General features: G+C 71.8%; 104 protein-coding genes, 2 tRNA genes and 1 riboswitch (2 of these 107 running past the window's edge). Of the genes, 48 read left to right on the top strand and 58 right to left on the bottom strand.

Features of this window, described 5'->3' with window-relative positions; all coding sequences use genetic code 11:
* Positions 1–74, top strand: the 3' end of a protein-coding gene (locus tag AC4OXY_RS32040) for a penicillin-binding transpeptidase domain-containing protein (protein ID WP_356027891.1). The gene continues 1,384 nt to the left of window position 1, outside the view; only the last 74 of its 1,458 coding nucleotides appear in the window; its start codon lies off the left edge, out of view; it ends in the stop codon at positions 72–74.
* A 70-nt stretch (positions 75–144) separates the two neighbouring features.
* Here AC4OXY_RS32040 and AC4OXY_RS32035 read toward each other — a convergent pair whose 3' ends face one another.
* Both AC4OXY_RS32035 and AC4OXY_RS32030 read right to left on the bottom strand, forming a co-directional pair.
* Positions 145–987 (bottom strand): hypothetical protein, encoded by an 843-nt coding sequence (locus AC4OXY_RS32035; protein WP_356027889.1) that lies wholly within the window; start codon positions 985–987, stop codon positions 145–147.
* Positions 988–1,059: 72 nt separating this feature from the next.
* The gene (locus AC4OXY_RS32030) at positions 1,060–2,169 is read right to left on the bottom strand and encodes a ferritin-like domain-containing protein (protein ID WP_362818636.1); all 1,110 of its coding nucleotides are present in this window, start codon (positions 2,167–2,169) and stop codon (positions 1,060–1,062) included.
* A 123-nt stretch (positions 2,170–2,292) separates the two neighbouring features.
* Here AC4OXY_RS32030 and AC4OXY_RS32025 point away from each other — a divergent pair, with 123 nt between their 5' ends.
* From AC4OXY_RS32025 to AC4OXY_RS32010, 4 genes are all read left to right on the top strand, one after another.
* On the top strand, positions 2,293–3,231 hold the full coding sequence (locus tag AC4OXY_RS32025) for an AurF N-oxygenase family protein (protein WP_356027674.1): 939 nt from the start codon (positions 2,293–2,295) through the stop codon (positions 3,229–3,231).
* A 90-nt stretch (positions 3,232–3,321) separates the two neighbouring features.
* Complete coding sequence (locus AC4OXY_RS32020; protein WP_356027672.1) at positions 3,322–3,978, top strand: TetR/AcrR family transcriptional regulator; 657 nt, start codon at positions 3,322–3,324, stop codon at positions 3,976–3,978.
* A gap of 4 nt (positions 3,979–3,982) precedes the next feature.
* Positions 3,983–4,312: a DUF8847 domain-containing protein gene (locus AC4OXY_RS32015; protein WP_491991480.1), complete on the top strand. Its 330-nt coding sequence runs from the start codon at positions 3,983–3,985 to the stop codon at positions 4,310–4,312.
* A gap of 121 nt (positions 4,313–4,433) precedes the next feature.
* Positions 4,434–5,492 carry a C40 family peptidase gene (locus AC4OXY_RS32010; RefSeq protein ID WP_491991479.1) on the top strand — a complete coding sequence of 353 codons (1,059 nt, stop codon included), beginning with the start codon at positions 4,434–4,436 and terminating at the stop codon, positions 5,490–5,492.
* Here the strand turns inward: AC4OXY_RS32010 and AC4OXY_RS32005 are convergent.
* From AC4OXY_RS32005 to AC4OXY_RS31985, 5 genes are read right to left on the bottom strand one after another with little or no spacing between them, the layout of a single operon-like run.
* Positions 5,465–6,718 (bottom strand): styrene monooxygenase/indole monooxygenase family protein, encoded by a 1,254-nt coding sequence (locus tag AC4OXY_RS32005; RefSeq protein WP_402065924.1) that lies wholly within the window; start codon positions 6,716–6,718, stop codon positions 5,465–5,467. The two genes, AC4OXY_RS32010 and AC4OXY_RS32005, sit on opposite strands and share 28 nt — an antisense overlap.
* A gap of 43 nt (positions 6,719–6,761) precedes the next feature.
* Positions 6,762–7,436: a GTP-binding protein gene (locus AC4OXY_RS32000; protein WP_376288876.1), complete on the bottom strand. Its 675-nt coding sequence runs from the start codon at positions 7,434–7,436 to the stop codon at positions 6,762–6,764.
* Positions 7,417–7,836, bottom strand: coding sequence for a DUF742 domain-containing protein (locus AC4OXY_RS31995; protein WP_071385924.1), 420 nt, complete (start codon positions 7,834–7,836; stop codon positions 7,417–7,419). Before AC4OXY_RS31995 ends, AC4OXY_RS32000 begins: the two co-directional genes overlap by 20 nt.
* Positions 7,833–8,330: a roadblock/LC7 domain-containing protein gene (locus AC4OXY_RS31990; protein ID WP_356027664.1), complete on the bottom strand. Its 498-nt coding sequence runs from the start codon at positions 8,328–8,330 to the stop codon at positions 7,833–7,835. The genes AC4OXY_RS31995 and AC4OXY_RS31990 overlap by 4 nt, the downstream gene beginning before the upstream one ends.
* Complete coding sequence (locus AC4OXY_RS31985; RefSeq protein WP_491991478.1) at positions 8,327–11,242, bottom strand: sensor histidine kinase; 2,916 nt, start codon at positions 11,240–11,242, stop codon at positions 8,327–8,329. The genes AC4OXY_RS31990 and AC4OXY_RS31985 overlap by 4 nt, the downstream gene beginning before the upstream one ends.
* A gap of 385 nt (positions 11,243–11,627) precedes the next feature.
* On the opposite strand from AC4OXY_RS31985, the gene AC4OXY_RS31980 reads away from it, so the two are divergent.
* Complete coding sequence (locus AC4OXY_RS31980) at positions 11,628–12,416, top strand: protein phosphatase 2C domain-containing protein (protein ID WP_356027659.1); 789 nt, start codon at positions 11,628–11,630, stop codon at positions 12,414–12,416.
* A gap of 54 nt (positions 12,417–12,470) precedes the next feature.
* On the opposite strand, the gene AC4OXY_RS31975 is transcribed toward AC4OXY_RS31980, so the two are convergent.
* A complete protein-coding gene (locus AC4OXY_RS31975; RefSeq protein WP_376288873.1) occupies positions 12,471–12,962 on the bottom strand; it encodes a MarR family winged helix-turn-helix transcriptional regulator in 492 nt (163 codons plus the stop codon).
* Positions 12,963–13,198: 236 nt separating this feature from the next.
* On the opposite strand from AC4OXY_RS31975, the gene AC4OXY_RS31970 reads away from it, so the two are divergent.
* Complete coding sequence (locus tag AC4OXY_RS31970; RefSeq protein WP_491991477.1) at positions 13,199–14,023, top strand: lysozyme; 825 nt, start codon at positions 13,199–13,201, stop codon at positions 14,021–14,023.
* Between the two features lie 11 nt (positions 14,024–14,034).
* Positions 14,035–14,766 (top strand): ATP-binding protein, encoded by a 732-nt coding sequence (locus AC4OXY_RS31965; protein ID WP_491991476.1) that lies wholly within the window; start codon positions 14,035–14,037, stop codon positions 14,764–14,766.
* Positions 14,767–14,841: 75 nt separating this feature from the next.
* On the opposite strand, the gene lon is transcribed toward AC4OXY_RS31965, so the two are convergent.
* Both lon and AC4OXY_RS31955 read right to left on the bottom strand, forming a co-directional pair.
* Positions 14,842–17,277: an endopeptidase La gene (gene lon, locus AC4OXY_RS31960; protein ID WP_402065920.1), complete on the bottom strand. Its 2,436-nt coding sequence runs from the start codon at positions 17,275–17,277 to the stop codon at positions 14,842–14,844.
* Positions 17,278–17,410: 133 nt separating this feature from the next.
* Positions 17,411–18,241, bottom strand: a complete 831-nt coding sequence (locus tag AC4OXY_RS31955) for a rhomboid-like protein (RefSeq protein ID WP_356027652.1) — start codon at positions 18,239–18,241, stop codon at positions 17,411–17,413.
* 217 nt (positions 18,242–18,458) lie between these two features.
* Between AC4OXY_RS31955 and AC4OXY_RS31950 the strand changes: the two genes are divergently transcribed.
* From AC4OXY_RS31950 to AC4OXY_RS31935, 4 genes are all read left to right on the top strand, one after another.
* A complete protein-coding gene (locus AC4OXY_RS31950) occupies positions 18,459–19,136 on the top strand; it encodes a spermine/spermidine synthase domain-containing protein (protein ID WP_356027649.1) in 678 nt (225 codons plus the stop codon).
* Positions 19,137–19,261: 125 nt separating this feature from the next.
* Positions 19,262–20,002 (top strand): response regulator transcription factor, encoded by a 741-nt coding sequence (locus AC4OXY_RS31945; RefSeq protein ID WP_356027647.1) that lies wholly within the window; start codon positions 19,262–19,264, stop codon positions 20,000–20,002.
* Positions 19,999–21,123, top strand: a complete 1,125-nt coding sequence (locus AC4OXY_RS31940; RefSeq protein WP_356027644.1) for a sensor histidine kinase — start codon at positions 19,999–20,001, stop codon at positions 21,121–21,123. Before AC4OXY_RS31945 ends, AC4OXY_RS31940 begins: the two co-directional genes overlap by 4 nt.
* A 303-nt stretch (positions 21,124–21,426) precedes the next feature.
* Positions 21,427–25,245, top strand: coding sequence for a multifunctional oxoglutarate decarboxylase/oxoglutarate dehydrogenase thiamine pyrophosphate-binding subunit/dihydrolipoyllysine-residue succinyltransferase subunit (locus tag AC4OXY_RS31935; RefSeq protein ID WP_376288871.1), 3,819 nt, complete (start codon positions 21,427–21,429; stop codon positions 25,243–25,245).
* 65 nt (positions 25,246–25,310) lie between these two features.
* Here AC4OXY_RS31935 and fxsT read toward each other — a convergent pair whose 3' ends face one another.
* The 8 genes from fxsT to AC4OXY_RS31895 form a co-directional block, all read right to left on the bottom strand.
* Positions 25,311–28,319: an FxSxx-COOH system tetratricopeptide repeat protein gene (fxsT, locus tag AC4OXY_RS31930; protein ID WP_362818620.1), complete on the bottom strand. Its 3,009-nt coding sequence runs from the start codon at positions 28,317–28,319 to the stop codon at positions 25,311–25,313.
* A gap of 145 nt (positions 28,320–28,464) precedes the next feature.
* Positions 28,465–29,886 (bottom strand): aKG-HExxH-type peptide beta-hydroxylase, encoded by a 1,422-nt coding sequence (locus AC4OXY_RS31925; protein ID WP_491994669.1) that lies wholly within the window; start codon positions 29,884–29,886, stop codon positions 28,465–28,467.
* Complete coding sequence (locus AC4OXY_RS31920; protein ID WP_491994668.1) at positions 29,886–31,019, bottom strand: FxsB family cyclophane-forming radical SAM/SPASM peptide maturase; 1,134 nt, start codon at positions 31,017–31,019, stop codon at positions 29,886–29,888. The genes AC4OXY_RS31925 and AC4OXY_RS31920 overlap by 1 nt, the downstream gene beginning before the upstream one ends.
* Before the next feature lie 241 nt (positions 31,020–31,260).
* Positions 31,261–31,443 (bottom strand): FxSxx-COOH cyclophane-containing RiPP peptide, encoded by a 183-nt coding sequence (gene fxsA, locus AC4OXY_RS31915; RefSeq protein WP_356027634.1) that lies wholly within the window; start codon positions 31,441–31,443, stop codon positions 31,261–31,263.
* Between the two features lie 43 nt (positions 31,444–31,486).
* Complete coding sequence (locus tag AC4OXY_RS31910; protein WP_491991475.1) at positions 31,487–34,933, bottom strand: SAV_2336 N-terminal domain-related protein; 3,447 nt, start codon at positions 34,931–34,933, stop codon at positions 31,487–31,489.
* 7 nt (positions 34,934–34,940) lie between these two features.
* Complete coding sequence (locus tag AC4OXY_RS31905) at positions 34,941–35,957, bottom strand: AAA family ATPase (protein ID WP_356027629.1); 1,017 nt, start codon at positions 35,955–35,957, stop codon at positions 34,941–34,943.
* Between the two features lie 109 nt (positions 35,958–36,066).
* Positions 36,067–38,319, bottom strand: coding sequence for a VMAP-C domain-containing protein (locus AC4OXY_RS31900; RefSeq protein WP_491991474.1), 2,253 nt, complete (start codon positions 38,317–38,319; stop codon positions 36,067–36,069).
* Positions 38,316–38,855, bottom strand: coding sequence for a CU044_2847 family protein (locus AC4OXY_RS31895; RefSeq protein ID WP_356027879.1), 540 nt, complete (start codon positions 38,853–38,855; stop codon positions 38,316–38,318). Before AC4OXY_RS31895 ends, AC4OXY_RS31900 begins: the two co-directional genes overlap by 4 nt.
* 195 nt (positions 38,856–39,050) lie before the next feature.
* Here AC4OXY_RS31895 and AC4OXY_RS31890 point away from each other — a divergent pair, with 195 nt between their 5' ends.
* From AC4OXY_RS31890 to AC4OXY_RS31880, 3 genes are all read left to right on the top strand, one after another.
* Positions 39,051–39,230 carry a DUF6104 family protein gene (locus AC4OXY_RS31890; protein WP_003992906.1) on the top strand — a complete coding sequence of 60 codons (180 nt, stop codon included), beginning with the start codon at positions 39,051–39,053 and terminating at the stop codon, positions 39,228–39,230.
* 231 nt (positions 39,231–39,461) lie between these two features.
* A complete protein-coding gene (locus AC4OXY_RS31885) occupies positions 39,462–40,457 on the top strand; it encodes a DUF4097 family beta strand repeat-containing protein (RefSeq protein WP_491991473.1) in 996 nt (331 codons plus the stop codon).
* A gap of 1 nt (position 40,458) precedes the next feature.
* Positions 40,459–41,514: a PadR family transcriptional regulator gene (locus tag AC4OXY_RS31880; protein ID WP_376288867.1), complete on the top strand. Its 1,056-nt coding sequence runs from the start codon at positions 40,459–40,461 to the stop codon at positions 41,512–41,514.
* A 97-nt stretch (positions 41,515–41,611) separates the two neighbouring features.
* Here the strand turns inward: AC4OXY_RS31880 and AC4OXY_RS31875 are convergent, their stop codons facing one another.
* From AC4OXY_RS31875 to AC4OXY_RS31860, 4 genes are all read right to left on the bottom strand, one after another.
* Positions 41,612–42,148 carry a Clp protease N-terminal domain-containing protein gene (locus AC4OXY_RS31875; protein ID WP_491991472.1) on the bottom strand — a complete coding sequence of 179 codons (537 nt, stop codon included), beginning with the start codon at positions 42,146–42,148 and terminating at the stop codon, positions 41,612–41,614.
* Positions 42,148–42,357: a helix-turn-helix domain-containing protein gene (locus AC4OXY_RS31870; protein WP_037851906.1), complete on the bottom strand. Its 210-nt coding sequence runs from the start codon at positions 42,355–42,357 to the stop codon at positions 42,148–42,150. Before AC4OXY_RS31870 ends, AC4OXY_RS31875 begins: the two co-directional genes overlap by 1 nt.
* Before the next feature lie 80 nt (positions 42,358–42,437).
* Entirely contained in the window at positions 42,438–43,403 is a 966-nt protein-coding gene (locus AC4OXY_RS31865; RefSeq protein ID WP_356028883.1) for a zinc-binding dehydrogenase, read from the bottom strand.
* Between the two features lie 175 nt (positions 43,404–43,578).
* Positions 43,579–44,802 (bottom strand): NAD(P)-dependent malic enzyme, encoded by a 1,224-nt coding sequence (locus AC4OXY_RS31860; protein WP_356028886.1) that lies wholly within the window; start codon positions 44,800–44,802, stop codon positions 43,579–43,581.
* Between the two features lie 601 nt (positions 44,803–45,403).
* Here AC4OXY_RS31860 and AC4OXY_RS31855 point away from each other — a divergent pair.
* The 3 genes from AC4OXY_RS31855 to AC4OXY_RS31845 are packed head-to-tail and all read left to right on the top strand — an operon-like array spanning position 45,404 to position 48,141.
* Positions 45,404–46,366 carry an ABC transporter substrate-binding protein gene (locus AC4OXY_RS31855; protein ID WP_356028888.1) on the top strand — a complete coding sequence of 321 codons (963 nt, stop codon included), beginning with the start codon at positions 45,404–45,406 and terminating at the stop codon, positions 46,364–46,366.
* A gap of 36 nt (positions 46,367–46,402) precedes the next feature.
* Positions 46,403–47,335 carry an amino acid ABC transporter permease gene (locus tag AC4OXY_RS31850; RefSeq protein ID WP_356028891.1) on the top strand — a complete coding sequence of 311 codons (933 nt, stop codon included), beginning with the start codon at positions 46,403–46,405 and terminating at the stop codon, positions 47,333–47,335.
* Between the two features lie 53 nt (positions 47,336–47,388).
* Entirely contained in the window at positions 47,389–48,141 is a 753-nt protein-coding gene (locus tag AC4OXY_RS31845) for an amino acid ABC transporter ATP-binding protein (RefSeq protein WP_356029119.1), read from the top strand.
* Between the two features lie 63 nt (positions 48,142–48,204).
* Here the strand turns inward: AC4OXY_RS31845 and AC4OXY_RS31840 are convergent, their stop codons facing one another.
* Positions 48,205–48,963 carry a class I SAM-dependent methyltransferase gene (locus AC4OXY_RS31840; protein ID WP_356028893.1) on the bottom strand — a complete coding sequence of 253 codons (759 nt, stop codon included), beginning with the start codon at positions 48,961–48,963 and terminating at the stop codon, positions 48,205–48,207.
* Between the two features lie 106 nt (positions 48,964–49,069).
* Here AC4OXY_RS31840 and AC4OXY_RS31835 point away from each other — a divergent pair, with 106 nt between their 5' ends.
* Positions 49,070–49,702: a CGNR zinc finger domain-containing protein gene (locus AC4OXY_RS31835; protein ID WP_356028895.1), complete on the top strand. Its 633-nt coding sequence runs from the start codon at positions 49,070–49,072 to the stop codon at positions 49,700–49,702.
* Here AC4OXY_RS31835 and sodX read toward each other — a convergent pair.
* Complete coding sequence (sodX, locus tag AC4OXY_RS31830; RefSeq protein WP_356029121.1) at positions 49,606–50,040, bottom strand: nickel-type superoxide dismutase maturation protease; 435 nt, start codon at positions 50,038–50,040, stop codon at positions 49,606–49,608. The genes AC4OXY_RS31835 and sodX overlap by 97 nt on opposite strands.
* Before the next feature lie 145 nt (positions 50,041–50,185).
* Here sodX and sodN point away from each other — a divergent pair, with 145 nt between their 5' ends.
* Positions 50,186–50,581: a superoxide dismutase, Ni gene (gene sodN, locus AC4OXY_RS31825; protein WP_356028896.1), complete on the top strand. Its 396-nt coding sequence runs from the start codon at positions 50,186–50,188 to the stop codon at positions 50,579–50,581.
* A gap of 412 nt (positions 50,582–50,993) precedes the next feature.
* On the opposite strand, the gene AC4OXY_RS31820 is transcribed toward sodN, so the two are convergent.
* Positions 50,994–51,233 carry a hypothetical protein gene (locus AC4OXY_RS31820; RefSeq protein WP_356028899.1) on the bottom strand — a complete coding sequence of 80 codons (240 nt, stop codon included), beginning with the start codon at positions 51,231–51,233 and terminating at the stop codon, positions 50,994–50,996.
* A gap of 17 nt (positions 51,234–51,250) precedes the next feature.
* Positions 51,251–52,405 carry an inorganic phosphate transporter gene (locus tag AC4OXY_RS31815; protein ID WP_491991471.1) on the bottom strand — a complete coding sequence of 385 codons (1,155 nt, stop codon included), beginning with the start codon at positions 52,403–52,405 and terminating at the stop codon, positions 51,251–51,253.
* A gap of 157 nt (positions 52,406–52,562) precedes the next feature.
* Between AC4OXY_RS31815 and AC4OXY_RS31810 the strand changes: the two genes are divergently transcribed.
* The 3 genes from AC4OXY_RS31810 to AC4OXY_RS31800 all read left to right on the top strand — a co-directional run bounded on the left by AC4OXY_RS31810 (position 52,563) and on the right by AC4OXY_RS31800 (position 54,287).
* Entirely contained in the window at positions 52,563–52,964 is a 402-nt protein-coding gene (locus AC4OXY_RS31810; RefSeq protein WP_071384220.1) for a helix-turn-helix transcriptional regulator, read from the top strand.
* Between the two features lie 67 nt (positions 52,965–53,031).
* A complete protein-coding gene (locus AC4OXY_RS31805) occupies positions 53,032–53,448 on the top strand; it encodes a VOC family protein (protein ID WP_071376507.1) in 417 nt (138 codons plus the stop codon).
* A gap of 77 nt (positions 53,449–53,525) precedes the next feature.
* On the top strand, positions 53,526–54,287 hold the full coding sequence (locus AC4OXY_RS31800) for a VOC family protein (RefSeq protein ID WP_491991470.1): 762 nt from the start codon (positions 53,526–53,528) through the stop codon (positions 54,285–54,287).
* A gap of 240 nt (positions 54,288–54,527) precedes the next feature.
* On the opposite strand, the gene AC4OXY_RS31795 is transcribed toward AC4OXY_RS31800, so the two are convergent.
* The 3 genes from AC4OXY_RS31795 to AC4OXY_RS31785 all read right to left on the bottom strand — a co-directional run bounded on the left by AC4OXY_RS31795 (position 54,528) and on the right by AC4OXY_RS31785 (position 57,829).
* Positions 54,528–54,860, bottom strand: coding sequence for a DUF952 domain-containing protein (locus tag AC4OXY_RS31795; protein WP_376288864.1), 333 nt, complete (start codon positions 54,858–54,860; stop codon positions 54,528–54,530).
* A gap of 247 nt (positions 54,861–55,107) precedes the next feature.
* Positions 55,108–56,298, bottom strand: a complete 1,191-nt coding sequence (locus AC4OXY_RS31790; protein ID WP_402065882.1) for a family 2 encapsulin nanocompartment cargo protein polyprenyl transferase — start codon at positions 56,296–56,298, stop codon at positions 55,108–55,110.
* Positions 56,299–56,422: 124 nt separating this feature from the next.
* Positions 56,423–57,829, bottom strand: coding sequence for a family 2B encapsulin nanocompartment shell protein (locus AC4OXY_RS31785; protein ID WP_356028915.1), 1,407 nt, complete (start codon positions 57,827–57,829; stop codon positions 56,423–56,425).
* A gap of 279 nt (positions 57,830–58,108) precedes the next feature.
* On the opposite strand from AC4OXY_RS31785, the gene AC4OXY_RS31780 reads away from it, so the two are divergent.
* Together AC4OXY_RS31780 and AC4OXY_RS31775 are read left to right on the top strand one after the other, a co-directional pair.
* Positions 58,109–58,702 carry an N-acetylmuramoyl-L-alanine amidase gene (locus AC4OXY_RS31780; protein WP_356028917.1) on the top strand — a complete coding sequence of 198 codons (594 nt, stop codon included), beginning with the start codon at positions 58,109–58,111 and terminating at the stop codon, positions 58,700–58,702.
* A gap of 41 nt (positions 58,703–58,743) precedes the next feature.
* Positions 58,744–59,643 (top strand): 1-aminocyclopropane-1-carboxylate deaminase/D-cysteine desulfhydrase, encoded by a 900-nt coding sequence (locus AC4OXY_RS31775; RefSeq protein WP_491991469.1) that lies wholly within the window; start codon positions 58,744–58,746, stop codon positions 59,641–59,643.
* On the opposite strand, the gene AC4OXY_RS31770 is transcribed toward AC4OXY_RS31775, so the two are convergent.
* Positions 59,640–61,235 carry a Na+/H+ antiporter gene (locus AC4OXY_RS31770; protein ID WP_376288860.1) on the bottom strand — a complete coding sequence of 532 codons (1,596 nt, stop codon included), beginning with the start codon at positions 61,233–61,235 and terminating at the stop codon, positions 59,640–59,642. The genes AC4OXY_RS31775 and AC4OXY_RS31770 overlap by 4 nt on opposite strands.
* 61 nt (positions 61,236–61,296) lie before the next feature.
* Between AC4OXY_RS31770 and AC4OXY_RS31765 the strand changes: the two genes are divergently transcribed.
* The 3 genes from AC4OXY_RS31765 (at position 61,297) to AC4OXY_RS31755 (ending at position 63,366) form a co-directional block, all read left to right on the top strand.
* Positions 61,297–61,557 carry a UBP-type zinc finger domain-containing protein gene (locus AC4OXY_RS31765; protein WP_356028922.1) on the top strand — a complete coding sequence of 87 codons (261 nt, stop codon included), beginning with the start codon at positions 61,297–61,299 and terminating at the stop codon, positions 61,555–61,557.
* 262 nt (positions 61,558–61,819) lie between these two features.
* Positions 61,820–62,236 carry an ATP-binding protein gene (locus AC4OXY_RS31760; RefSeq protein WP_031163342.1) on the top strand — a complete coding sequence of 139 codons (417 nt, stop codon included), beginning with the start codon at positions 61,820–61,822 and terminating at the stop codon, positions 62,234–62,236.
* Between the two features lie 20 nt (positions 62,237–62,256).
* Positions 62,257–63,366, top strand: a complete 1,110-nt coding sequence (locus AC4OXY_RS31755) for an RNA polymerase sigma factor SigF (RefSeq protein WP_356028924.1) — start codon at positions 62,257–62,259, stop codon at positions 63,364–63,366.
* Between the two features lie 15 nt (positions 63,367–63,381).
* On the opposite strand, the gene AC4OXY_RS31750 is transcribed toward AC4OXY_RS31755, so the two are convergent.
* A complete protein-coding gene (locus AC4OXY_RS31750; protein ID WP_491991468.1) occupies positions 63,382–63,837 on the bottom strand; it encodes a hypothetical protein in 456 nt (151 codons plus the stop codon).
* A 140-nt stretch (positions 63,838–63,977) separates the two neighbouring features.
* On the opposite strand from AC4OXY_RS31750, the gene AC4OXY_RS31745 reads away from it, so the two are divergent.
* The gene (locus AC4OXY_RS31745) at positions 63,978–64,946 is read left to right on the top strand and encodes a diacylglycerol/lipid kinase family protein (RefSeq protein WP_356028928.1); all 969 of its coding nucleotides are present in this window, start codon (positions 63,978–63,980) and stop codon (positions 64,944–64,946) included.
* A gap of 320 nt (positions 64,947–65,266) precedes the next feature.
* The gene (locus AC4OXY_RS31740; protein ID WP_003992873.1) at positions 65,267–65,524 is read left to right on the top strand and encodes a WhiB family transcriptional regulator; all 258 of its coding nucleotides are present in this window, start codon (positions 65,267–65,269) and stop codon (positions 65,522–65,524) included.
* Positions 65,525–65,720: 196 nt separating this feature from the next.
* Here the strand turns inward: AC4OXY_RS31740 and AC4OXY_RS31735 are convergent, their stop codons facing one another.
* On the bottom strand, positions 65,721–67,187 hold the full coding sequence (locus AC4OXY_RS31735) for a sensor histidine kinase (protein ID WP_356029123.1): 1,467 nt from the start codon (positions 67,185–67,187) through the stop codon (positions 65,721–65,723).
* A gap of 360 nt (positions 67,188–67,547) precedes the next feature.
* Complete coding sequence (locus AC4OXY_RS31730; protein WP_402065874.1) at positions 67,548–68,177, bottom strand: TetR/AcrR family transcriptional regulator; 630 nt, start codon at positions 68,175–68,177, stop codon at positions 67,548–67,550.
* A gap of 203 nt (positions 68,178–68,380) precedes the next feature.
* Between AC4OXY_RS31730 and nagB the strand changes: the two genes are divergently transcribed.
* From nagB to AC4OXY_RS31700, 6 genes are all read left to right on the top strand, one after another.
* Complete coding sequence (gene nagB / locus AC4OXY_RS31725) at positions 68,381–69,166, top strand: glucosamine-6-phosphate deaminase (protein ID WP_402065871.1); 786 nt, start codon at positions 68,381–68,383, stop codon at positions 69,164–69,166.
* A 166-nt stretch (positions 69,167–69,332) separates the two neighbouring features.
* The gene (locus AC4OXY_RS31720) at positions 69,333–70,097 is read left to right on the top strand and encodes a GntR family transcriptional regulator (RefSeq protein ID WP_356028934.1); all 765 of its coding nucleotides are present in this window, start codon (positions 69,333–69,335) and stop codon (positions 70,095–70,097) included.
* A 154-nt stretch (positions 70,098–70,251) separates the two neighbouring features.
* A complete protein-coding gene (locus tag AC4OXY_RS31715; protein ID WP_356028936.1) occupies positions 70,252–70,515 on the top strand; it encodes a DUF3311 domain-containing protein in 264 nt (87 codons plus the stop codon).
* Positions 70,512–72,128 (top strand): monocarboxylate uptake permease MctP, encoded by a 1,617-nt coding sequence (gene mctP / locus AC4OXY_RS31710; protein WP_491991467.1) that lies wholly within the window; start codon positions 70,512–70,514, stop codon positions 72,126–72,128. The genes AC4OXY_RS31715 and mctP overlap by 4 nt, the downstream gene beginning before the upstream one ends.
* 150 nt (positions 72,129–72,278) lie before the next feature.
* Positions 72,279–72,438: riboswitch (cobalamin riboswitch) on the top strand.
* Positions 72,439–72,564: 126 nt separating this feature from the next.
* Positions 72,565–74,934 (top strand): ribonucleoside-diphosphate reductase subunit alpha, encoded by a 2,370-nt coding sequence (locus tag AC4OXY_RS31705; protein WP_376288857.1) that lies wholly within the window; start codon positions 72,565–72,567, stop codon positions 74,932–74,934.
* The gene (locus tag AC4OXY_RS31700; RefSeq protein ID WP_356028942.1) at positions 74,934–75,953 is read left to right on the top strand and encodes a ribonucleotide-diphosphate reductase subunit beta; all 1,020 of its coding nucleotides are present in this window, start codon (positions 74,934–74,936) and stop codon (positions 75,951–75,953) included. Before AC4OXY_RS31705 ends, AC4OXY_RS31700 begins: the two co-directional genes overlap by 1 nt.
* Here AC4OXY_RS31700 and AC4OXY_RS31695 read toward each other — a convergent pair.
* Complete coding sequence (locus AC4OXY_RS31695; RefSeq protein ID WP_356028944.1) at positions 75,866–76,108, bottom strand: hypothetical protein; 243 nt, start codon at positions 76,106–76,108, stop codon at positions 75,866–75,868. The genes AC4OXY_RS31700 and AC4OXY_RS31695 overlap by 88 nt on opposite strands.
* A 105-nt stretch (positions 76,109–76,213) precedes the next feature.
* On the opposite strand from AC4OXY_RS31695, the gene AC4OXY_RS31690 reads away from it, so the two are divergent.
* The gene (locus AC4OXY_RS31690; RefSeq protein WP_356028946.1) at positions 76,214–77,176 is read left to right on the top strand and encodes a GlxA family transcriptional regulator; all 963 of its coding nucleotides are present in this window, start codon (positions 76,214–76,216) and stop codon (positions 77,174–77,176) included.
* A 32-nt stretch (positions 77,177–77,208) separates the two neighbouring features.
* Here the strand turns inward: AC4OXY_RS31690 and AC4OXY_RS31685 are convergent, their stop codons facing one another.
* The 10 genes from AC4OXY_RS31685 to AC4OXY_RS31640 form a co-directional block, all read right to left on the bottom strand.
* Positions 77,209–78,579, bottom strand: a complete 1,371-nt coding sequence (locus AC4OXY_RS31685) for a bifunctional albaflavenone monooxygenase/terpene synthase (protein ID WP_356028948.1) — start codon at positions 78,577–78,579, stop codon at positions 77,209–77,211.
* Positions 78,576–79,676 carry an epi-isozizaene synthase gene (cyc1, locus tag AC4OXY_RS31680; RefSeq protein ID WP_356028950.1) on the bottom strand — a complete coding sequence of 367 codons (1,101 nt, stop codon included), beginning with the start codon at positions 79,674–79,676 and terminating at the stop codon, positions 78,576–78,578. The genes AC4OXY_RS31685 and cyc1 overlap by 4 nt, the downstream gene beginning before the upstream one ends.
* A 289-nt stretch (positions 79,677–79,965) precedes the next feature.
* Positions 79,966–80,616: a peptide deformylase gene (gene def / locus AC4OXY_RS31675; protein WP_356028952.1), complete on the bottom strand. Its 651-nt coding sequence runs from the start codon at positions 80,614–80,616 to the stop codon at positions 79,966–79,968.
* 73 nt (positions 80,617–80,689) lie between these two features.
* Complete coding sequence (locus AC4OXY_RS31670; RefSeq protein WP_356028954.1) at positions 80,690–81,670, bottom strand: hypothetical protein; 981 nt, start codon at positions 81,668–81,670, stop codon at positions 80,690–80,692.
* Positions 81,671–81,770: 100 nt separating this feature from the next.
* On the bottom strand, positions 81,771–83,063 hold the full coding sequence (locus AC4OXY_RS31665) for an HD-GYP domain-containing protein (protein WP_356028956.1): 1,293 nt from the start codon (positions 83,061–83,063) through the stop codon (positions 81,771–81,773).
* Entirely contained in the window at positions 83,060–84,355 is a 1,296-nt protein-coding gene (locus AC4OXY_RS31660) for an HD-GYP domain-containing protein (protein WP_402065861.1), read from the bottom strand. Before AC4OXY_RS31660 ends, AC4OXY_RS31665 begins: the two co-directional genes overlap by 4 nt.
* Positions 84,356–84,462: 107 nt before the next feature.
* On the bottom strand, positions 84,463–84,765 hold the full coding sequence (rsrA, locus tag AC4OXY_RS31655) for a mycothiol system anti-sigma-R factor (protein WP_356028960.1): 303 nt from the start codon (positions 84,763–84,765) through the stop codon (positions 84,463–84,465).
* Positions 84,762–85,457 carry an RNA polymerase sigma factor SigR gene (gene sigR, locus AC4OXY_RS31650; RefSeq protein WP_356028962.1) on the bottom strand — a complete coding sequence of 232 codons (696 nt, stop codon included), beginning with the start codon at positions 85,455–85,457 and terminating at the stop codon, positions 84,762–84,764. The genes rsrA and sigR overlap by 4 nt, the downstream gene beginning before the upstream one ends.
* 257 nt (positions 85,458–85,714) lie before the next feature.
* Positions 85,715–86,341: an alpha/beta hydrolase family protein gene (locus AC4OXY_RS31645; RefSeq protein WP_356028964.1), complete on the bottom strand. Its 627-nt coding sequence runs from the start codon at positions 86,339–86,341 to the stop codon at positions 85,715–85,717.
* Between the two features lies 1 nt (position 86,342).
* On the bottom strand, positions 86,343–87,158 hold the full coding sequence (locus tag AC4OXY_RS31640; protein WP_356028965.1) for an SOS response-associated peptidase: 816 nt from the start codon (positions 87,156–87,158) through the stop codon (positions 86,343–86,345).
* A 50-nt stretch (positions 87,159–87,208) separates the two neighbouring features.
* Here AC4OXY_RS31640 and AC4OXY_RS31635 point away from each other — a divergent pair, with 50 nt between their 5' ends.
* The 4 genes from AC4OXY_RS31635 (at position 87,209) to AC4OXY_RS31620 (ending at position 90,706) form a co-directional block, all read left to right on the top strand.
* On the top strand, positions 87,209–87,931 hold the full coding sequence (locus tag AC4OXY_RS31635) for a M50 family metallopeptidase (protein ID WP_356028967.1): 723 nt from the start codon (positions 87,209–87,211) through the stop codon (positions 87,929–87,931).
* 28 nt (positions 87,932–87,959) lie between these two features.
* Complete coding sequence (gene aroA, locus AC4OXY_RS31630; RefSeq protein WP_356028969.1) at positions 87,960–89,276, top strand: 3-phosphoshikimate 1-carboxyvinyltransferase; 1,317 nt, start codon at positions 87,960–87,962, stop codon at positions 89,274–89,276.
* 11 nt (positions 89,277–89,287) lie between these two features.
* Entirely contained in the window at positions 89,288–90,298 is a 1,011-nt protein-coding gene (gene rsgA / locus AC4OXY_RS31625; protein WP_376288853.1) for a ribosome small subunit-dependent GTPase A, read from the top strand.
* An 84-nt stretch (positions 90,299–90,382) separates the two neighbouring features.
* Positions 90,383–90,706 carry a DMT family transporter gene (locus AC4OXY_RS31620; RefSeq protein ID WP_356028973.1) on the top strand — a complete coding sequence of 108 codons (324 nt, stop codon included), beginning with the start codon at positions 90,383–90,385 and terminating at the stop codon, positions 90,704–90,706.
* A 44-nt stretch (positions 90,707–90,750) separates the two neighbouring features.
* Here AC4OXY_RS31620 and AC4OXY_RS31615 read toward each other — a convergent pair whose 3' ends face one another.
* Positions 90,751–91,365, bottom strand: coding sequence for a TetR/AcrR family transcriptional regulator (locus AC4OXY_RS31615; RefSeq protein ID WP_362818570.1), 615 nt, complete (start codon positions 91,363–91,365; stop codon positions 90,751–90,753).
* Positions 91,366–91,601: 236 nt separating this feature from the next.
* Here AC4OXY_RS31615 and hisN point away from each other — a divergent pair, with 236 nt between their 5' ends.
* Positions 91,602–92,402, top strand: coding sequence for a histidinol-phosphatase (gene hisN / locus AC4OXY_RS31610; RefSeq protein WP_356028977.1), 801 nt, complete (start codon positions 91,602–91,604; stop codon positions 92,400–92,402).
* A 140-nt stretch (positions 92,403–92,542) separates the two neighbouring features.
* Positions 92,543–92,938, top strand: a complete 396-nt coding sequence (locus AC4OXY_RS31605) for a CBS domain-containing protein (RefSeq protein ID WP_491991466.1) — start codon at positions 92,543–92,545, stop codon at positions 92,936–92,938.
* A gap of 81 nt (positions 92,939–93,019) precedes the next feature.
* On the opposite strand, the gene AC4OXY_RS31600 is transcribed toward AC4OXY_RS31605, so the two are convergent.
* Positions 93,020–94,471, bottom strand: coding sequence for a catalase (locus AC4OXY_RS31600; protein ID WP_491991465.1), 1,452 nt, complete (start codon positions 94,469–94,471; stop codon positions 93,020–93,022).
* A gap of 145 nt (positions 94,472–94,616) precedes the next feature.
* Between AC4OXY_RS31600 and AC4OXY_RS31595 the strand changes: the two genes are divergently transcribed.
* Positions 94,617–95,033 (top strand): Fur family transcriptional regulator, encoded by a 417-nt coding sequence (locus tag AC4OXY_RS31595; RefSeq protein ID WP_031224898.1) that lies wholly within the window; start codon positions 94,617–94,619, stop codon positions 95,031–95,033.
* 116 nt (positions 95,034–95,149) lie between these two features.
* On the opposite strand, the gene AC4OXY_RS31590 is transcribed toward AC4OXY_RS31595, so the two are convergent.
* From AC4OXY_RS31590 to AC4OXY_RS31575, 4 genes are all read right to left on the bottom strand, one after another.
* Positions 95,150–95,223 (bottom strand) — tRNA-Met (locus AC4OXY_RS31590).
* Positions 95,224–95,299: 76 nt separating this feature from the next.
* On the bottom strand, positions 95,300–97,120 hold the full coding sequence (locus tag AC4OXY_RS31585; protein ID WP_356028983.1) for a tetratricopeptide repeat protein: 1,821 nt from the start codon (positions 97,118–97,120) through the stop codon (positions 95,300–95,302).
* 203 nt (positions 97,121–97,323) lie between these two features.
* Positions 97,324–97,397: transfer RNA gene (locus AC4OXY_RS31580), tRNA-Met, on the bottom strand.
* 41 nt (positions 97,398–97,438) lie between these two features.
* Complete coding sequence (locus tag AC4OXY_RS31575; RefSeq protein WP_356029125.1) at positions 97,439–100,327, bottom strand: UPF0182 family membrane protein; 2,889 nt, start codon at positions 100,325–100,327, stop codon at positions 97,439–97,441.
* A gap of 167 nt (positions 100,328–100,494) precedes the next feature.
* Between AC4OXY_RS31575 and AC4OXY_RS31570 the strand changes: the two genes are divergently transcribed.
* Positions 100,495–101,040 (top strand): PPA1309 family protein, encoded by a 546-nt coding sequence (locus tag AC4OXY_RS31570; RefSeq protein WP_356028985.1) that lies wholly within the window; start codon positions 100,495–100,497, stop codon positions 101,038–101,040.
* A 76-nt stretch (positions 101,041–101,116) separates the two neighbouring features.
* Here AC4OXY_RS31570 and AC4OXY_RS31565 read toward each other — a convergent pair whose 3' ends face one another.
* From AC4OXY_RS31565 to AC4OXY_RS31550, 4 genes are all read right to left on the bottom strand, one after another.
* Entirely contained in the window at positions 101,117–102,214 is a 1,098-nt protein-coding gene (locus tag AC4OXY_RS31565) for a YlbL family protein (protein ID WP_376288851.1), read from the bottom strand.
* 51 nt (positions 102,215–102,265) lie between these two features.
* Positions 102,266–102,439 (bottom strand): hypothetical protein, encoded by a 174-nt coding sequence (locus AC4OXY_RS31560; protein ID WP_177235520.1) that lies wholly within the window; start codon positions 102,437–102,439, stop codon positions 102,266–102,268.
* 147 nt (positions 102,440–102,586) lie between these two features.
* Positions 102,587–103,045: a molybdenum cofactor biosynthesis protein MoaE gene (locus tag AC4OXY_RS31555; protein ID WP_356028989.1), complete on the bottom strand. Its 459-nt coding sequence runs from the start codon at positions 103,043–103,045 to the stop codon at positions 102,587–102,589.
* 111 nt (positions 103,046–103,156) lie between these two features.
* Positions 103,157–104,278, bottom strand: a complete 1,122-nt coding sequence (locus tag AC4OXY_RS31550) for an SDR family oxidoreductase (protein ID WP_356028991.1) — start codon at positions 104,276–104,278, stop codon at positions 103,157–103,159.
* A 192-nt stretch (positions 104,279–104,470) separates the two neighbouring features.
* Here AC4OXY_RS31550 and AC4OXY_RS31545 point away from each other — a divergent pair, with 192 nt between their 5' ends.
* Positions 104,471–105,886: a zinc-dependent metalloprotease gene (locus AC4OXY_RS31545; RefSeq protein WP_356028993.1), complete on the top strand. Its 1,416-nt coding sequence runs from the start codon at positions 104,471–104,473 to the stop codon at positions 105,884–105,886.
* Positions 105,883–106,398, top strand: coding sequence for an NUDIX hydrolase (locus tag AC4OXY_RS31540; protein ID WP_376288849.1), 516 nt, complete (start codon positions 105,883–105,885; stop codon positions 106,396–106,398). Before AC4OXY_RS31545 ends, AC4OXY_RS31540 begins: the two co-directional genes overlap by 4 nt.
* A gap of 44 nt (positions 106,399–106,442) precedes the next feature.
* Here AC4OXY_RS31540 and AC4OXY_RS31535 read toward each other — a convergent pair whose 3' ends face one another.
* The 4 genes from AC4OXY_RS31535 to AC4OXY_RS31520 all read right to left on the bottom strand — a co-directional run bounded on the left by AC4OXY_RS31535 (position 106,443) and on the right by AC4OXY_RS31520 (position 110,391).
* On the bottom strand, positions 106,443–107,198 hold the full coding sequence (locus AC4OXY_RS31535; protein ID WP_356028997.1) for an AIM24 family protein: 756 nt from the start codon (positions 107,196–107,198) through the stop codon (positions 106,443–106,445).
* Between the two features lie 17 nt (positions 107,199–107,215).
* Positions 107,216–107,896, bottom strand: coding sequence for an AIM24 family protein (locus AC4OXY_RS31530; protein WP_356028999.1), 681 nt, complete (start codon positions 107,894–107,896; stop codon positions 107,216–107,218).
* Between the two features lie 11 nt (positions 107,897–107,907).
* Positions 107,908–109,665, bottom strand: a complete 1,758-nt coding sequence (locus AC4OXY_RS31525) for a TerD family protein (RefSeq protein ID WP_491991464.1) — start codon at positions 109,663–109,665, stop codon at positions 107,908–107,910.
* Between the two features lie 129 nt (positions 109,666–109,794).
* On the bottom strand, positions 109,795–110,391 hold the full coding sequence (locus tag AC4OXY_RS31520) for a M48 metallopeptidase family protein (protein WP_356029002.1): 597 nt from the start codon (positions 110,389–110,391) through the stop codon (positions 109,795–109,797).
* 368 nt (positions 110,392–110,759) lie between these two features.
* Between AC4OXY_RS31520 and AC4OXY_RS31515 the strand changes: the two genes are divergently transcribed.
* Positions 110,760–111,359, top strand: partial view of a TOMM precursor leader peptide-binding protein gene (locus tag AC4OXY_RS31515; RefSeq protein WP_491991463.1) — the start only. The gene runs 627 nt beyond the window's last position; the window shows 600 of its 1,227 coding nt (coding positions 1–600); the start codon lies at positions 110,760–110,762; its stop codon lies off the right edge, out of view.

Below are 111,359 nucleotides of genomic sequence, written 5' to 3'. Positions count from 1 at the left end.
GGGGCGAGATCAGCGGCGGCGGGAACGCGGCGCCGATCGCGCGGGACGTGATGCGGGCGGTGCTCGGGAGGTGAGACGGGGTTCCGGGGGCGACCGCGGCCGCCGTGCCGTGGTGGGTGCCGGCCGGCCACCGCCCGACGGTCGTCAGCCGATCGGCTCGATCATCTCCGAGCGGACCTGGAGGGTGAGCTTCGCGTAGAACGCGAGGTCCACCTGGGCCGGGTCCTGCGCGGCCGACTTGGGGGTGACCGAGGCGACCATGGCCCCCGTGTTGCCGTCGTTCCAGGCACACGCGGGGTAGGTCACGGTCGCGCCGACCCTCTTCTGCGTCAGCACCTCACAACTGACCGTGGGCGAGCCGCTGTCCGTGAAGTCCTTCCGCGCCACCGCCACCGTCATGCCGTCCGCCCCGGAGGCGCCCTTCAGCATGTCGGCGCGGGCGCCGTCGGCGTTCTTGAACCGGCCGTACATGCCCGACACCGCCATGGTGCCCTGGCTCGCGTCGCCGTTCAGGGTGTACGAGGCGATCACGGCGTGGACGTCCTTGGCGTCCCAGGCGCCGTCGGCCTCGTCCTCGATCTTCTTGCCCTCGGAGTCGGAGAGGTCCTGGGCCAGCTGGAACCTCCCTCCGACCAGTGTCCTCGGCAGCGTGAGCCTGTTCTTCGCCGCGGGGAAGCCGCTGCTGAGCGCCGCCCCGAGCAGGACGAACCCCACGACGACGAGCGTGACGACACCGCCCACGATCCCCAGGACCAGCCCGACCCGGCGCTTCCTCGGCGGCGCCGCCATGGGCGGCACGCCCCAGGCCGGGTAGGGCTGCTGGGGGTAGGCCTGCGGCGGGTACGGCTGCTGCGGGTACGGCTGCTGCGGCGGGTACGGGGAGCCGTACGGGCCGGGGGCAGGCTGCGGCGGGCCGTACGGGGGCTGCTGGCCATAGGGAGGCTGCGGCCCGTACGACGGCTGCGGCTGCTGCGGTGGCGGAGGCATGGACACGCCAGCACGCTACTCCACCTGGGTGAACCTCCCCGCCACCGCGATCCGCCGCCGTGACCTGCGGGCTCAGTCCTGCGCCGCCCCCGCGTCGACGGCCTCGCGGACCTCCGCCACCCGCTGCCGCTCCTCGGCGGCGAAGCGCTCCGCGTCCAACTGCTCGGCCAGTTCCTCGTCCTGGGCCATGAGCAGGTCGAGGCTGGCGTCGCCCAGCTCGAACACCCCCATGTCCACATAGGCCTGCTGGAGCCGCTTGCCCCACAGGCCGATGTCCTTGACGCAGGGCACGATGCGGCTGAACAGCAGCTTGCGGAAGAGCTGGAGGAACTCGGAGCGCTCGCTCAGCTCCGCCGCCTCGGCCTTCGGGATGCCGAAGTTCTCCAGCACCTCCTCGCCGCGCAGCCGGTCGCGCATCAGGTAGCAGCCCTCGATGACGAACTCCTCACGCTCGCGCAGTTCGGCGTCGGTGAGCTGCTTGTAGTAGTCCCGCAGGGCCATCCGGCCGAAAGCCACGTGCCGGGCCTCGTCCTGCATGACGTAGGCCAGGATCTGCTTGGGCAGCGGCTTGGTGGTGGTGTCCCGGATCATCCCGAAGGCGGCCAGCGCGAGGCCCTCGATGAGCACCTGCATGCCCAGGTACGGCATGTCCCAGCGGCTGTCGCGGAGCGTGTCCCCGAGCAGGGCCTGCAGATTGTCGTTGATCGGGTAGACGAGCCCGATCTTCTCGTGCAGGAACCGGCCGTAGATCTCGGCGTGCCGGGCCTCGTCCATGGTCTGGGTGGCGGAGTAGAACTTGGCGTCCAGATCGGGCACCGACTCCACGATGCGCGCGGCGCAGATCATCGCGCCCTGCTCGCCGTGCAGGAACTGGCTGAACTGCCAGGCGGCGAAGTGCCGCCGCAGCTCGCCCCTGTCCTGGTCGGTCATCCTGTCCCAGTACGGCGTGCCGTACAGGGCCATGGACTCCTCGGGCGTACCGAGCGGGTCGTACGGATCGACCTCCAGATCCCAGTCGATGCGCTTCTGCCCGTCCCACTGCTTGTCCTTGCCCTTCTGGTACAGGGCGAGCAGGCGGTCGCGGCCGGCGTCGTACTCCCAGCTGAACCGGGCCGCGCCGCTCGCGGGCACCTGCCAGGGGGAATCTCCGGGGTCGTTGGCGTACAGGTCATGGGTCGGCATACCAGGCAGGCTCACACGTAGACGCGGAGTCAACAAGTCATGCGCAAGGGATTGACGCCCTTGCTGACAGGCAGTCTCATAAGAGGCAGGACGACGTACCCCGGGTAACGAGGTGAGGGAGCCATGACGACGCTGACGGAAGCGGACGCGCTGGACGGACTGCGCGACGCGCTCGGCCTGCTCAAGGACCGGGAACAGGTGGCCGAACGGCTGCTCGCCTCCTCCGCCAAGCACTCCTTCGACCCGGACAAGGAGCTGGACTGGGACGCGCCCTTCGAGCCGGGCAAGTGGTTCTGGCCGCCGGAGCTCGTGTCGCTGTACGACACGCCGATGTGGAAGCGGATGAGCGAGGAACAGCGGATCCTGCTCTCCCAGCACGAGTCGGCGGCACTGGCCTCGCTCGGCATCTGGTTCGAGCTCATCCTGATGCAGCTGCTCGTCCGGCACATCTACGACAAGGCGGCGACGAGCGCGCACGTCCGCTACGCCCTCACCGAGATCGAGGACGAGTGCCGGCACTCGAAGATGTTCGCCCGCCTGATCTCGCACGGCGGCACGCCCTGGTACCCGGTGAGCCGCACCCACCTGAACCTCGGCCGCGTCTTCAAGACCATCTCCACCACCCCCGGCTCCTTCACGGCGACCCTGCTGGGCGAGGAGGTCCTGGACTGGATGCAGCGCCTGACCTTCCCGGACGAGCGCGTCCAGCCCCTGATCCGGGGCGTCACGCGCATCCACGTGGTCGAGGAGGCGCGCCATGTCCGCTACGCCCGTGAGGAGCTGCGGCGCCAGATGCTGACCGCCCCGAAGTGGTCCCAGGAGTTCACCCGGGTCACCTCCGGCGAGTTCGCCCGCGTCTTCTCGGTCGCCTTCGTCAACCCCGAGGTCTACACGAACGTAGGCCTCGACAAACGGGAGGCGACAGCCCAGGTGAAGGCGAGCGGACACCGCCGCGAGGTCATGCAGACGGGCGCGAAGCGGCTGACGGACTTCCTGGACGACATCGGCGTGCTGCGGGGTGCGGGGCGGCGGCTGTGGAGGTCGTCCGGCCTGTTGGCGTAGCGGGGGCGGCTCCGCCGCGTGGGCGCGACCAGCCACGACGAGCCGCAGACGAAAGACGGCTCCCCGAGCGGAGCGATTAGGCTGCGGTTCATGAGCCCGTCCGCCACCCCCGCCTACCGTCGGCTCAGCGTCGAGGAGCGGCGAAGCCAGCTCCTCGACGCCGCCCTCACCCTCTTCGCGCACCGCGCGCCCGAGGACGTGTCGCTGGACGACGTGGCGGAGGAGGCCGGAGTCTCGCGCCCGCTGGTGTACCGGTATTTCCCGGGCGGCAAGCAGCAGCTGTACGAGGCCGCGCTGCGGTCGGCCGCCGAAGAGCTCCAGCAGTGCTTCGACGAGCCGCTGGAGGGCCCGCTGCTGCGCCGGCTCTCCCACGCCGTCGACCGCTATCTGGCCTTCGTCGACGAGCACGACACCGGCTTCAGCGCGCTGCTCCAGGGCGGCAGCGTGGTGGAGACCTCCCGCACCACCGCCACCGTGGACGGGGTACGCCGGGCCGCCGCCGAGCACATCTACCGCCACCTCGGCGTCCCCGACCCCGGCCCCCGGCTGCGGATGACCGTGCGCACATGGATCACGGCGGTCGAGGCGGCCTCCCTCATCTGGCTCGACGAGGACAAGCAGCCCCCGGTCGAGGAGCTGCGCGACTGGCTGGTGGAGCAGTTCACGGCCGTCCTCACCGTCACCGCGGGCCGGGACCCGCAGACGGCCGCCCTCGTCGGCAGGCTCGCCGGGGATGGCCGAGACTGAGCCTGTGAAGAGCGAGGACATCCCCTTCGAGGGCGGACCGATGGACGGGCGGGTGCTGTCGGTCGCCCTCGGCCCGACCGGGCACCCCCCGAAGACGTACCGCATCCCCGTGCCCGACCCGGACGGCGGTCCGCCCACGGTGCTCGTCTACCGCCGGGTGCCGCGCGGGCACAGCAGGCGACTGGGCCTGATCCAGGGGTGGAAGTACCTCCACGACCCGGACGACACCTCCGGCGGCGGGCTCCGGTGGCCGTGGTCGAGGCCGGCCGGCGCACCGACCGCCGCGCGAACGGACAGGCCGGACGACGTCCGGCCGGACGACGCGAACGAGTGACAGGCGTGGGCCGAACCGCCCACGCCCGGCGCGCGCCCCACACGGATAGATCTGATTATCGCGGTGCGATAGGAGGGACCAGCCCGCCCGCCGGGCCCCCTCCCCGCATCGAGGTGATGACATGTCAGGAACGTTTCGGCGCCTGGCCTGTACGGTGACGGTGGCGACCCAGGCCGTCCTCGTGCCCGCGCCCGCCGCAGCCCAGCCGGCCGCACCGACCCCGCCCCGCTCCGTGTCCCGGCTGCTGACGGACCTTCAACAGCTGTACCGGCAGACCGAACAGGCCACCGAGACCTACAACGCCACCGCGGAGCAGCTGACGAAGGAGCGCGCCGTGGTGTCCCGGCTGGACGGCGAGCTGGCCCGCGCCCGGCTGGACCTCCAGGACAGCCGGACCGACGCCGGCCGGCTGGCCCGCCAGCAGTACCAGAGCACCGGCGGCCTCGGGTCCTTCGCCCGGCTCCTGCTCGCGCCGGATCCGGAGCAGGCGCTGGACGAGGGTCATGTCCTCGGCCGGCTGGCGCGCGAACGGGCCCGCAAGGTGTCCCGGCTGACCGGCGCCGAGAAGCGGCACGACGCCCTGGCCCGGGCCGCCCGCACGGCCCTGGACACCCAGCTCACGCTCGCGGACCGACAGCGCGCACAGCGCGACGCCGTCCGGGCGAAACTGGCCGACGTGGAGCGCCTGCTGGCCGGTCTCACCCCGCAGCAGCTGGCCGCGGTCACCACGCTGGAACAGCGGGACGTCGCCCGGGCCCAGCAGAAGCTCACCACCGCGGGCGCGCTGCCCACGGCCCGCGCCGCCTCTCCGGCCGGGCGGCGCGCGGTCGGCTACGCCATGGCGCAGCTGGGCAAGCCGTACGCGTGGGGGACGCAGGGCCCCGCCTCCTACGACTGCTCGGGCCTCACCTCCCAGGCCTGGGGGCACGCGGGCACCGCGATCCCGCGCACCAGCCAGGAGCAGTGGAAACGGCTGACGCACGTCCCGCTGACCGGGCTGCGCCCCGGCGACCTGGTGGTCTACTTCCCCGAGGCGACCCATGTGGCCCTGTACGTCGGGGACGGCAAGGTCGTCCAGGCGCCGAGACCGGGCGCGCGCGTCACGGTGTCACCCCTGGCGTCGTACCCGGTCCTCGGGGCCGTACGGCCGGATCAGGCCCCGGCGACCGACCCCAGATAGGCCGCCGTCTTGTCGGGCTCGTAGAAGAAGTTCTCGAAGTCCGCCGGGTCGTCGAAGGCGTTGGCGAAACGGTCCGCCACCGGCTGGAGCTGACCGGCCGCGCCGATCAGGTTCAGGATGTGCTCCGGCGGCGGGGCGAGCATCGCGTTCGTCCACTTGGTGACGTGCTGCGCGGTGTTCCAGTAGCGGTCGAACGTCGCCTGCATCCAGGCCTCGTCGAACTCCTGGTCCCCGTGTTCGAGGATCGAGGCGAGGTAGGCGGCGGCGCACTTGGACGCCGAGTTGGAGCCCTGGCCGGTGATCGGGTCGTTCGCCACGACCACGTCCGCGACGCCGAGGACCAGACCGCCGCCGGGGAGACGGCCGACGGGGTTGCGCACGGTGGGCGCGTACCGGCCGGCCAACGTGCCGCCGGCGTCGGTCAGTTCGACCTTGGTCGCGCGCGCGTACTCCCAGGGCGTGAACCTCTCCATGAGTTCCAGGGTCAGGGAGAGGTGCTCCGCCGGGTCCTTGACGCCGTCGAACACGTCGAGCGGGCCGCCCGGGATGCCCTCCCAGAACAGGATGTCCGCGCGGCCGGAGGTGGTGAGCGTCGGCATGACGAACAGCTCGCCGACGCCGGGCACCAGGTTGCAGCGCACGGCGTCGAAGTCGGGGTGCTCGGGGCGCGGGCCCAGGCCGTGGACGTACGCCACGGCCAGCGCGCGCTGCGGCTCGCCGTACGGGGAGCGGGAGGCGTCGCGGCCGAACATCTGGACCAGCTCGCCCTTGCCCGCCGAGACGAGGACGAGGTCGTAGGCGCGGGAGAAGTAGTCGAGGTCGCCGACCGCCGCGCCGTGGATGACCAGCTGGCCGCCGCGCTGCGCGAAGGTCTCCATCCAGCCGGCCATCTTCACCCGCTGGTCGACCGACTGCGCGAACCCGTCGAGCCTGCCCACCCAGTCGATGGCCCGCTGCGTGGGGCCCGGGTCGTGCGAGCCGGGGGCCGCGACCGAGACGCCGAGCCCCTCGATCCTCGGGGCCTGCGACTCCCAGAAGTTCAGCTGGAGATCGCGCTCGTGCTGCAGTGCCGTGTGGAACATGCACTGCGTCGACATGACCCGGCCGGTGCGGATCTCGTCCGCGGTCCGGTTGGACATCAGGGTGACCTCGTAGCCGTGCGACTGGAGGCCGAGGGCGAGCTGGAGACCGGACTGGCCGGCTCCGACGACGAGTATCTTCCGCATACGGGGGAGGACTCCTAACCGGGACTACTCGGAACTGATCGGACTACTCGGGGGTTTCGTCCAGCGCGTGGCCGACCAGGGCCAGGAGTATCTCGATGACCGAAATTCGACGCCGCGCATCCATGATCATGACAGGGATGTGCGCGGGGATCGTCAGCGCCTCCCGTACGTCCTCCGGCTCGAACCGCTCGCTGCCGTCGAAGTGGTTGACGGCGACGACGTACGGCAGCCCGCAGCTCTCGAAGTAGTCCAGCGCGGGCCAGGAGTCCTTCAGCCGGCGGGTGTCGGCCATGACGACCGCACCGATCGCGCCACGTACCAGGTCGTCCCACATGAACCAGAACCGCTGCTGGCCCGGCGTGCCGAACAGGTAGAGCACCAGGTCGTCGTCGAGCGTGAGACGGCCGAAGTCCATGGCCACGGTGGTCGTGACCTTGTCCGGCGTGGCGGTGAGGTCGTCGGTGTCCTCGCTCGCCTCGGTCATCAGCGCCTCGGTCTGCAGCGGCGTGATCTCCGAGACGGCGGTGACGAGTGTGGTCTTGCCGACGCCGAAGCCTCCGGCCACCACGATCTTGGTGGCGATGGGGGCCCGCGTGCGGTCCGTCTGCCAGGACTTCAGGTCCTCGTCGGGCTCGGCGAAACCGGCGACGAGGGGGATGCCTCCGACCGCGGAGGCGCCGGCCGCGGAGGCGGCGGTGTCAGAGACGACGGAGTCCACCGAGCACCCTTTCCAGCAGAGCGCGGTCCGGGCGGCCGGTGCCGTGACCGGTGCCGGTGCCGTACACACGGATCTTTCCCTGGTCCGCGAGATCGCTCAGGAGGACGCGGACCACGCCGAGCGGCATCTTCAGCAGCGCGGCTATCTCGGCCACCGTGCGCATACGGCGGCACAGTTCGACGATGGCCCGCATCTCCGGCATGACCCGGGTGTTGAGGGAGCCGTTCGTCAGTTCCCTGCGCTCCTCCGGGGCTTCGAGCGCCGCTGTGCTGGCTACGAACGTCTCCACGAGGAGGACGTGGCCGAAGCGGGTACGGCCGCCGGTGAGCGAGTAGGGGCGGACGCGGGCGGGTTTGCGGTCGCCGCCGCGTACGGGGAGTTTGTTCGGTGTGCCGCTCATCGCGCGCTCCCGGTCGACTGGGACTCCAGTGACTGCCGTAGCTCCGAGCGGAGTTCCGGCGTGAGGACGTGGCCGGCGCGGCCGACGAACAGGGCCATGTGGTACGCCACCACGCTCATGTCGCACTCGGCGGAACCGTGCACCCCGAGCAGCGAGCCGTCGCTGATGGACATCACGAAGAGGCTGCCCTCCTCCATGGCGACCATGGTGTGCCTGACCCCGCCGAAGTCCATCAGCTTGGCGGCGCCGATGGTGAGGCTGCCGATGCCGGAGACGATGGTGGCGAGGTCGGCGGAGGACCCGCGGGGGCCCTTCGCCGGGCGGCGCTGCCGGGACTGCTCCGCCTGGCCCGGATCGGACGAGAGCAGCAGCAGACCGTCCGAGGAGACCACGGCGACGGACTGGATGCCGGGCACTTCCTCGACCAGATTGGTCAGCAGCCAGTGCAGGTTGCGGGCTTCACTGCTCAGTCCGTAGGTACTGGGCGCGGTCAACTGCTTGCCTCCTCGGCTGTGCCCCCCGTGGTTTCTTCGGCGTGTGCGTAAGCGGTCGGCCGGCGGTGACCGGCGGTCTGCTCCTCGATCTCCGCCTCCACGGCGCGGTACCCGGCCTGGGCGCCGCTGCGGAAGCCGCCGAGCCTGCGGCGGAGCGCATCGGCGTCGACGCTGCCGGTCCGCTGGCGCGGGGCCTGGGCGGGGGCGGTGATCCTGGGGGTGCGCTTGGGGAGGCCCTTGCTGGTGACCTGCTCCTCCGCGTCGGCCGTTTCCTGCGGAGCCTCGGCGGTTTCCTGCGGAGCCTCGGCCCGTACGGCGCCCGCCTCGGCTCCGCCGTCGGCGTCCGCCGGGTGCGTGGGCGCCGGGCGCGTGGGCAACGGGGCCGTGGGCGCCGGAGCCGGGGCAGGTGCGGCCGTCGAGGGGTCCACGGACGCCGGGGGCGTACGCTCCGGGCCCGGGGGCGCGGTGGCGGGCGCGGGCGTCGGCCGGCCGGTGGACGCCGGGGGCGGGGCGGGGTCCGTCGGGGGCTGGGTCACGTCCGGGAGCAGCAGCTCCATCGTCGTCTCGGCGTACGTCTCCGCCGGGGCCTTCGGCCGGGTCTCCGTGTGCTGGGCCGTGCCCGGTTCGGCCTGCCCGTGTTCGGCGGGCTCGTCCGCCTCGGCGCCGGCCGTCTCCGCCCGGACCGCTTCCTCCGCGAGGGCGACCAGCAGGTCGGCGCCCTTCGCGCGGGCGTGCAGGACGTTGGAGTTCACCTCGGCGTCGGCGCCGGGGAGGGAGAAGGTGCCGGTGCCGCTCATCGACGTGGTCCGCGGCGGAAGCGCGGCCGACGGGGCCTGGGTGAGGAGGGTGGCGGGCAGGACGACGACCGCCGCGACACCGCCCTGCTTCTGCTCGCGCAGCTGCACCCGGACGCCGTGCCGGTGGGCGAGGCGCGCGACGACGTACAGGCCGAGGCCGAGACCGGCGTCGCCCTCGTTGTCGTAGTGGGACTCGGGGTCGAAGTCGGCCAGGCGGACGTTGAGGTGGTCGAGGCGGTCCGTCGCCATGCCGATGCCCTCGTCCTGGACGGAGAGCATCACCTCGCCGGACTCCAGGAGCCAGCCCGAGACCTCCACCGGAAGGTCCGGCGGGGAGAACGAGGTGGCGTTCTCCATCAGTTCGGCGAGCAGATGGGAGAGGTCGTCCGCGGCGAAGCCGGCCACGTGGGCGTGGGGCGGCAACGAGGCGATGCGGACGCGTTCGTAGCGCTCGATCTCGCTGACCGCCGCGCGGACGACGTCGACCAGCGGGACCGGGCCGTGGTGCTGCTGGACGTGCTCGGTGCCCGCGAGGACGAGGAGGTTCTCGCTGTGCCGGCGCATGACCGTGGCGAAGTGGTCGAGCTTGAAGAGCGTGGCCAGCCGGTCGGGGTCCTGCTCGCGCTCCTCCAGGCCCTCGATGACGGCCAGTTGGCGCTCGACCAGGCCGAGGGTGCGCAGGGCGAGATTCACGAACGTGCCGCCGATGCTGGTGCGCAGCCGTGTCAACTGGGCTGCGGAATCGGCGAGTTCGGCGCGCAGCTCCTCGCGGGCGTCGGCCATCTTCTGGCGCTGGCCGACCAGGTGCTTGCGGTCGGTCTCCAGCGTGGCGACGCGCTCGTGCAGAGCCGCCGCGTGCGCGTGCAGGGCGTTGACCGAGCGGACCACCTGGGCGAACTCGTCGTTGCGGCCGGTGAAGACGATCGGCTCCCGCGTCGCCGCGTCCCCGGGCTCCGCCAGGCGGGCCGAGCCGCGACGCAGCACGGACAGGGGACGGGTGAGGGTGCGGGCCATGGCCGTCGCGATGCCCACCGCCGCCAGCATCAGGGCGCCGAGGACGGCGATGCGGATCTCCAGCGCCGTGACGTCGTCGTCCCGGAGCTGCGCCAGGTCCTTGGTGCGGTGGTCGTAGAGGGCCGACTCCGCGCCGCGCATCAGGTCGACCCGCGCGGACAGGGCCGCGTCCACCTTCTTGGCGCTGGTGGCCGGCTCGCTGTCGGTGAGCGTGGGCTGGGCGGTGAGCGTGGTCAGGTACTTCTCCGCGGTGTCGACGTCCTGGCCGGTGACGGTCGAGTCGTAGGAGTCGACGGCGGACTGCGGGGCGGTCTCGCGGAAGTCGGCGAGGGCCACGTCGGCGCGCAGCCGGGCCTGCTGGGCGGCGGCGGTGAGGGCGTCGCGCTGCTTCCTGTCGGCCTCGGTCGCCGTGGAGGTCGTGACCGGCAGGCCGGTGACGGGACTGATCACCGTCCGGGTGGCGCCCGGCACGCTCAGCGCGGCCAGCAGCAGGCCGCGGGCGGCGGCGGACTGCTGGACGGCGGTGTCCAGTTCGGCGAGCGCGTGGGCGCCGGAGCCGGCCCGCGGGGTCGACTGGTCGGCCAGCTGCTCGGCGACCTTGTGCAGGGCGGCGATCGTCTGCGAGTAGGCCTGGTGGGCCTGGAGCGCCGTGGTCTGGCCGGTGAGCGCGGAGTGGCGGACGGCGGCGATGCCGTCGAGTTCGCCGCGCAGGCTCGCCGGGGTGTCGGAGGTGCCGCGCAGGTCCTCGACCTGGCGGTCGACGCGGGCGCTGCGGTCCTCGGAGGGTGCCTTGGACTTGACGCGCCCGGCCGCGATGTAGGTGGTGACCTCGTCCCGCTCGTCGGCGAGGGAGTTCGCCAGGGCGAGCGCGTCCTGGGTCCGGCCGGCCAGCGTCACCAGACTCTGCGCGTCGCTGACGTCCCCGGAGGCGGTGAGGAGGGACGGCGTCCCGGCGCCCGCGACGGCGGCGGCCACCACGGCGACGGCGACGATCAGCCGGCTGCGCACATGAGTGGGGCGGCCGGTGCCCACGGGGGTCTGCTGGGCGGTCCCCGCGGGGTCCGTCTGCCTGCCTGTGCGCCGAGGCCGCTTTTTCTGCACCGGTGCTCGCATTCCTGAACTCGACTACCAAGGGGTCCGGGTGGCGCCCCGTCATCTCGGTGCCAAGTGGTGCGTACACCCGGTTCGTACGGTTCCCGACCCTCCCAGCGCCGGTGGGCAGTGGTCGTGCATCACCTGACCCGCCACTCGAAGGAGTGAACATCGCTGGGGAGTTGGCGGGCAAGTTCCTGTGGCGCGTGCACGACTGCCGCGGGGCACGCCGGTTGGACGCGCGCGGGATGCTTTGGCAGTATTCGCCACCCACGTGTTCCCGGAAGGGTGGATTCCCCCCCAAAGCAGGCGGCTGACCTGCGGGGTCGTGGCAATTCGGCGGCGCATGCCAGCCTTTGGCGGAGGCTGTGAAAGCCTCGTGCAGACTGGCTGGATGCGAACTGAACTCGTTTCGGAGCCCGGCGACGCGAACCGCCCCAACGAGGACTTCGCCGGTGTCGGACTACCCGCCTCCGGACAGGGCGGTTGTGTGATCGTCCTGGACGGGGTGACACCGCCGAGGGGTGGGACGGGGTGTCTGCATTCCGTCCCCTGGTTCACGGCGCGGCTCGGCGGCGCGCTGACCGAACTGACCGTTTCGGGGCGAGATCTGACGCTCCCGGAGATACTCTCGCGGGCCATCGCCCGCACGGCCGAGGCCCATGCGGACACCTGTGACCTTTCTCACCCGCGAACCCCGCAGGCAACCGTCGCCCTGGCGCGCTGGTCCGCCGAGACCGTCGAGTACCTGGTGCTGTCCGACTCCGCGCTGCTGCTGACGGCGCCCGACGGTACGGTCACGCCGGTGCTGGACGACCGGCTGGCCCGGCTCCCGCGCACCGCGCTCGCCACGGAAGCCCTGGTGGACGCGGACCTGCGCAACAAGGAGGGCGGCTTCTTCACGGCCGCCGCCGACCCCGCCGTATCCGCCCGCGCGGTCACCGGCACCGTGCCCCGCGCCGGGGTCCGGGCCCTGGTCGCGCTGACGGACGGGGCGACCCGGTGGACGGAGACGTTCCACGAGGGCGACTGGACGGCCCTGTTCGACCTGGTGGCGAAGGACGGCGCCCGGTCGCTGGTGGAGCGGGTGCGGGAGCTGGAGACGGCGGACAGCGAGGAGCGGGCCTTTCTGCGGCGGAGCAAGACGCACGACGACGCGACGGTGGTGTACGCGGAGCTGTGAGCCGTGTGTCGTGCGCCGTCACGGCTCCGCGGCTACCGCGTACCCCCTTTACCCCTACTTCTCCATCACGCCGTTGAGCTGGTGCAGCAGCCGGGCCAGCTCGGCGACCTCGTGGCGGTCCCAGTGGGCGAGCTGGCTGACGTAGCGGGCACGGCGGGCCTCGCGCACCGTGCCGACCCGGCCGCGGCCCTCGTCGGTGAGGGTGACGAGCCAGGCGCGGCCGTCGGCGGGATCCGGCTCGCGGGCGATCAGGCCCAGCTCCTCCAGGGCGCGCAGCTGGCGGGACATGGTGGCCTTGCCGACGCCGATATAGCCGGCCAGTTCCGTGGCCCGCTGGCCGCCGCACTCGTCGAGCCGGATGAGCAGCCCGTACGCGGAGGACTCCAGGTCGGGATGGACCTCGCGGGCCATCTCGCCCTGGTTGGCCCGGGCGCGCCGCAGGAGCACGGTCAACTCCCGCTCCAGCGCCAGGAATTCCTGGTCTGCACCACTGGGCGTCATCTGCCCGGCGGCACGATGTGCGCCGTCGTTTCCGTGCTCGTGCACGTCAGCACCCCTGCTCGGTTTCGCGATCCTGAAAGTTTCTGTCAAACGCCGTCATTGCCGCAGCTCCGTAAGTATTTCGCAGGCGTAGACCAACGGCGGCGCCCGGACCCCCTTCCCACGCCGTCATCTACGTGCGTAGCTTCTTTACCAGGCAATGAATGGCATGCCCACGCTCAGTGGGACGACCCCCCACGTGTTCGTCGCTCCCCCCACCTCTCTCCCTCCGGAGGCACGCCATGCCCGTGCTCAGACCCGGCACCGTCCGCACCCCCCACGCTCTCCTCACGGCCCTGCTCGCGGCGCTCTCCCTCACTCTTCCCCTCACCCCGGCCCAGGCCGCCACCGCGACCGCGCCCAGCCGCGGCTCCGCCCACATGGGCATGGGCGTCTTCGCGCACGACGGCAGCAGCGGCTCGCCCGCCAGCGGTGCCGTCACCCAGACCGAGGGCGTGGACGTCGCCGGCTACCAGGGCAACGTCGCCTGGTCGACCCTGTGGAGCAGCGGGGTCCGGTGGGCGTACACCAAGGCCACCGAGGGCACGTACTACACGAACCCGTACTTCGCCCAGCAGTACAACGGCTCGTACGACGTCGGCATGATCCGCGGCGCCTACCACTTCGCGACCCCGGACACCACCAGCGGCGCCACCCAGGCGAACTACTTCGTCGACCACGGCGGCGGCTGGTCCAAGGACGGCAGGACACTGCCCGGCGCGCTCGACATCGAGTGGAACCCGTACGGCGCCGAGTGCTACGGCAAGTCGGCGAGCGCGATGGTCGGCTGGATCGCCGACTTCCTGAACACCTACAAGGCGCGCACCGGCCGGGACGCCGTGATCTACACGGCGACCAGCTGGTGGGTCGACTGCACCGGGAACTACGGCGGCTTCGCGGCGAACAACCCGCTGTGGATCGCCCGCTACGCCTCGGACCCGGGCACGCTGCCGGCCGGCTGGGGGTACTACACGATGTGGCAGTACACCTCCTCCGGCCCGACGGTCGGCGACCACGACAAGTTCAACGGGGCGCTGGACCGGGTGCAGGCACTGGCCAACGGCTGACGCCTGACGCGGTGACCTCTTCGTGGCCCCCGCCGGCGCGCGGGGGCCACGTCGTGCGCGGGCCGCTGCGCTGGTGCTCCGCGCCGCACCGGCCGATCCTGGTCGGGGAGAGCCCGCCGGACAAGGCGAGATGTGCGGCGACGGAGCGACAGGAGCGGCAGGCGACGTACACCACCACGGCCACCATCGACGAGCAGGGCATCCTCACGAGCTGGAACGAGGGCGTCCGGCGCCTGCTCGGCTACGACTCCCCCGCCGACGCCCGCCGCGCCCTGGCCGGCCGGCAGCGCTGGAACGGCACCGTCCCGCTGCGCCACCGCGACGGCCGGCTCGTGGAACTGGGCGTGCTCGCGCACCGCCCCGACGACGACGTCGCGCCGCTCGTCGCCCGCACCCGCGCCCTGCACGCGGACCGGGTCGCCGCCTGGGAGCCGGCGGACGATCGCGCCATGGTCGCCCGCGCCCGCCGACTCACCGAGGAGCAGCTGTCCGCGTGGGGCCTGACGGAGGCCGCGTTCACCACCGAGCTGGTGGTCAGCGAGCTGGTCACCGACACCATCCGCTACGGCCGCCCGCCCATCCTGCTCCGGCTGATCCACCAGGACGCCACGCTGATCTGCGAGGTGTACGACGCCGGCGGCACCGCCCCGCGCCTGCCCCGCGCCCGGCTCGCCGAACGCTGGGGCACCCGCCACGACCGGGTCGGCGAGACGGTGTGGGCACTGCAGTCGCTCGTCCCGTGACGAGCGGACGAGCGCAGGGCGAAGGCCCGGGCCTCCCTCACGGGACCCGGGCCTTCGTCCGTCCGGCCGCGTCCGTCACGCCGCGACCGGAACCTCCGGGGCCGCGCCGTGCACGGCGGGCGCGAGCGCCAGTTCCAGGACCTGGCGGACGTCGGTCACGGTGTGGACGTCGAGCGTGGCCAGCACCTCGGCCGGGACGTCGTCCAGGTCGGGTTCGTTGCGCTTGGGGATGATCACGGTGGTCACCCCGGCGCGGTGGGCGGCGAGCAGCTTCTGCTTCGCACCGCCGATGGGCAGCACCCGGCCGGTCAGTGAGACCTCGCCGGTCATCGCCACGTCCGGACGGACCAGCCGGCCGGAGAGCAGGGACGCGAGGGCGGTGGTCATCGTGATGCCCGCGCTCGGCCCGTCCTTCGGGACCGCGCCCGCCGGGAAGTGGATGTGCACGCCCCGGTCCTTGAGGTCGGCCACCGGCAGCTCCAGTTCGGCACCGTGGCTGCGCAGGAAGCTGAGCGCGATCTGCGCCGACTCCTTCATCACGTCGCCCAGCTGACCGGTCAGGGTCAGCCCCGCCGCGCCCGTCTCCGGGTCGGCCAGCGACGCCTCCACGAAGAGGACGTCGCCGCCCGCTCCCGTGACCGCGAGGCCCGTCGCCACGCCCGGCACCGACGTACGGCGCTCGGCCGGGTCCTGGGCGGACTCGGGCACGTGGTGCGGACGCCCGAGCAGACCGCGCAGGTCCGCGTCCCGGACGGTGAACGGCAGCTCCCGCTCGCCGAGTTCGTGCTGCGCCGCGACCTTGCGGAGCAGGCGGGCGATCGAGCGCTCCAGGGTACGGACGCCCGCCTCGCGCGTGTACTCGCCGGCGAGCTTGCGCAGCGCGCCCTCGTCGATCGTGACCTCGTCCTCGCGCAGGCCGGCCCGCTCCAGCTGGCGCGGGAGCAGGTGGTCCCGGGCGATGACGACCTTCTCGTCCTCGGTGTAGCCGTCGAGCCGCACGATCTCCATCCGGTCGGCGAGCGCCTCCGGGATGGCCTCCAGGACGTTGGCGGTGGCCAGGAACACCACGTCGGACAGGTCGAGTTCGACCTCCAGGTAGTGGTCCCGGAAGGTGTGGTTCTGCGCCGGGTCCAGGACTTCGAGCAGGGCCGCGGCCGGGTCGCCGCGGAAGTCGGAGCCCACCTTGTCGATCTCGTCCAGCAGGACCACCGGGTTCATGGACCCGGCCTCCTTGACGGCGCGCACGATCCGGCCGGGCAGCGCGCCGACGTACGTACGCCGGTGGCCGCGGATCTCGGCCTCGTCGCGGACGCCGCCGAGCGCGACGCGGACGAACTTCCGCCCCATCGCGTGGGCGACACTCTCTCCCAGGCTGGTCTTTCCGACACCAGGCGGACCGACCAGGGCAAGCACAGCACCGCCACGTCGGCCGCCGATGACGCCGAGGCCGCGCTCGCCGCGCCGCTTGCGCACCGCCAGGTACTCGGTGATCCGCTCCTTCACGTCCTCCAGGCCCGCGTGCTCGGCGTCGAGGACCGCCTTGGCGCCCTGGATGTCGTAGGCGGAAGCACTGTCGTCAGTCCGCTCGTTCCAGGGCAGCTCCAGGACCGTGTCGAGCCAGGTGCGGATCCAGGAGCCCTCCGGGGACTGGTCGCTGGACCGCTCCAGCTTGTCGACCTCCTTGAGCGCGGCCTCGCGGACCTTCTCGGGCAGGTCGGCGGCCTCGACGCGGGCGCGGTAGTCGTCGGACTCCTCGGCCGTGTCCGTGCCGTCGCCGTTCAGCTCGCGCAGCTCCTTGCGGACGGCCTCCAGCTGGCGGCGCAGCAGGAACTCGCGCTGCTGCTTGTCGACGCCCTCCTGGACGTCCTTGGCGATGGTCTCGGCCACGTCCTGCTCGGCGAGGTGGTCGCGGAGCTGCTGCGCGGCGAGCCTGAGCCGGGCCACCGGGTCGGCGGTCTCCAGCAGTTCGACCTTCTGTTCGATGGTGAGGAACGGTGAGTATCCGGAGTTGTCGGCGAGCGCGGAGACGTCCTCGATCGCCTGGACGCGGTCGACGACCTGCCAGGCGCCGCGCTTCTTCAGCCAGTTGGTGGCCAGCGCCTTGTACTCCTTGACGAGGTCGGCGACCTGACCGGGCAACGGCTCGGGCACGCTCTCCTCGATCCGGGCGCCCTCGACCCACAGGGCCGCGCCGGGCCCCGTGGTGCCCGCGCCGATCCGCACCCGGCCGCGGCCGCGGATCAGAGCCCCCGGGTCGCCGTCGGCCAGCCGGCCGACCTGCTCGACCGTACCGAGCACACCGGTCTTGGCGTACGTGCCGTCGATGCGTGGCACCAGCAGCACCTGGGGCTTTCCGGGCGCCGACCGGGCGGCGGCCTGTGCGGCCTCCACCGCGGCCCGCACCTCGGCGTCGCTCAGGTCCAGCGGAACCACCATGCCGGGCAGCACGACCTCGTCGTCGAGCGGCAGCACGGGCAGTACGAGCGTGAACGCCGTGGACTCAGCAGCCATGATCTCCCCTTCGGCAGTCAACTTGAGCTATGCCGACTCAACCTCTGGGCAGGGGCTGGTGTTCCCCCCACGTGTTCGCTGTGAGCGATCAGAGGGTGACGTAGAGATCCATGCAGGTGAAAGCAGTGAGAGGTCAGACCGCGCGGGCCCAGCGGCGCACGAGGGGCCAGCTCAGGACGCCTATCGTCAAAGCGATCAGGTGGCCCCAGTCCGTCATCGGGTCCACGAACTCGGCCAGGTCGTTCAGCAGCAGCCCGGCCACCACGGTGAGCAGGGGCCAGCGGAACCAGGGGCGGAGCAGACCGGCCAGGGAACCGATGCTGGCGGCCACGCCGAAGCTGATGCCGTAGTCGAGGCGGTGCAGGGACGTGGCCGGGAGATGGCCCGCCAGGACGGCGAGGCCCACCGGGACCTCGGTGGCGAGCGTGGCCAGGACGTGCCCGGCCAGGAAGACACAGGCCGCACGCCCTCCGCCTATGCGCCGCTCCAGCGCGGTGAGCACCAGCACGAAGGCCGCGCTGTACGGCGAGAGGATCCCGCCCGCGATCCACAGCGCGCTCGCCAGGAGCACCACCGCGGGCGACTGCACCAGATGGGCCACGTCGGTGCTGGAGCCCTGGTAGAGCGTGTTCATCAGCCCGGGGTCGGCCACGGCCGCGACGGCGGAGGTGACGGCGAGGAGGGCGGCGTAGCCGAAGGTGAAGGGCGTGGCGGCCGGGGTGGGCAGCAGCCGCCACAGCCGGGCGGCCGGGACCGGACGCGGTGCCCCGACGGGCACGGGAGCCGCCGGCGCGGGGCCGAGCGTGGCGGAGGGAGCCACCGGCTCGGGGCCGCGCTGGCGGGGCATGCCGTCCAGGAGGCCCTCGAACACGGGGGCCGGGACGACGGCGGCACCGTCGGACAGGGGCGTGCCCGCCGGGGGCGGGGACGCGGCCGCCGCAGGGCCCGTCGCGGTCCGTTCCACGATGAGGCACTCCTTCCGTCGCGCCCACCATTGAGGCTCGACCGGCCGCATGTCTATGACCGACGCCACGCGGAAGCCGATTCTCAGCAACCTCCTACATTCCGCTCGCGTCCGCACCCCGGCGTACGCCCCTCGGACGAGTACGTCGCACCGGGGCCGCGCCACCGTCATCCGCAATTCCCGTACCCGACAGGACACGTTCAAGCAGGATGGGGGCATGACTGCCGCGTACGACACTCCCGTGGTCCTCGACCGGCGTGACGGCCCGTACGGCGAGGTGGTGCTGCGCAGACACGGCGCGCTGCTCCAGATCATCGCCAACGGGTGTTTCCTGATGGACACCTCCGACGGCCGCTCGGAACGGCTGCTGGTCGACGCGGCGTACGACGCGCTGGACGGGCGGCCGGGGCCGGCGCTGCTGCTCGGCGGGCTGGGCGTCGGGTTCTCGCTCGCACACGCCGCCGCGGACCGGCGCTGGGGGCGGATCACCGTGGTGGAGCGCGAACCGGCGGTGATCGGCTGGCACCGGGACGGACCGCTCGGCCGGCTGTCCGCCGCGGCGCTCACCGATCCGCGCACCGACGTCGTCCAGGGCGATCTCGTTCCTTACGTCACTGAGACGTCGGACACGTTCGACGCGCTGTGCCTGGACATCGACAACGGGCCCGGCTGGACCGTCACGGACGGCAACGACAGCCTGTACTCCCCGGCCGGACTCGCTTCCTGCGCAAGGGTGTTGAAGCCCGGCGGGGTGCTCGCGGTGTGGTCGGCCGCACCCTCTCCGGATTTTGAAGGAAGCTTGCGGAATGCCGGGTTCCGGCAGGTGCGTACCGAAGAGGTGCCGGTTGCCCGGGGCGTTCCGGACGCTGTGCACCTCGCGGTCCGCCCTGGATAGCGGCAGCGCGGCGGATCCCCGTAGTGTGCTGCCCTGACGCGGATCATTCAACGGATCAACCAAGCGTCGATCGCAGACATGGGATCACCCCACTGATTCCGGAAAGCAACAAGCAGGGGCGGGCGATGGAGCAGACACACACCTCCCAGAGCGGCGCGGCGACGAGCACCCCGGGCGCTCAGCGCCGGGTGCTGGTCGTCGAGGACGACCCCACGATCGTCGACGCCATCGCGGCCCGGCTGCGTGCCGAGGGATTTCTCGTACAGACTGCGGTGGACGGTCCGGCCGCGGTCGACACGGCCGAGGCCTGGCAGCCCGACCTGCTGATCCTCGACATCATGCTGCCGGGCTTCGACGGTCTTGAGGTCTGCCGGCGGGTCCAGGCGCAGCGGCCGGTACCGGTGCTGATGCTGACCGCGCGGGACGACGAGACGGACATGCTCGTCGGTCTCGGCGTCGGCGCGGACGACTACATGACCAAGCCGTTCTCGATGCGCGAACTGGCGGCACGCGTGCACGTGCTGCTGCGCCGGGTGGAGCGGGCGGCCCTCGCCGCCACCACGCCCCGCTCCGGCATCCTGCGCCTCGGTGAGCTGGAGATCGACCACGCGCAGCGCCGGGTGCGGGTGAAGTCCGAGGACGTCCACCTGACGCCGACCGAGTTCGACCTGCTGGTGTGCCTGGCGAACACCCCGCGCGCGGTGCTCTCCCGGGAGCAGCTGCTGGCCGAGGTGTGGGACTGGGCGGACGCCTCCGGGACCCGCACGGTCGACAGCCACATCAAGGCGCTGCGCCGGAAGATCGGCGCCGAGCGGATCCGTACGGTGCACGGCGTGGGCTACGCCCTGGAGACACCGACGCCATGAGCGACGGCGGGCGGCAGGCCGCACGGAGGAGCCCCGGGAGCCCCGGCGAGGACCCCTGGGGCGGCGTACGCCCGTTCTCGGTCAAGACCAAGCTCGGCGCGCTGGTCGTCATCTCGGTGCTGATCACCACCGGTCTGTCGATGATCGCGGTGCACACCAAGACCGAGCTGCGCTTCATCACGGTCTTCTCGATGATCGCCACGCTGCTGATCACGCAGTTCGTGGCGCACTCGCTGACCTCGCCGCTGGACGAGATGAACGCGGTGGCCCGGTCGATCTCGCAGGGCGACTACACCCGCCGGGTCCGCGAGAACCGCCGGGACGAGCTGGGCGACCTGGCCGGGACGATCAACGTCATGGCCGACGAGCTGGAGGCCCAGGACCGCCAGCGCAAGGAGCTGGTCGCGAACGTCTCCCATGAGCTGCGCACGCCCATCGCCGGCCTGCGCGCGGTGCTGGAGAACATCGTCGACGGGGTCACCGAGGCCGACCAGGAGACCATGCGGACGGCCCTGAAGCAGACCGAGCGGCTGGGCCGGCTGGTGGAGACCCTGCTGGACCTGTCGCGGCTGGACAACGGCGTCGTCCCGCTGAAGATGCGCCGCTTCGAGGTGTGGCCGTACCTGTCCGGCGTGCTGAAGGAGGCCAACATGGTGGCCTCGGCACGGGCGGGCATCGCCTCCGGCTCCGGCAGCCACACGCGCACCGACGTCCACCTCCACCTGGACGTCTCGCCGCCCGAGCTGACCGCGCACGCGGACCCCGAGCGCATCCACCAGGTCGTCGCCAACCTGATCGACAACGCGGTCAAGCACAGCCCGCCGCACGGCCGCGTGACGGTGAAGGCGCGGCGCGGGCCGCAGCCGGAGTCGCTGGAGCTGGAGGTCCTGGACGAGGGTCCCGGAATCCCCCGGTCCGAGTGGCACCGGGTGTTCGAGCGCTTCAACCGGGGCGCGGTCACCCGGCCGCACGGCCCGGGCAGCGACGGCGGCACGGGACTCGGGCTGGCCATCGCCCGCTGGGCGGTGGATCTGCACCGCGGCCGGATCGGTGTGGCCGAATCCGAGCGGGGCTGCCGGATCATCGTCACCCTCCCGGGACTGACTTCCGCCCCAAGTTGACGTAAAGTCCGAACCGGAAGCACAAGATCCACGACGGTCGCCGCCGCTGCGGCGCAGCTGGACACGTGTGATCAGGGGCAGGCCCGCGCCACCCTTCGTGGGACGGCGCGCCGGGCCCGGGTTTGTGCACCCTCTCACATGCGGAACCACGCTTGTTTCCCGCCATATCAAGCCCTGAAACAAGATTTCCGATGTGACTTACGCGACGATGACCTTGCTCGACCTGACCTTCCCGGCCATGGAGGCGTAGCCTTTATTCCCGCTGTCCATCACCTTGTGAAGCGGAAGAGGGCGGTTGCCGCCGTGTCGCCACAGTCCCCCAGTAACCCGAGCGTCTCCACCGACGACCAAGCCGGGAAGAACCCCGCAGCTGCCTTCGGTCCGAACGAGTGGCTCGTCGACGAGATCTATCAGCAGTACCTCCAGGACCCGAATTCGGTAGACCGCGCCTGGTGGGACTTCTTCGCCGATTACAAGCCGGGTGCACCTGTCACCCCGGCTGCGGCGGGTACTGCGGCCGCGGGGGCCGCAGGGACCACCTCCACGGCCCCGCAGGCCCAGCCCGCGGCCCCGGCCCCCCAGGCCGCCGCCGCGCCGGCTCCCGCCGCCCCGAAGCCCGCCGCGGCCCCCGCCCCGGCACCGGCTCCCGCGGCGCAGGCCCCGGCACCGGCCAAGCCGGCGCAGCCCGCACAGGCGCCCGCCCAGCCGAAGCCGGCCGCCGCCAAGGCGGCCCCGGCCGCCGCGGCCCCCGAGGGCCCCGAGCTGGTCACGCTGCGCGGTCCGGCCGCCGCGGTCGCCAAGAACATGAACGCCTCTCTGGAGCTGCCGACGGCCACCTCGGTCCGCGCGGTCCCGGTGAAGCTGCTGTTCGACAACCGCATCGTCATCAACAACCACCTCAAGCGCGCCCGGGGCGGGAAGATCTCCTTCACGCACCTGATCGGCTACGCGATGGTGCAGGCCATCAAGGCCATGCCGGCGATGAACCACGCGTTCGGCGAGAAGGACGGCAAGCCGACCCTCATCAAGCCGGCCCACGTCAACCTCGGCCTGGCCATCGACCTGGTGAAGCCCAACGGCGACCGCCAGCTCGTCGTGGCCGCCATCAAGAAGGCCGAGACGCTGAACTTCTTCGAGTTCTGGCAGGCCTACGAGGACATCGTCCGCCGCGCCCGTGACGGCAAGCTGACGATGGACGACTTCACCGGTGTCACGGTCTCCCTGACCAACCCCGGCGGCCTCGGCACCGTCCACTCGGTCCCGCGCCTGATGCCCGGCCAGTCGGTCATCATGGGCGTCGGCTCCATGGACTACCCCGCGGAGTTCCAGGGCACCAGCCAGGACACCCTGAACAAGCTCGGCATCTCGAAGGTCATGACGCTCACGTCGACCTACGACCACCGGGTGATCCAGGGCGCCGCCTCCGGCGAGTTCCTGCGCGCCGTCGCGAACCTCCTCCTCGGCGAGAACGGCTTCTACGACGACATCTTCGAGGCCCTGCGCATCCCCTACGAGCCGGTCCGCTGGCTCCGGGACATCGACGCGTCCCACGACGACGACGTCACCAAGGCCGCCCGCGTCTTCGAGCTGATCCACTCCTACCGGGTCCGCGGCCACGTCATGGCCGACACCGACCCGCTGGAGTACAAGCAGCGCAAGCACCCCGACCTGGACATCACCGAGCACGGCCTCACCCTGTGGGACCTGGAGCGCGAGTTCGCGGTCGGCGGCTTCTCCGGCAAGTCCCTGATGAAGCTGCGCGACATCCTCGGTGTGCTGCGCGACTCGTACTGCCGCACCATCGGCATCGAGTTCATGCACATCCAGGACCCCAAGCAGCGCAAGTGGATCCAGGACCGCGTGGAGCGCCCGCACTCCAAGATGGAGCGCGAGGAGCAGCTGCGGATCCTGCGCCGCCTGAACGCCGCCGAGGCCTTCGAGACGTTCCTGCAGACCAAGTACGTCGGCCAGAAGCGCTTCTCGCTGGAGGGCGGCGAGTCCGTCATCCCGCTGCTCGACGCGGTGATCGACTCCGCGGCCGAGTCCCGGCTGGACGAGGTCGTCATCGGCATGGCCCACCGCGGCCGGCTGAACGTGCTCGCGAACATCGTCGGCAAGTCGTACGCGCAGATCTTCCGCGAGTTCGAGGGCAACCTCGACCCGAAGTCGATGCACGGCTCCGGCGACGTGAAGTACCACCTGGGCGCCCAGGGCACCTTCACCGGCCTGGACGGCGAGCAGATCACGGTCTCGCTGGCCGCCAACCCGTCCCACCTGGAGACGGTCGACCCGGTCATCGAGGGCATCGCCCGCGCCAAGCAGGACATCATCAACAAGGGCGGCACGGACTTCACGGTCCTGCCGGTCGCGCTGCACGGCGACGCGGCCTTCGCGGGCCAGGGCGTGGTGGCCGAGACCCTGAACATGTCGCAGCTGCGCGGCTACCGCACCGGCGGCACGGTCCACATCGTCATCAACAACCAGGTCGGCTTCACCGCGGCCCCCGAGTCCTCGCGTTCCTCCATGTACGCGACGGACGTGGCCCGCATGATCGAGGCCCCGATCTTCCACGTGAACGGCGACGACCCCGAGGCCGTCGTCCGCGTTGCCCGCCTGGCCTTCGAGTTCCGCCAGGCGTTCAACAAGGACGTCGTGATCGACCTCATCTGCTACCGCCGCCGCGGTCACAACGAGTCGGACAACCCGGCCTTCACCCAGCCGCTGATGTACGACCTGATCGACAAGAAGCGCTCGGTGCGCAAGCTCTACACCGAGTCCCTCATCGGTCGCGGCGACATCACGCTGGAAGAGGCCGAGCAGGCGCTGCAGGACTACCAGGGCCAGCTGGAGAAGGTCTTCACCGAGGTCCGCGAGGCCGTCACCGCCCAGCAGGGCGCCGAACCGGCGCCGGACCCGCAGGCGGACTTCCCGGTCGCCGTGAGTACCGCGATCTCCTCGGAGGTCGTCAAGCGCATCGCCGAGTCCCAGGTCAACATCCCGGACTCCTTCCACGTCCACCCGCGTCTGCTGCCGCAGCTGCAGCGCCGGGCGACGATGGTCGAGGACGGCACGATCGACTGGGGCATGGGCGAGACCCTCGCGGTCGGCTCCCTGCTCCTTGAGGGCACCCCGGTCCGGCTGTCCGGCCAGGACTCCCAGCGCGGCACCTTCGGCCAGCGGCACGCGGTCCTCATCGACCGCGAGTCGGGCGAGGAGTTCACGCCGCTGATGTACCTCGCCGAGGAGCAGGCGCGCTACAACGTCTACAACTCCCTGCTGTCCGAGTACGCGGTCATGGGCTTCGAGTACGGCTACTCGCTGGCCCGCCCCGACGCGCTCGTGATGTGGGAGGCGCAGTTCGGCGACTTCGTCAACGGCGCGCAGACGGTGGTCGACGAGTACATCTCGGCGGCGGAGCAGAAGTGGGGCCAGACGAGCGGTGTCACGCTGCTCCTCCCCCACGGCTACGAGGGCCAGGGCCCGGACCACTCCTCGGCCCGTGTCGAGCGGTTCCTCCAGCTCTGCGCGCAGAACAACATGACGGTCGCCATGCCGACCCTGCCGTCGAACTACTTCCACCTCCTGCGCTGGCAGGTGCACAACCCGCACCACAAGCCGCTGGTGGTCTTCACCCCGAAGTCGATGCTGCGCCTGAAGGCCGCCGCGTCGAAGACGGAGGAGTTCACGTCGGGTCAGTTCCGCCCCGTCATCGGCGACGCCTCGGTGGACCCGGCCGCGGTCCGCAAGGTCGTGTTCGTGGCCGGCAAGCTGTACTACGACCTGGAGGCCGAGCGTCAGAAGCGCGGCATCACCGACACGGCGATCATCCGCATCGAGCGGCTGTACCCGCTGCCGGGTGCCGAGCTCCAGGCGGAGGTCAACAAGTACCCGAACGCCGAGAAGTACCTGTGGGCCCAGGAGGAGCCGGCGAACCAGGGTGCCTGGCCGTTCATCGCGCTCAACCTGATCGACCACCTGGACCTGGCGGTCGGCGCGGACGTCCCGCACGGCGAGCGCCTGCGCCGCATCTCGCGTCCGCACTCCTCCTCCCCGGCGGTCGGCTCGGCCAAGCGCCACCAGGCGGAGCAGGAGCAGCTGGTGCGTGAGGTCTTCGAGGCGTAGGCCTTGGGACAAGGGCCCGGTACCGAGTTCGTACTCGGTACCGGGCCCTTCGCGTTGCCGGACGCTCAGCTCGCCTGCGGTTCGAAGTCCCAGTACGGACGGTTGCGGGAGCGGGCCGAGATGGTGTGGGTGTGCTGGGCGCCCAGGGTGGCCGCGAGGTCCGAGAGCGCCTCCTGCTCGACCTTCTCGGCCTGCTGACGGTCCCGCAGGGCGCGCAGGTCGGCCGCGTGGGCGACGCGGGCGGAGAGGGTGAGCGGGTGGGTGCGGCCCAGGGTCTCGGTCGCCCGGGCGATCGTGGCCCGGCTGAGGTCGGCGGCGGCCTCCGCGTCCCCGACGAGGTTGCGCAGCGCCGAGGCGTTGATGGCGCAGCCGAGGGTGTGCGGGTGGCCCTCGCCGAGCGCCGCGGTCAGCCCGGCCAGTGCTTCCTCGGCGACCGCGTACGCGTGCTCCCGTTCGCCGACGCTGCGCAGGATCAGGGCGTGGTTGGCGCGGGCGCCGATGACGAAGGGGTGGCCTTCGGGCAGCAGCATCTCGTAGCGGGCGATGACCGACTCGCTGGCCTCGCGGGCCTGGTCGATGTCGCCGTGCTCGCGGGCGAAGCAGCTCTGGCTGACGGCCGCGGCCAGGGTCAGCACGTGGGTGTCGCCCAGCTTGCGCTCGTAGCCTTCGAGCACGCGCGTGAGGAGCGTGCCCGCCGAGGCCCGGTCGCCGCCGCGCAGCTGGCACATGGCCAGGTTGTGCTCGGCGCGCAGGGTGTCCTGGTTGTCCCGGCCCATGACCATCCGGTACTCGCGCACGTTCTTCGCCTGGGCGGACTCCGCCTCGGCGTAGCGGCCCAGCAGCCGCAGGTCGATCGCGTACGACACCTCGGAGAAGAGCGTCCACGGATGGCGGCCCTTCAGCAGCAGGCGCCGGGCCTCCAGCGTGCGCTGGTCGATGCCCCGCGCCTCCTCGTAGCGACCCATCAGCCGCACGGTGTAGCCGATGTTGTTCAGGGCGTTGAGGGTGCGCGAGTCCTGGTCCCCGAGCAGCTCGCGGTAGGCCGCGTAGAGCCACTCGGACATCTCCAGCGCCTCGTCGTAGCGGCCGAGTTCGCGCAGGTCGGCGGCGAGTCCGCCGGCCATGCGCAGATGGTCCAGGTCGTTCGCGCCCTTCTCCTCGCGCAGGTGCTCCACCGCCGCCCGCTCCAGGGCCTCCGTCTCCTGGAACCGCCCGGCCGAGCGCAGCAGGTTCGCGTAGTGGTAGGTGACCTCCCAGACCCGGGGGTGGGCCTCGCCGAGCAGCCGGCGCCAGGCGCGCAGGGCGCGGGCGCCGAGGTTGACGCCGGCGGTGTACTCGCCCGCGAAATACATGTACCGCAGGCAGTTCAGCACCATCGTCTGGACCTTGCGGTCCTTGCTCTGCAGGACGTCGGCGTACTTCAGGTGCGGCACGATCTCCGCGTACGCGTCCCAGTTGCGGGTGTCCGTCGGGCGGCCGGGGTCGGCCTCGGCCAGGGCGCGGCGGACCACGTCGATGAACTCGCTCCGGTCCGACTCGGGCATGTCCTTGTGCACGATCTGGTGGACCATGCGGTGCAGGTAGACCGACTCGCCCGTGGCGGCCGTCTCGTCCAGGGCCCCCTCGTGGGACTCCAGGCGGACGACCGAGTACTGGCGGAGCTGGTTGACCGCCTTGTTCCACAGCAGGGGGTCGTCGAGGAGACCCGCGAGCTGTTCGGGCAGGTCGTCGTGGGACATCTCCTTCAGCAGCCGGACGGGGATGAACCCGGGGGCGAAGAAGGTGCACAGCCTCAGGAGGTCGACGGACTCGGGGACGGTCTCGCGGAGTTTGTTCAGCAGTATCGACCACGCGGTCTGGAAGGCGAGCGGGAAGTCCGCGGACACCTTGACCACGTCCTGGTCGATGCCGCCCTCCAGCAGGCCGATGTACTCCTCGACGGACAGGTCGGAGTCGTTGAGCCAGCCCGCCGTCTGGTCGAGCAGCAGCGGCAGGTCCTCCAGGGCCTCCGCCAGCTGGTCGGCGTCCGTCTCGGTCAGCCGGGGCGCGCGGCGCCGGATGAAGGCGACGGACTCGTCGCGGGCGTAGACGGGCACTTCGAGGAGCTTGCTGTTGTGCTCGCTCCACTCGGGGTTGCGGGAGGTGATGATCACGTGGCCGGGGCCGGACGGGACCAGGTCCCAGATCTGCTCGGGCTCGTCGGCGCCGTCGAGGATGAGCAGCCAGCGGGAGTACGGCTCGCCGCGGCGCAGGGAGTCACGGACGGCGCGCAGCCGTTCGCCGTACTCGGGGCCGGTGGACAGGCCCAGCTGGGGGGCGAGTTCGGCGAGGAGGCGGCGGTAGCTGACCCGTTTCTCGGAGCCGACCCACCACACGACGTCGTACTCGGAGCCGAAGCGGTATGCGTACTCGACGGCCAGCTGGGTCTTGCCCACTCCGGACATGCCGTGCAGGGTGAGGACGCCGGCGCCGGGCTCGCTGCCCTGCAGCAGGTGGTAGGCGTCGTTCAGGAGCGGCTCGCGGCCGGTGAAGCGGGTGTTGCGGCGCGGCACACCGCCCCAGACGTCGGGCATCGAGGCGGGAAAGCGCGGGGCCGGGCGGGTGACGTCGCCGGTGACCTGGGTGTCGAGCGGCACGTCCAGCCGGTCCAGCAGCCGCCGTTCGGCCTCCTCCGCGCCCATGTTGGTCAGGTCGACCGGGGCGAGGACGGCGGTGGCGGAGGGCACGGTGGTGTTGGTGACGGACACCGCGGCGAACCGGTCCGGATCGGGCGCGACGACCTCGCGCAGGGCCTCGTTCCACTCCTCGTGGGTGCGCGGGCCCAGCTGGAAGTACCACTCGCTGACCAGGATCAGGGTGCGGCCGCCGGCCAGCGTGAGGTCGCGCAGCAGGCCGGTGAGGGACTGGTCCGGCGGGGCGTCCCAGCGCAGGTACACCACGCGCAGACCGCGCCGCTCCAGCCTGTCCCCGATCCACGCCGCCCAGGGCCGGTTGAACCCGGCGAAGCTGATCGCGACGGTCTGCCTCGCGACCCCCTTCCCGGTCGACCGGACCGGCGTACGAGCTTCAGACATGCGGCGGCCTCCAGCGCGTAGTACCTGAAATCGTAGAACCTCGGCGCGGCTCTGGGGAGTCCGGCGACTGCGGCAGCGCCGTGCCTGGGCCCGACGATCTTCCCGCAGTGCGGGGCGGGAAGTCTGTATTTTGCCGATCGGCCTTTCACCGATTCGTGAACGGAGGCGCCGGAGGCTGCCGCTGCCGCCACAGGTTCCGTACGGCCTTGACGTACGCCTGGGCGCGTGCGGTGTACCCCCGGGGTGCCGGGCGCGCGGCGAGCCGTTCGTGGACGGCGGCCATGGCGTCGACGAAGCGCCGGCCGGCCGGTGTCAGGTCGGGCGAGCCGGCGAGCGCGGGCAGGGCGGCGCCGACCATGGCGTGGTAGCGGGCGTGTTCCGCCCATGCGGCCGCCCCCCGGTCGGGGTCCGCGAGCGCCCGGCGCTGGAAGAAGTCCGCCATCGCCAGGTGGGAGTAGGCGCCCTGGAGGAGGCCGTCGTACGGCCGCGGGTCGGGGCGCCAGGGGGCGAAGTAGCGGGCCTCGGGGCCGGCCCGGTGCAGTTCCACCAGCTCGCTGAGCGCGGCGAGTTTGGTGTGCTGCACCTCGTGCACGAGGGTCGCGGCGAAGGCCACCGGGCTCGCGGGCGTGCTGCTGAGGAGCGCGCCGAACGCCTCGCGCCGGGTCGCGCTGCAGCCGCCGCGGCCGGCGGCGCCGGGGGGCGGCTCCAGCGGGACCAGGCAGCGCAGCAGGGCGAGCGTCTCGGCGAGCCGGTGCTCGCCCGCGCCGCGCAGTACGGCGGCGGTGCCGGACCAGGCCTGCAGCCAGCGTTTGCGCTCGGCGTCGTCGGGGGCCATGGGTCCGCTCAGCGCGTGCTGGTCGGGCTCGCGGGGCGGGACGCGGTAGGGGTCGAGGTCGTCCAGCGGCATGGGGGCGGCGCCGGGCACGAGGCCGGGCAGGGCGTGGGCCGGAATCCAGGCGGGGGTCGCGGACCAGGCGCCGGTGAGGTGCTCCGGGCACACGGTGACCTCGGGCGCCTCCGGCCGGCGCAGGGTCAGCCGGCCGTCGGCGTGCCGGACTTCGATCCGTACGTCGTCCCGCTCGTGCGTGCGCAGGGCGCCGAGGGAGGGCAGGGTCAGCACGCCGTCGCGGGCGGTGAGGTCGGTGGTGAACGGCAGCCCGGCGCGGGCCGCGGCGGCCACGGCGACCGCGCTGAAGTGGGCCAGGTCCCGCAGGAGTTCGGTGCGGTCCTGTGCCGTGGGGCGGCCGTCGCGGGGGTTCAGTCCGGCCAGGACGCGCCGGGCCCAGGGTCCCAGCAGCGGATGGGTGAGGCGGGCCCGCGCCGCGGAGTGCGCGCCGCCGTCGCCCGCCCGGTCCGCCGCCGTCAGCAGCGCCCAGTCCTCGCGCAGCCGGCGTTTCGCCGCGCCGGGGCAGACGGCGGGGTCGGCGGCCTCGGCGGCGTCGAGCACGGCACGGAGCATGAGCAGTCGTCGGGTGTCCTGGTCGCGGACGAGCAGCGCGAGGGTGTCCGGGCCGCCCTCGGTGCGGCTCAGCTCGGCAAGTGCCCGGTCCGGGACCGCCGGAGGTATCACGGGGTGCCCCCTTCGGATGACGCCGGAACCACCGGGCGGGTACTGCGGGTGTCCCGGGTCCCCCCGGCCAGCCGGCCGGCCACGTGCTGGATGAAGTGCTGGAGGTCCGCGCAGTACACGGACGGGTTCCGAAAGCCCTGTCCGGCCCGGTAGCGGTGGGCGTAGTGGCCGCCGCCGCACACCGTGAGCAGCGGACAGGCCCGGCAGCGGTCGGCCAGGGCGTCCGGTCCGGCCTGCCGGGCGGCGACGCCGGGGTGGGCGAGCGCCCGGTCGAAGTCGTGCCGGAAGACGTCCAGTCCGGTCGCGGCGGCGCCCTCGTACGCCGACTTCAGCGAGTCGACCTGCTCGATCGAGCCGTCCGTCTCGACCACGACGGCGTCGAAGGGCTGGAGCCCGAGCGACTCGGTGGCGGCCGGCAGGCCGAGCAGCAGCGCCAGGCACTCCTCGAAGAGCCGCACCCGCGTCTCGCGCCGCCCGGCCGACCACCAGCGGTCGAAGACCCGGCACAGCCAGGCGCCGTACCGCGCCTCACCCCAGTGCGGCGGCGGCGCGGACCAGTTGCCGTGCGGCAGCAGCAGATCCAGCGCGGGCGGACCGAGCGCGAGCAGCGACTCGTACGTGTCGACCGGGTCGCTCGTGGGGTCGACGACGGTGAGGACACCGGCGTACGACCGCGGGAAGTGCTCGGCGACCAGCCGGGCACCGCGTGCCGCGGCGGGCCAGGAGGGCCGGCCGGCGTGGTCGACGCGCCGGGCGTTGTGCGCGGGGCGGCCGCCGTCGAGGCTGATGCCGACGCGGATGCCGTGCCGGTCGAGGACGGTCATGCGCGCGTGGGTCAGCAGGGTGGCGTTGGTCTGCACGGTGGCCCGCACCGCGCAGCCGGCCGGGACGCGGGCGCGGACGTCGTCGGTGAAGCGGGCGAGCGTGTCCACGCCGGCCAGCAGGGGCTCTCCGCCGTGCAGGACGAGGGAGACGGTGCTCAGGGCGTGGGCACGCGCGTGCTCGGCGACGCGGTCCGCGGTGCGGGCCAGGACCTCGGCGGGGGCGGCGGCCGGACGGGTGCGCCAGGTGTGGTCGGGGCCCTCGTACAGGTAGCAGTAGCGGCAGGCGAGGTTGCAGCGGCCGTGCATCTTGACGATGAACTGCCGGAAGGGGCGGGGAGGCTGGGCCACGGGCGTGTCGGCGGTGTTTTCGGACACTCCAGCACCCCCATGCCGTACGCCCCGCCGGCTGCGATTCGAGCGCGGGCCACGGCTCTCTCCGCCCGTATGGACGCGCATTCCCGGCCAGTGGCCGGGCGCAAACCCCCGACGGCCGAAGTTGGCTTCTTCTGCTCCTGGTTGACCGGGATGCGGAGGCGGTCACCGGGGTTCAGAGACAGTTGGTGAAACCCCAGAGCATCTCGCTCGGGCGCTCCGCCCGCTCCCGCAGGCCCGCCAGCACCTCCTTCAGGACCGGATGCTCGACCGTGCGCAGCTCCTCCAGGTCCAGCGCCAGCAGGTCCGGCAGTGGTCCGTCGTTCTCCGGCGGGGGTGTCCCGTCCCGTGCGCCCATCCCCGTTCCCCTCTCCTTTTCCGGCGTTGTTCCGCCGGTGTGCTCATTCCAGCTCGGCCAGCCGCTCCGCCGTGTCCGCCGCCGTCGGTCCGCCCGTGCCGAGGCTCGGGTCGGGCAGCCTCGACCACTCGGTGCGCGCCGCCCGGTAGGCCTCGCGGGCCGCGCGGGGGCGGGCGGCCGCCTCGTAGGACATACCCCGCCAGTGGTGCGCCTGCGCACCCAGCTCCACCGCGTCCAGCCGCCGGCGCTCGGTTTCGGCCTCCTCCTCGGCGTCCCGCGCGGATTCGGCCGCCGAGCGGAAGGCGTCCACCGCGTCGTCCAGGCGGGTGGGCCGGCCGAGGCTGCGGTAGGCCTCGTACTGCGTCTGCCCCAGCTCCAGCCGGCAGCGGGCGGCCAGCAGCGCGTCGGCCGCGTCCGCCGCGGCCAGGCCGAAGAGGTGCTCCGCCTCCCGCAGGTCGACCCGGTCACCGCGCAGCCGGTAGCGCAGGATCAGCGCGCGGCCCAGCATCAGCAGCCGGTACGCCGTGTGCCGGCTGCCCGTGGGGGTCTCCGTACGGCAGTCCCGCAGCACGCGGATCGCCTGGGACAACGGCTCCCACGCGCGGGCCCCGCTCTCCGCGACCGCGCGGCGCAGCAGCGCCTCGCCCCACTCGGCGAGGACGTCGGAGTAGCCGGCCGCGTCCCGCGGCACGTCCGCGGCCGCCAGGGCGAACGCGTCGGCGGCGTCGCGCAGTTCGCGCAGGTCCCCCGACTCGGTGTACCGGGCGATGCGGACGCGTCCGGCGCGCACGTGCAGGAGGGAGCGCAGGCTGCGGCTGCTGGTGCTCGCCAGCGCCTCCTCGACGTGGTCCTGGGCCTCGGCCAGGTCCCCGCCCGACGTCAGCAGGGCGTCGACCAGGTCGAGGCGGGCCCGGACGCGTTCCCGGGCACGACCGGTGCCGCCCGGGCTCTCGTGCGCCTCCTCGGTCGCCAGCGCGTCGCGCAGGGATCCGCAGGCCTGCTCGGCATAGCCGCGGGCCTGCTCCGGGTCGGTCGTGGCGGCCGCGAGGCGGAGCAGCAACCGGCCGTGGGCGAGCGGCAGTTCGGGCGGGCGGTCCCGGCGGTCGGGCCAGATGTCGGCGAACGCCTCCAGCATGCCGACCGCGCCCTGGAGCAGCGCGCTGTCGTCGCCGCCGAGGTGCCACTGCGTCTCCAGCGCGCCCACCCGCTCCAGGGTCAGCCGCAGTGCCTCCTTCGGGTCCAGTCCGGGCGCGGCGCAGGCCACCGCGTACTCCCGGTCGGCGCGGCGCAGCAGGCCCAGGGCACCGTGCTGGTCGCCGCGGCGCCTGCGGTCGGTGGCGGCGGCGCGCAGCACCCGGGCGAGCGCCGCCCGCTCGCGCAGCGCGTGGGGGTGCGCCACGGCCTGCTCGGCGGCCGTCTCGGCCTCCCGCAGCAGCTCGGCCCCGCCCTGCACCTCCCACAGCCGCAGCGTGGCGTAGGCGTACTCGGCCCACAGCTCGGGGTCGGCCCCGGCCGGACGCTCGTGCTCGGTGGCGCCGCGCAGCAGTTGTACGGCGTCGATCGCGTCCTGCACCATGCCCTCGGCGTCGAAGCGGGCGAGCAGGGTGCGGGCCCGGACCACCGCCGGATGCGTGGGCCGTTCCCCGGGTGTCTCGCCGCGGAACGGTTCGGGCAGCGGCATGAAGCGCTCCAGCACCCGCGCCGCGACCTCGGCGAAGGGCTGCGGGACCAGCGTCGCGTCCCCGTTGTCACCGTTCTCCGCGGCGGGGTAGCCGGTGCGGGGCGCGTAGGCGGGCGCCGGCGCCGTGGCGCGCTCCCGCGGCTGACGCGTCTGCGCCTCGGCGTCGGCCGCGCCGCCGAGCTGGGCGAGGGCCAGGGCCGGGAAGTTGGCGCCGCCCTTGCCGAAGTGCTGTTCGATGTACTCGGAACAATGCTTGAGGACTAAAACGGCCTCGTCCCGGCCGAGCGTCGACAGCAGTGCCTCGCGCACGTCGGGGTCCATCTCGTACCACTGGGCGGCGTCCGGCCCGTAGTCCTCCTCGGCGCGCCGGACGAGGCCGCCGAGCAGTACCTCGGCGAGTTCGGAGGGGCCGGAGCCGGGCAGCATGGTGCGCTGCACCAGCTGCATCACCGGCAGGCACAGCGGGGCGGCCGCCAGATAGACGGCGAGCCGGCCGGCGGTCGGCGAGGCCGCGGCACGGAACCGGCTGATCCGCTCCACCGACGTCGGCCTGCGCGTACGGCGCGCCTCCGGGGCGGGCGGCTGGTCCGGGCGCACCCAGCCCACCGCGCCCGGCACCGGTCCGGTGCCGGCCCCGGACAGCAGCCGGGCCCACGCGCCGAGGGCCACCGGCTCGGGCGGCAGCACCGGTACGGGCAGCACGCCCGGCGGCGGGACCACGGGGGCGCCGCCGGGGGTGCGCACGCGCAGGGTCGTGCCGCCCAGGGTGTCGCCGCGGGTCAGTTCGCCGTACGTCACGGGCAGCAGGGTGCGGTTCCACAGGCGCTGCGGGAGCGGCTGGAGCACCGCGACGGGGGCGAGGCGGGCGAGGTGGTGCAGCAGCCGGTGCGCCCGGCCGGCGCGCCAGAGCTCGCCCGCGCAGTCGCTGACCAGCAGGGTGATCCGGCGGCCGGTGGGGTCGCTCAGCCGCTCCACGGTGTGCAGCGGGGCCGCGTGGGGGTCCGCGCTGCGGCTGACCGCGGGCTCGCCGTCCGGGCCGGCGTGCAGATGACTGACCTGGATGTCCCCGAAGGCACCCAACTGGGCGAAGGCCTGGTGGAGTTCGGCGAACATCCGGTCCCACACCCGCATCGAGGGCGCCGCGTCGAGCACCAGCTGGAGCCGGGCGTCCCGGCGGGTCACCGCGCGGTGCACGGGCAGGATCAGGCCGCCCGCGCGGGCGCTCAGTTCGGCGGTGGCCGTCTCGTCCAACCGGGTGCGCAGCGCCGGTGCGGCGCTGCGGTAGGCCTGCAACGGCCGCAGGGCGCGCTGGAGTTCGAGGAGGGAGGGCAGCGCCGGGGCGGCGGGCACGCCGATCGGCAGTGCCTTGATCCGCCCGGTCGCGCGGGTGCTCGGGGCGCCGTCCCGCGGCAACGGGTACAGCGTCACACGCCGGTCGGGAACAGGGACGTCCGCCTCCGGCTCCACCCACGGGGCGGGCCGCGCGGCATCCGGCTCGGCCGGCCCCCCACCGCCCGGTCCAGGCACGGCCTCGCCCGCCCCCGTTGCCGTCCCCGGCGAGCCCTGGCCCCCGTCGGCGGCAGCCCCCTCACCGTCGCCCTCGTCCTCCGCCCCGGCCCAGCGCGCCAGCCACAGCGCGTCGCTCAGCTCCACGGCATCGGGGTCCATCCCGATCTCCCGCAACCGGCATACGAGTTCGGCCAGGAGACCACCGCCGCCCGGGTCGGGACGGTCGGCGGGGGCGGATGTGCCGGGTCGGTCGGAGGGGTCCGGCGGGACCGGGCCGTGGCGTGCCGCTGCGTCGGGCATCAGCGCCTCACCTCGAACGGTCGAGTCGCTGGATGAGCAGATCGGCGAGGCGCTCGCGGCTCGGCGGGGCGGCGGCTGCGGTGAGGTGGATCGCGTTCAACAGCTGGTCGGCGGCGAGGAGTTCGCTGCGGGAACGCTCCAGGAAGCGGGCGATCAGGTCGTCGCCCGCCCGTGCGGCCTCGTCACCGAGGTGGGCGCGGACGAAGGTGGCGAGCCGGTTGTGGTCGGGCCGGTCCAGCTCCAGGTGGATGCACCGGCGCATCAGCGGCGCCGGGAAGTCGCGCTCCCCGTTGCTGGTGAGGACCACGAACGGGAAGGCGCGGCAGCGCACCCGGCCGTCGCGCACCCGGACCCTGGCGCCGTCGGCGGTGAGCACCTCGGCCTCGCCGCCGGGCAGCCGGTCGGCGATGCGCTGGAGCTCGGGTATCTCGAACTCGCCCTCCTCCAGCACGTTCAGCAGGTCGTTGGGCAGGTCGATGTCGCTCTTGTCCAGCTCGTCGATGAGCAGCACGCGCGGCGTGTCCGAGGGCAGCAGGGCGGTGCCGAGGGGCCCGAGCCGGATGTAGCTGCCGATGGCCTCCACGGCCCCAGGGCTGCCGGCCGCGCCGCCGTGGCCCCCCTGCGCCGCGATCTGGACGTCCTGCAGTCGGGCGATGGCGTCGTAGTGGTAGAGCCCGTCCTGGAGCGCGGTCCGGCTGACGATGGACCAGCGCAGCACCTCGCCCAGCCCCAGTTCGTACGCCACCGAATGGGCCAGGGTGCTCTTGCCCGCACCGGGGCTGCCGGTGACGAGCAGCGGGCGGCGCAGGTACAGCGCCGCGTTGATCATCTCCAGCTCCTCCGCGCCGGGGCGGTGCAGTTCGGCCAGGTGCCGGTGCGCGCCGAGCCTGCGGTCCTGGGAGCTGTCGCCGTCCGCGTCCCGGCCGGAGAAGTCCCGCCAGGGCGGTGGCGGCGGGAGCCGGCTCATCCCGTCGTGCGGTTCTCCGGCGCCTCGGTAGATGAGCCACTCACTGGATTCGGTCATGTCCAATCCTCGTCGTCACTCGTCCGCCACCGCAGCCGTCGAACGTGCCTCACGTTATCGACCCTCAGGACGCCTGGTAAGAGGAACTGGAGGGAACGCGCGCGCTGCGTCACGGCGCCTCCAGCAGATCTCCGGTTCCGGGCAGGGGGCTGTGCGGATCGTCGTACAACAGTGCTATTCCATGGGCCCAGTAGGCCTCCGTGAGCCCCGCGTGGACCTGCCGGCGCAGCCCGTGCACCACCCCGGGCAGCAGCGCCACCCCGACGCCGTCGTCGACGACCGTCTTGGCGCCCCGGTGGAACTCGCCGCACACGGACTCGGGCTGCCACCGCCTGCGGCGCCAGACCGCCACCCCGAACCCGGCGTTCAGGATCCGGCCGAGCGAGGCGGGGTCGCTCGCGTAGCGCTGGTCGCCCAGGCGGCAGAGCACCGGGACGTCGTGCGGCGCGAGGCCGCGCAGCGCCGGGGTGTCCGGTACGGGCCTGCGCACTCCGTCGTCGCAGTCGAGCACCTCGGCCCGCGCCTGACGGGTGTGCAGCCGCCGCCAGCGGTCGCGGCGTTCGCCGTCCTCGTCGTCGTACGGCTCCCAGGCCGCCGCCGGCCACGCGCCGGGGCCCTGCGCCGCCTCGTCGGGCAACTGGTCGCGGTCCGAGCAGCGTACGAGCACCGGCCGCTCGACGCCCACCGGGACGCCGTCCGGCCGCAGCCGCCAGTCGTCCACCGGCATGTCCAGGAGCCGGTGGGGCAGGGCCACATACAGGGGCGCGGGCCGCCCGGGCTCGTCGCACTGCCGGAAGGCCTCGGTGAGCGCTGCGGCCGCCCGGGCGTCGAGGTCGGCCAGCGCGGTGCGCTGGGTCTCGTGCAGCAGCGTCGTCCCGCCGTCCGCGTCCGCGACGGAGACCGACCAGTCGCAGCGGTCGGGCTCCCAGCCCCGGCACAGCACCACCAGCAGCACGGACGGCCCGGGCGGCGCGAGGGGCGGATGCTGCGCAGGGCGCTCGGGCGCCCGGCCGGCCTCGTCGTCGGCCCGCTCGTGACCGGCCCGTTCGCGACCGTCCCGCTCCCGCCCGAGCAACTCCTCGCGCTGCTGGGCGAGTTCGGTGCGATAGCCGCTGTCCAGTCCCGTCGACGCGTGCCACACCCACTCCCACAGGGCCCGCTCGGCGGCGAGCACGCTGCGCGTGCGGTCGCGGTCGGCCAGCAGGATCCGCATCGCGTAGCCGACGACGAGCCTGCGCGCCTCGTCCTGCCGCGCGTGCTCGTACAGCACGCCCAGGCCGTCCCGCCAGCCGCGCGGCGCGGGCACCAGGGACGGCAGCCGGAAGCCGGGCAGCGATCCGAGGATGCCGAGCAGAGCGCGGGTGCTGACCGGGGGCGGCAGATCGGCCAGCCGCCCGAGCAACTCCCCGCGCTCGTGCGGACCGAGCGCGCGCCCGGGGCGCGCGCCGAGCTCACCCTGGATGTCGGCCCAGGTGGGCGCCGCCGACTCGGAGGGCTGCTGACGGTCGCGGTGGTAGCGGTCGTGGGCGTGGAAGACGGCTTGGTAGAGGTCGGTGTGGTCAGCGTGGTCGGCGTGGGGGGCGGTGTCCGCGTGGCGGGCGGGGCCGGGGTAGGCGGGGCCCGGGAAGGTGCCGCGGGTGTGGCCGCCGTTCCCCTCGGTGCCGTCGCCCCGGCCGTCGCTCCGGTGGAGGGTGCGCAGCTGCTCGACGCCGATGGACGTGCCGCCCGCCCCCTGGTCCGCGCGGGACTTCAGGACCCCGACGACCTCACCGCGCACGGGGTCGATCACCGGCCCGCCGGAGACACCGGGCGGCAGGTCGTTCTGCCCGAGCCGCACCTGCTCCTCCGGCGACCAGGCGCTGATCGTCCCCTGGACCGAGAGGTACCCGTCGAGGATCTCCAGCCGGCCACGGGCGCCCGTCCAGCCCGCGTAGTACACCCTGTTCCCGCCGAAGTGCGGGTTGGGCCGCTCCGAGACGTACACGCACGCGTGGCCGACGGGCTCGCGGAGCCGGACCAGCGCGAGATCCGGGGCGGGCCAGCTGCCGGGGACGAGCCGGCCGGCGTGCTCCGGCAGGGTCGCCGCCACCTGCCCGGGCACGGCGCACGGGTCGTCGTAAGGGCTGGTCCGGTACACCACGACGACCTCGCCCCCCTCCTCGGCGTGAACCACGTGTGCGCAGGTCAGAACCCAGTTCGGCGCGACGAAGAATCCGCTGCCGAGGAAGCTGCCGGGCTCGTCGTGGGCATACCCGGCACCCGCGTGATGAATGCGCACCGTCGCCGCGAGAACGAGTTCACGCAGCGCAAGCCGGGCAGCATCGAAGCCGTCCGGTGCGCCCCCGTCGTACCCCTGCGTCATGCCGTGCCCCCGACGCCGCCGTCCCCGGCGCCCCCGTGCCCCCGAGCGCCGGTGGGCGCGCCGGTACGGGAAGCCGGGCCGGGGGTCCGCGGGGGCGGCGGCACGGGGGTGTCGGGGCCGTGGGCCGGGCGGGGGGCGGAGGCGTCCGCGGACGACGGGTCCGGCGGACCGTCCCCGTGCCAGGTCAGGGTGACCGTGATGGCCGCCTTGGCCTCGCCGTCCGCGAGCAGGCCCACCACCTTTCCGGCCTTCGCGGTGAGCTCGATGCCGAACTCGACGCTCACCTCGTCCGGCCGCACCGCCCGCAACGGGCCGGACAGCGACCGCGCGACCCCGGTGATCAGCGACTGGAGGCTCTCGACGCTCGCCTCCACCCGCTCGGCGAACCCGGTGTCCGTGTACGACAGTCCCCCCGACGGATGTCCCGCCGACGGCGCGGCGAGCTCCTCCGCGCCGGAGATCCGGGCCCACACCGGCGTGCCGTCCGGCAGCTGGATCCGCGCTACCCGCGTCGACTCCGGCGACTGCGCGTTCATCATGTTCCCCCGTCCCCTCGCCCCGTCTCGCCCCGCGCGGACCGCTCGCCCGCCGGGGCCGGCGGCTGCCTATCATTTTCCTGTTCTCGCCAGGCTCCTCAGGCGGAAGAGCGGCATCTTCCACCTCTCACAGGTTGAGGGTTCTTCCCGCCCGGGAGCGGCCCTATCCCTGCACTGAACGACGGAGCGGCATCCATGTACTTCACCGACCGAGGCATCGAAGAACTGGAGAAGCGGCGCGGCGAGGAAGAGGTCACCTTCGAGTGGCTCGCCGAGCAGCTGCGCACGTTCGTCGACCTGAACCCCGACTTCGAGGTACCGGTGGAACGCCTCGCGACCTGGCTGGCCCGCCTGGACGACGAGGACGACGAGTAGTCCCCTTCCCGGCGGATTCCCGGCGCTTTCCCGGCGGTACGACAGCGGCCCCTGGCGGGGCGGTACGGCGACACGGCCGTACCGCGACCGCCAGGGGCCGCAGCACGTGAGGCCCACGAAAGGGTGTCTTGACTTTCCGCGACCGCGATATATCGTGAATAGGGAAGACGCGATATGGCGCGTCGCGAGTGCGTCGCCGCGCTTCGCCCCGCCGTGCCCGAGGAGGTCCCCATGCCCGAATGGTCCGTGACAGAGCCCCGGAAGCTGACCTTCGACTCACGCGTGAGCGATCTCCGGGTCCGCATCGTCAGCGGAACAGTGAACGTGGTGGGCACGGAAGAAGGTTCCGCCCGCCTGGAGGTCTCGGAGATCAAAGGCCCGCCCCTCGTGGTCACCGAGGAGGACGGCCGGCTGACGGTGGCCTACGAGGACCTGCCCTGGAAGGGCTTCCTCAAGTGGCTCGACCGCAAGGGCTGGCGGCGCAGCGCCGTCGTCTCCCTCGCGGTCCCGGCGGACACGCGCGTGGAGGTCGGCGTCGTCGACGCCGACGCGATCGTCTCCGGCATCCACGGCCCCGCCGTCGTCAAGGGCGTGACCGGCGACACGACCCTGGTCGCCGTCTCCGGCCCGGTCCACGCGGACACCGTGTCGGGCAGCCTGGAGGCCCAGGCGGTCACCGGCGACCTGCGGTTCAACTCGGTCTCGGGCGACCTGACGGTGGTCGAGGGCTCCGGCCGCTCCGTCCGCGCCGACTCGGTCAGCGGATCCATGATCGTCGACCTGGACCCGGACGGCCCGACGGAGGTCAGCCTCACCAGCGTCTCCGGCGAGATCGCCATCCGCCTGCCGCACCCGGCGGACGCCGAGGTGGAGGCGAACACCGCGAGCGGCACGATCTCCAACGCCTTCGACGGACTGCGGGTGCACGGCAACTGGGGCGCCCACAAGATCACCGGCCGGCTCGGCGCGGGCACCGGCAGGCTCCGGGCCACCACGGTCTCCGGTTCCATCGCCCTGCTGCGCCGGCCACCGCGCGAGGACGAGAAGAGCACCCCGTGGGTGCCCGAGCCCCCACGGGCCCCGGGCACCGCCCCCGCCGCGGGCTCCCCGGCCGCCCCGGGGGAGAATTCCGTCTCCGGCCAGGACGCGCAGGCGACGGACGCCACCGGCGGCTCCGACACCTCCGGCACCCCGGCCGACGGTACGACCGACAAGAAGGTGCTCTGACATGCCCCCCGTCTTCGCCCACGGGCGCCTCCGCCTGTACCTGCTCAAGCTGCTCGACGAGGCACCGCGCCACGGCTACGAGGTGATCAGGCTCCTGGAGGAGCGCTTCCAGGGGCTGTACGCCCCCTCGGCGGGCACGGTCTACCCCCGCCTGGCCAAGCTGGAGGCCGAGGGCCTGGTCCGCCACACCACGGAGGGCGGCCGCAAAGTCTACTCCATCACGGACGCGGGCCGCGCCGAACTGGCCGACCGAAGCGGCGAGTTGGCCGACCTGGAGCTGGAGATCCGCGAGTCCGTCGCGGAACTGGCGGCCGAGATCAGGGCCGATGTGCGCGGCGCGGCCGGCGACCTGCGCCGCGAGATGCGCGCGGCCGCCACCGAGGCCCGCCAGGGCGCGCGGACGGGCGCGGCGGGCCCGTCCGGGGAGTACCTGGGCGGCGACAAGGAGTCCTGGCGCGTCGCCAAGGAGGAGATGCGCCGGGCCAAGCAGGAGTGGAAGGAGCAGGCCCGCCGCGCCAAGGACGAGAGCCGCCGGGCCCGCGAGGAGGCCCAGCGGGCCCGCCACCAGGCCCAGGAGGCGCAGGCGCGGGCGCGGGCCCAGGCGCAGGAGGAGATGCAGCGCATCGCCCGCCATGTCCAGGACCGAGTCCAGGACCACTTCACGCGCGGCGACTGGCCGACCGGCGTCCGCGAGGGCCTGACCGAACTGGCCAAGGAGTTCGGCGACTTCGGCAAGGAGTGGAGCAAGGGGCTGGGCAAGGAGCGGGGCTTCACCCGCACCCCGCAGGATACGGCCCAGCCCCCCACCACCCCGGCGCCCGACTACGTCGAGCCGGCCGAGGAGTTCCCGGCCGAGTACGAACCTTCCTGGTCCCACGAGGACTTCACCGGAGACCCGGCCCGCGACCTGGACCGCCTGCTGGACCGCTTCCGCGACGACATCCGCGACACGGCCCGCGACCACGGGGTCACCACCGACCAACTCCGCGAAACCCGCCACCACCTGTCCACGGCGGCAGCGCGCATCGCCGCCCTGCTGCACCAGCCGAAGCCCTGACGCACCCCCGGCCGCCGGGGCGCCCCCCAAGGACGCCTCGCCCGGCCGGGACGGCCCACCCGCCCGGCCGGAAGGTCCGGCGGGGCGGGTGGGCCCGTCACAGCACGCCCTGCACCGTCTCGTACGTCACCCCGTGATCCGCCAGGACCTCGCCCGCCACCCCGGGACGCATCGTCAGGGACAGCAGGATGTGTTCGTCGCCGATACGGCCGTCACGGCGGCCGGCGGCGCTGCGCAGGGCGCCCTCCAGGACGTCCTTCGCGCCCCGGTCGAAGGAGCGCCGGCCCGACCACCGGCCCCGGCCCGCACGGCCGCCGGACATCGCGCCCACGCCGTGCGCCTCCTCGACCCGGGAGACGATCTCGGACACGTCGATCCCGAGTCCCGCGAGCGCGTCCGTCTCGGCCCGTGACAGCCCGGCCCGCCGCCGGGCCTCGGCCAGCGCCTCCCGCACGGAGGCCTTGCGCTGCGCGAGCCCGAGCGCGGCCAGCGCGGTCGACGCACGGCCGCTCTCGCGGTCGAGAAGGGCGAGCAGCAGATGCTCGGCGCCCACGGTCCGCTCCCCCGCCCGCTCGCAGTGGCCGACCGCGCCCTCGACGACCTCGCGGGCGTCCTTGGTGAAGTGTTCGAACATCACTGCCTCCCGTACTTCTTGTGCACGGCCTGCCTGCTGACACCCAGTTCCGCGGCGATCTCCTGCCACGACCAGCCCTGATTGCGCGCACTGCGCACCTGCACCGCCTCCAGCTGCTCCAGCAGCCTGCGCAACGCGGCCACGGCCCGCAGTCCCACCCGCGGGTCACGGTCACCGGCGCGCTCGGCGAGATCGGTTGCATCGGTCATGGTGTCAACCTACATTGACAGGACCGCCACGTCAACCAAAGTTGACATGACGGTCCCGTCGGCCAACCGGCCGACCACACTCAGGAGTTGGTCAGCACGATCTTCCCGAACTGCTCCCCCGACGCCAGCCGCTCGAAGCCCTCGCGGGCCCGGTCCAGCGGCAGCTCCTCGTCGATGACGGGCCGTACCCCGGTCGTGGCGCAGAAGGAGAGCAGGTCCTCCAGCTCCTCCTTGGTGCCCATGGTCGAGCCGACGACCTTCAGTTCCAGGAAGAAGATCCGGGTCAGCTCGGCGTGCGAGGGCCGGTCGCCGCTCGTCGCCCCGGAGATGACGATCGTCCCGCCGGGCCGCAGGGACTTCACCGAGTGCGACCAGGTGGCCGCGCCCACGGTCTCGATCACGGCGTCCACCCGCTGCGGCAGCCGCGCCCCCGGCTCCACGGCCTCCACGGCCCCCAGCTCCAGGGCCCGCTTCCGCTTCGCCTCGTCCCGGCTGGTGGCGAAGACGCGCAGCCCCGCCGCCCTGCCGAGCACGATCGCGGCCGTGGCGACCCCGCCGCCCGCGCCCTGCACGAGGACCGAGTCACCGGGCCGTACCCCGGCGTTGGTGAACAGCATCCGGTACGCCGTGAGCCACGCGGTCGGCAGACAGGCCGCCTCGGCGAAGGACAGCTCCTTGGGCTTGGGCAGCACGTTCCAGGTCGGTACGGCGACCTGCTCGGCGAAGGTGCCCTGGTAGCGCTCCGTGAGGATGGAGCGCGGCTCGTCCGGGCCGACGCCGTGGCCGGTCTGGCCGATGACGGAGTGCAGGACGACCTCGTTGCCGTCCGCGTCGACCCCGGCGGCGTCGCAGCCGAGGATCATCGGCAGCCGGTCCTCGGGGAGGCCGACGCCGCGCAGGGACCAGAGGTCGTGGTGGTTGAGGGAGGCGGCGCGCACATCGATCGTGCTCCAGCCGGGCCGGGCCTCGGGAGCCGGACGCTCCCCCAACTCAAGGCCGGTGAGCGGCTGGTCGCGGTCGATTCGGGCGGCGTAGACAGCGAACATGGGCCCGACGATAGGTGCGCGGATCAGCCGAGGGAACCAGGCACCCCTGTGACACATGCCCTCTTGCGCACCGGCACCCGTGCGGCGCAGACCGCGCGGCCGGCGCCGCGGAGAGCTCCTGACACGACTGGCCCCGCCTCAGCAGGCGGGGCCAGACGGTCCGGAGGTGTGTGCCCTAGAGGCGCGCGACCCCTTCGGCGCGGGCGGCCGCGGCCACCGCCGCGGTCACGGCCGGGGCGACCCGCTCGTCGAACGGCGAGGGGATCACGTAGTCGGCGGCGAGGTCGTCGCCCACCACGGCGGCCAGCGCCTCCGCGGCGGCGATCTTCATGCCCTCGGTGATCCGGGTGGCCCGCACCTGGAGCGCGCCCGCGAAGATGCCCGGGAACGCCAGCACGTTGTTGATCTGGTTCGGGAAGTCCGAGCGCCCGGTGGCGACGACCGCCGCGTACTTGTGCGCGACGTCCGGGTGGACCTCGGGGTTCGGGTTGGCCATCGCGAACACGAAGGCGCCCTCGGCCATGGAGGCCACGGCCGCCTCGGGCACCGTACCGCCGGAGACGCCGATGAAGACGTCGGCGCCCGCGAGGGCGTCCTCCAGCGAACCGGTGATGCCCGCCTTGTTGGTGAAGCCGGCCACCTCGCGCTTGACCGGGGTGAGGTCCTCCCGGTCGGCGGAGATGACGCCCTTGCGGTCCGTGAGGGCCACGTCCCCGACGCCGGCCCCGATCAGCATCTTGGCGATGGCCACACCGGCCGCGCCGGCGCCCGAGATGACGGCCCGCAGGTCGCCGATCTCCCGGCCGCTCAGCTTCGCCGCGTTGCGCAGCGCCGCGAGCGTCACGACGGCCGTGCCGTGCTGGTCGTCATGGAAGACCGGGATGTCGAGGCGCTCCTGGAGCTGCTTCTCGATCTCGAAGCACCGGGGCGCCGAGATGTCCTCCAGGTTCACGCCGCCGAAGGACGGAGCGAGCCGGACGACGGTCTCGACGATCTCGTCCACACCCGTGCAGTCGAGCGCGATGGGGACCGCGTCGACGCCGCCGAACTGCTTGAAAAGGATCGCCTTGCCCTCCATCACGGGGAGGGAGGCCTGGGGACCGATGTCCCCGAGCCCGAGCACGGCCGTACCGTCGGTCACGACGGCGACCACGTTGGACTTCCACGTGTAGTCGTTGACCAGTTCCGGCTGCTCCGCGATCGCGGTGCACACGCGCGCGACGCCGGGCGTGTACGCGAGGGAAAGGTCGTCCTTGTCGCGGACCGGCACGGTGGCCTGCACGGCCATCTTGCCGCCGCGGTGCAGCGCGAACGCCGGATCGAAGGACTCCAGGGGCTCGGCCCCGGCGTCCTGGTCCGTATTGCTGTCGCTGCGAGGATTGACGATCTCCGCTGCCACTTTGTCTTACCCCTTAGGTATGCATGGTTTGAGGGTCGACCACTCCTGGTGAGGGGTGGGCGGGCACCGCGTACGGCCCGATTGCTGATACGTACGAGCACATACACGACGGGCGCGCCGCACACGCGCCCTGAGCCCCGGATGAGGGGTGTAAAGAACCTTCTTACCGGACGGACGGTGCCCACGACGAGTCCATTAGGTCCAAGGTCACATCTGACAACCAGAGAGCCACACGCAGATGACACGAGGCTGACGTCCGCCCCAAGGGCGCGGGGCCGGGCCCGCAGTCGGGCCCGCAGCCAGGCGCAAGCCGCCGCTACGCGGGTAGATACATGGACCACATCGTGAGATACACCGAAGATTCTCCGGCATAAGTGCTGGATTTCCGCAGATGATCCGGCGGCCAACGACCGTTGTTGCGCCGACCTGATGCGGTTCGGGGGGTCACCCGTTATGCGATTTTGACATAGTCGCCACCTCGAATGGCGCAGTCCGAATGGCAAGATGCCGTAAACCCGCGAGGTCGTGACACCCGAAGGTGTGTGTTCCAGTCGACCCATCGGTACTTCTTCATCTCTTCCCATCCGCCGGAGGATCCACGATGACCGCACGTTCCACCCGTCGTACCACCGCCACGCACTCCCGTCTGGCCGCGGTGGGGGCGATCGCGGTCGCAGGCGCCCTGCTGGTCACCGGCTGCGGCGACCAGACGAAGGACAAGAACAAGGGCTCCGGCAGCGGCTCCTCCGTCGCCGGCGCGCCGCTCAGCAGCAAGCTCCCGGCCGACATCCGGAACAAGGGCGAGATAAAGGTCGGATCGGACATCGCGTACGCCCCCGTGGAGTTCAAGGACTCCTCCGGCAACGTCACCGGCCTCGACCCCGACCTCGCGGCGGCCATGGGCAAGCAGCTCGGCGTGAAGCTGACCTTCGAGAACGGCACCTTCGACGGCCTGCTCACCGGTCTGCGCTCGGGCCGCTACGACATCGCGATGTCCGCGATGACGGACAACAAGAACCGCCAGCAGGGCGTCGACCCGGACACGGGCAAGAAGGTCGGCGAGGGCGTCGACTTCGTGGACTACCTGACCGCCGGCGTCTCGATCTACACGCGCAAGGGCGACACCCAGGGCATCAACGGCTGGGCGGACCTGTGCGGCAAGAAGATCGCCGTCGAGCGCGGCACCGTCTCGGAGGACCTGGCCAAGCAGGAGGCCAAGAAGTGTCCGGGCGGCAAGAAGCTCTCCATCGAGCCCTTCGACGACGACCAGCAGTCCCAGACCCGGCTGCGCTCGGGCGGTGTGGACGCCGCCTCCTCCGACTTCCCGGTGGCCGCGTACGCGGTGAAGACCTCCGGCGGCGGCAAGGACTTCCAGACCGTCGGCCAGCAGGTCGAGGCGGCCCCGTACGGCATCGCCGTCTCCAAGGAGGCCACGCAGCTGCGCGACGCGCTCCAGGCCGCGATGAACGCGATCATCAAGAACGGCGAGTACGCGAAGATCCTCCAGAAGTGGGGCGCCCAGGACGGCGCCGTCCAGCAGTCCGTGATCAACGGCGGCAAGTGACCCGCGCAGGCGAGCGGCCACTGAGAGGCAACACCCGTGACTGACAACGAGAAGACGGCCGGGGCGGCGCCCGCGGCCCGCCCGGAGGCCGTCAGGGCCATCCCGGTCCGCCACTACGGACGGTACGTCACCGCCGTCGTGGCCATCGCGATCCTCGTCGCGATCATCTACGCGTTCGGCCAGGGCAAGATCAACTGGCACGCGGTGCCGGAGTACTTCTTCGACCACCGGATCATGACCGGTGTCAGCAAGACCCTCCTGCTGACCGTCCTGTCGATGCTGATCGGCATCGTCGGCGGCATCGTCCTCGCGATCATGCGGCTGTCGAAGAACCCGGTGACCTCGTCGATCGCCTGGTTCTACATCTGGTTCTTCCGCGGCACCCCGGTCCTGGTCCAGCTGTTCCTCTGGTTCAACCTGGGCCTGGTCTTCGAGTACATCAACCTGATGCCGTTCTACAAGGACTACTGGTCGAACTTCATGACGCCGCTGCTGACGGCGCTGCTCGGCCTGGGTCTGAACGAGGCGGCGTACATGGCCGAGATCTGCCGGGCGGGCCTGCTCGCGGTGGACGAGGGCCAGACCGAGGCGGCCCACGCGCTCGGCATGAGCCACGCCAGGACCCTGCGCCGGGTGATCATCCCGCAGGCGATGCGCGTGATCGTGCCGCCGACGGGCAACGAGGTCATCAACATGCTGAAGACGACCTCGCTCGTGGCGGCCGTCCAGTATCCCGAGCTCTTCCGTTACGCCCAGGACATCGGCCAGAACTCCGGCGCCCCGGTGGAGATGTACTTCCTCGCCGCGGCCTGGTACCTGATCATGACGTCGATCCTGAGCGTCGGCCAGTACTACATCGAGCGGTACTACGCCCGCGGCTCCAGCCGCAGCCTGCCGCCGACCCCGTGGCAGAAGGTGAAGGCCAACATGTTCTCGCTGGGCCGGCCGAAGGGAGCGGTGAGCGCATGAGCGACAAGCTGAACGAGACCGAGGGCGCCGCCCCCGTGCGCGGCGGCGTGCCGATGGTCAGGGCGCAGGGCGTGCACAAGTCCTTCGGCCACGTCGAGGTGCTCAAGGGCATCGACCTGGAGGTGAAGCCGGGCGAGGTGTTCTGCCTCATCGGCCCCTCCGGCTCCGGCAAGAGCACGTTTCTCAGGTGCATCAACCATCTTGAGAAGATCAACGCCGGCCGGCTGTACGTCGACGGCGAGCTGGTCGGCTACCGCCAGCAGGGCGACAAGCTGTACGAGCTGCGCGACCGCGAGGTCGCCATGAAGCGCCGGGACATCGGCATGGTCTTCCAGCGCTTCAACCTGTTCCCGCACATGACGGCCGTGGAGAACGTCATGGAGGCACCGGTCCAGGTCAAGGGGGCCGGCAAGGCGCAGGCCAAGGAGCGGGCCATGCAACTGCTGGAGCGCGTGGGCCTGGCCGACCGGGCCGGGCACTACCCCTCGCAGCTCTCCGGCGGCCAGCAGCAGCGCGTGGCGATCGCCCGGGCGCTCGCGATGGACCCGAAGCTGATGCTGTTCGACGAGCCGACCTCGGCCCTGGACCCGGAGCTGGTCGGTGACGTCCTGGACGTCATGCGCGATCTCGCCGAGTCCGGCATGACGATGGTCGTCGTCACGCACGAGATGGGCTTCGCCCGCGAAGTGGGCGACAGCCTGGTGTTCATGGACGAGGGCGTGGTGGTCGAATCCGGCCATCCGCGGGACGTCCTGACCAACCCGCAGCACGAGCGGACGCAGTCGTTCCTGTCCAAGGTGCTGTGAGCGGGTGACGCGGCGAGGGGCGGTACGGATCTCCCGTACCGCCCCTTTTCGCCCGTGAACGGCCTACTTCACGGCGAGCAGCAGCGTGTCCGACGGGGAGCACCACACCGCCCGCGCCTCGCCGAAGCCCCGGGCCAGCAGCGTGCGCGCGTGCCACGCGGCCGAGGGCGTGTCGCCTTCGGCGTGCTCGCCGTAGATCTCGAAGCGGCGGGCGGTGGGCTCGGCGAGCACCGGGTCCTGCGCCGCCAGCTGCCACCACTGGGCCCAGTCCACGACACCGTCCTCTTTGGCCCGATCCATCCGGGCGTGGCGCTGGGCGCGCTCGGCCGCGTTGATCCGGGGCGTGCCCTCGTCGATCATGTGGTCCGCGTTCATGAAGACACCGCCGTCGCGGACCAGCCCCGCGACCTGGCCGTAGAGGGTCGCGAGGGGTTCGCTGTGCAGCCAGTGCAGGGCCGTGGCGGTGAGGACGGCGTCGTAGGAGTCGTACGGCAGCTGCGCCGACCACGCGGGGTCCTTGAGGTCGGCGGTGACGAAGGAGACCCGCGCGTCGCCCGCGAAGGTGCCGCGCGCGATGGCGAGCAGGGCCGGGTCGAGGTCGACGCCGGTGCTGGTCGCCTCCGGGAAGCGGGCCAGCAGCCGGGCGGTGATGCTGCCGGTGCCGCACGCGAGGTCGAGGACCCGCGGGGCCGTCCCGACCAGCGCCTCGACCATGTCCAGCATGATCCGGAACCGCTCCTCGCGGTCCGGCATGTACCACTCCTGCTGCCGGTCCCAGCTGTGCTGCCAGGCGGCCCAGTCGGTGCCCGTGCTCGTCGTCATCGGATCCGTCCCCCTTGTCCACAAGGCATGCGTAATACCCTGGATGCACGACCGGCTGTTACCCGACCGCAGACACGACCATAAAGCGCCCTCGTAAGGACTACAAGTGGAACTGGCCTATTACTCGGATTACGCCGTCCGTCTCGTCAACAGCGAGGAACCGGCGCGGGGGAAGGACTCCCTGACCTCGGTCGAGGCCGTCCGCGATCTGTTCGGCGCCAACAACTCCTCCACGGCCCGGCGCGCCACCGACGCCGACGTCACCCGCTTCCGCTCGGTACGGGCACGGCTGCGCGCGGTCTTCGAGGCGGCGGACCAGGGCGACGAGACGCTGGCCGTGGACCTGCTGAACTCGCTGCTCCTGGAGTTCCCGGTCAGCCCGCAGATCTCCGGGCACGACTTCCGGGACGAGGACGGCCGCCCGCTGTGGCACATGCACCTGGCCGACCACCCGTCCAACCCGACCGCGGGCTACGCCGCCATCGCGGCGATGGGCCTGGCCTTCCACCTCACCGAGTACGGCGTCGACCGGCTGGGCCTGTGCGAGGCGGCCCCGTGCCGCAACGCCTATCTCGACACGTCCACCAACCGCTCCCGGCGCTACTGCTCGGACCGCTGCGCGACCCGCGCCAACGTCGCCGCCTACCGGGCCCGCAAGCGCCTGGAGGCCGACCGGTCCGGCAGCAGCGGCCGCGCGGCCGAGAGCACCCAGCGCGCCAGCGCCAGCGGCGAGCGCTGACCGGCGGGCCACGGCCGGTACCTGAAGTACGCCTTCCCCAGGACCAGTTCGTCCGGTACGACCCCGTAGTCGGTGCTGTCCCCGCCCGCGTACGGGTTGTCCCCGAGCACCCACCAGCCGCCCTCGCGCCGCTCCACGGCCCGCTTGACGACGAGCAGATCCTGCTGGAACGGATGCCGCAGCACGACGACGTCCCCCGGCCGCACGACCGCTCCGTACCGCAGCAGCAGCCGGTCCCCGTGCCGGAGCGTGGGCACCATGGACGGGCCCGTCACCTCGGCCAGCCCGAACGGCGCCCCGGCCCTCCCCCGTTCGGTCTCCTGCGACAGCTCCGGCATCCCCGGCACCTCCCCGGTCCGTTCCTCCACCAGTCTCAGTCTGACCCTGGACTTTTGTCCTAAGCCCTAGGGGGCACCCGAGAAATCGCCTTCCTCAGGGAGTAATGTCGCACCTGAGAAGACGATCACGAGGAAGGAATGCTCCATGCTTTCCCGCCTGTTTGCCCCCAAGGTCAAGGTCAGCGCCCACTGCGACCTGCCCTGCGGCGTCTACGACCCGGCCCAGGCCCGCATCGAGGCGGAGTCGGTGAAGGCCGTGCAGGAGAAGATGGCCGCCAACGACGACGCCCACTTCCAGGCGCGTGCCGCAATCATCAAGGAGCAGCGCGCGGAGCTCGCGAAGCACCACGTCTCCGTGCTGTGGAGCGACTACTTCAAGGCCCCGCACTTCGAGAAGTACCCGGAGCTGCACCAGCTGGTCAACGACACCCTGAAGGCCCTGTCGGCCGCCAAGGCGTCGACCGACCCGGCGACCGGCCAGAAGGCTCTGGACTACATCGCCCAGATCGACAAGATCTTCTGGGAGACCAAGAAGGCCTGATCCTGGATCAGACCTTGTGACCTGCATTCTCTTTATTCTGCAGGGTCTACTTGTCCGCACCCGGACCGCGGGGCGCCGAGCACGGCGTCCGCGTGGTCCGGGTGCGGACTTTTTGCTCCCTCTGCCGCCCGCCAGGGCCCCGGCTCCCGCGATCGCGGCATGCTGCGGCCGGGAGGAACCGGGCAGATCCCTGGGCGCGGCGACGACGACTCGGCCCCGTGCCGGGCGCATAGGCGGCAGGGTGGCAGGGCAGCGCCCAGCGCAGGGCGTGTGGTGGTTGCCGCTCCGTCATGCCAAGGCCCCTTCGGGCGGACGGCGGACGGCGGGCACGCGGCGCTCGGCCTCGGCGAGGGCGTAGACCTTGCGGGCCCGGCCGTTCCCGCGGCCGGGCCCCTCGGTCGTACGCACCGAGTCAGTGGAACTGCGGCACGATCAGGTAGATCCCGTACGCCACCACCGCCGCGCAGGCGAGGAAGCACAGGCCTGCCTGGGCGCGGCCGGCCGCGCCGCCGGTGCCGTCGTCCGCGGCGTCGCGCGCGGTGTCGGCGCGGGACAGGCCGAGGACGCCGAAGGTGAAGACGACGACCACGGCGACCGTGACGCCGAGGCTGACCGCGGCCACGCGGCCGAGGGCGGACCAGTCGACATGCATGAGGGACTCCCGGGGGTTCAGGCGGCCGTGCCGACCTTGGTCGGGGCCGAGGTGCGAAGGGTGACCTCGTGGTGGTCGTTGACGTTGTCGGCGCGCACCGGGTTGCGGCGGGACGCGGCGACGATGACCCCGGTGAGGGCCAGGGCGACCAGCGCGATCACGGCCGTACCGACGTTGCCGCCGTGCTTGACGACGCTCGCCGCGAGGCCGCCGACCAGCGCCGCCGCGGGCAGCGTGATCAGCCAGGCCAGCACCATGCGGCCGGCCACGCCCCAGCGGACCTCCGCGAGCCGGCGGCCCAGGCCCGCGCCGAGGATGCTGCCGGAGGCGACCTGCGTGGTGGACAGCGCGAAGCCGAGGTGGGCGGAGGTGAGGATCACCGCCGTGGACGCGGTCTCGGCGGCGAAGCCCTGCGGGGACTGGATCTCCGCGAGGCCCTTGCCCATGGTGCGGATGATCCGCCAGCCGCCCAGGTAGGTGCCGAGGCCGATGGCCACGCCGGCCGAGCCGATCACCCACACCGGCGGGCCGGCCTCATGGCCGAGCGCGCCCGCCGAGATCAGGGTCAGCGTGATCACGCCCATGGTCTTCTGCGCGTCGTTCGTGCCGTGGGCGAGCGAGACCAGGGAGGCGGAGGCGATCTGGCCGAGCCGGAAGCCCTTCGTCACCGAGTCCTGGCGGGCGCGGGCGCTGAGCCTGTAGGCGAGGTAGGTGGCGACCAGCGCCGCCACACCGGCCACGACCGGGGAGACCACCGCGGGGAGGAGCACCTTCTCGACAACCTTGTCGAGGTGCACGCCGTGGGAACCCGCGCCGACCCAGACCGCGCCGATCAGTCCGCCGAAGAGGGCGTGGGAGGAACTGGAGGGGAGTCCGGCGAGCCACGTCACCAGGTTCCACAGGATCGCCCCGACCAGCCCCGCGAAGATCATCGACGGGCTGACCAGTGTGTCGTCCACGATCCCGCCGGAGATCGTCTTCGCGACCTCGGTGGACAGGAAGGCCCCGACGATGTTGAGGACCCCGCTGACCAGGACCGCTGTACGCGGTTTGAGCGCACCGGTGGCGATGGAGGTGGCCATCGCGTTCGCGGTGTCGTGGAATCCGTTCGTGAAGTCGAACGCCAGAGCCGTGACGATGACGACCGCCACGAGGAACGTGATGTGGTCCATTCCGCAAGGCTGGCAAGGGCAGGCCAATGCACGGAGAACTGAAGGCGAACGGCGTGTCGAAGATGGGGGACTCTGTTGTGTGCTCGTGTGCGGAAACGTCGGATCTCCCGGTGTCAGTGCCCTGTGCCACGCTGTGAACGCGACCGAGGAGGCACGGATGACCGTTCTGGAGGACCTCAGACGGCTGCGCCGCGTGCGCGACCGGATGGACCGTGAGTACGCCGAGCCGCTCGACATGACCGAGCTGGCCCGGGGCGCCCACATGTCCCCGGGCCACTTCCAGCGCAGCTTCCGCAAGGCCTTCGGCGAGACGCCGTACAGCTATCTGATGACCCGCAGGATCGAGCGGGCCAAGGCACTGCTGCGCCGGGGCGACCTCACGGTGACCGAGGTGTGCCTCGCCGTGGGCTGTACGTCGCTCGGCTCCTTCAGCTCCCGCTTCACCGAGCTGGTCGGGGAGACACCGAGCGCCTACCGCGCCCGGGACCACGAGGAGAGCGCGGTGATCCCGTCCTGCGTGGCCCGTACGTTCACCCGCCCGCGCCGCAGACCCTACTGACCCCGGCTCCCTGGGCGCCGTACCGAACTCGCGCGCGCCCGCGTCCGGGCGGGCTTAGCGTGAGGTCATGGACGTGAAACTCAAGCAGTGCTTCATCTCGGTGGACGACCACGACAAGGCGCTCGCCTTCTACCGCGACGTGCTCGGCCTGGAGGTCCGTAACGACGTGGGCTTCGAGGGCATGCGCTGGGTGACGCTGGGCTCGCCGCTCCAGCCGGACGTCGAGATCGTGCTGGAGCCGCCGGGCGCGAACCCGGACGCCTCCCCCGCCGACCGGCAGGCGATGGCCGAACTGCTCGCCAAGGGCATGCTCCGGGGCGTCATCTTCACGACCGAGGACTGCGACGCCCTGTACGAGCGGGTGCGCGAGTCCGGCGCCGACGTGCTCCAGGAGCCGACGGACCAGCCGTACGGCGTACGCGACTGCGCCTTCCGTGACCCGGCGGGCAACCAGCTGCGCTTCCTCCAGCGGCCCGCGGAGTAGCAGCCGGCGGCGGGCACGGCAGCGGGTGTGGCGAAAGCCCGGCGACGGCGCGGGAGTTCGCCCCTACACTCCGGAGCGTGATCATTCGCTGGACGTACGCCTTCGCCGACCGCCCCGCCGGCCGGCTGCCCGAGGCCCTCGCCTTCTGGACCTCGGTCACCGGCACCCGGCCGTCCGAACCCCGGGGCGAGCGGGGCGAGTTCCTGACCCTGCTGCCCGACCCGGCCACCGGGGCGGACGCGTGCGTGAAGCTCCAGGGGGTGACCGAGGGGGACGGCGGCGCCCATCTCGACCTGTGCGTGGAGGACGTGCGGGAGTCGGCCGGGGCGGCCCGCGCCCTCGGTGCGGACCCGGTCGCGGACCACGGCGATTGGGTCGTACTGCGCTCCCCCGCCGGGCAGTTGTTCTGCCTGGTGCCCTGGCGCGGCGAGGCGGTACGGCCGCCCGTGGTGGCGGGCAGCCGGCTGGACCAGGTCTGCCTCGACATCCCGCCGTCCGCGTACGCCGCCGAGTCGGACTTCTGGGCCGCGCTCACGGGCTGGGAGCGGCTGACGGGTTCCCGGCCGGAGTTCGAGGCGCTGCGGCCGCCGGCGGGACTGCCCGTGCGGATCCTGCTCCAGCGGCTCGACTCCGAGCGACCCGCCGCCGCCCATCTCGACCTCGCCTGTACGGACATCCGCGCGGTCCGTGCCCGGCACGAGGAGCTGGGAGCCGTCCCGGTGGCGCACGGCCCGCACTGGTCGGTGATGCGCGATCCGGCCGGCGGCGTCTACTGCCTGACCGGCCGCGACCCCGAGACGGGCGGCCTGCCGGCCGCTCGGCGGAACGACGTCGCGTAGAGGCGGATGACCGCGGCGTGCCCGGACGCCGCGGCCCGGTCGGCCGGCGGACCCGGCGGGCACGAGGCCTCGCCGTCCGCCGGCCGGGCCCGGCGCGGGCGAGGCACCGGGCCGTTCTGGACCGGCTGCACGGCTCGCGGGGCCGGGCGTCCTCCTGGAGTGCGAGCGCGAGGCCTCCGCCCACGGCGACGGCGGCCGCCCAGTCCGCCACCGCCCGGCGCCACCGCCGGCCCGCACCCCTCACCCCCAGGGCTCCACCTCCACCACCGCGCCGACGGGCAGCGGCCCGTACACGTGCGGGAACTCCTCGCCGTCCGGCTCCATCGCCTCGTACTTCACCGGCACGCCGACCAGGGCCGGGTCCACGACGAGCACGACCAGCTCGTCCGGGCCGTCGTAGTCGCCGTAGAGGAAGGCGGCGATGCGCGGGAGCTGTTCGCGCGTGGAGAAGTGGATGAAGCCCTCTTCCTGGAGGGTGCGGCCGCGCGTGGACACCTCGTAGCTGCCGCGCTCGCGGGCCGCCTCCCACAGGGAGCGTTCGGTGATGTGGAGGATGGGGGGCAGTTTCGGCATGCGTTCACGGTACGTCGCCGTCGCTGCGGAGCCGTGACGATTTCCGTCGCCCGCGCACAGCGGCGGGCCCTGCACACTGTGGGGATGTGCGGGGACCGCCTCAACCGGAGCCCCGGCCGCCGTACGGGGTCAGGAGCCGCACGACGACCGGGGTCCGGGGTCTTTCCGACCGCCGCCACAGGAGCGAGACCGGCCACGACGGCGCCGCAGACGCCCGACGGCACATCGCGGCGCCCCCGGCGGAGCGCTACGCGCTGCGCCGGGTCACGAACTCGGCGAGCGCCAGCAGGCCTTCCGCCTCCGGGGCGGGGACCGCGCGGGCCAGCTCCTGCACGGCGCGGGCCATCCGGTCGGCCGCCTCGGCCTGCGCCCAGTCCCGGCCGCCGGCCCGCTCCACGGCCAGCGCCGTCCGCGCGATGCCGTCGGCGTCGCCGGTGACATTCGGCATGGCGTACAGCCCGGCCAGCTCGGCCGCCGCCTCCGTACCGGACGCGAGCGCCGCCACCACCGGCAGCGACTTCTTGCGGGCCGCGAGGTCCGCCCCGGCCGGCTTCCCGGTGCGCCGCGGGTCACCCCATATGCCGATGACGTCGTCGATCAGCTGGAAGGCGAGCCCGGCCTGGCGGCCGAAGCCGTCCAGCGCGGCCACCTCCTGGGGTCCGGCGCCCGCGTACAGCGCGCCGAGGGCGCAGGCGCAGCCCAGCAGCGCCCCGGTCTTCGACTCGGCCATGGCCAGCACCTCGTCGAGGGTGACCTCGTCCGGGGCGCGGTGTTCCAGGTCCGTGTCGGTGTGCTCCCCGGCGCACAGCTCCACCACGCAGTTCGCGAGCCGGGCCGCGGCCGCGGCGCCGGCCGGGTGCGGGTCCTCGGCGAGCAGCCGCAGGGCCAGGGCCAGCAGGGCGTCCCCGGCGAGGATCGCGTCGGTGTCGCCGAACACCGTCCAGGCCGTGGGGCGGTGCCGGCGGGAGGTGTCGCGGTCCATCACGTCGTCGTGCAACAGCGTGAAGTTGTGGACCAGTTCGACCGCCACCGCCGCCGGGACGGCCGCCGTACGGGCCGCCGGGCCGCCGAGGGCGGCGGCCGCGGCCAGGACGAGCGCGGGCCTTATGGCCTTGCCACGGCCCGCCGCTGCCGGGCTGCCGTCGGCGTGCTGCCAGCCGAAGTGGTAGAGGGCGATGCGGCGCAGGGAGCCGGGCAGCGACTCAAGCGCCGCGCGCAGCCCGGGGTCGACCACGGCCCTGGTGCGCTCCAGCAGCGCCGCCGCCTCGTGGCCCTCCGCGCCGTCGGCCGGACCGCGGTCGCCGTTCTCCGTCCTGCCCTGCCCGCTCTGGCCGTTCTGGCCGCGCTGTGCGTTCTGCGTGTCCTGCGTGTTCCCCCGGGTATCCCCCGCCGTGCCCGGACGGGGCACGGCGGGGGAACGCTCTTCGGTCTCCGTCATGAACTCGGCCATGTCTCCCCCTCGCCAGGTCCCCGGACGCCGGCGTCGCCGGACCGGCCGGACACGTGTGCCGAGGGTCTACCCGCCCGGGCGGCCGAGAACACGGCTCCGAAGTGCGGAAACGTCACCCCCACCGGCCGATCTCGACGTTCTCCAGCACACCGAGCGCGTCCGGCACCAGCACGGCGGCCGAGTAGTAGGCCGTCACCAGGTAGTTGATGACGGCCTGTTCGTTGATGCCCATGAACCGCACCGACAGGCTCGGCTCGATCTCGTCCGGGATGCCCGACTGCCGCAGGCCGATGACGCCCTGCTCGTCCTCGCCGGTACGCATCGCGATGATCGACGTGGTGCGCTGCTCGGTGACCGGGATCTTGTTGCACGGGTAGATCGGCACACCACGCCAGGTCGGGATGCGGTTGCCGTTGACCTCGACGCTCTCGGGGACCAGGCCCCGCTTGTTCAGCTCACGTCCGAACGCGGCGATCGCGCGCGGGTGGGCGAGGAACAGCTTGGTGCTGCGGCGACGGCTGAGCAGCTCGTCCATGTCGTCCGGGCTGGGCACGCCGTCGTGCGGCTGGATCCGCTGGTCGTACTCGCAGTTGTTGAGCAGGCCGAAGTCGCGGTTGTTGATCAGCTCGTGCTCCTGGCGCTCCTTGAGCGCCTCGACCGTGAGCCGCAGCTGCTGCTCGGTCTGGTTCATCGGCTGGTTGTACAGGTCGGCCACGCGCGTGTGGATGCGCAGCACGGTCTGGGCGATGCTCAGCTCGTACTCGCGCGGGCGCGGCTCGTAGTCGACGAAGGTGTGCGGGATGTCGGGCTCGCCGGTGTGGCCGGCCGCCAGCTCGACCTCCTTCTCGCCGTACTTGTTGGTCCGCTGCTCGGGCACCGCGCGCAGCTGCTCCAGGTGCCCGCGCAGGCTGTCCGAGCGCTCCGCGACCTGCTCGAAGTCCTGGCGGCTGAGGATCAGCACCGTGGTGGGGGTGGCCGCGCGGACGGTGAACTCCCAGATGGCGTCCGGGTCCAGCAGCGCCGCCTCGCCGAAGTAGGCGCCGTCGGCGAGGACTCCGAGGACGGCGTCGTCGCCGTAGGGGCCGGTGCCGACCTTCTCGACCCTGCCGTGCGCCAGCAGGTACACCTCGTTGGTCGGGTTGCCGAAGTCGGCGATGACCTCGCCGGGGGCGAAGTCACGCTGGCGGCAGCGCCGGGCCAGCTCCGACAGCACCTCCTCGTCGTCGTACGCGCGCAGGGCCGGCAGCTCGCCCAGTTCGGCCGGGATGACCTCGACCTGGTCACCCGTCTTCACGAAGGTGATGCGGCCGTCGCCGACGGTGTACGCCAGGCGCCTGTTGACGCGGTACGTGCCGCCCTTGAGGTCCACCCACGGGAGCGTGCGCAGCAGCCAGCGGGAGCTGATCTCCTGCATCTGCGGAACGGACTTGGTGGTGGTGGCCAGGTTCCGCGCGGCCGCCGTCCCGAGGGACTGCTGCGGCTTGCCCTCTTCCGTGCGGACCTCTTCGCCTACCGACATAAGGAAATGTCCTCCCATGTATGGCTGGTGCCGGATCGCACGGGCACCGGTCTCGGGACCGAGCCTTCCATCACGGAACGTGCCGTCGCCATTACCCGAAAGAGCGGGATTGGATCATCGGACGGCTGGGCATAAAAGGGGACCTTGTACAGCACACAGGGCCTTTCTGCACGTGCAGGCTGTCCGGATCGGCTCGCACAGCGCACGAACGAGGTGCCCGGGACATCCGCTTTCCGGTAGAGGGCCGCTACAGGATGGAGCGAACACGAAGGAGGCGGCATGGCCCCACCCATGTCCGCGAGCACGTTTCTGGACGTTCTGCGCGCCGAGGGCGTCACGGTCGTCGAGGTCGGCGACTGGCGGCACCACCATCGCAACCACAAGGGCCCCTGGGGGCCGGTGCACGGCGTGATGATCCACCACACGGTGACCCGGGGCAGCGCGGCCACGGTGCGGCTCTGCCGGGACGGCTACCGGTCGCTGCCGGGCCCGCTGTGCCACGGCGTGATCACCAAGGACGGCACGGTCCACCTGGTCGGCCACGGCCGCGCCGACCACGCCGGGCTCGGGGACGACAGAGTACTGCGCGCCGTGATCGCCGAGCAGGCGCTGCCGCCTGACGGCCAGGCGGACACCGACGGCAACCGGCACTTCTACGGCTTCGAGTGCGAGAACCTCGGCGACGGCGCGGACCCGTGGCCGGACGTCCAGCTGGAGGCGATCACGCGCGTGGCCGCGGCGGTGTGCCGGCGGCACGGCTGGACGGAGCGTTCGGTCATCGGGCACCTGGAGTGGCAGCCGGGGAAGGCGGACCCGCGGGGCTTCACGATGGAGTGGCTGCGGGGGCGGGTCGGGGGGCGGCTGAAGGGGTAGCGCCGCGGCGGCCGGGCGCCCGCGCCGGGCGACAATGGAGTGTGACCGGCCCCGACTCCCTCGCGCCCCGCCTTCCCTCCCCTCTCCACGAGGTACGGGACGAGCGGTTCGAGCGGCACGGCCTGCGCCTGCTGCTCAAGCGGGACGACCTCATCCACCCGGAGCTGATCGGCAACAAGTGGCGCAAGCTGGTGCCGAACATCGCGGCGGCGGGCGGGCGGCCGCTGGTCACCTTCGGCGGGGCCTGGTCCAACCATCTGCGGGCCACCGCCGCCGCGGGCCGCCTGCTCGGGATCCCGACCACGGGCGTGGTCCGCGGCGAGGAGCTGGCCGGGCGCCCGCTCAACCCGTCCCTGGCCCGGTGCGCGGCCCACGGCATGCGCCTCCACTTCGTCGACAGATCGACGTACCGCCGCAAGGCCGAGCCGGAGACCCTGGCCGCGATCCTGCGCGCGGCCGGCGCCGAGGAGGCGTACGTCGTCCCCGAGGGCGGCAGCAACAGCGTGGCCGTGCACGGCTGCCGGGCCCTCGGTGAGGAACTGCGCGGGCACGCGGACGTCGTGGCCGTCGCCTGCGGCACCGGTGGCACCCTCGCGGGCCTCGCCGCGGGACTCGCCCCCGGGCAGCGCGCGCTCGGCGTGCCCGTCCTCAGGGGCGGCTTCCTGGAGGGCGACACCGAGGCACTGCAGGAACGTGCCTTCGGCGGCCGCACCGGCGACTGGTCCCTCGACGAGCGCTTCCATTTCGGCGGGTACGCGCGTACGACCCCCGAACTGCACGCGTTCGCCCGGGACTTCGAGGAGCGCCACGGACTGCCCGTCGAACGTCTCTATGTCGCCAAGTTGCTCTACGCCCTTGTCGCCCGCGCGGAAGAGGGTGCCCACGCGCGCGGGACGACGATCGCCGCCGTCGTCACCGGACGGCCGTTCCCGGAGGGCTAACCCGCCTCCCGGTAGGCCGCCGCCTCCTCCAGATCAAGGCGTCTGAGCAGTGCGCGCAGCATCTCGTCGTCGATGTAGCGGTGGTCGCGGAGCTTGACGAAGACCTCGCGCTCGGCGCTGATCATCTCGCGCGAGAGGCGACGGTAGGTGTCGTCCACGGACTCGCCGGTGACGGGGTTGGTCTGGCCGAGGCGCTCCCAGACGGCGTTGCGGCGGCGCTCCAGGACCGTGCGCAGGCGGTCGGCGAGCGGCGGCGGCAGGGCGTTGCGCTCGTCGTCGAGGAGGTCGTCGAGGCGCCGCTCGGCGGCCCGGGAGGCCTGCGCCTGGGCGTTGGCCTCGGCGAGCGTCTCGGCCTGCCGGTCGCGGCCGGGGAACCTCATCAGGCGGATCAGCGGCGCGAGCGTCAGTCCCTGCACGACCAGCGTGCCGATGACCGTGGTGAAGGTCAGGAAGAGGATCAGGTTCCGCTGCGGGAAGGGGGCGCCGCCGTGCACCGTGAGCGGGATCGAGAACGCGATGGCCAGGGACACCACACCGCGCATGGCGGCCCACGACGTGACGACCGGCCCCCGCCAGCCGGGGCTCTCCTCGCGGGCGCGGATGCGGTGGGAGAGCGCGCGGGGCAGCAGGGCCGCCGGGAACACCCACACGAACCGGGCCGCGACGACCACGACGAAGACCGCGATCGCGTACCAGGCCGCGTCGGTCCCCCGGTAGGCGCCGAGCCCCCGGAGAACGGTCGGCAGCTGCAGGCCGATCAGTGCGAAGACCGCCGACTCCAGCAGGAAGGCGACCATCCGCCACACCGCGTCCTCCTGGAGCCGGGTGGCGAAGTCGACCTCCCACGCGCGGTGTCCGAGATAGACCGCGACCACCACGACCGCGAGCACACCGGAGCCGTGCAGCTGCTCGGCCACGCCGTAGGCGACGAACGGGATCAGCAGCGAGAGGGTGTTCTGGAGCAGCGCTTCCTTCAAGCGGGTGCGCAGCCAGTGGATCGGCACCATGAGCACCAGTCCGACGAGCACACCGCCGACGGCGGCCCGCAGGAACTCCCCGATGCCGCCCGACCAGGTGGCGCCCTCGCCGACGGCCGCGGCGAGGGCCACCTTGTAGGCGGTGATCGCGGTGGCGTCGTTGAGCAGGGACTCGCCCTGGAGGATGGTGGTGATCCGGGACGGCAGCCCGACCCGGCGCGCGATGGCCGCGGCCGCGACGGCGTCGGTCGGCGCGACGACGGCGCCGAGCACCAGCGCGGCGGGCAGCGGCAGTCCGGGGACGACGAGGTAGGCGGCCCAGCCGACGGCGAAGGTCGCGAAGAGCACGTACCCGATCGACAGCAGCCCCACGGGCCGCATCTGGGCCCGCAGGTCGAGGTACGAGCTCTCGGTGCCCTCCTTGTACAGCAGCGGGGGCAGCACCAGCGGCAGGACGACCTCGGGGTCCAGCGTGTAGTGCGGGATCCCGGGCACGTACGAGATCGCGAGGCCCACCGCGACCAGCAGCAGGGGTGCCGGCACCGGTGTGCGCCGGGCGACCCCCGCGATGCCCGCACTGCCCGCCACCAGCAACAGCAGCGGCAACACGTCCATGATCCTCGCCCGCCCTCGTTTTCCGCGCGGTCACCCGCACACCCGTCGTAATCTGGCAATCATGAAACAGTGCACGCACGCCGACGCGCTGCCGCACCCGGAACCGGAGCCGCTCGCCCCGACCTGTCCGGAGTGTCTGCGGGACGGCACACACCCGGTGCAGCTGCGGTTGTGTCTCACCTGCGGTCACGTCGGCTGCTGCGACTCCTCGCCGGGGCAGCACGCGACCGGACACCACCAGGAGTCCGGCCACCCGGTCATGCGGACCTTCGAGCCCGGCGAGGACTGGCGGTGGTGCTTCGTGGACCACATCCTCGTGTGACACTGCATGCGGTGGCGGCCGTACGACGGTTCGAGCGTCGGACGCCTGGGTACGTCAACCCGGCGCGCGCTCTTCCCATTTGGGCCCGCAAACCCTCTAGACACGGAGCGTATCCACAGCTTTACTGTGAGTGACGCCAGGGGGTTGGGGTCCCGGGGACAGGACCGTTCGGAGCGCGATAGCGTCACCGCGGAACCACGTACGCGTTACCCCGGGGGGCGACCCTCGGCCCCGTAGAGCTTGTACCACCATGGAGGTGAGGGTGTCCCAGATCGCAGGCGAGCCCACGGCGAATCAGGACTTCGTGGAAGTCCGGCTGCCGGCCGCGGGTGCCTACCTGTCGGTGCTGCGGACGGCCACGGCCGGTCTCGCGGCCCGCTTGGACTTCACCCTGGACGAGATCGAGGACCTGCGCATCGCCGTGGACGAGGCCTGCGCGATCCTGCTCCAACAGGCCGTGCCCGGCTCCGTGCTCAGCTGTGTCTTCCGGCTCGTCGACGACTCGCTGGAGGTCACGGTCGCGGCGCCGACCACGGATGGTCACGCCCCCTCGCGGGACACCTTCGCCTGGACCGTGCTGTCGGCCCTCGCGGGCAAGGTCTCGTCCGCCGTCGACGAGGACAAGACCGTGTCGATCAGCCTCTACAAACAGCGCGGCGCGGGCCCCGGCCCGGCGTGAGGAAGAACGGGGACGGTCCGGTGCGGGACGAAGAGCGCGGCACACGGGAGCTGCCGACCGGGGACGGGGGTGCCCCCTGGTCGAGCACGGGCGGCATGTCCGGGGAACCTCCTCGGGACGGTTCGCGGCGCATGGCGGACGGCATCGACGGCATCCCCGAGCAGGCCAGACCACACCCGGTGGACGACTCCGCGCGGCCCGGCGGTGCCGGTGCCGTGCAGGGCGCGGCGCCGGCGGGATCCGGCGCCGACTCCGCCGTCCACGTGGGGGCGAGGGCTCGGGGAAGGGCTACGGGCGGGACGATGAGCGAGCACGAGCGATACGCCGGGGACGACGCGCCGGGCGCGGAGGCCGTGCAGGCCGTTCAGCACGGCCCTCAGGACCGCAGCGGGGCGCGGGTGCTCTTCGTCGAGCTGCGCAAGCTGAACGCGGGCAGCCCGGAGTACGCGGAGCTGCGCAACCAGCTGGTCCGTATGCACCTGCCGCTCGTGGAGCACCTGGCACGCCGCTTCCGCAACCGCGGCGAGCCTTTGGACGACCTCACCCAGGTCGCCACGATCGGCCTGATCAAGTCCGTCGACCGGTTCGACCCGGAGCGCGGCGTGGAGTTCTCCACGTACGCCACCCCGACCGTCGTCGGCGAGATCAAGCGGCACTTCCGTGACAAGGGCTGGGCGGTGCGCGTGCCGCGCCGGCTCCAGGAGCTGCGCCTCGCGCTGACCACGGCGACGGCCGAGCTGTCCCAGCTGCACGGCCGCTCCCCCACGGTCCACGAGCTGGCCGAGAAGCTCGCCATCTCGGAGGAGGAGGTCCTGGAGGGCCTGGAGTCCGCGAACGCGTACTCCACGCTGTCCCTGGACGTCCCCGACACGGACGACGAGTCCCCGGCGGTCGCGGACACCCTCGGCGCCGAGGACGAGGCGCTGGAGGGGGTGGAGTACCGCGAGTCCCTCAAGCCGCTGCTGGAGGACCTGCCGCCGCGCGAGAAGCGCATCCTGCTGCTGCGCTTCTTCGGGAACATGACGCAGTCGCAGATCGCGCAGGAGGTCGGCATCTCCCAGATGCACGTCTCCCGGCTGCTGGCCCGCACCCTGGCCCAGCTGCGGGAGAAGCTCCTCGTGGAGGAGTGAGCCCCGGGAAGTCGGCTATTCGCTCCGGCCCGGTCCCCTGATGCCGAGGGCCCGGGTCGTGGCGGGGTTGACGAGCAGCACCAGCGCCGCGACGGCGACGACCGCGAGGGCGATGCCGGCCGGGATGGCCATGCTGTCGGCCTTGAGCAGGCTGTAGGCCACCGGAAGCGCCATCAGCTGTGTGATCACCGCCGGGCCCCGGCTCCAGCCGCGCCGCAGCAGCAGACCGCGCGCGGCGAGCAGCGGCAGCAGCGCGAGCACGACGAGGGTGACCCCCAGGGAGATCCCCTGCTGCCGGTCGGAGGCGTCGCCGGAGATCCCGAGGACGACCATCCACAGGCCGCCGGCCACCAGGGCGACGCCCTCCAGCGCGGCGAGCACGGCAGCGTAGGTCAGCCGGCTCGGACGCGGTCCGGCGACGGCTTCGGTGGTGTCCGCGGCTTCCTTGGCGGCTTTCTGCTCACTGCTCACCCCAGCAGGGTAGCCGTCTCCGCGCAGGCGCCCTCCCGCCGCCCCGGGGGTCCGGGAGTGCCAGGACTCACGCCCTCCTCTCTTACCCGATCCCTACCTCGGCGTCCGCCGGGTACCACCCAGTAGGTACGCTGCCATCCATGCGTGCACTTCTCGTGGTCAATCCGGCGGCAACCACCACCAGCGCACGCAGGCGTGACGTTTTGATCCACGCGCTGGCCAGCGAGGTGAAGCTGGAGGCGGTCACCACCGAGTACCGCGGGCACGCGCGCGACCTCGGCCGGCAGGCAGCGGACAGCGACGACATCGACCTCGTGGTGGCCCTCGGCGGCGACGGCACGGTCAACGAGGTGGTCAACGGCCTCCTGCACGGCGGCCCCGACCTGGACCGTCTGCCCGGCTTCGCCGTGGTGCCCGGCGGCTCCACGAACGTGTTCGCCCGCGCCCTGGGCCTGCCCAACGATCCCGTCGAGGCCACCGGCGCCCTGCTGGACGCGCTGCGCGAGCGGCGGGAGCGGGTCGTCGGGCTCGGGCTGACCTCGGGCACGCCCGGCACCGAGGACGAGGCGGTCCCGGACCGCTGGTTCACCTTCAACGCGGGACTCGGCTTCGACGCGGGCGTGGTCGGCCGGGTCGAGCAGCAGCGCGAACGCGGCAAGACCTCGACCCACGGGCTCTACGTCCGCCAGGTGGTCCGGCAGTACCTCGGCGAGCCGAGCCGCCGGCACGGCTTGATCACGCTCGAACGCGCCGGCGAGGACCCGATCGCCGAACTCGTCGTCGCCATAGTGTCGAACACGGCCCCGTGGACGTATCTCGGCAATCGCCCGATGTACACGTCACCTAAGGCCTCGTTCGACACCGGCCTCGATGTGCTCGGTCTCAGCCGCCTGTCGACGGCCGCGGTTGCCCGGTATGGCACCCAGTTGCTCACTTCGTCCCCCGAGCGCGGACCCCATGGCAGGCACGCCCACTCACTGCACGATCTGGACCAGTTCACCTTGCATTCGAAGGCTCCTCTGCCCTTGCAGATGGACGGCGACCACCTTGGGCTGCGTACGAGCGTGACGTTCACAGGCGTACGCCGTGCACTGCGTGTGATTGTGTGAGCGGAACGGGCCAAAGCCCTTTCACTCGAACGTTTAGGCCAGGATCCACCCCATGGAAGTACGGCTGTGACCTAGTCGACACCGAGGAATCAAAAAAAACTTTCCGGAAGGGGTTGTATCCGTCGCCGAGGTTTGCGAGTCTCTACGTGTCGATCGGGACGGCCCGCAACACCGGCCTCCACTGATCAACAGAACCCCTCTTCAAACCCAGGACCACGCCGGGGAGATCTCGGCGGTCGGCCCTTCACTTGTTGAGGGATTCGTGAAAGCGTTCACATTCACAAGCAACGTGCATGTAATACCAAGGAGAGGTAGCAGCCATGGACTGGCGTCACAACGCCGTTTGCCGCGAGGAAGACCCCGAGCTCTTCTTCCCCATCGGCAACACCGGTCCTGCGCTGCTGCAGATCGAGGAAGCCAAGGCCGTCTGCCGTCGCTGCCCGGTGATCGAGCAGTGTCTGCAGTGGGCGCTCGAGTCCGGTCAGGACTCCGGCGTCTGGGGTGGTCTCAGCGAGGACGAGCGCCGCGCCATGAAGCGCCGCGCCGCCCGCAACCGGGCTCGTCAGGCCTCCGCCTGACCTACCCACCCCTGCTGACAGCCTGAGCTTGGCGGCGCGTACACCACGTACGCATCTCCCGCCCCCGAGCCGCAGCGCGCAGTATCCCCCGATGCGCTTAGCAATGACGCAGAGCAGCAACGAGCACGAGCCTCGGACCACTATCGGTCCGGGGCTTTTTGCTGTGCCCGACTCCCTTTGCGGGCAGGGCCGTCGGCTACTTCTGCGACCGCACCGGAAGGTCGAGGATCACCCGGGTGCCCCGCTCCGGCGCCGGGACCATGTCGAACGAGCCGCCCAACTCGCCCTCCACCAGCGTCCGTACGATCTGCAGGCCGAGGTTGCCCGAGCGGTGCGGGTCGAAGCCCTCGGGCAGGCCGACGCCGTCGTCCTGGACCGTGACCAGGAGCCGGGCCTCCTTCGTCGTACCGCCGCGGACCGCGGAGACCTCGACCGTGCCGGTGTCGCCCTCGCGGAAGCCGTGCTCCAGGGCGTTCTGGAGGACCTCGGTGAGGACCATGGACAGCGGGGTGGCGACCTCGGCGTCGAGGATCCCGAAGCATCCGGTGCGCCGGCCGGTCACCTTGCCCGGCGAGATCTCGGCGACCATCGCCAGCACCCGGTCGGCGATGTCGTCGAACTCCACGCGCTCGTCCAGGTTCTGGGACAGCGTCTCGTGCACGATCGCGATGGAGCCGACCCGGCGCACGGCCTCCTCCAGGGCCTCCCGGCCGCGCTCGGACTCGATCCGCCGCGCCTGGAGGCGCAGCAGGGCGGCGACCGTCTGGAGGTTGTTCTTCACCCGGTGGTGGATCTCCCGGATGGTGGCGTCCTTGGTGATCAACTCGCGTTCGCGGCGCCGCAGTTCGGTGACGTCCCGGCACAGCACCAGTGAGCCGATCCGGGTGCCCTTGGGCTTGAGCGGGATCGCCCGGAACTGGATCGCCCCGTCGTGGGCCTCGATCTCGAACTCGCGCGGTGCCCAGCCGCTCGCGAGCTTGACCAGCGCCTCGTCCACCGGGCCGCGGGTCGGGGCGAGTTCGGCGGTGGTCTGTCCGAGGTGGTGGCCGACCAGGTCGGCCGCGAGCCCGAGCCGGTGGTAGGCGGACAGGGCGTTCGGGGAGGCGTACTGGACGATCCCGTCCGCGTCGAGCCGGATCAGTCCGTCGCCGGCGCGCGGCGAGGCGTCCATGTCGACCTGCTGGTCCGGGAAGGGGAACGATCCTGCGGCGATCATCTGCGCGAGGTCGGAGGCGCTCTGGAGATAGGTGAGCTCCAGCCGGCTCGGGGTGCGGACGGTGAGCAGGTTGGTGTTGCGGGCGATCACGCCGAGCACGCGGCCCTCGCGTCGTACGGGGATGGACTCGACCCGTACGGGGACCTCTTCGCGCCACTCCGGGTCGCCCTCGCGCACGATCCGGCCCTCGTCCAGGGCCGCGTCCAGCATGGGCCGGCGGCCGCGCGGGACGAGGTGGCCGACCATGTCGTCCTGGTAGGAGGTGGGGCCGGTGTTCGGGCGCATCTGGGCGACCGAGACATACCGGGTGCCGTCCCGGGTGGGGACCCACAGGACCAGGTCGGCGAAGGACAGGTCGGAGAGCAGTTGCCACTCCGAGACCAGCAGGTGCAGCCACTCCAGGTCGGAGTCGTCGAGGGCGGTGTGCTGGCGGACCAGTTCGTTCATGGAGGGCACGTCTGTGAGCGTACTCGCACGTGTGAAGGTGGCCGAAAACACCCGCGGGCCGCGGCGCCTGGAAGGGACCCTCAACCCTCCCGGCACCGCAGCCCGGAGCATCATCGGCCGCGGGGTGTGCGGTCCCGGCCGGCCGAAGGTCGAGGAGCCGGGGCAGTCAGGGCAGAGAGCGCCGGTTCCTCGATCCGCCCTCCTGTGCGGGGAAGGCGGAGGCTTTTGTGTTCTCTTGGAATTGTGGACTAGACCACAAGGATGTGTCCATGGTCTTGTCGGCACGCACGAGCGATGGCACTCGATACACACACCTGATGGCACTCGATGCCACGCAGCACGCAGCCTAGCCCGCCGGGCTCAGTCTTGGGGCCAGATGGTCATGGCAATTTCCGCGAGTGCTTCCAGTTCCTCCCGGCTCGCCCCGTCGCGCGCCTGCTGGGACATGCCCTGGATCATCGCGCCGGTGTGCCGGGCGAGGGCGGCGGCGTCGGTGCCGGCCGGGAGCACCCCCGCCGCGACGTCCGCCCGGATCCGGGAGGCAAGGGCCGCTATGCCGGCGTTGCGCCGCTCGCGCAGCAGCCGCTCCACCTCGGGGCTGGTGCAGTTGGTCGCGGCGTGCGCGACCAGGCAGCCGAAGGGGTGGGCGGGGTCGGTGTACTCGGCGGCGGCCTCGCGCAGCGTGCGGGCGACGGCGCCGCGGGCGGTGGGCTCCTCGGCGAGCGCGCGGTCGCCGAAGGCGCCGTGCGTGTCCGTATAGACCCGGACGACCTCCTCGAACAGGCTCCGCTTGTCGCCGAAGGCCGCGTAGAGACTCGGTGCCCCGATGCCCATGATCCGGGTGAGATCGGAGACCGAGGTGGCCTCGTACCCGTGCTCCCAGAAGGCCATGAGCGCCTTCTCCAGTGCGGTGTCCCGGTCGAAGGAGCGCGGCCGACCTCGCGTCCTGCCGTTGCCCGCCTGCGCTTTCGTGTCCTGACCTGCCACCATGGCAGCCATTTTATAGCGGTCCCTAGAAAATTGTCCCTGCCGTCAGGGCTCGCACGGAGCGCCGCGCTGCCCCACCCGAACGTTCCCCGGAGCTTCCGCCCCGCTTTCCCGCACCGTCGAACGGCGATTCTGTTAGATTGGTCTAAACCACATAGAGGTGCACAGAGCCCACTTCGAGCCCACTTCAGAACGGCAGGCCCAGCGTGGAAGTTGTCATCGTTCCGGACGCCGCGGCGGGCGGCGAGCTGATCGCCGAGGCCATGGCGCAGCTGCTGCGACGCAAGCCCGACGCCCTGCTCGGCGTGGCCACCGGCTCCACCCCGCTGCCCATCTACCAGGCGCTGACCGCGAAGGTGCGCTCCGGCGCCGTGGACACCTCGCGGGTGCGGATCGCCCAGCTCGACGAGTACGTGGGGCTGCCCGCCGAGCACCCCGAGTCCTACCGCTCGGTGCTGCGCCGCGAGGTGCTGGAGCCGCTCGGCATCGGCATGGACGCGTTCCTCGGCCCCGACGGCACCGCCGAGGACGTCCAGGCGGCGTGCGAGGAGTACGACCGCGCGCTCGCCACGGCCGGCGGGGTCGACCTCCAGCTGCTCGGCATCGGCACCGACGGGCACATCGGCTTCAACGAGCCGTGCTCCTCGCTCGCCTCGCGCACCCGGATCAAGACGCTGACCGAGCAGACCCGGGTCGACAACGCCCGCTTCTTCGACGGCGACATCGGCCAGGTCCCCCACCACGTCATGACCCAGGGCATCGGCACCATCCTGGAGGCCCGGCACCTGGTGCTGCTCGCGACCGGCGAGGGCAAGGCGGACGCGGTGGCCGCGACCGTCGAGGGCCCGGTCGCCGCGGTCTGCCCGGCCTCCGCGCTCCAGCTGCACGCGCACGCGACGGTGGTGGTCGACGAGGCGGCCGCGTCCAAGCTGAAGCTCGCCGACTACTTCCGCCACACCTACGCCAACAAGCCGGACTGGCAGGGGATCTAGCGGCCCGGGGCCGGGTGATGGACTAGACCAACCAGGGGTGCGACGGTATACAGAGGAGATCGCGGGGCGTGCGGGTGGACTCCGGACACAAGAAGCCGTGCCACGATGTGAGCCGTGGCCGATGTCAGTCGGTCGCTTTCGGCATCCGGAGCCGGGAAGGCAGGGCATGAGCACCGACGTGAGCAGTGCGGAGAACGAGACCGGCACCACCGTCCGTACGGCACGCGTGCCCAAGTACTACCGCCTGAAGAAGCACCTGCTCGACATGACGCAGACACAGGCGCCGGGCACTCCCGTCCCGCCCGAGCGCACGCTGGCGGCCGAGTTCGACACCTCCCGCACGACCGTCCGCCAGGCCCTCCAGGAGCTGGTCGTCGAGGGCCGGCTGGAGCGGATCCAGGGCAAGGGCACCTTCGTCGCCAAGCCCAAGGTCTCCCAGGCGCTCCAGCTCACCTCCTACACCGAGGACATGCGCGCCCAGGGCCTGGAGCCGACCTCGCAGCTGCTGGACGTCGGGTACATCACGGCGGACGACCGGCTCGCCGGGCTGCTGGACATCACGGCCGGCGGGCGCGTGCTGCGCATCGAGCGGCTGCGCATGGCCAACGGCGAGCCGATGGCGATCGAGACCACGCATCTGAGCGCCAAGCGCTTCCCGGCCCTGCGCCGCTCCCTGGCGAAGTACACCTCGCTCTACACCGCGCTCGCCGAGGTCTACGACGTGCACCTCGCCGAGGCCGAGGAGACCATCGAGACCTCCCTGGCCACCCCGCGCGAGGCGGGCCTGCTCGGCACCGACGTGGGCCTGCCGATGCTGATGCTCTCCCGCCACTCCCTGGACCGCGAGGGCAAGCCGGTGGAGTGGGTGCGCTCGGTGTACCGCGGAGACCGCTACAAGTTCGTCGCGCGGCTGAAGCGGCCCGTCGAGTAACCCCCGTCGGGTAACTCCCGCCGGGGGCGGGGCCGGTGGGCGTCGCCGAATCGGTATACCGATATGCGGACGAGGTCTTCCACTGCCGTGACACCGTCACCTAGATTGCCTGCGCATTACACAGGTGATCAGCGAGGGGACGGAGATCCGTGGCATGTCCGAAGCACCAGAAGTGAGACCACCGGTGGTGACACCGGTCCGCGTGATCATCGGCGTGTGCCTCGTCGCACCCTTCGTGGCGATGCTGTGGGTCGGCTCGTACGCCAAGACCGACCCCACGTTCATCGGCATCCCGTTCTTCTACTGGTACCAGATGCTCTGGGTGCTGATCTCCACGGCGCTCACGATGACGGCGTACAAGCTGTGGCAGCGTGACCAGCGCGCCCGTGCCGCCCAGAAGGGAGGTGCGGCGCAGTGAAGAACGGCGTCAACGGCGTCGCGCTCGGCGTCTTCATCTTCTTCTTCCTGGCCGTCACGGTCATGGGCTTCCTCGCCGCACGCTGGCGCAGGGCCGAGAACGAGCACTCGCTGGACGAATGGGGCCTGGGCGGGCGGTCGTTCGGCACCTGGATCACCTGGTTCCTGCTCGGCGGTGACCTGTACACGGCGTACACCTTCGTCGCCGTACCGGCGGCGATCTACGCGGCGGGCGCGTCCGGCTTCTTCGCGGTGCCGTACACGATCCTCGTCTACCCGCTGATCTTCACGTTCCTGCCCCGCCTGTGGTCGGTGTCCCACAAGCACGGCTATGTGACGACCTCGGACTTCGTGCGCGGCCGGTTCGGCTCCAAGGGCCTGTCGCTGGCGGTGGCGCTGACCGGCATCCTCGCGACGATGCCGTACATCGCGCTCCAGCTCGTCGGCATCCAGGCCGTGCTGGACGTGATGGGCGTCGGCGGGGACAGCAGCGGCAACTGGTTCGTCCGGGACCTGCCGTTGCTGATCGCCTTCGGTGTGCTCGCGGCGTACACGTACTCGTCCGGGCTGCGCGCGCCCGCCCTGATCGCGTTCGTCAAGGACGGCCTGATCTACCTCGTCATCGCGGTGGCGATCATCTACATCCCGATCAAGCTGGGCGGCTTCGACGACATCTTCGCCAAGGCCGGTCATGCGTTCAGCCAGGTCAGCCCGGCGACGGGCAAGCCGCGCGGTGCGCTCGCGCCCCCGGAGGCGGGCCAGTGGACGTACGCAACGCTGGCCCTCGGCTCGGCCCTCGCCCTGTTCATGTACCCGCACTCGATCACCGCGACCCTGTCGTCCAAGAGCCGTGAGGTGATCCGCCGCAACACCACGATCCTGCCGCTGTACTCCCTGATGCTCGGCCTGCTCGCCCTGCTGGGCTTCATGGCGATCGCGGCCGGAGTCAAGGTCACCAACGGGCAGTTGGCGATCCCGCAGCTGTTCGAGGACATGTTCCCGAGCTGGTTCGCGGGCGTGGCCTTCGCCGCCATCGGCATCGGCGCACTCGTGCCCGCGGCCATCATGTCGATCGCGGCGGCGAACCTCTTCACCCGCAACATCTACCGGGACTTCATCAAGCCGGACGCCACGCCGAAACAGGAGGCCCAGGTCTCCAAGCTGGTCTCCCTGCTGGTGAAGGTCGGCGCCCTGGTCTTCGTCCTCACCATGGACAAGACGGTCGCCATCAACTTCCAGCTGCTGGGCGGCATCTGGATCCTGCAGACCTTCCCGGCCCTGGTCGGCGGCCTGTTCACCCGCTGGTTCCACCGCTGGGCGCTGCTCGCCGGCTGGGCGGTCGGCATGGTGTACGGCACGGTCGCCGCGTACGGCGTCGCCTCGCCGACCCAGAAGCACTTCGGCGGCTCGGCGAAGGAGATCCCCGGCATCGGCGAGATCGGCTACATCGGCATGACGGCGTTCGTCCTGAACGTCGCCGTCACCGTGGTCATGACGCTGGTTCTGCGTGCGCTGAAGGCCCCCGAGGGCGTGGACGAGACCCGCCCGGAGGACTACACGGCGGACGCGGGCGACCCGGGCGTCGAGACGGAGCTGGCGGGCGCCGCTCACTGAGGCACACCCGTACGCCCTGAAGCACCGCGTACACCGGACACACCCCGCAGCGGGCCGCCGACATCGAGCATGACGGCGGCCCGTTCCGCATGTCCCCCGTCATACACAAGTTGACGCTCCGAAGCCAGCGCGACACACAACAGACACAACATGTGGGGGTGTCACGACAGCCCGGCACTAGATGTATGCTCATCCTCGCTGTCGTCGCAGGGGAATCCGGTGCGAATCCGGAACTGTCCCGCAACGGTGTACTTGTGCGTATCCGCGCACAGGAGTCAGTCCGAGGACCTGCCGGCAGCACGCGCCCGGCCGTCCGGCCCGGGTGCCTTCCGACGTCCGGGCCTCGTGGAATGGGCCGGTGGACGCGACGCGTGCGCGCTCGTGGCTGCCCCCTGCCCTCCGCAAGGCCCCCGTGCCGAGCGAGGGAGAGCCCCACGTGACCATCGCGCCCGCAGATCCGGCTTCAACAGGCGGCCTGGACACCGACGGTCCCGGTGCAGCGCTGCTGCGTACCCTGACCGAGCTGACCGCCGACCTCCCCGACGCCGACCCCGGCCGGGTCGCCGCCGCCGCGTTGCGCGGCCGGTCCGCCCGGGCCGACGAGACGGAGTTGCGCGAACTGGCCACGGAGGCCGCCGCCGGGCTCATCTCCGAGGACCCCGCCTACTCGCGGCTGGCCGCCCGGCTGCTGACCCTCGCCATCCGCGCCGAGGCCGCCTCGCAGGGGGTGACGTCCTTCACCGAGTCCGTGGCCGTCGGCCACCGCGAGGGCCTCATCGCCGACCGCACCGCCGCGTTCGCGCGGCTGCACGCGGCCCGCCTCGACGCCCTGGTCGACGTGCACGCCGACGACCGCTTCGGCTACTTCGGCCTGCGCACCCTGCACAGCCGCTACCTGCTGCGCCACCCGATCACCCGCCGGGTCATCGAGACCCCCCAGCACTTCATGCTCCGGGTCGCGAGCGGCCTGGCCGAGGACGACAGCGTGCGCGCGCTGGACGAAGTCGCCGCGCTCTACGGGCTCATGAGCCGCCTCGACTACCTGCCCTCCTCTCCCACGCTCTTCAACTCCGGCACGCGCCATCCCCAGATGTCGTCCTGCTACCTCCTCGACTCGCCGCTGGACGAGCTGGACTCCATCTACGACCGCTACCACCAGGTGGCCCGGCTCTCGAAGCACGCCGGCGGCATCGGGCTGTCGTACTCCCGCATCCGCAGCCGCGGTTCGCTGATCCGCGGCACCAACGGGCACTCCAACGGCATCGTGCCGTTCCTGAAGACGCTGGACGCCTCGGTGGCCGCCGTGAACCAGGGCGGCCGGCGCAAGGGCGCGGCCGCGGTCTACCTGGAGACCTGGCACTCCGACATCGAGGAGTTCCTGGAGCTGCGGGACAACACCGGTGAGGACGCCCGGCGCACGCACAACCTGAACCTCGCGCACTGGATCCCGGACGAGTTCATGCGCCGGGTCAACGCGGACGCGTCCTGGTCGCTGTTCTCCCCCGCCGACGTGCCGGAGCTGGTGGACCTGTGGGGCGAGGAGTTCGACGCCGCGTACCGCAAGGCCGAGCAGGCGGGCCTCGCGAAGAAGACCATCCCGGCCCGTGAGCTGTACGGCCGCATGATGCGCACCCTCGCGCAGACCGGCAACGGCTGGATGACCTTCAAGGACGCCGCCAACCGCACCGCCAACCAGACGGCCCTGCCGGGCCACGTGGTCCACTCCTCCAACCTCTGCACGGAGATCCTGGAGGTCACGGACGACGGCGAGACGGCGGTCTGCAACCTCGGTTCGGTGAACCTGGGTGCCTTCGTCGACACGGCGAGCGGTGACATCGACTGGGAGCGGCTGGACGAGACCGTCCGCACGGCCGTGACCTTCCTCGACCGGGTCGTGGACATCAACTTCTACCCGACCGAGCAGGCGGGCCGCTCCAACGCCAAGTGGCGTCCGGTCGGTCTCGGCGCGATGGGCCTCCAGGACGTCTTCTTCAAGCTGCGCCTGCCCTTCGACTCCGCCGAGGCCAGGGCCCTCTCGACGCGGATCGCCGAGCGGATCATGCTCGCCGCGTACGAGGCCTCCGCCGACCTCGCCGAGCGCAGCGGCCCGCTGCCGGCCTGGGAGAAGACCCGTACGGCCCAGGGCGTGCTGCACCCGGACCACTACGACACCGAGCCGGCCTGGCCGGAGCGCTGGGAGGCGCTGCGCAGGCGGATCGCCACCGTCGGCATGCGCAACTCGCTGCTCCTCGCGATCGCCCCGACGGCCACCATCGCCTCCATCGCCGGTGTGTACGAGTGCATCGAGCCGCAGGTGTCGAACCTGTTCAAGCGCGAGACGCTGTCGGGTGAGTTCCTCCAGGTCAACTCCTACCTGGTGCAGGACCTGAAGAACCTGGGCGTGTGGGACGCGCGCACCCGTGAGGCGCTGCGGGACTCGAACGGCTCGGTGCAGGGCTTCGCGTGGATCCCCGAGGAGGTGCGCGCGCTGTACCGCACCGCGTGGGAGATCCCGCAGCGCGGTCTGATCGACATGGCGGCGGCCCGCACCCCGTTCCTGGACCAGGCGCAGTCCCTGAACCTGTTCCTGGAGACGCCGACCATCGGCAAGCTCTCCTCGATGTACGCGTACGCCTGGAAGTCGGGCCTGAAGACGACGTACTACCTGCGCTCCCGCCCGGCGACCCGGATCGCCCGCGCGGCCCAGGCGCAGCCCCAGAAGACCATCCCCGCCCAGCAGGTCGCCGACCCCGACGCCGTGGCCTGCTCCCTGGAAAACCCCGAGTCCTGCGAGGCCTGCCAGTAATGACCACTCCCGCTCACGAGAAGAACCTGCTCGACCCGGGCTTCGAGCTGACTCTGCGTCCGATGCGCTACCCCGACTTCTACGAGCGCTACCGGGACGCGATCAAGAACACCTGGACCGTGGAGGAGGTCGACCTCCACTCGGACGTCGCCGACCTCGCGAAGCTGACGCCCGAGGAGCAGCACCTCATCGGCCGGCTGGTGGCCTTCTTCGCGACGGGCGACTCGATCGTCGCGAACAACCTGGTGCTGACGCTGTACAAGCACATCAACTCCCCCGAGGCGCGGCTCTACCTGAGCCGTCAGCTCTTCGAGGAGGCCGTGCACGTCCAGTTCTATCTGACGCTGCTGGACACCTACCTGCCCGACCCGGACGACCGGGCGGCGGCCTTCGCGGCCGTCGAGAACATCCCCTCCATCCGCGAGAAGGCGCAGTTCTGCTTCACGTGGATCAACGAGGTGGAGAAGCTGGAGCGGCTGGAGTCGAAGGCCGACCGCCGGCGCTTCCTGCTGAACCTGATCTGCTTCGCCGCGTGCATCGAGGGGCTGTTCTTCTACGGCGCCTTCGCGTACGTCTACTGGTTCCGCAGCCGGGGTCTGCTGCACGGCCTCGCCACGGGCACCAACTGGGTGTTCCGCGACGAGACCATGCACATGTCCTTCGCCTTCGACGTGGTCGACACCGTCCGCAAGGAGGAGCCGGACCTCTTCGACGACCAGCTCCAGCAGCAGGTCACCGACATGCTGAGGGAGGCGGTCGAGGCCGAGCTGCAGTTCGCCCGCGACCTGTGCGGTGACGGCCTGCCGGGCATGAACACCGAGTCGATGCGCCAGTACCTGGAGTGCGTCGCCGACCAGCGCCTCACGCGCCTCGGCTTCGCCCCGGTGTACGGCTCGGAGAACCCCTTCTCCTTCATGGAGCTCCAGGGCGTTCAGGAGCTGACGAACTTCTTCGAGCGCCGCCCGTCGGCGTACCAGGTCGCGGTGGAGGGCACCGTCGACCTGGACGAGGACTTCTGAGCCTCCCGCCGCGTGCGACCCTCCTGGGCCTGCCCGAGCTGTCGGTCGATGCGCCACTCGCGCACCGCGCCGATCGCGGAGGGCAGGACCAGGAGGAGCAGGATGCCGAGGGTGGCGACCATTCCGATCAGGCCTTGAATCTGGTTTCCGGTCATGCACACCACTGTCGTCCCGGACGCTCCTGTCCGGCAGTGGCAGGACTGCCGTAGACCTTCGAATTACTGCCACCATTTTCCGCACCGGCAAGGCACACTGACAGCATGCTGAAGAACGTGGCCGCCGTGCTGCTGGACGGGGTGCACCCCTTCGAGCTGGGCGTCGTGTGCGAGGTGTTCGGCATCGACCGCAGCGACGAGGGACTGCCCGTCTACGACTTCGCGGTCGTCTCCGCCGAGGGGCCGACGCTCGACACCCACTGCGGGTTCACCGTGTCCACGCCGTACGGGCTGGAGCGGCTGGAGGAGGCCGACCTCGTCGCCGTACCGGCCGGGACCGCCTATGCCGAGCGGGAGTATCCCGCGGAGCTGCTGGCGGCGCTGCGCCGGGCCGTCGGGCGCGGCGCCCGGGTGCTGAGCGTGTGTTCCGGGGTGTTCCTGCTGGCCGCGGCGGGGCTGCTGGACGACCGGCGGTGCGCGGTGCACTGGCATCACGCCGAGCAGCTCGCCCGGCGCTATCCGCGGATCGCCGTCGAGCAGGACGTGCTGTACGTGGACGAGGATCCGGTGATCACCTCCGCCGGTACGGCCGCGGGGATCGACGCCTGTCTGCACATCGTGCGCAAGGAGCAGGGCCCCGAGGTCGCCAACAAGATCGCCCGGCGGATGGTCGTACCCCCGCACCGGGACGGCGGGCAGGCCCAGTACATCGAGCGGCCGCTGCCGAGGGGCGCGTGCGACACCGTCGGCGAAGTGCTGGTATGGATGGAGGAGCACCTCGATGTGGAGGTGACTGTGGAGCAGCTCGCGGCCCGCGCGCACATGTCGCCGCGCACCTTCGCCCGCCGCTTCCAGCAGGAGACCGGGACCACGCCGTACCGCTGGATCCTGCGCCAACGGGTGCTGCGCGCCCAGGAGTTGCTGGAGGGCACCGACGAGACCGTGGACGCGATCGCCTGGCGCACCGGGTTCGGCACGGCGGCGGCGCTGCGCCACCAGTTCGTGCGGGCGCTCGGCACCACGCCGAACGCGTACCGGCGCACGTTCCGCGGCCCTCACGCCGCGTGAGCGCGCGCCGGTATCAGGACGTACCCGTCACCTCACCACTCCACGGGTTTCAGCAGCAGGTCGTGCGGGCGCAGCGTGATGCCCACGCGGGTGGTGTCGTTCGACCCCGTGACCTGCTCGAAGCGGTACTTCGCCGAGATCGCCGCCGTGATCAGGGTCAGCTGGGTCATGGAGAAGTGGTCGCTCGGGCACTTGCGGTTGCCCGTGCTGAACGGGCTCATGGCGTGCTTCGGGACCTCCTTGGCCCGCTCCGGCAGCCACCGGTCGGGGTCGAAGTCGAGGTGGCGGTCGTAGGAGCGGGCGTCGCGCTGGATCGCGTAGGGGCTGTAGACGATGTCCGCCCCGGCCGGAATGCGATAGCCGCCGAGTGACGTTTCGGTCACCGCCCGCCGCGTCAATATCCAAACGGCCGGCCTGAGCCGCATCGCCTCGACGACGACATTGTTGGTGTGGGTGAGTGAGCGGACGTGCTCGAATGCGACGGGTCGGCCGCCGGTCACGGTTTCGACCTCGGTCCGTACCTTCTCGGCGTGTTCCGGGTGTTCCGCGAGGACTTGGAGCAGCCACATGATCGTGGACGCGACTGTTTCGCTGCCCGGGGTGAGTATCGCGACGACCTGGTCGTGGATCTCCTGTTCCCCGATGGGGTCGCCATTGTCGTCCTTCGCTTCCAGCAATGCCGTCAGCAAATCGTCCGGCCTTTGACCACTTGCCCTCCGCTCGGCGACGATCTCGTCCACGAGGAGATGCAAATCGGCCAAGGCCCGGTTGAATTCGCGGTTGGCCGGAAACGGCAGCCGGTAGAGCGGTCCGAGCGGGACGACCATCCTGCGGTACATGCCGCGGAAGACGGTGGCCAGGTCGATGCTGAGCCGCTCGGCGCGCTCGTCCATGTACTCGCCGCGCAGCAGGCAGCGGGCGGCGATGCGGACGGCGACGCGGAAGGACTCGGAGGTGCACTCGACGGTCCGGCCGGGCTGCCAGCGCTCGGTCAGCGCGTGCGCCTCCTCCTCCATGATCGGCCCGTAGTTCGGGATGGCGTCCAGCCGGAAGGCGGGCTGGATGGTGCGCCGCTGGCGCCGGTGCGTGGGGCCGTTGGCGGTGGCCACGCCCTCCTTGCCGAGCAGCCCTTCGAGGGACTCCCACAGCGGACCGTCGATCTTGAAGTCGGGGCTGAGCGCGAGGGCGCCGGTGAGCGCCGGCGTGGTGACGGCGTACACCGTCTTGGGACCGAGCTTGAGGCGCACGACGTCACCGTGCTCGCGCAGGCCCGCCATGAAGGCGAGCGGGTCGCGGACCAGCTTCAGGCCGTGCCCGAGACCCGGTACGGCGCCGCCCGCCAGGGGCGCCTCGCGCGGTTCGGTCGTCTCGGAGGCCACCGGCCTCACCGACTCGACGGTCATTTCTCACCTGCCGTTTCGTTCGTCACGTACGGGGGCGTGGACCGGTCGTCCCAGCTGTCGACCATGTACCGGCCGGACTCGTGGTGGAACCAGTAGACGGAGCTGAACCAGTTCCGCATATTGCCGACACAGGCCCGCACCGCGCTGCTCAGTTCCTTGCCGCCGGCACTTAATCCGGGGGCAGTGCCGTCGGCAATTGCGTCGGCGAAGCGCAGCGCCTCCTGTTCGGCCTCCAGAAATTCCTTGATGCATTCCTCGACGCGCCGCCTGACTTCGTCCACGGCTTCTTCGAGAGTCAGTCCCTCATGGGTGATGAGACTGATTCCGAGATTGTGGACCTCATCTCCCGCTATTTCTTTCGGCAGCGAGCACAGGTCGTTGTACCAGGCGGCGAATTCCTGGGTCAGCAACGCGGCCCGGCGATAGGCCGGGTTTTTCCGTACGCTGTCCGGGAGTTCGCATCCGGCGCTGGGTTCGAGCAGGTCCGTCCATATCCAGTGGGCGAAGGTGTGCCGGCGCAGGGCGAGGTATTCCTCGACGCCGGGTATGTATCCCTCGGTGCGGTTGCGGAATTCACGGTCGTAGGCCTCGATCACCGCGTGGAAGTGCCGGGCGAACCGCTGGTTCCAGGTGCGCGGCAGGAAGCCGTACAGCCGCCGGACGCTGTCCGCGAACCCCGAGACCAGCGGGTCCGGGTGGTGCAGATGATGCCTGGGCGCGTCGAGGGCCGTGTGCAGGCGGTTCCTCAGCCGCCGCCAGTCGCCCGCCCGGCCGTGCACGATGTCGCGGTCATGACGGTCGTCCCAGACGAAGAACCACGCGCTGTAGTCGGCGATGGCTTGCAGGACCTGGTCGGAGGCGTTCACGTAGAAGCCCGCCATCAGGTCGGTGTAGCACAGTCCATCGGCATATTCCTGCACCTTGCCCGCGGGCATGAGCCGCTTTTCGAGCAGCCACAGGCGGGTCTTCTCCTGAAGCCGCGGCCAATACGGATGCAGTTGCCGGGGAAAGGCGGACTCGATCACCGGAAGTGCCAGTGAGGGTGGCACGACGACCGCCGTAGGTGTCGCTGTGGTGCTGTGTGGGAAAGCTTGCACGAACAAACCCCTCTCAGCCGCCAGGAGCGCACGCCCCTCCCGTCATGCCGGGCGTGCGCCGTTGCGTATCCCCGCAGTTCCCATTCAGCACCACAACTGACCGCCATGGGAACGGATTTGCTCCACTCACTACCCCAAGGTGCCGAGAATCCCCCCATCTATGACTGATTAGGGATCACCAGAGAGCCGGAAGCGATCGGTTGTGCGACGCACGGATGAGCGAAGTCGGTCATGCGAAGGGCGCCCGGCCGGGAGTGATCCCGACCGGGCGCCCGAGGACCCGCGCCTGCTAGTCGTTGGCGACGACCGGGTAGCGTGGCTCGTTCTCGGCCATCTGCCGCATGACGTCCTTGCGCTCCCGCTTGGACAGCCGGTCGATGTAGAGGTAGCCGTAGAGGTGGTCGGTCTCGTGCTGCAAACAGCGTGCGAAGTAGCCGGTGCCACGGACCTTGATCGCGTTGCCCGCGACGTCCTGGCCGGTCACCTCGGCGTAGTCCGGACGCGCGAGCGGCGCGTACGCACCCGGCACGGACAGGCAGCCCTCGTTGTTGTCGTCCAGCAGGCGCTTCTCGGCGGGCAGCTCGACCAGCTTGGGGTTGCAGACCACGCCGACGTGCCGGTTGCCCTCGTCGTCCTGGCAGTCGTAGACGAAGACCTTCAGGTCGACACCGATCTGGTTGGCGGCCAGGCCCACACCCTCGGCGGTGCGCTGGCTGGCGAACATGTCGGCGGCCAGCTGCGCCAGCTCCGCGCCGAACTCGGTGACGTCCCGGCACTCCTTGTGCAGCACCGGGTTGCCGACGACCGTGATCGGCCGCGAGGTGCCGCGCTCACGCCAGGCCTTCTCGCGCTCCTCGCAGTTCTCCGTGTCGACGACGTACCCCTCGTCGCCGACGGGGAGCACGCCCGCGTGCTGCTGATCGGTGTCCTGCTGCGCCATGACCGACGTATGCCTTCCTGCAAAACCTTCAAAAGAGTCGAGTACAGCCTAAAGGCGACAGCTCACCGGCCGCTCAGCAAACCTCTTCCAGGTCCCGCCAGTCCCGCGAGTCCGGACTGTCGGCGACCCACCCGTCCAGCAGCCCCCGGACCAGCGAAGCCGGCGCGGCCACCCCGCACTCCCGCTCCGGCACCCACAGCTGCCCGTCCGTGCGGTGCCCCAGCGGGCCGGGATGACCGGGCTCGCTGTGGTCGTGCGGATCCAGGTGCTCCCCTTCGCCCTCGTCCGACGGCATCCGCGACTCCGAGCACATCCGGCACAGCAGCCGCACCGAGGAGGACCAGTCCTCCGCCGCGAACCCCGCGTCGGCGGCCAGCTGCTCCAGCGCGTCCCGGTCCGCCTCCGTGGCCGCCTCCAGCAGGACCACCCAGGTCGGCACGGGTGAGGGCGCCCACAGCTCGATCTCGTCGAAGACCGGGTAGGAGTGGCCGGCGGACGTCGTGCGCTCGCCGTGCGGGACGCCGTCGTGCAGCACGACCTCGCCCCAGCGCCGCCCGGACGAGGGGAGCGGGATGGAGAGGACCTCGACGCGGGCCGGATCCAGTCGGCGGCCCCACACGACCTCGGCCTCGCCCTCCGGCGAGAGCCGTACGGCCGCGCTGCCCAGCTCCATGCCGACCGGCTCGCCGGCCGCGGTGGCTCCGCCGGGCACCTTCAGCCCGTACGCCTGCCAGGCGCGGCGGGCCAGCGGCCAGTCCTGGAGGGCGGTCGCGGCGATGCCGACGTTCCACCAGTCCGGCGCTCCGGTCTCCCGGTCGAGCAGGGCGACGGCGCGCAGTCCGGCCGCGCGGGCCTGCTCCCAGTCGTGCCGGAACTTGTGCAGCAGGGCGAGGTTGAACCAGGACTCCGACAGCCAGGGTTCCAGGTCGGCGGCCCGTGTCAGCAGTTCGCCCGCGTCCTCGTAGCGGCCGTCGCCGATGAGCGTGAACGCGCGGTCGGTGGCCTGCCGCCAGGAGGCGGAGGGCCGGTGCCGTCCCTTGCCGAAGATCCTCACGATTCCCGCCTGCCAGTTCCAGTTCCGCACAGTGGGCTGGCTTGTGCCCCCGGACACCCTCTCCCTCGCATCCAACCACGTGCGATGGGGAAGGCGCTCATTACCCATGGGTTACCCAGCCGCGCACGGGGTCAGACAGTGCCGTACGTCTCCCGTCGTCCCGCGCCGGAGCGGTCTCCCGCCAGCCGCGCGGCCGGGCCAGCACCCGGGCGAGGGACTCGACGACCTCGGGGGCGTAGTCCCCCGCGGCGGCGAGCCGCAGCTCCTCCAGCGCCCGCAGGGGGCCCTCGGGGCCGGCGTCCCGGGACTTCTCCTCGTAGGCGTTCACGGCCCGGACGATCCGCGCCGCGAGGGGCTGTTCCCGGCAGGGGTCGGCCTGCCGCTCGACCACGACGGCGACCGCCGCGTCCACCCCGGTCTGCCGGACGACGGCCCCGCCGAGCAGCGCGATGCGCCGCTGCTCCTCGGGCGGCAGTGCGGCGGTGGCGCCGGCCGGGACCGGGTCGACGAGGCTGAGCTGGCCGATGTCGTGCATCAGGGCCGCGTACTCCAGAACGGTCAGTTCGCCCTCGGCCATCCCGAGGTCGCGGCCGACGGCGAGGCCGAGCGCGGCGACCCGGCGGGCGTGGCCCGCGGGGGTGCAGCCGGCGATCTCGGTGGCGCGGGCGAGGGAGGCGATGGTCTGCCGGTAGGTGGCCCGCACGGCCGCGTAGCGGCGGACGGAGAGCTGGGTGAGCAGCAGGGGCAGACAGAACACGGGCAGCGCCCACAGTCCGACCACGGCGACCGCGAGCGCCATCACGGCGCCGGTGGCGCCCACGGCGGAGCCGATGCCGAGCAGCCCGCGCAGTTGCTCGCGCAGCAGCGGGCCGAACGGCCAGCGGGTGCGGGCGTGGCCGAGGGCGGCGGCGAGCACGGCGTCGCACAGGCCGGTCAGACAGAGCAGGGCGATCAGCAGCAGGGCGTAGACGGGACCGGCCCAGGAGGCGAACAAGCCCTGGTCGTACAGGGGTTGGAAGCAGACGGCGGCGAAGCCGACAGTCAGGACGCGGCGGGCGAGATGGTCGAGGGTGGGGGTGCGGCCGGACCAGATGTGGGGGACGGCGCCGAGCACGGCCGCGACCAGGACGACGGTGACGACCTGGGCGGCGCGATGTGCGGTGGGCCGGCCGGCGTCGGCGCCGAGCAGGGCGTACGCCAGGGAGCCGGCGGCGGCGAGCGGCGCGGCCTGGCGGGCCTGCGAGTCGTTCCACCGGTTCAGCTCGCCGACGGCTATGAGCACCCCGAAGGCGAGCGCGATCCCCCGGTCCGTGAGGCCGGTGCCCAGCGTGACGGCGAGGGACGCGGCCGCGGTGAGGGCGGCCGCGCCGTGGATCAGCCGCAGGGCGGTCACCGGAGCGTCCCCCCGCCGGCCACCGCCCGCACCGGCGTGTGCGCCTCGTCGGCGGTGACCGCGGGATGCCAGCCGTGCCGGCGCAGGGCGCGGACCAGCGCGCCGACCATCCGGGGGTCGAACTGGGCACCCGCGCAGCGCTCCAGCTCGACGAGGGCCGTCTCGACGGGCCGGGCCCGGCTGTAGGAGCGGGTGGAGGTCATCGCGTCGAAGGCGTCGGCGACGGCGACGACCCGGGCGGCCTCCGGGATCCGGTCGCCGGCCAGGCCGTACGGATAGCCGCTGCCGTCGAGGCGTTCGTGGTGGTGCAGGATCGCGGCACGGGCCTCGCCGAGGAAGGAGATCCCGCGGACCATCTCGTGGCCGTACTCGGGGTGCAGTTCGATGACGCGGCGTTCCTCGGGGGTCAGCGGGCCCTCCTTGCGCAGCAGACGGGTGGGGACGCCGAGCTTGCCGACGTCGTGCAGGATGCCGGCGAAGCGCAGCACCTCGATGCGCTCGTCGTCCATGCCGAGTTCGCGGGCGATCAGCACGGAGGCCTGGCCGACGCGTTCGCTGTGGCCGCGGGTGTAGCCGTCCTTGATGTCGACGGCCTGCACGAGGGCGCGGATGGTGGCCTGGTGGGCGGCGCGTTCGCGGTGGTACTGGGCGAAGACCCACCAGGAGACGTACATCGGCAGCAGCACGAGCAGTGCGGCGACCGGGCCGTACGGGCTGCGCCACAGCACGGCCATCATCAGTCCGGCGAGCCCCTGCACGGCGACCGGCGCGAGCGAGCGCGACAGCAGCCCGCGCCAGGCCCGGCGCAGCGGCACCCGCTCGGCGACGACCAGGATGCCGCCGTCGAGGACGGTGAGGATCACGCAGAAGGCGAGGACGGCGGCGCCGGCGGGCAGCAGCGCGTACGGGAAGTCGGAGGTGACGACGGCGTCCCGGCCGCCCAGCGTCCAGTGCACCGCGGCGGCACCCCACACGGCGAGCGCGGGCTGCGCGGCCCGCCACACCCGCCGCGGCAGGGCCGGCCGCTGCTCGACCGGGCAGAGCAGGGCGGCGGGCAGCGGCACGAGCGCGGCGGCCGGCGGCGGCAGCAGGAACGCGGCGGCGAGCAGGACGGGGTGGAAGGTGCCGCCGAGGCGGCGCCGTACGACGTACTCGCAGCCGGCGTAGAGCGCGGAGAGCAGGGCGAGCGCCCACCAGGGCGTGCGTACCGTCGGCAGGGGCAGCAGGCAGAGCAGTACCAGCACGGCGACGGCGGCCACATAGCCGCGTGCTCTCGCTGGAACCGCCTCCATCGCACCCCTCCCCGACCACGCCTGCCCCAGGCCGGAGCCTAGGGCGGGAACGAGGGACAGGGGGCTTATGACCTGAGGATTAGCACGTTCGGGTGATGACCCGGAGGTCAGCTCTCCGGGGCGGCGGCGGTGACGTCGTGCTCCGGCACGGTGTGGCCGGAGCGGATCAGGTCGATCCGCCCCATGACCTTGGCACGCAGGTCGGCGGGCACGTCGTCATGCCCGCAGCACCGCTTGACCAGCTTCTTCACGGCCTGCTCCAGGCCGTACTTCTCCAGGCACGGAGAGCATTCCTCGAAGTGGTGCTGGAACTTGTCGCGGTCGACGTCCGGCATCTCGCTGTCGAGGAACTCGTACAGGTGGTCGAGGACCTCACTGCAGTCCGTCTCGTGCGGATCTCCGCAGCTCATGAGCCCGAACCTTTCGCTTCGTTCGACTCTCCGGCGCCCGCCGGGACCAGCCCGCGCTCGCGCGCGTAGTCCTCCAGCATGCCGCGCAGCTGACGGCGGCCCCGGTGCAGCCGGGACATCACCGTACCGATGGGTGTCCCCATGATGTCCGCGATCTCCTTGTACGCAAAGCCCTCGACGTCCGCGAGATAGACGGCGATGCGGAACTCCTCGGGGATCGCCTGCAGCGCTTCCTTCACGTCCGAGTCGGGCAGGTGGTCGAGCGCCTGCGACTCGGCGGAGCGCAGACCCGTCGACATGTGCGACTCGGCGCGGGCGAGCTGCCAGTCCTCGATCTCCTCCGCCGCCGAACGCTGCGGCTCGCGCTGCTTCTTGCGGTAGGAGTTGATGAACGTGTTGGTGAGGATCCGGTACAGCCACGCCTTGAGGTTGGTGCCCTCGCGGAACTGGTGGAAGGACGCGTACGCCTTCGCGTACGTCTCCTGCACCAGGTCCTCGGCGTCGGCCGGGTTGCGCGTCATGCGCAGCGCGGCCGAGTACATCTGGTCGAGGAATTCGAGCGCGTCCCGCTCGAAGCGCGCGCTGCGCTGCGTGCTGGACTCGGAGGTCTTCTCCGCGCTCACGCCCCGGCCCTCGGGCTGCTCCGCCTGGCCGTTGTCGGTCCCTGCGTCGGTACCGGTGACCGGACCCACCTCCTCAAGATCCCGGGCGGGACCGAGACCGGTCCCACTCGTTTCGGAGGATAGAACACGACCCGTGCCTGCCGCCGCTCGAATAGGAGCGCTCTTCGCCGCGTGCAGCACCGTCCAGTCCAGGTCAGTGCTGCTGCTGCGGTTCGGGCAGATGGTCGAACCCATGCGGCGGACTTCCTCTCCGTACGACGTCGGTGCCGAGGCCTCAGCACTTCTGTCCGCCACAACAGTGGCCGGTCGCGAGTCATTCCCTGCCGTCACCCGAGTGACGCGGCCCACTCCACGACACCGCCGGTGATGATCTCCAGGGCCCGCTCCTGCGTGATGTCGGCGCGTGCCGGGACCGCGAACCCGTGATCGCCGTAGGCCACCTCGATCAGCTCGTACGGCCCCTCCGGGAACTCCGCCGGCCGGCCGAAGGGGTCGTTGCCGCCCTGGACGACGAGCGTGGGCACCCCGGTGCCGAGCAGTTCCTGCGCGCGGGACTTCTCGGGCTTGCCCGGCGGGTGCAGCGGGAAGCTCAGCGCGAGCACGGCGTGCGCGCCCAGCTCGCCCGCCGTGCGGCAGGCGACCCGCGCCCCGGCACTGCGCCCGCCGGAGATCACCGGCAGTTCCATCCCGGCGAGTGCGGGCCAGATGCCGCGCCACCCGGCGTCCAGCGTCCTCGGCGCGGGCGCGACCTTCCTGCCCGCGACCCGCCAGGGCTGCTCCACGAGGGCCACGGTCACCCCGTGCGCGGGCAGGGCCCGGGCGAGCGCCTGGAGGTCCCGGGCCTCGATGCCCCCGCCGGCGCCGTGGCTCGCGGCGAGGACGAGCCGGGGTTTCTTCGCCTTGTGCCAGGTGATGCGTGCGGTCCCGGCGTCGGTCTCGACAATCTCGATCACGCTAGAAGAGTGTGCCCTCTTCCGGCGCCTCAAGCTCCTTCAGCAGCTCCGGGCCGTTGTTGCGGACGTTGCTGACGGCCGTGGAGACCGGGTAGGCGCGCATCAGGCCGGGCGGCGGCGGGGCGAGCAGCTCGCGCAGGGCGTCGGGGTCGGTGCGGGCCGGGTCGAGCCAGGCGTCCCAGCGGTCCGGGGTGAGCATCAGCGGCATCCGGGGGTGGATCTCGGCGAGCGTGCCCGGGCCGTCCGCCGGTGCCACGGCCAGCGGGGTCCGCTCGGCCTCCGTGGTGATCACCGAGCAGGTCGCCCACCAGGCCTGCGGGTGGTCGTCGGGCAGCGTGCGGTCGCGCCAGAACTCGTACAGCCCGGCCATCGCGAACACCGAGCCGTCGGCGGGCAGCACGAAGTACGGCTGTTTGCGCGGCCGCTTCTTCTTCCCCTCGACCTCCAGGTCGCGCTCGTCCTTCCCGGTGACCCACTCGTAGTAGCCGTCGGCGGGCAGGATGCAGCGCCGGGCGGCGAAGGCGCGGCGGTAGGAGGGCTTCTCGTGCACGGTCTCCGCGCGCGCGTTGATCATCCGGGCGCCGCCCTCGGGCGTCCTGGCCCAGGAGGGCACCAGTCCCCACTTCAGCCGGCGCAGCTGGCGAACCGGACGCGGGGAGTCCGCGTCTTTCAGAGGACGGTCGAGGACGGCGTAGACCTCCTTGGTCGGAGCCACGTTGTAGTCCGGCTCCAGGGTCTCCTCCGGCTGCCACTTCTCGATCTCGAAGACTCCTGCGAGATCCTCGGGCCTACGACTCGATGCATACCGTCCGCACATACATGTCACACTGCCAGACTCCGTACCAGGACAGGGAGCCACTCGGACACATGGACAGCCTCGCCGTCACCTCGCTGGCCGGTCTCTGGGACCGGCTCTCCGGGACCCAGTCCGACCCCGGCGTGTGGGTGGTGATCGCCACGCTCGCCGCCGCGCTCGCCGTCGTCGTCCCGCACCCGGTGTGGCGCATATCGCGCAACGCGGTCACCATCGCGCACGAGGGCGGCCACGGCCTGGTCGCCCTGCTCACCGGGCGGCAGCTCACGGGCATCCGGCTGCACTCCGACACCAGCGGCCTCACGGTCAGCCGGGGCAAGCCGTACGGGCCGGGCATGATCCTGACGGCCGCGGCGGGGTACACGGCCCCGTCCCTGCTGGGCCTGGGCGGCGCCGCGCTGCTGGCCTCCGGCCGCATCACGCTGCTCCTCTGGCTGGCGACGGCCCTGCTGCTCGTGATGCTGGTGATGATCCGCAACGCCTACGGCGTGCTGACCGTGGTCCTGGCCGGCGGTGCCTTCGTGCTGGTGTCCTGGCTGGCGGACGCCCAGGTGCAGGCCGCCTTCGCGTACGCGGTGGTGTGGTTCCTGCTGCTCGGCGGGGTCCGCCCGCCCTTCGAACTCCAGGCGAAGCGCTTCCGGGGCGGCGCCGGCGACTCGGACGCGGACCAGCTGTCCCGGCTGACGCACGTCCCGGCGGGGCTGTGGCTGTTCCTGTTCCACGCGGTGTCGCTGTGCTCGCTGCTCGGCGGCGGGAGCTGGCTGCTGGAGGGTTGACCGCCGCCCCTCCTTATAAAGTGGGCCCATGGCCCCGAACACCGCCCTTCCCGCACTCTGGCCCGCCCCGCACGCGAGCGGAGCCGTCGACGCGACGGTCCACGTGCCGGGGTCCAAGTCGGTCACCAACCGCGCCCTCGTCCTCGCCGCCCTCGCCTCCGAGCCCGGCTGGCTGCGCCGCCCGCTGCGCTCCCGCGACACCCTGCTGATGGCCGGCGCCCTGCGGGCCATGGGCGTGGAGATCGAGGAAGGCGTCGGCCCCGACGGCACCGGCGAGGCCTGGCGGGTGGTGCCGAGCGGCCTGCGCGGCCCGGCGACCGTCGACGTCGGCAACGCCGGCACGGTGATGCGTTTCCTGCCGCCGGTCGCCGCGCTGGCCGACGGCCCGATCCGGTTCGACGGGGACCCCCGCTCGTACGAGCGCCCGCTGAACGGCGTGATCGACGCGCTGCGCGTGCTCGGCGCCCGGATCGACGACGACGGCCGGGGCGCGCTGCCGCTGACCGTGCACGGCGGCGGGGCGCTGGACGGCGGCCCGGTATCGATCGACGCGTCGTCCTCCTCCCAGTTCGTGTCGGCCCTGCTGCTCTCCGGCCCGCGCTTCAACCAGGGCGTCGAGGTCCGCCACACGGGGAGCACGCTCCCTTCCATGCCGCACATCCGGATGACCGTCGACATGCTGCGCGCGGTCGGCGCCCAGGTGGACACCCCGGAGTCCGGCGGCGAGCCGAACGTGTGGCGGGTGACGCCGGGCGCGCTGCTCGGCCGGGACCTGACGGTCGAGCCGGACCTGTCCAACGCCCAGCCGTTCCTCGCGGCCGCGCTGGTGACCGGCGGCACGGTGACGATCCCCGACTGGCCGGAGCGGACCACGCAGCCCGGCGACCGGCTGCGGGAGATCTTCACCGAGATGGGCGGTTCCTGTGAACTCACCGACTACGGGCTGGTGTTCACCGGTTCGGGTGCCATCCACGGTATCGACGTGGACCTCGGCGACGTCGGCGAGCTGACCCCCGGCATCGCGGCGGTGGCCGCCCTCGCCGACTCCCCCTCCACCCTGCGGGGCGTGGCCCATCTGCGGCTGCACGAGACGGACCGGCTGGCCGCGCTCACCAAGGAGATCAACGAACTCGGCGGTGACGTCACGGAGACGGCCGACGGTCTGCACATCCGCCCGCGCCCGCTGCACGGCGGCACCTTCCACACCTACGAGGACCACCGCATGGCGACCGCCGGCGCGATCCTCGGCCTCGCGGTCGAGGGCGTGCGGATCGAGAACGTGGCGACGACGGCCAAGACCCTGCCGGACTTCCCCGAGCTGTGGACCGGGATGCTCGGGCAGTAGGGACAGACGCCATGCGCCGCTACGGCAAGCACACCGACGAGGACGACATCCGCACCCGTCCCAACCGCAAGGGCAACCGGCCGCGGACCAACATCCGGCCCAAGCACGAGGACGCGGCCGAGGGCATGGTCCTCACCGTCGACCGGGGGCGGCTGACCTGTCTGGTCGAGGGCCGTCCGGTCATGGCGATGAAGGCCCGCGAACTGGGCCGCAAGGCCGCCGTGGTGGGCGACCGGGTCGCGCTGGTCGGTGACCTGTCCGGCAGGAAGGACACGCTCGCCCGGATCGTCCGCATCGAGGAGCGCGCCTCGGTGCTGCGCCGCACGGCCGACGACGACGATCCCTACGAGCGGGTGGTCGTCGCCAACGCCCACCAGCTGGCGATCGTCACGGCACTCGCCGACCCGGAGCCCCGCCCCCGGCTGATCGACCGCTGCCTGGTGGCCGCGTTCGACGCCGGTCTGGAGCCCCTGCTGGTGATGACGAAGTCGGACCTGGCCCCGCCGGACAAGCTGCTGGAGCTCTACGGCGACCTCGACATCCCGTACGTCGTCACGAGCCGCGAGGAGCTGGAGAACGGGGACGCGGCGGACCGGGTGCGCACGCATCTGGACGGCCGGATCACCGCGTTCGTCGGCCACTCCGGCGTCGGCAAGACGACCCTCGTCAACGCGCTCGTCCCCCAGGAGCGGCGGCGTACGACGGGACACGTCAACGCCGTGACGGGCCGGGGCCGGCACACCACGACCTCGGCGCTGGCGCTGCCGCTCAGCGATGACGAGGGGTGGGTCATCGACACCCCGGGCGTGCGCTCCTTCGGCCTCGCGCACATCGACCCCACCCGCGTCATCAACGCCTTCCCGGACCTCGAACCCGGTACGGAGGGCTGCCCGCGCGCGTGCAGCCACGACGAGCCGGACTGCGCGCTGGACGCCTGGGTCGAGGAGGGTCACGCGGATCCGGCACGGCTGTACTCGCTGCGCCGGCTGCTGGCCACCCGGGAGCGCCGGGAAGGCGACTGACCACCACGTTGTTTGGCCGGATGAGAGGCCGGTAAGTGCATACTCGCACCGAACCGGTGAGCCGGATCAACGGGAGGACAGCGCATGGCGTGGCTGCTGGTGGTCGTGGCCGGGATGCTGGAGACCGGTTTCGCGGTGTGCCTGAAGCTCTCGCACGGATTCACCCGCCTGTGGCCGACGATCGCGTTCGCCTGCTTCGCGCTGGGCAGCTTCGGTCTGCTGACCCTGTCCCTGAAGAAGCTCGACGTCGGCCCCGCGTACGCGGTGTGGACGGGGATCGGCGCGGCGGGCACGGCGATCTACGGCATGGTCTTCCTCGGCGACCTGGTGTCCACGCTGAAGATCGTGTCGATCAGCTTCGTCATCATCGGGGTCATCGGGCTCCAGCTGTCGGGCTCGGCGCACTAGACCCCGTCGTCGAACTCCCTTGATCCGTACGGCAGTCCGGCCGCTCACACCCGCTGGACCGCCTGCTGCGGAACCACCGCGCGGACCAGTTCCGCGACGCCGCCCTCACCCGGCGGGGCCGCGACGCAGGACAGGGCGAGGCGGACGACCAGTTCGCAGGGGTGGGCCAGTTCGGCGGTGTCGAGGGGGCCGGCGGCGGGTCCGGCCAGGGCGGTGGCCGCGCGGTCGCGCACGATCCGGACGAGGTCGTGGGGCGTGGGCAGCGGCCCGTCCGCGCGGCGCTGTGCGGGCACCGTGGAGGAGGACGGCACGGCGGCGAGCGGCGGTGCGGGCAGCCGTTCGCTCCAGCAGCCGGTGAGCATGGCGCGTACCAGCGCGTTCTCCCGCGCGGCGGAGCTGGTCCACTCGGCGACGGCGGTGAGCCGCTCGCGGGGTTCGGCGGAGCCGGCGAGCGCCCGCTCGACACCGGCGAGGTAGCGGTCGGCCGCCCGCCGCACCAGGGCCCGGGCGAGGCCGTCCTTGCTGCCGAACTCGTTGTACAGGGTCTGCCGGGACACCCCGGCCGTCGCGGCCACGTCGACCATCCGCACCGCGGACCACGGCCGGCGCGCGAGCGCCGTGAAAGCGGCGTCCAGCAAGGACTCCCGGGCAGCAGGCATCGTCGCCTCCCTGGGCCAGACCAGTTCTGCGCCCAGAGTTGACGCGGCCGCAGGCACTGTCAAGGGGTCGCGGGCGCGGACCGTGCGCCGGGCCGCGCGGCCATGGCCCCTGGCGCCGGCCGGGTGCGAGCGAGCACGCCGTCCGGATGGAAACGACCGTGTCGACCGGGTGGGAACGGCCGGACCCGCCGCGCCCCGCTGGCCCCACCCCGACCCCGGCAGATACGGTTCCCCCCATGCCGGACTACCTCGATGACCTGCGCCTCGCCCACGTTCTCGCGGACGCCGCAGACGCCATCACCATGGACCGTTTCAAGGCTCTCGATCTGAAGGTGGAGACGAAGCCGGACATGACGCCGGTGAGCGAGGCGGACAAGGCGGCGGAGGAGCTCATCCGCGGCCAGCTGCAACGCGCCCGCCCGCGGGACGCGGTCCTCGGCGAGGAGTACGGGATCGAGGGCAGCGGGCCCCGCCGCTGGGTGATCGACCCGATCGACGGCACCAAGAACTACGTCCGCGGCGTCCCCGTCTGGGCCACCCTCATCTCCCTGATGGAGGCGGGCGAGGGCGGCTACCAGCCCGTCGTCGGCGTCGTCTCCGCCCCCGCCCTCAGCCGCCGCTGGTGGGCCGCGAAGGACCACGGCGCCTTCACCGGCCGCAACCTCACCGCGGCCTCCCGCATCCACGTCTCCGGCGTCGGCAAGCTCGCGGACGCCTCCTTCGCGTACTCCTCCCTGTCCGGCTGGGAGGAACAGCGCCGCCTCGGCGGCTTCCTGGACCTCACCCGCCAGGTGTGGCGCACGCGCGCGTACGGCGATTTCTGGCCCTACATGATGGTCGCCGAGGGCGCCGTCGACATGTGCGCCGAGCCCGAGCTGTCCCTGTGGGACATGGCCGCCACCGCGATCGTCGTCACCGAGGCCGGCGGCATGTTCACGGGCCTCGACGGCCGCCCTGGGCCGCACAGCGGCGACGCGGCCGCGTCCAACGGCCTGCTCCACGACGAGCTGCTGCGGTACCTCAACCCGCGCGGCTGACAGCGAGGGAGAGCGCGCACGCCCTCAACTGACGTCGCGCACCCCCTTGTTGACCGTCCCTTTACCTGTCACTCTGGCTCCACCCTCATTTGTGAACTTGTGAATCTCTTCTCGTGAGATTCCTAGGAGGTGGACCATCCATGCTCGTCCGCGATGCCATGAGCACGGTGATCCTCACCGTCGGCCCCGCCCACACCCTTCGCCAGGCGGCCACCCTGATGTCCGCCCGCCGCACCGGCGCCGCCGTGGTCCTCGACCCGGACTCCGGCGGCATCGGCGTCCTGACCGAACGTGACATCCTCAACTCCGTCGGCCTCGGCCAGAACCCGGACACGGAACGCGCCCACGCCCACACCACCACCGACGTCGTCTTCGCCGCCCCCACCTGGTCACTCCAGGAAGCCGCCCACACCATGACCCGCGGCGGCTTCCGGCACCTGATCGTCCTCGACCGGGGCGAGGTGGCCGGGATCGTCTCCGTCCGCGACATCATCCGCTGCTGGCTCCCGGCCCGCGCGCCCGCACCGGCACTCTGAGCACGCGCGACGGGGGGCACGCGAAACGGGCCGGACCCCGAGCACCGTGGGGTCCGGCCCGCCTGGGGGCTTGTGCGCGCCTCAGCCGCGCAGCGCGCGCACCGCCGCCTCCAGCCGCTTGCCGAAGTCGGCGTCGGCCTGTGCGAAGTTGCCGATCGCCCGCTCGGCGATGTCCTCGCGCGAGACCGGCGCGATCGCGGCCGCGAGGTTCGCCACCAGGCGCTCCTTCTCCTCCTGCGACATCAGCCGGTACAGGTCGCCCGCCTGCACGAAGTCGTCGTCCTCGGCGTGCGCCGGGGTCGGGTGGCCGCCGGTGGGGCCGTCGGCGGAGGTGGGCTCCCACAGCGCACGGCCGGTCTGCCGCGGCCCGCCGAAGCTGTTCGGCTCGTAGTTCTTCGCGCCGCCGTGCCGGCCGTCGTAGAGGAAGCCGTCCCGGGAGTTGGTGCGCGCCTCGGTGGCGTGCGGGCGGTTCACCGGCAGGTGGTCGGCGTTGATGCCGACGCGGTAGCGGTGCGCGTCGCCGTACGCGAACAGGCGGCCCTGGAGCATCTTGTCGGGCGAGGGGCCGATGCCCGGCACGAAGTGCGCGGGGCTGAAGATCGACTGCTCGACCTCGGCGAAGACGTTCCGCGGGTTGCGGTTCAGCTCCAGCCGGCCGATCTCGATGACCGGGTAGTCCGCGTGCGGCCACACCTTGGTCAGGTCGAACGGGTTGAAGCGGTACGTCGCCGCGTCCGCCGCCGGCATGATCTGCACGCCCACGGTCCAGCTCGGGAACTCCCCGCGCTCGATCGCCTCGCGCAGATCGCGCTGGTGGGAGTCGGGGTCCGTGCCCGCGAGCACCGCGGCCTCACCGGCGGTGAGGTTCCTGATCCCCTGGTCGGTCTTGAAGTGGTACTTGACCCAGAAGACCTCGCCCGCCTCGTTGCTCCACTGGTAGGTGTGCGAGCCGAAGCCGTCCATGTGCCGGTACGACGCCGGGATGCCGCGGTCGCCGAAGAGCCAGGTCACCTGGTGGGTCGCCTCGGGGCTCAGCCCCCAGAAGTCCCAGACGTTGTCGGCCTCCTGGCTGCCCGTGTACGGGTCGCGCTTCTGTGTGTGGATGAAGTCCGGGAACTTGATCGCGTCCCGGATGAAGAACACTGGGGTGTTGTTGCCGACGAGGTCGTAGTTGCCCTCCTCGGTGTAGAACTTCAGCGCGAAGCCGCGCGGGTCGCGGACGGCGTCCGCCGCGCCGAGGTTTCCGGCCACGGTCGAGAAACGCAGGAAGGTCTCGGTCTCCTTGCCGACCTCGGAGAGGAAGGCGGCCCGCGTGTAGGGCGTGACGTCCGCCGTGACCGTGAAGGTGCCGTACGCACCCGCACCGCGCGCGTGCACGACGCGCTCGGGGATGCGCTCCCGGTTGAAGTGGGCGAGCTTCTCCAGCAGGAGCTGGTCCTGGACCAGGACCGGCCCGCCGACGCCGGCCGTCTCGCTGTTCTGGTTGTCGGCGACCGGGGCACCGGCCTCCGTGGTGAGCGGTCCCTGCGTCACGTGCGCCTCCTGCGTCATTCCTGACCAGTCCTGTCCTGTGGCCAAAGTCGTTCTCGATCCTACATTGGACTAGATCTAAGTCAAACAGCGTTCCAATCTCACACCTATTCCCGTCCTGGTCCGCCTTCCTGTTAGGCTGATAGCCATGAGCGACCTTCTGGAACGGCTGCGTGGACGCGGATGGCGGATGACCGCGCAGCGACGCGTGGTGGCCGAGGTCCTGGACGGTGAGCACGTCCACCTGACGGCCGACGAGGTCCATGCGCGCGCTGTCGCGAAGCTGCCGGAGATCTCCCGGGCGACCGTCTACAACACCCTGGGCGAGCTGGTCTCCCTCGGCGAGGTGCTGGAAGTCGCGACGGACAAGCGCGCGAAGCGGTACGACCCGAACGCGCACCGCCCGCACCACCACCTGGTCTGCGCCCGCTGCGGCGCGATCCGCGACGTCCACCCGACGGGCAACCCGCTCGCCGACCTCCCCGACACGGAGCGCTTCGGCTTCACGGTGTCGGACGTCGAGGTGACGTACCGAGGGCTGTGCCCGGACTGCGCGGGCGCGTGACCGAGGGGGCGACCGAGGGGGCGTAAGCCCCCTCTTTTTTTTCGCTTCCGAACGTGCCTGCCGCAAACGCACCTGGGGCCGGAATCCGTTTCTGGATTCCGGCCCCAGGCCTTCAGTAGCGGGGACAGGATTTGAACCTGCGACCTCTGGGTTATGAGCCCAGCGAGCTACCGAGCTGCTCCACCCCGCGTCGGTGAACACGACATTACGTGAGGGAGGTCCGGGGAAGCAAATCCGTTTCCCCGGACGTGGCCCAGGCCACGTGTTCACGCCGAGAGCTCTTCGCGCAGCGCGTCCCGCAGCCGCCCCGCCCGCTCCGCCACCTCGGCCGGCCCCAGCGCCACCGCGCGGTCCGCCCAGCGCTGCCCCTCCGCCAGCTCGCCCCGACGCGCGTAGACGAGGGCCAGCCGGAGTGCCGCCCGGCCGTGCCCGGCGTCGGCGGCACGGGTCCACCACACCGCCGCCTCCGGCTCGCTGCCCTCCCGGGCCAGCAGCAGCCCCAGGTTGAAGGCGCCGTTGCGCGAGCCGGCCTCCGCCGCCTCCCGGTACCACCGCGCCGCCTCGACGACGTCACCCCGCGCGGCGGCCAGCATGCCGACCCGCACCTGGGCGCGCCGGTGCCCCTGCGTGGCCGCGCGCTCGTACCACTCCTCGCACTCGGTCTTCTCGTGCACGATCTCGCCCAGCTCGTGCGCCGGCTCCGGCGGCCGGCGCGCGTCGAGCAGCGTGGCCAGCCGGTACGCCGCCTCGGCGCTGCCGCCGCCCGCCGCGCACCGCAGATGCCGCTCGGCCTCCTGCTCGTCGCCCTCGCGCAGCCGGGCGATCCCGACCTGGAGCGCGGCCTCGGTGTGCCCGGCGGCGGCCGCCCGCTCGTACCAGCGCAGCGCCATCTCCGCGTCCGGTCCGGTGCCGCGCCCGGCGTAGAGGATGCCGAGGTTGAACGCGGCGTCCACGCTGCCCGCCTCGGCGGCCTTGGAGAACCACGGCTCGGCGCCGGTGGTGTCGCTGCCCTGGAGCAGCAGGATGGCGAGCGCGTTCGCCGCCTCCCGGTGCCCGGCGTAGGCGGCCCGCCGGTACCACTGCTCGGCCTGCGCGGTGCGCCCCTGCTCGGCGCAGAGCAGCCCGAGGTTGTACGCGCCGTTGTCGTCGCCCGCGTCGAGCGCCGCCCGGTACCAGCGCTCGGCGGTCTGCGTCTCGCCCCGCTCGGCGTGCAGCGCGCCGAGCGCGTTGGCCGCGTTCCCGTCGCCGTCCTGGGCGGCGCGCAGCCACCACACGGCCGCGCTCTCGGTGTCCCCGGCGTCGCGCAGCAGGAAGCCCAGCGCGCAGGCGGCGCGGGCCTCGCCGTCCTTGGCCGAGGTCAGGTACCAGCGCCCGGCCTCCTTCAGCTCGCCCCGCTTCTCCAGGATCGCCCCGAGGTGCAGCGCGGCCCGGCGGTGACCGCGCGCGGCGGCCTGCCGGTACCACTGCTCGGCCTCCGTGACAGCGTTGTCGGGCCCGGCCCCCTCCTCCGGGCCCGAGGTGCGGTCGAGGGCGCGGGCCAGCCGGTACGCCGCCTCGCGGTGCCCGCGCTCGGCGGCGGCGCGCATCCAGTGCTCCGCGCCGACGTCCCCGCGGTGCTCCAGCAGGTCGGCGAGCGCGTAGGCGCCGAGGGCGTGGCCCTGCTCGGCGGACTGGCGCAGCCAGTACTCGGCGGCGGGCTCGTCGCCGCGCTCGCGGTGGTAGCGGCCGAGCGCGTGCGCGGCGGCTGCGGAGCCGGCCACGGCGGCGATGCGCCACCAGCCGGCGGCGTCCTCGGGGTAGCCGCGCTGATGCAGCAGAACGCCGAGGTTGTTGGCGGCGGCGCGGTCGCCGGCCGCGGTGGCGGCCCGCAGCCGGGGTTCGGCTCCGTCGAGGTCGCCGCGGCGCAGCAGGATGGCGCCGAGGACGCTCGCGGCCTCGGCGTCACCGCTCTGCGCGGCGAGGCCGAGGCGTACCTCCTCGGCGGCGTCCCCCATGTCGGTCACGTCGTCGCGGGTCGGCTCCTCACCGGGAGGCTGCACAAATCGCCCTGACTCGAACAGAGTTGCCTTGTCCCCCATAACGTCCATCGTCGCACCACCATCAACCCGGGTACACCCGGTATACCGCAGCCCGTGAGGTCACTTCAGCGTTTTGTCGACATGCCCACAGGACGACAAGTCAAACACACACCCCTCAACTCACCACGGCGGCGCGGCCGTACCTCCTGCACGTACGTGAGTTCGCACACCACGAAGGCCCGGATCCCTTGGGATCCGGGCCTTCGATGCAGTAGCGGGGACAGGATTTGAACCTGCGACCTCTGGGTTATGAGCCCAGCGAGCTACCGAGCTGCTCCACCCCGCGCCGTTGCTCGTCAACTGTACCACGGCGCGGGACGGTGTTGATCAAGTCCCCTTCTTGCTTCCCGCCTTGGCCTGCGCGTCCTCGGCCCGCTTCAGCGCGGCCTTCAGGTCCTTCTGGGCCTTGTCGTACGCGGTCCAGTCCGGGCCGCCCGACTGCTGGAGTGCCTGCTGGCCCGCGTCGAACGCCTTCTGGGCGTCGTCCAGGGCCTGTTGGACGGTCGGATTCTTGGACGCGGGCGGGTTGGCGGTACCGGTGTCCGGTGGTGTGGTGGTCGAGCCCTGCACCCCGAACACCTTGTTGAGCGCCTGGTCGAGGGTGTTCTCGAACGCGGTGTTGCCGTTGTAGCTGACCAGCACCTTGCCCATCAGGGGGTACTTCAGCTTGCTGCCGCCCAGGATGTAGACCGGTTCCGCGTACAGCAGCCCGCCGTCGAGCGGCACGGTGAGCAGGTTGCCGTACTCGACCTTGGAATGCCCGCGGGTGAGCAGGCTGATCGTCTCCGCGATGTCCGAGCGGGAGTTGAACAGGCTCTGCACCTGTTTGGGGCCGTCGGCCGTCGTGCTGGTCGGCAGTTTCAGGATTCTGATCTTGCCGTAGTCGTCGGTGCCCGGATCGGAGTCGACGGCCATGAACGCGCTGAGGTTGTCGCGTCCGTTGGGCGTGAACGTCGTCGTCAGCGAGAACGACTGCTTGCCCTGGTCCGGCATCTTCATGCTCAGGTAGTACGGCGGCACCGCGCTGCCCGAGTCGTTGGTCGGGTCGTCGGGCACCTGCCAGACCTCGCTGCCGGTGAGGAACGTCTGGGCGTCCGTCACGTGGTAGCGGGTGAGCAGCTCGCGCTGGACCTTGAACAGGTCCTGCGGATAGCGCAGATGGGCCATCAGGTCCCCGGAGATGGCCTGCTTCGGCTGCACCGTGCCGGGGAAGGCCTTCATCCAGGTCTTCAGCACCGGGTCCTGGGTGTCCCACTGGTAGAGCTTGACCTCGCCGGTGTACGCGTCGACGGTCGCCTTGACCGAGTTGCGGATGTAGTTGACCTGGTTCTGCTGGGCCACCACCGCGCGGTTGTTGTTGGTGGCGGTCAGCGAGTCGGCCGTCGTGTCGCCGAGGGTCGTACGGGAGGAGTACGGGTAGCCGTTCGACGTCGTGTAGGCGTCGACGATCCACTGGATGCGGTGGTTGACGACCGCCGGGTAGGCGTCGCCGTCGATGGTCAGCCACGGGGCGACCGCCTCGACCCGGTCCTTGGGCGTGCGGTTGTACAGGATGCGCGAGCCCTTGCCGATGGCGCCCGAGTAGAGGATCTGCGGGTCGTTGAACGCCACCGCGTACGCGGCCCGGTTGAGCGGGTTGTCGAGGTTGACCCCGCTCTTGCCGGTGTAGCTGGTGGTCTTCTCGTCGCCGTTGTCCGCCGAGTAGTCGACCTCCTTCTGCGGTCCGCCGACGATGGAGTACGTGGTGGTCTTCTCGCCGTAGTAGACGCGCTGCTCGTACGTCCCCAGGTCGCCCCTGGACGGCAGGTCGGACTCGGTGAAGACCGGCTGGCCCTGGTCGTCGGCCTCGGTGCCCTTGGCGGCGACCACGCCGTAGCCGTGCGTGTAGCGGAAGTGGTCGTTGATCCAGTTGTTCTTCGGGATGCCGTCCAGGTTCAGCTCGCGCAGGCCGATGACCGTGTCCTGCTCCTTGCCGTCCTTGTCCTTGTACCGGTCGACGTCCAGGTTGGTCGGGAAGGCGTAGTAGTTCTTCATCTGCTGCGCCTGCTGGAACGTCGGCGAGACGATGTTCGGGTCCATGATGCGGATGCTCGCCGCGGCATCGGCGTCGCTGCGCAGCCTGGTCTTGTCCGGGGCGTCGGACTTGCCGTCGTACTCGGTGACCTTGGTGTCGTCGATGCCGTACGCCTCGCGGGTCGCCTTGAGGTTCTTCTGGACGTACGGGGCTTCCTTGGCCTGCTCGTTGGGCTGGACCTGGAACTTCTGCACGATCGCGGGGTACAGCCCGCCGATCAGGATCGCCGACAGCACCATCAGGCCGAAGCCGATGACCGGGAGCTGCCAGGTGCGCCGCCACAGGGTGGCGAAGAACAGCAGCGCGCAGATGACCGCGATGCAGAACAGGATGGTCTTGGCCGGCAGATAGGCGTTGGCGTCGACGTAGCGCAGTCCGGTCCAGTTGCCCGTGGCCTTGAAGTCGCTGGACTTGACGGCCAGGCCGTACCGGTCGAGCCAGTAGGCGACCGCCTTGAGGGCGACGAAGAGGCCGAGAAGCACCGACAGATGGCCGGTCGCGGCGGCGGTGGCACGGGCGCCCGGGCTGGTCAGGCGCAGCCCGCCGTACAGGTAGTGCGTGAGCGCGGCCGCGATCAGGCTCAGAACGGCGGCGGCGAAGCCGAAGCCCAGCAGGAAGCGGTACCAGGGCAGGTCGAAGGCGTAGAAGGAGACGTCGAGGTGGAACTGCGGGTCCTTCTGGTGGAAGGGCACGCCGTTCACCCACATCAGCCACAGCCGCCACTGGCCGGCCGCGGAGGCGCCCGCGATCAGCCCGACGAGCGCGGTGACGGCGAGCAGCAGCCACTTCTTGTACGGCGCGATGCCCATGCGGTAGCGGTCGAGGCTCTGCTGCTCCATGGACATGGCGCTCAGCGGGGGCCGCAGCCGGTGCGCGATCCAGATGTTGACCCCGACGGCGACCGCCATCAGCAGACCGAAGACGAAGAACAGCCCGATCTTGGTCCACAGCGTGGTCGTGAACACCGACGAGTAGTGCACCGACCGGTACCAGAGCCAGTCAGTCCAGAAGCCCGCGAACATGGTGAACGCCATGCCGAGGACGGCCAGGACGCCCAGTGTCATGAGCAGGGTCCGTGCCCCCCGGGACGGGCGGCCCGCTCTGATCCGTGGCCCCGACGGGCCTCCGCCGCGGTCCGGCATCTGGAAAGCCAAGGTGCGCACCTCGAAGTCGCTGTCGATCCGTCAGTCAGGCCCTCGTGATCGCGGACCCGCCGTGGCCCCCCGTGATCGCGGACCCACACCTATGCAACTTACTCAGCGTTTGCTCGGTTCCCGATTCCGGCCATGAACGAGGCAGGATTGTGACCATGTCCAACACTCCCATGGCAGCGAGCCCGCTCACCCGGGCCGTACTCGAGATCGACGAGTACGTCTCCGGCCTCGGCTGGGACCAGCCCGCTCGCCTCTTCGCCCTTGTCGACACCGCACGGCTGCGGACTCAGGAACCCTCGCTCGCGGCCCAGCTGGGCCTCGACGCGGACGAGTCCGAGACCACCGGTCTCACCCCGATCGAGCAGGACGAGCTTCCGTCCGGCAAGCCACTCGACGACTTCCTCGGCACCATCGCCTGGCCCGACGCGGTCGCCGGCTGCGCGCTGACGGTGGAGCGCCTGATGCTGCCGCCGTCCGCCGAGGCGCAGGTCCCGCAGAACCTGAGCGAGGCCAAGCTGGCCAAGTGGGTGGCGCAGCACCCCGAGCGCCAGGAGGTCCGGATGACGGTCGCGGTGCTGCGCGACGGCACCCGCGACTCGGCCGTCCGGCTGCGCGAGAAGGACTCCCCGACGGAGGTGCTCACCGGCCCGGACCTGGTGCCCGGCCTGGCGGAGGCGCTGAGGGCCACGTTCGAGGACTGATCTCTTCCCGGTACGGCGACGGGGCGATGGGGGCGCTCCCGCCGCACGGGGCGCCCCCAGCCGTGTCACGTCCCGGTCAGCCCTTGGCGGTGCACGTGGGCAGTGCGCCGGTGTTGCCGCTGCGGATGTCCTTGAGCGCGCCGAGCGCGTCGCCGATGGTCTTCACCTTGACCAGGGTGAGCCCGCCCGGGGTGTCCTTGGCGGCGGCCGCGCAGTTGTCGGCGGGCGTCAGGAAGTACTGGGCGCCCTTGTCGCGGGCGCCGATGGTCTTCATCTCGATGCCGCCGATCGGGCCGACCGTGCCGTTGTCGTCGATCGTCCCGGTGCCGGCGACGAACTTGCCGCCCGTGAGGTCGCCCGGGGTGAGCTTGTCGTAGATCCCGAGGGCGAACATCAGACCGGCGCTGGGGCCGCCGACGTCGGCGAGCTTGATGTCGATGGTGAACGGGAAGGTGTGGTCGGTCCCGGCGGAGATGCCGACGACGGCCCGCTTCGGCCCGCTGTCGTCGGACGCCTTCGTGGTGAGGGTGACGTCCTGGGTCGCGGTCGCCGTCCTGTGCGCCTTCTCCGCGGCGGCCTGCTCCTTGGCGGGGACGACGGTGAAGACGACGTTCTGCCCGGCCTTGTGCCTGGTGACGAGCTTGGCGACGTCGGACGGCTGCTTGACGGCCGTGCCGTCGACGGCCTTGATCACGTCTCCGGCGTGCAGCCTGCCCTCGGCCGGGGAGTCCTTGAGGACGGTGGCGACGATCACCCAGGACTTCACCGGGATGCCCAGCTCCTTCAGGGCGGCGACCTTGGCGCTCTCCTGGGACTGGCTGAACTCCTCGGCGTTCTGCTGCGAGGACTGCTCCTCCGTGGTGCCGGCCGGGTAGAGCGTGTCGTGCGGGACGATCTTGGTGTCGGGGTCGAGCCAGCCGTAGACGGCCTCCACCAGGTTCATCCGGAAGTCCGCGCTGGTGACCCGGACCGTGGTCATGTTCAGGTGGCCGCCGGCCTGGTACGTCTTGTGCCCGGTGATCTGCAGCACCGGCTCGCCGTCGTGGTTCCCCAGCGTGTTCACGGTCGGGCCGGGAGACATCTCCGCGTACGGCACGGGGATGAGCACTCCCGCGCACAGGAGCGCGATCAGCATCAGGGTGGAGGCGAGCATCGTCGCGGTGCGGCGTGGCATGGCACGACAGTACGTGACGCCTCTGTCAGCGGCCCGTCAGGGCCACCCCCGTCAGGCCCCGCCCGCGCCCGGGTGGGACTTCTCCATGGCCGCGCGGAACCGTGCGTATCCGTCCAGCTCGGGCCCGTCACCGCGCACCTTGCGGGTCCGATTGGCCCAGCTGCCCCAGAGGCCGCCACCGATCGCGGCCAGAAGCGGAATCAGCAGCCAGACAAGCGCCCCCATGCCGACCTCCCAACGCGATGTGCGTCCGCAACTGACTGATCAGCAGATTAACCATCCGCACGGACAACGCTCACGCCAGGGGGGCGGTTACGCAACCGGAGGGACAGAAGTGCTCCAGGTGACGGACAACGGCGGGGAGCGACGGCGCTACGCGCCGACCCATTCGTCCGTGCCGTCCGAGAACGTCTGGTGCTTCCAGATCGGCACCTCGTGCTTGAGGTCGTCGATCAGCTTGCGGCAGGCCTCGAAGGCCTCCGCGCGGTGCGGACAGGAGACGCCGACGACCACGGCGAGATCCCCGACGCGCAGGTCCCCGACCCTGTGCACGGCGGCCAGCGCCCGCACCGGATACCCGGCGACGACCTTCTCGGCGATCCGCCGCATCTCGGCCTCGGCACTGGGGTGGCACGAGTACCCGAGCGCGTCCACGTCGGCGCCCCCGTCGTGGTTGCGCACGGTGCCCACGAACAGCACGAGACCGCCGGCCGCGTCGTCCCCGACGGCCCGGAACACCTCGTCCACGGAGAGCGCGGTCTCCCGGACGCCGATCAGCTTGATGGGGTCCTGCGCCGTCCGCTCACCGGGATGCTCGTTCGTGTGTGCCATGCACCCCATGGTGCCGCACGCCTGTGACAACGAGGAATACGAGATTCACCAGGCACACGCGTGCATGCCTTTGGATTCTTCTACAGGCCTGGATTCTTCTGCAGGCCCGCCCTAGACCCGCCGCCTGGCCTTGCGGGCCCGCCGTACGACGGCGGCGGCGCCCAGCAGCGCGACCGTGGCCCCCGCGGCACCCGCGGCCGTGGCGTCCTTGCGGCCGAGCCGGCGCCCGGCCACGGTGTGCCGCCCGGCGGCCTCCTCCAGCAGCTCCGCGAGGACGTCCTCGTTGGTCCACTGCGGCCGCCACCCGGCGTCGTGCAGCCGGCTGCCGCTGACCACCCACGGGTACATCGTGTACGCGAGATCCCCGGCCGGGGACGGCGTGAGCCCGATCCGGTGCAGCCGGGCCGCGGCGCCGAGCGCGACCGCCGACGGCAGCTCCATCCGCCGGATCCCGCTCAGCTCCTCGACCTCCTCCTGCTCCAGCCATCCGTCGCAGCCGACGGCCAGCTCCCCGTCGACCTTCTCCAGGACGGCGTACTCCAGCGCGCTGCACAGGTCCTCGACGTGGCAGAACTGCCACGCGGGCCGCGATCCGGCGACGACGAGCAGCCGCGGCGACTCGAAGTACCGGGTCAGTGCCGTGTCCGTGCCCCCGACCAGCACGGCGGGCCGTACGACGGTGACGTTGAGCCCCGGGTGCGCGCGGGGCGCGCGCCGGGCCAGCCGCTCGATCTCCAGCAGGTCGCCGACCCCGGTGGCCTCGGCGGTCGCGCGCAGCTCCGCGTCCTCCGACAGGGGCAGCTCGTTGTCCGGCAGGGCGCCGTAGACCATGGCCGAGGTGCACAGCACCACCCGGTGCACGCCGGCGGCCGCCGCGGCCGTGAGGACGGTCTGTGTCCCCCGGACGTTGTAAGCCGTGCGCGCCGCCGGATCGGTCTCCAGGTCGAGGTCGAGCGCGAGGTGGACGACGACGTCGGCGCCGCGCAGCTTGTCGGCGATGGCGGGATCGCGGACGTCGAGGATGTGCCACTCGGCGCCGGCGCACTCCCCGCGCCGCTCGTCGATGGCGACGACCTGTTTGATCTCCCGGGAGGCGGCCAGCCGCTCGGTGAGCAGGGCGCCGACCCCGCCGGCGGCACCGGTGACCGCGACGACGGGCCCGCGCACGGCGGCGGCCGCGGACCGGGTTGACGGGTTTCGCGCTGCGCGAACCTGCGGATCTGGGGAACTCACCGGGCGTCTCCAGCGGTTGTCTTCAGTACGAGCGCGAGTGACGCGTACGTACCAGGTGTATCCATCCTGCCGCAGGCCTTCCGTGGGCGAAGCACCGAGGCCCGATCGGGTCCGGGTGTCTACGCTGGGTGGTGTTGTCGGGCAGCCGCGCCACCGGAGACAGACCGGTGGCCTTACCAGCCGAGGAATCCCGTGAGTGACACCCCATTCGGTTTCGGCCTTCCGCCGGAGGAGCCGGAAGACGGCGACGAGGGCAAGAAGAAGGACCAGCAGAGCGGTGGTGGGCAGGGACCGGCCAACCCGTTCGGCTTCGGCGGCCTGCCCGGAGCCGGAGGCTTGGGCGGCCCGGGCGCCGACAATCCGCTCGCAGCGATGTTCGGTTCCCTGAACCCCACCGACCTGGGCGCCGCGTTCCAGCAGCTGGGCCAGATGCTTTCCTACGAGGGCGGCCCGGTGAACTGGGACATGGCCAAGCAGATCGCCCGCCAGACGGTCGCCCAGGGCACCCCGGACGGCACCAAGGACGCCAGCGTCGGCGCGGCCGAGCGCAAGGCCGTCGAGGAGGCCGTCCGCCTGGCCGACCTGTGGCTGGACGACGCGACGTCCCTGCCGTCGGGCTCCGCCGCGGCGGTGGCCTGGTCCCGCGCGGAGTGGGTCGAGGCGACGCTGCCCGCGTGGCAGGAGCTGGTCGACCCGGTCGCCGAGCGGGTCGGCGCGGCGATGGGCGACGTCCTGCCGGAGGAGATGCAGGCCATGGCGGGCCCGCTGATCGGCATGATGCGCTCGATGGGCGGCGCCATGTTCGGCACGCAGATCGGGCAGGCCGTCGGCGTGCTCGCGGGCGAGGTCGTCGGCTCCACCGACATCGGCCTGCCGCTCGGCCCGGCCGGCAAGGCCGCGCTGCTCCCGGCCAACGTGGAGGCCTTCGGCAAGGACCTCGGCGTGCCGCAGGAGGAGGTGCGGCTCTACCTGGCCCTGCGCGAGGCGGCCCACCAGCGCCTGTTCGCGCACGTGCCGTGGCTGCGCTCGCACCTGTTCGGCGCGGTCGACGGCTACGCGCGCGGGATCAAGGTCGACACGGCCAAGCTGGAGGACGTGGTCGGCCAGTTCGACCCGCAGAACCCCGAGCAGCTGCAGGACGCCCTCCAGCAGGGCATGTTCCAGCCGGAGGACACGCCCGAGCAGAAGGCCGCCCTGGCCCGTCTGGAGACGGCTCTGGCGCTCGTCGAGGGCTGGGTGGACGCGGTGGTCCACGCGGCCGCGAAGCCGCGTCTGTCGTCCGCCGACGCCCTGCGCGAGACCCTGCGCCGGCGCCGCGCGACCGGTGGCCCGGCGGAGCAGACGTTCGCCACGCTGATCGGCCTGGAGCTGCGCCCGCGCCGGCTGCGCGACGCCTCCCGCCTGTGGGCCTCGCTCACGGACGCGCGCGGGGTCGACGGCCGCGACGGCCTGTGGGCCCACCCGGACATGCTGCCGACGGCGAGCGACCTGGACGACCCGGACGGCTTCGTGCACCGCGAGCAGCTGGACTTCTCCGAGCTGGACAAGATGCTCGGCGAGGCGGCCGACAAGCCGGACCTGCACAAGAAGGACGACGACACCGAGTGACCCTGTACGACGACGCGGTCCTCGTGCTGAAGGCGTACGAGGGCCAGGAAGGCCTGCGCCAGACCTATCTGGACCATCTGGCGGCCCACCCTGACGGCATGTGGAAGTCCTGCGCGGCCGGGCACATCACGGCGAGCGCGCTGGTGATCGACCCCGAGCGCGGCCGGGTGCTGCTCACACTCCACAAGAAGCTGCGGATGTGGCTCCAGATGGGCGGCCACTGCGAGCCGGAGGACACCTCGCTGCGGGCGGCGGCGCTGCGTGAGGCGACCGAGGAGTCCGGTATCGCCGGGCTGACACTGCTGCCTGGCGGCCCGGTCCGCCTGGACCGCCACCACACGCCCTGTGCCTGGCACCTGGACGTCCAGTACGCCGCCGTAGCGCCGGACGGGGCCGTGGAGGCGATCAGCGACGAGTCGCTGGACCTGCGCTGGTTCGCGTACGACGAAGTGGCCGACGTGGCGGACGAGTCGGTCGGGCGACTGGTGGAGGCGACCCGCGCCAGGCTCTGACCGTGTAAGGGGTGACTGCCCTCGCAGTCACCCCTTACCGGCAGCTAGCTCCAGACGTTGCCCTGGTTCTGCCCGCGCGCGCCCTGCTGGCCCATGCCGAACTGGGCGGCGATACCGGCGCCGATCACCGCGTTCTGCGGCGGCAGCAGCTCGCTGGGCTGGACGAGTGCGAAACCGGAGCCCATGAAGCTCAGCTCCCAGCCCTCGCCCGTGCTGCCGCGCCGGCGCCAGACCCCGGACGAGTGCGTCTGGGCCTGCATCTGCACGCGCAGCCCGGCGGACCAGGCGACGATCGCGTCCGCGTCGCAGTTGACGTACCGGTCGGGCGTGACCTGCATCAGCAGCGGCGAGCCCGAGGTCATCAGGGCGACCTTGCCGTGCCCGGTGATGTTCAGCTGGTACTTCCCGGAGCCTGAGATGCCGTAGAGGCTGTCGACGGCGACGACCTCGTAGTGCAGCGAGGAGTCCATGGCGAGGACGTAGGAGCTGTCGACGGTCAGCCCGTCCTGCTCGATGTCCATGATGTGCACGTGCTGCGCGAGGTTGGCGAGGTAGACCGTGCCCTGTCCGTGACAGCGCATCAGGTCCAGGCCCTCGCCGGTGTACGCACGCGCGCGTGCCTGGTTGTTGCTCTGGTACTCGGCGTCGAACTCCATCAGCCCCTGATAGGCGACCATCGTGCCCTTGCGGGCGAGGATGTCGTCGTGGCCCTCCAGGGTGACGCGGAGCAGTTGCGCGTTCTGGCGGCTCCAGCGCTCCTGGGTCTGGACGTCGTTGTGCGCGAAAAGCGGGCTCTGCATGACGTTCTGGCTCCCCCTCAGCCCCGGATCCGGAGGCGGTCGGTACTGTCCTCGCTGGGCTGGACGACGACGATGCCCTGGCCGGAGAAGGCCATCTGGTAGGCCTCGCCGCTGCCCCGGCCGATCAGCGACTGCGCCTTGAAGCTGCGCTTGCCCTTCACCTTCAGGTTCGGCGACCAGGCCACGAGCGCGTCGGGGTCGACGTACGTCTCGTCCTCGCCGCCGCCGCAGTCGACGACGATGGGCGTGCCCCGGGAGGTCAGCGCGACCCAGCCCTGCCCGGAGATCTTCGTGTTCCACAGCCCCTGGCCGGCGAACTTGGCCAGCCCCTTGACCCGTTCCACACCCCAGCTCAGGTGGGCGTCGAAGGCGAGGAGATTGGTGGCGTTGACGGAGATGCCGTCGCCATTGAGGTTGATGACGACGACGTTCGCGCCGTAGTCGGCGAGGTAGAGCAGTCCGTCGCCGGTGCACTTCATCAGGGGCGCGCCCTCGCCGGTGATCCAGTCGCGGGCGATCTGGCGGACGGCCGGCGGGTTCGGCTCGTACTGGACGAAGCCTTCGTAGGCGACCATCGACCCCACGCGCGCGAGGAGGTCGTTTCCGGTCTGCATGGCGACCTTCAGCATGTGATGGCCGTGGTTCTCCATGCGGGCGGTGACGGGTGCGGGGGCGTAGCCCGCGAGCGGCTGGTTCATGACGGGCTCCCTCAGACCTCGTACGGCTGGACGACGATGAAGTTGCCGGGCGCGCCCCGGAACTGGAGGTTGACGCTCTCTCCCGTGTCGCCCGGGTAGGCGTTGCGGCGCAGGCGGACCTGGCTGGAGACGATCACCTGCGAGGCGGCCGACCAGGCGACGACGGCGTTGCAGTCGGCGAAGGTCGTCGGCGTGACGGGCAGCACGACGGGCGTGCCGTGCGTCTTGACGACGAGCGTCCCGGTGCCCTGGAACTGCATGGTGAACAGCGCGCCGCCGGGGATGCCGTGGCCCTCGATGCGGCGGACCTCGTAACTCAGGGTCTCGTCGAAGGCGAGGACGTTCTCGGCGGACACGCAGATCGCGTCGCCCTGGAGCTCGACGGGGTGCAGCTGGGTGGCGTTCTCGGCGAGGAACACCTGGCCCTGGCCGGTGCAGCGCATCAGCTGCATCTCCTGGCCGGTGGCATGGCCGACGATCCGCCCGGCGAATCCGGCGCCCTTGTAGCTGAAGTCGACCTTGCCCTGGTAGAGCACCATGCTGCCCTGCCGGGCCAGCACGGGCTGTCCGCCCATGCCGAGGTCGACGCGGACGAGCTTCTTGTTCTGGAGCGTCCAGCGCTGCCCGGTGGGCGTCTCCTTGAACGTCTGGAGCGCTGCCGAGACACCGGCACCGCCGTGCGGGGCGCCCTGCGGCACCCCGAAACCGGCGGGCTGCAGGCCGGGAACCTGTCCGTAGGGCTGCCGGCCGTAACCGGGGGGCACTTGGGCGGCAGGCGGGGCACCGTAGGGGGGCGGCTGCTGGCCGTATCCCGGGGGCATCGGCGCGCCGGGCTGACCGCCGTACGACGGCTGCTGCGGCGGCTGGCCGTAGGGCGCGGGGGCCGGGGCGGGCGGCGGGACCGTGCCGGCGGCGGGTGGGCTCAGGGGGGCGATGACCGTCGGCGCACCGTGCACGTTCGGCACGGGTGCGGGGCCCGGGGCCGGGGTGTGGCCGGGCTGCGGGGCGAAGCCCTGCGGGGGCGTGCTTCCGGCGGGCGGGGCGTACCCCTGCGGCGGGGTGCTTCCGGCCGGCGGGGCGAAGCCCTGGGCGGCGGGCTGCGGCGCGGGGGCCGGGGCGGGTGCGGGCGCCGGAGCGGGCGCCTGGGCAGGGGCGGGCGCGGGGGCGGCGAAGGCGGGCGGGGCGAAGCCGGGGGCAGCGCCGGTCTGCGGCTGCTGCTGGGGAGCGGCGGGCGCCTCGTCCTCCAGCACCTCGCCGCCGAAGTTCTTCAGCAGCGCCTCCAGTCCGCCGTCGAAACCCTGCCCGACGGCGGCGAACCGCCACACGTCCTTGAGGTAGACGTCACCGAGCATCACGGCCCGCTCGGTGGAGAACTCCGCGCCGTTGAACGAGTACCGCGCGACCTCCTCGCCGCCCGCCACGATGCGCAGGTAGCCGGGGGCGACCTGGGACATCTGCCCGGCACCGTCGATGGTCGCCGTGAAGGACAGCTTGCGGATGTGCGACGGGATCCGGTCCAGGGTGACCCGGAACGACTCCGTGTCGCCCGCCTGGGCCCCCAGCAACTGGAGGGATTCCTCCGGGGACTTCGGCTGGTTGAAGAAGATGAAGTACCGGTCGTCCGAGAGTCGCTCGTCGCCGTCCAGGCCGAAGCAGCTGATGTCGAAGTTCAGTCCGGGCGCGGAGATCCGCACGCCTACGTACAGGTCCGTGCCCGCAGTGAGATCACTGATCCTGGCCTTGTGGCCGCGTTGGAATTCCCTGGCCATGCGCTACGACCGTCCCCCATCCCGAATGTGAGTGCGTCGCGCCAGGCTAACGGCAAAGTCCGACAACGCACGCAGCCGGTACAGAGCCGGTACACAACCGCACCCGGGGGCGCACGAACGGCGTCGGGCTCACTCCCCGCGCGCGCCGGGGACGTGCGGCAGCCGTTCGGCGGCCACGACACCTTCGAGATAGCCGCGGGCCCGCTCGGTGCGCGGATAGGCTTCCAAGAGCCGCCAGAAGTCCGGCCCGTGACCGGGCACCAGCAGATGCGCCAGCTCGTGGCAGAGGACGTAGTCGATGACGTAGTCGGGCATCCCCTGGAGCCGGTGCGAGAGCCGGATGCTGCCCTCGGCCGGAGTGCACGAACCCCAGCGCGTGTTCTGGTTGGTGACCCAGCGCACGGAGGCGGGACGCGCGCGGCCGTCGAAGTACTGCGCCGACAGCCGCTCGGCGCGCTCGGCCAGCTCGGCGTCGCCGAGGACGCGTTTGCTCTCCTGGGCGGCGAGTTTGTCGAGCATGACGGTGACCCAGCGCTGCTCCTCCGCCTTCGACATCCGGGCGGGGATCAGCACGACGGTGCGATCGCCCTCGCGGTACGCGGAGACGGTCCGGCGGCGCCGGCTACTTCTGCGGACCTCGATCGCGCTCGCCCCCGAGCCGCTGGGCGGCTGGCTCGTCATGCTGCGCTGTGGCGTTCCGGCGCGGTGCAGTGGGTCGGCGGGCACGCCCCGACGTTACCCGGTGGGCCCGGGCAAAGTCCCGGCTCCGGGACGGTTCGATGCCGATCCCCCACCAAGCGTGGGATTCCTATGATTCCTACGACTGATCCGCACATCCGGTTTGCACGGCTCCACTCGACCGGTACACACAGCCTCGGTCGCCCCGTTTCACCCGCTATATGCGCCCCGCTTACCCGCTTCATCCCGTCGACTTATACGACAAATACCCCTGCCCTGTGGATAACTCCCGACGCCGGGCCGGCAGGCGCGGCATGCTGGCAGACGTCGGCGGGGCATGACCGGCTCCACCGGCGTCATGGGCCTTCCCGGGTTCCCCGGAAGGCCGGGGATGCTTCCACGGACGGGGGTCAGTCATGCATCCGGTGATGAAGCCCGCGCTGCGGCGCGGCTGGCGCGATCGCGACACCGTGCAGTTCGGGATGACCGCGGCGCACGCGCAGACGCTGGGGCCCATGGACCCGGCGACACGCGGCTTCCTCGATCTGCTCAACGGCGCCCGCGGGCTGCCCCTGCTGCGCGAGGAGGGCCGCCGCATACAGCTGCCGGCCGGCCGGGTCGACACCCTGCTGGAACGGCTCACGCACGCGGGCCTCGTCGACGACGCGCGCGGCGGCGGACCGGCCGCGGACGCCCTGCGCGAGCGTGACGACGTCCTGCAACGGCTGCGCCCCGACCTCACCTCGCTCTCTTTGACCACGGCCGAACCGGGCGGCGCGCTCGCCCGGCTCGCCGCCCGCCGCGCCCTCGGCGTACGGGTGGAGGGCGCGGGCCGGGTCGGCGCCCTGCTGGCGTCGGTGCTCTCCGGCGCCGGCGTCGGCGAGGTCGACGTGCGCGACACCGGCCGCGTGGAGCCCTGGGACGTGGCCCCGGGCGGGCTGCCCGCCGACTCGATCGGCGATCGCCGGCAAGCGGCCGCGCAAGCCGCAGTCCGCCGCGCGGCACCGGACCGCCCG

The sequence above is a fragment of the Streptomyces sp. HUAS MG56 genome, assembly GCF_058673395.1.
Note: the sequence above shows the minus strand (reverse complement) of the source record. Positions and strands in the feature narration are given on the sequence as shown.

Excerpts from the sequence above, each read along its gene's own strand:
- AC4OXY_RS32010 (WP_491991479.1), top strand. The coding sequence starts at position 4,434 with ATGTCAGGAACGTTTCGGCGCCTGGCCTGTACGGTGACGGTGGCGACC.
- sodX (WP_356029121.1), bottom strand. The coding sequence starts at position 50,040 with ATGCCGGAGCTGTCGCAGGAGACCGAACGGGGGAGGGCCGGGGCGCCG.
- rsgA (WP_376288853.1), top strand. The coding sequence starts at position 89,288 with ATGCGCCGCTACGGCAAGCACACCGACGAGGACGACATCCGCACCCGT.
- AC4OXY_RS31815 (WP_491991471.1), bottom strand. The coding sequence starts at position 52,405 with ATGGACCACATCACGTTCCTCGTGGCGGTCGTCATCGTCACGGCTCTG.
- AC4OXY_RS32020 (WP_356027672.1), top strand. The coding sequence starts at position 3,322 with ATGAGCCCGTCCGCCACCCCCGCCTACCGTCGGCTCAGCGTCGAGGAG.
- AC4OXY_RS31565 (WP_376288851.1), bottom strand. The coding sequence starts at position 102,214 with ATGCCACGCCGCACCGCGACGATGCTCGCCTCCACCCTGATGCTGATC.
- AC4OXY_RS31765 (WP_356028922.1), top strand. The coding sequence starts at position 61,297 with ATGAAACAGTGCACGCACGCCGACGCGCTGCCGCACCCGGAACCGGAG.
- AC4OXY_RS31730 (WP_402065874.1), bottom strand. The coding sequence starts at position 68,177 with ATGGTGGCAGGTCAGGACACGAAAGCGCAGGCGGGCAACGGCAGGACG.
- AC4OXY_RS31945 (WP_356027647.1), top strand. The coding sequence starts at position 19,262 with ATGGAGCAGACACACACCTCCCAGAGCGGCGCGGCGACGAGCACCCCG.
- AC4OXY_RS31885 (WP_491991473.1), top strand. The coding sequence starts at position 39,462 with ATGCCCGAATGGTCCGTGACAGAGCCCCGGAAGCTGACCTTCGACTCA.
- AC4OXY_RS31970 (WP_491991477.1), top strand. The coding sequence starts at position 13,199 with ATGCCCGTGCTCAGACCCGGCACCGTCCGCACCCCCCACGCTCTCCTC.
- AC4OXY_RS31820 (WP_356028899.1), bottom strand. The coding sequence starts at position 51,233 with ATGCATGTCGACTGGTCCGCCCTCGGCCGCGTGGCCGCGGTCAGCCTC.
- AC4OXY_RS31840 (WP_356028893.1), bottom strand. The coding sequence starts at position 48,963 with ATGACGACGAGCACGGGCACCGACTGGGCCGCCTGGCAGCACAGCTGG.
- AC4OXY_RS32005 (WP_402065924.1), bottom strand. The coding sequence starts at position 6,718 with ATGCGGAAGATACTCGTCGTCGGAGCCGGCCAGTCCGGTCTCCAGCTC.
- AC4OXY_RS31720 (WP_356028934.1), top strand. The coding sequence starts at position 69,333 with ATGAGCACCGACGTGAGCAGTGCGGAGAACGAGACCGGCACCACCGTC.
- AC4OXY_RS31695 (WP_356028944.1), bottom strand. The coding sequence starts at position 76,108 with ATGACCGGAAACCAGATTCAAGGCCTGATCGGAATGGTCGCCACCCTC.
- AC4OXY_RS31640 (WP_356028965.1), bottom strand. The coding sequence starts at position 87,158 with ATGTGCGGACGGTATGCATCGAGTCGTAGGCCCGAGGATCTCGCAGGA.
- AC4OXY_RS31525 (WP_491991464.1), bottom strand. The coding sequence starts at position 109,665 with ATGGCCAGGGAATTCCAACGCGGCCACAAGGCCAGGATCAGTGATCTC.
- AC4OXY_RS31795 (WP_376288864.1), bottom strand. The coding sequence starts at position 54,860 with ATGCCGAAACTGCCCCCCATCCTCCACATCACCGAACGCTCCCTGTGG.
- fxsT (WP_362818620.1), bottom strand. The coding sequence starts at position 28,319 with ATGTCTGAAGCTCGTACGCCGGTCCGGTCGACCGGGAAGGGGGTCGCG.
- AC4OXY_RS31735 (WP_356029123.1), bottom strand. The coding sequence starts at position 67,187 with ATGAACGAACTGGTCCGCCAGCACACCGCCCTCGACGACTCCGACCTG.
- hisN (WP_356028977.1), top strand. The coding sequence starts at position 91,602 with ATGCCGGACTACCTCGATGACCTGCGCCTCGCCCACGTTCTCGCGGAC.
- AC4OXY_RS32030 (WP_362818636.1), bottom strand. The coding sequence starts at position 2,169 with ATGCCGACCCATGACCTGTACGCCAACGACCCCGGAGATTCCCCCTGG.
- AC4OXY_RS31700 (WP_356028942.1), top strand. The coding sequence starts at position 74,934 with ATGACCACTCCCGCTCACGAGAAGAACCTGCTCGACCCGGGCTTCGAG.
- AC4OXY_RS31740 (WP_003992873.1), top strand. The coding sequence starts at position 65,267 with ATGGACTGGCGTCACAACGCCGTTTGCCGCGAGGAAGACCCCGAGCTC.
- lon (WP_402065920.1), bottom strand. The coding sequence starts at position 17,277 with ATGGCTGCTGAGTCCACGGCGTTCACGCTCGTACTGCCCGTGCTGCCG.
- AC4OXY_RS31660 (WP_402065861.1), bottom strand. The coding sequence starts at position 84,355 with ATGGAGGCGGTTCCAGCGAGAGCACGCGGCTATGTGGCCGCCGTCGCC.
- AC4OXY_RS31780 (WP_356028917.1), top strand. The coding sequence starts at position 58,109 with ATGGCCCCACCCATGTCCGCGAGCACGTTTCTGGACGTTCTGCGCGCC.
- AC4OXY_RS31875 (WP_491991472.1), bottom strand. The coding sequence starts at position 42,148 with ATGTTCGAACACTTCACCAAGGACGCCCGCGAGGTCGTCGAGGGCGCG.
- AC4OXY_RS31905 (WP_356027629.1), bottom strand. The coding sequence starts at position 35,957 with ATGACCGAATCCAGTGAGTGGCTCATCTACCGAGGCGCCGGAGAACCG.
- AC4OXY_RS31865 (WP_356028883.1), bottom strand. The coding sequence starts at position 43,403 with ATGTTCGCTGTCTACGCCGCCCGAATCGACCGCGACCAGCCGCTCACC.
- AC4OXY_RS31615 (WP_362818570.1), bottom strand. The coding sequence starts at position 91,365 with ATGCCTGCTGCCCGGGAGTCCTTGCTGGACGCCGCTTTCACGGCGCTC.
- AC4OXY_RS31810 (WP_071384220.1), top strand. The coding sequence starts at position 52,563 with ATGACCGTTCTGGAGGACCTCAGACGGCTGCGCCGCGTGCGCGACCGG.
- AC4OXY_RS31530 (WP_356028999.1), bottom strand. The coding sequence starts at position 107,896 with ATGAACCAGCCGCTCGCGGGCTACGCCCCCGCACCCGTCACCGCCCGC.
- AC4OXY_RS32025 (WP_356027674.1), top strand. The coding sequence starts at position 2,293 with ATGACGACGCTGACGGAAGCGGACGCGCTGGACGGACTGCGCGACGCG.
- AC4OXY_RS31790 (WP_402065882.1), bottom strand. The coding sequence starts at position 56,298 with ATGACGGAGACCGAAGAGCGTTCCCCCGCCGTGCCCCGTCCGGGCACG.
- AC4OXY_RS31995 (WP_071385924.1), bottom strand. The coding sequence starts at position 7,836 with ATGAGCGGCACACCGAACAAACTCCCCGTACGCGGCGGCGACCGCAAA.
- AC4OXY_RS31620 (WP_356028973.1), top strand. The coding sequence starts at position 90,383 with ATGGCGTGGCTGCTGGTGGTCGTGGCCGGGATGCTGGAGACCGGTTTC.
- AC4OXY_RS31715 (WP_356028936.1), top strand. The coding sequence starts at position 70,252 with ATGTCCGAAGCACCAGAAGTGAGACCACCGGTGGTGACACCGGTCCGC.
- AC4OXY_RS31555 (WP_356028989.1), bottom strand. The coding sequence starts at position 103,045 with ATGGCACACACGAACGAGCATCCCGGTGAGCGGACGGCGCAGGACCCC.
- AC4OXY_RS32035 (WP_356027889.1), bottom strand. The coding sequence starts at position 987 with ATGCCTCCGCCACCGCAGCAGCCGCAGCCGTCGTACGGGCCGCAGCCT.
- rsrA (WP_356028960.1), bottom strand. The coding sequence starts at position 84,765 with ATGAGCTGCGGAGATCCGCACGAGACGGACTGCAGTGAGGTCCTCGAC.
- AC4OXY_RS31950 (WP_356027649.1), top strand. The coding sequence starts at position 18,459 with ATGACTGCCGCGTACGACACTCCCGTGGTCCTCGACCGGCGTGACGGC.
- AC4OXY_RS31570 (WP_356028985.1), top strand. The coding sequence starts at position 100,495 with ATGTCCAACACTCCCATGGCAGCGAGCCCGCTCACCCGGGCCGTACTC.
- AC4OXY_RS31870 (WP_037851906.1), bottom strand. The coding sequence starts at position 42,357 with ATGACCGATGCAACCGATCTCGCCGAGCGCGCCGGTGACCGTGACCCG.
- AC4OXY_RS31805 (WP_071376507.1), top strand. The coding sequence starts at position 53,032 with ATGGACGTGAAACTCAAGCAGTGCTTCATCTCGGTGGACGACCACGAC.
- AC4OXY_RS31980 (WP_356027659.1), top strand. The coding sequence starts at position 11,628 with ATGCGAACTGAACTCGTTTCGGAGCCCGGCGACGCGAACCGCCCCAAC.
- def (WP_356028952.1), bottom strand. The coding sequence starts at position 80,616 with ATGGCGCAGCAGGACACCGATCAGCAGCACGCGGGCGTGCTCCCCGTC.
- AC4OXY_RS31880 (WP_376288867.1), top strand. The coding sequence starts at position 40,459 with ATGCCCCCCGTCTTCGCCCACGGGCGCCTCCGCCTGTACCTGCTCAAG.
- AC4OXY_RS31895 (WP_356027879.1), bottom strand. The coding sequence starts at position 38,855 with ATGAACGCGCAGTCGCCGGAGTCGACGCGGGTAGCGCGGATCCAGCTG.
- aroA (WP_356028969.1), top strand. The coding sequence starts at position 87,960 with ATGGCCCCGAACACCGCCCTTCCCGCACTCTGGCCCGCCCCGCACGCG.
- AC4OXY_RS31745 (WP_356028928.1), top strand. The coding sequence starts at position 63,978 with ATGCGTGCACTTCTCGTGGTCAATCCGGCGGCAACCACCACCAGCGCA.
- AC4OXY_RS31845 (WP_356029119.1), top strand. The coding sequence starts at position 47,389 with ATGGTCAGGGCGCAGGGCGTGCACAAGTCCTTCGGCCACGTCGAGGTG.
- AC4OXY_RS31940 (WP_356027644.1), top strand. The coding sequence starts at position 19,999 with ATGAGCGACGGCGGGCGGCAGGCCGCACGGAGGAGCCCCGGGAGCCCC.
- AC4OXY_RS31635 (WP_356028967.1), top strand. The coding sequence starts at position 87,209 with ATGGACAGCCTCGCCGTCACCTCGCTGGCCGGTCTCTGGGACCGGCTC.
- AC4OXY_RS31890 (WP_003992906.1), top strand. The coding sequence starts at position 39,051 with ATGTACTTCACCGACCGAGGCATCGAAGAACTGGAGAAGCGGCGCGGC.
- AC4OXY_RS31920 (WP_491994668.1), bottom strand. The coding sequence starts at position 31,019 with ATGCACGGCCGCTGCAACCTCGCCTGCCGCTACTGCTACCTGTACGAG.
- sodN (WP_356028896.1), top strand. The coding sequence starts at position 50,186 with ATGCTTTCCCGCCTGTTTGCCCCCAAGGTCAAGGTCAGCGCCCACTGC.
- AC4OXY_RS31785 (WP_356028915.1), bottom strand. The coding sequence starts at position 57,829 with ATGTCGGTAGGCGAAGAGGTCCGCACGGAAGAGGGCAAGCCGCAGCAG.
- AC4OXY_RS31690 (WP_356028946.1), top strand. The coding sequence starts at position 76,214 with ATGCTGAAGAACGTGGCCGCCGTGCTGCTGGACGGGGTGCACCCCTTC.
- AC4OXY_RS31535 (WP_356028997.1), bottom strand. The coding sequence starts at position 107,198 with ATGCAGAGCCCGCTTTTCGCGCACAACGACGTCCAGACCCAGGAGCGC.
- AC4OXY_RS31770 (WP_376288860.1), bottom strand. The coding sequence starts at position 61,235 with ATGGACGTGTTGCCGCTGCTGTTGCTGGTGGCGGGCAGTGCGGGCATC.
- AC4OXY_RS31910 (WP_491991475.1), bottom strand. The coding sequence starts at position 34,933 with ATGCCCGACGCAGCGGCACGCCACGGCCCGGTCCCGCCGGACCCCTCC.
- AC4OXY_RS31685 (WP_356028948.1), bottom strand. The coding sequence starts at position 78,579 with ATGACCGTCGAGTCGGTGAGGCCGGTGGCCTCCGAGACGACCGAACCG.
- AC4OXY_RS31855 (WP_356028888.1), top strand. The coding sequence starts at position 45,404 with ATGACCGCACGTTCCACCCGTCGTACCACCGCCACGCACTCCCGTCTG.
- AC4OXY_RS31900 (WP_491991474.1), bottom strand. The coding sequence starts at position 38,319 with ATGACGCAGGGGTACGACGGGGGCGCACCGGACGGCTTCGATGCTGCC.
- AC4OXY_RS31560 (WP_177235520.1), bottom strand. The coding sequence starts at position 102,439 with ATGGGGGCGCTTGTCTGGCTGCTGATTCCGCTTCTGGCCGCGATCGGT.
- AC4OXY_RS31585 (WP_356028983.1), bottom strand. The coding sequence starts at position 97,120 with ATGGACGTTATGGGGGACAAGGCAACTCTGTTCGAGTCAGGGCGATTT.
- AC4OXY_RS31595 (WP_031224898.1), top strand. The coding sequence starts at position 94,617 with ATGAGCGACCTTCTGGAACGGCTGCGTGGACGCGGATGGCGGATGACC.
- AC4OXY_RS31605 (WP_491991466.1), top strand. The coding sequence starts at position 92,543 with ATGCTCGTCCGCGATGCCATGAGCACGGTGATCCTCACCGTCGGCCCC.
- AC4OXY_RS31575 (WP_356029125.1), bottom strand. The coding sequence starts at position 100,327 with ATGCCGGACCGCGGCGGAGGCCCGTCGGGGCCACGGATCAGAGCGGGC.
- fxsA (WP_356027634.1), bottom strand. The coding sequence starts at position 31,443 with ATGGGCGCACGGGACGGGACACCCCCGCCGGAGAACGACGGACCACTG.